Genomic DNA, 84,084 nt, shown 5'->3' with positions numbered 1-84,084 from the left:
ATGCGCACGGTTCCGGTCACTGGTTTAGCGATGGCGCGCGTCCAGGATTGCACCCCGGAGGTGTAGCGCTTGATTAGTTGGAAGGCGGTCGTCGCGCCGTCGCCGGTGCCAATCGCCTGATTGTTCGGTGCCGGCGTTCCCGAGGGAACGCAGGACTTGTGGTCGCCCCAGTCCTTGAACCTAAAGCCATGCAGCCGACCGTTGCGGGCCTCGAAGAAGGCCACGACCGCCGCCAGATCGTCCGCGCGGCGGATGCCATAGGCGACATCGTAGCGGCGGCGGCTGTTCGCCCAGCTGGCGTTGCGCTCCTCGTCGCCGGAAGCGAGTTCGACGATCTGGGTCCGCCGCTCGGGCCCGCCGCGCGCACCCCGGCTGATATTGTCGGGAAACCGGACTTCGTGAAACGCCATCACATACCCCTTCGCCCGAGCGAGACGGCGCGGGCGATGTCCGCCGCAACCTGCGTCCGGGACTGCCGGAAGCTCTCGGCGTCGCGCGCCATGATGGTGACATTCACGCCACCGGCTGCGCCGTAGCTCTGAGCTTCGCGGCGAGACAGCACGCGCTCGCCGCGTTGCAAGATGGCCGGAACTTCATCGTGGCGGAGCCCTGCAACGCCGCCGGCATGCATGCGAGGCGCTGCCGCGAAAGCCATCGCCGGGACCATCCGGCTTGGCGAAGAGTCTCCGACCATGCCGCCCGCGTGCAGGATGTTGGCGAAGATCCCGCCCGCGCCCCCCAGCGCGCCAGAGAGCGCGTTGGCAATAGGCCCGAGGATGAACCGCCTCGCCGCCAGCTTGGAGAGATCGGCCAGCAGCGAGGTAACCAGATCGCGGAAATCCAGCTTGCCGATTTTCACGAATTCGCCGACCGCATTCTCGGCCGACTGGAACGCGCTGACGAGGCTCTGGCCGATGTCCCCGCCAATCTCGCGCGCCTTGCTGGCATAGTCGCTGAGCGCTGCGGTGACCGCCTGCCAGCCGGAAACTGCGGCGTCGATGTCAGGTTCGGCTGCAGCGGCAGCAGTCTCGGCCGCTGCACCCGCACCCGTGGCCGCCTGTCCGGCATCGCCAAGGGCAGTTTCCAATCGCTCCGCCGCGTTGGTCGCCTCGGTCAGCGCGTTCGCGCCAGCTTCATCGCTGCCCCGCACCGCATCACGCAATGCCTGCCAACTGGCGAGTGGCGCGCGCGCGCCTTCGGCCAGATCGTGGGCCGCGCCACGATATGTGTTGGCCGTGGCAAGCGCAGTATTGGCCGCCGCAGTGAGCCCGAGATCGGGTGCGGAAAGCGGGTTATCCTCAAAAGCGCGGTCGAAGGCGGTCTGTGCGGCTGTGGTCGCGGCAGTTGCTGCGCCCTCAAACCGGTTCTCGATCTGACCAAGTTCGAGATCGGGAATGATCGAGATGCGACGCTCTGACCCGAGCGCTTCCAGCCCCTGGTTGATCCCCCCGATGAATGTGTTGATCCGCGAGACGACGCCGTTCAGCATCGCCTCAACGCCGTCGATCAGGCTGTTGGCCGCCTGAAACGCCAGATCGCCGATGGCGGCTGGCAGCAGTCCCCAGATCGCCTTGATCGCCTCGTAGGCCCCCTCGAAGGTGTTCGCGGCCGTGTTGCCGAAAGTCACGACGCTTTCGATGGCGCTCTGCATACCCGACGCCGCATCAGACTTCAGATCGAAAAACATTGCAGTGGCCGCAGCGCCCGCCGCAGCTGCCCCCATCTTGATGCGGTCCCACACCTCGACGGCGAGGTCCTTCAGAAGCGACATCGCCTCTCCAAATCCGCCCGCGCCAGTAACAAGGCGGGTGAACTGGTAGACGAGCTCGCCCGCGCCAACGATCAACGCGCCGATGCCGGTGCGGATCAGTGCCCCACGAAGGAGCACCAGCGCGGTGGCGAGGCCACGGACCGAGAGAGCTGCGACGGCAATCCCGGCGACCCAACGCCCTGCAAGAAAAGCCACAAACGTAGCGGCATAGGTGGTCAGACGGCCGATGTTGTCGAAGACACTGCGGATCGCGATGCCGAGCGGGCCTGTGCGGCTCGCAACCGCCGCCATGGCATTCGCGACCGCTTCCAGCGCGGGTGCCGCAGCGACCGTCAGCTGGTTCGACAGCCCGCGCCAGATCAGCCCCAACCTTGAGATGGCGTCGTTCGTCTGCTCGATCTGGTCGGCATCCTGCTCCGACACGACGACGCCGAAGGCCAGAACATCCTCTTTCGCCTGGCGCAGCGTCGCGGTGTCGATCCGCGACATGGCGATGGAGCCTTCCTCGCCAAAGAGCTGACCGGCGACGGCCGCGCGTTCGGCTGCGGGCACAAATTCCTCGATGGCCGCGTTGATCGCGCCCACACGCTGATCCAGCGGCAGGGAAATTAGGTCGGCAGCCGAAAGCCCCAGCCGATCCAGCGCGTCGGCGGCAGGTCCGGTCCCGGCGGCCGCCTGGCTGAGACGGCGCGTCAGATCCTTGGTGGCCTGCTCGATGCCGGACATCGACACGCCCGCCAGCTCGCCCGCGCGCTCCAGCGTCTGGATCGAGGCGACGGTGGTCCCCAGCGACTGCGCGAGCTTGGCCTGCGCATCGACGGTTTGCAGCCCGGATCGGACCATCGCCACGCCAGCAGCAGCGGCGGCGGCCACGGCGGCAGCGGCAGCCACTGCAACACGACGGGAGAACGCCGCAAGTCGGGCGTTGGCCGCCTCCATCTCGCGGCTGAGCCGCCCGAACCCTCGCACCCCGGCCTCACCGACACCTTCCAGTTCGGCGCGCACCTGTCGGCCACCGACCGCGGCAAGGCGGACAGAAACGCGCTTTTCAGCCATTGGAATGATCCATCTGTTCGTTGAGCTTCGCAACCATCACGGATTCAATGACGGGCAGCAGTTCGGCCATGGCCAGGGGTGGGATGCCGAGCGCGTCACCGAGAGCGAGCGCAGCGGTCAGGTCCCAGCCGATCACCGCACCCGGCAGAACGCGGAGCTGGCCGCCGAGACGGTCGACCAAGTCCCAGACCTGCCAACCCTCGTAAGTCAGCGGCCGGTTCAGCCACGCCGGGCAGTCTTCGCACGCCGTTTGGCAGGCGTCGCAGTAGCGTTCGCCCCCGCCGAAGGACCACTCGGCAAGGACGCGGAGACGTTTTTTTCCTGTTCCAGCAGCAGGCCTTTGGAGACGTAGGTCAGCTGGAAGGCCTCGAAGATAGGCCAGACATCGAGCAGCGCGTCGATGGCCTCGGGGCTGGGATCGATCGGCTCGCCGTCCGCGTCGCCGATGCCGTCCCAGGCGAGCACCGCCCTCCGTGCGAGAGCTTTGGCGAAGGCCACGGCGCGCTCCTCGTCGGAGGCCTCTTTGGGGACCGCTTCGACGGCGGGATCGCTGCGGGTGGCCACCATCAGCGCGGTAGTCAGCGGTCGCAGTTGCGCCCGCACGCCGGGGGCAAGACTATGCCAGCGCGGCGCGTTCGTTAGGTCGAGCGTGAGCATCAATATGTCTCCACATCGTTCAGGAGGGTTGCGGTGCACATCCGGCCGACGACGCTGTCGCGGGCGGCTTGCCAGTCGAAAGTGGCCTGCACGCCCTGCGGCCCGGAAATCTCGATGCGCGGGCGTGGCAGGTAGACGGCGTGCACGGTGAAGGTGAAGCTTTCGCCCGAGGGCAGCAGATAGGCGAACTCAAGCTCGCAAGGATCGCCATTGATCGCCTGCGTCACCAGTGTCTGGTCAGCGAAGCGCACCTCGATGGAGCCGGTCAGCGCAGCGATGGACGGGTCCGCGCCGTCGATGCGGCCGTCCGAGCGGATGGTCTCGATGCGGTCGAGGTTGTTGGCGTAGGTAATGTCGGCCGAGACCACATTGCCGAGGGCAGATCCGTTGCGGGTGATCGCCCCATTGAAATGGCCGAAGCGCTGCAATTCCAGCGCGGCGGGCGTGCCTGCGCTGGTCGTTGTGCCCACCGTCTCGCCCTGCGCCACCAGCCGGGATGTCGCGGTCAGCAGCCCCGAGCGCTGCATCTGCCAGTTGATCTGGTCGAGTACACAGCCGGAATACATCGCGTAGCGCGGCACTTCGGGCATGCCGGTCTCGATGGACATGCTGGGCAGCATCCAAGACCCCGACTGAAACTCGTGCGTCCAGGGACCGGTGCCAGATGTGGTCGGGTCGCCAAAGGTCGCCTTCAGCCAGAAGCCGAAGGCCTCGGCGTCGAGCGGCACGACGACATCGCCGTCTGCCGTCACCGCATCCTTGATCGGTGCCAGCGGATCGCGGCCGTAGCCCAGCAGTTCCGAGTTCAGCAGCGGCTGCTCCGCGCCGAGCGAGGTGCTGGCGAAGGGCATCTTGGTGAAGCCGCCGACTGGCGGCGTGCCATAGGTCGTTTCGAACGCAAGCGCCATCTGCGCCCGCGCCCCTTGGGCTCGTGCCATCGTATTCTCCTTGAATTGTCAGGGTCAGCCGAGCGGATCGGCCGTTGAATAATGCAGCACCACCGGGATCACGGCCGCCTTCAGGCTCGCCGCGCCTTCGACCGGCAGATCGACCGGGCGTGGCGCTTCTGCTTCGACCCAGTCGCATAGGCCGCCGAGCGTGCGGTCGGCGGCAATTGCCGTGCCGATGCTGGCGGTCAGCGTGTCGAAGACGGCGTCACGGTCGGTGCCCTGCACGACCGCCTCAATCTCGGCACGGTGCTGGTAGTGGTAGCGCAGGGGCGACAGTGTTACCTCGGGATCGCCTGGCTCCCCATCCCGAAGGATCAACAGGCCATCGGCGGGTATGCGCTCGGGCAAGACCTCACCCCGCAGGGCGGTTGCGGCCAGCGTCAAAAGCCGCGCCTGCAGCGCGGTGAGAATGGTTTCACGAACAGTCATGGTGTCTTTCCGGGCTCGACAGTAGAAATTGCTGGCTCAATGCACCCATGAGCTCCGGAAAAAAGGCTGCGAACTGCGATGGAAGGAGCTCGGGAAAACTACTAAGTCTTGTGTGGGTTTTCACTAGGAAGTCAGATGATTACAGACAGATTCGAAGATTTTGCACAGTCGCTGCGAGTTTTCATTGAACAGAAATACAGATTCCAAGAACTATTCCTCATCGATTCAAGCGAGGCGATCGGCAATGTTGAGCTCGCCTGTAAGAGCATGCTCGACACATTCGCCAGCTTGTACGACGCAGTTCGAGAAACTCAGGAAGTCGATTTTGATTTTTATGCACACCCGCTTTGTTGCGCTGTTCTTGCATACAGAAATGCCAAGCATCACAATAAAGCGCACGGCATCCGCAGTGTGCACCGCCATGCGCAGCAGAACGAACGCCAAGACTACCTCCTTGTAGATTTTCCTGCTGGGGACGGCGAAGACGGCGGAGGGTTCATTGACCACTACGCTTCTTGGGGAGACTTTTGTGTGCTCCTCGACATGCCAAGGGATCAAAGCCGCTTGCGCGCAAATGCTCGGAACCTCGTCAGACACCGCATCGAGGCAGATGGATTTGAACGTTTCGCTGATCAGGACGGAGTTCCAATCCATCGGGTCTTTATAAACATGATTCCAATAATAATTGGCGCTGGATCAGAGTTTATTACCTATTTGAAGCCACATATTCGCGCTCAAAGTGTGGAGGCCGAGCATTTCGTTTCGCATTTCGAACATGTGGAGCAAGCCAACTTTTCTCGACCTAAATACTTGGAGTTAACGAGTTCGGTTTTTGGTTAGGGTTGCTTGGCACGAGGAAACGATAGCCAATTTCCGATCCTATCGCTGAACAACCCATTTCGCCACGATCAGCCCCGGGACGCTGTCAAGCGCCCGGTCTGCATCCCGCGCGAGGTCCAGCCGCTTCGGCAGTTTCACCTGCGGCACGAGCAGGAAGATCGGCGCGGTGACCTTTCCGCGCCCGGTCTTGGAGCGGGACACGACCGCCTGACCCTTCGTGTTCAGCCGTCCCTCTGCCACCAGCAAGCTCGGCCCCGTGCGACGATAGACGAAACGCAGGCGCAGCCCGCGTCGCCGTTCCCATTCGCCGGGGGTTATCCTGCCGCCGCGCAGCGACTTGCCTGCGGCGGGCAGCGGGATCGCCAGCCAGAACCCGTCTTTCGAGCGGATCAGCGGGCCGGTGTCATGCGCTCCCACGATGACCGGGGCCTTGGACCAGACCAGCGCGGCTGCATCCAAGCTCTCGCCCGACCTCGGGAAGTTCTGGTTGCGGATCGAGTTGGCAAGCCGTCGCCCCAATCCCGCGCCAGTGATCTGCGTGCGCCAGGCAGTCTTGAGCCCGGTCCCGGCCTCGCGCATGGCAGCTGTCACAGCACGTTCGCCCGCCGCGACCTCCGCTGCCATCATGGCGACGATGTCCGGATCGATGTCGAGCTTCAGCTTCACGCGGGCCTCAGATCAACAGTCCAGACCAGCCGCTCCCGGTCCCGGACGGGTTCGCCCTGAATGAGGAAGGCGTCGCCATCCATTTCCAATCGGTCGCCGGGACGCGGTGCCGGAACTTCCGCGACGCGAAGATCGATCCGGGTCGTTTCCGACCAGAGCCGCGCATCGCCGAATTCGGTGATGGCATCAGCCTGCCGGGAGACGACGCGCACCAGCACGGGCGCGCCGCCATCGGAGGTGTAGACCGCCTCACGCCCGATGTTGGGATCCGCGAACAGAGCATCCAGAATGGCGGCAAACGCCGTCATCAGAAACTGCCGTTCAGGCGCACCCGGCCGATCAGGTCACCCGCGCCGCCCGCAACAGACTCAACGGCCACACCGATCAGCGTGTTCGCGGTGGCGGTCTTGGTGGCTTCCTTGTTGGTGTTGTCCCAATAGACCTTGTCACCGGTGGACCAGGCTTGGCTCGCGACTTTCTTCAGGTCGAAGACTCCGATGAGGGCGGTCTCGACCGTCTCGGCATTGGCAGCATCCCCGGCGGCCACGCCGAAAATAGAGCCGACGAGCAGGCCATCGCCGGAGGTCACGGCGTAGGGCGCGGTCAGGGTGATGGTGTTGCCGGGCTGGACGTAGTTTTTCATTGCGGGATCCTTTGCAAAATGGAACGGGCGGCCCGATTGGACCGCCCGTTAGAGGTGAGATGTCAGGGACGGCCCGTTTTATGCGCCGGGGTTCTTGTAGAGGCCGCGCCAGTCGATGGCCTTTGCGCCGAAATCGAGGCGGCACTTGATCTCGACGCCGTCGACGTCGAAGCCGTTCCGGGTCTCAATGTACGCGCCCTGCTGACCCTCGAGATAGGCGTACTCGATGGTGTCGATCTGGTTCGGGCTGGCCGCGAGGTACCAGGCGGTTACGCTGGCGGCATCGAGGCGTGGCTCGCTGATCGGCGCGAGGGTGCGGATCGACTGCGGCACGACATTGGACGTCGCTGCGGGCACCAGGTTCTGGGCGACCATCTGCTCCGCCTTCAGTTCCAGCGAGGCGGGCACGATCAGGAAGGCGGGGCGGACGTTCAGCACCGTCTTCTTGTCGAGCCCGGTCTGCTTGGCCATCGCCGCGCGGGCCGCACCGACAGCATCGACCGCCAGCGCTGCGCCTGTTCCTGCGAGGTTCTTGTGGCTGGTGTGGAACAGGGCGTTGCCGTCCGCCATCGCCGGGTTGGCGGTGATGATGCCCCAGACGACGTCCGATTCCAGCTGGGCGATGGAGTTGCCGTACATCGCGGGGATCCGAGTGAAGGCGTCGAGATCGTCGTTGATCAGCGTCTGGCGGGTGATGGCGACCACCCGGCCATAGGTCTTGACCTTGTAGCTCTCCTTGCTCTCGCCGAGTGTCCCGCGTTTGAACTCGCCGCTTTCGCCCACCTCCAGCAGCTGCGGCGCTTCGCCGAGCTGGACCCGGTGCATCGCCTTGAAGTCGGTGGCCAGAACCTGGCGGCAGAACAGCATGAATGTGCGGGGATAGGCGTCATAGGCCTGCCGCAGGGTCTTGTTGGTGACCGCCGAGAGGATCTCCGGGAAGTCGGACGTCGAATGCAAGGCCCGCGTTGCCACCTCGTCGCGAGACAGGCCCCGCGTATTGACCCCAGCATTGCCAAGGCTCTCGCGGGCCAGTTCCATGAGCGTCATGCCACGATACTGGCGAGCGGCATCTTCCAGAGTGAACAGCGTTGGGCTGTAACGGTGCAGAAGCGCGTTCGCGACGGCATCGCGGCGGGTGATCTGCTCGTCGCGGCCGCCGAGTGGGATCGACACCTGGCTGAAGGTGCGGGTTTCTTCGGATTTGGAGGCGACCTGATCGAGGATCAAACGCCGGGCTTCGCCGATATCCGTGCCGCGCTTGACCAGATCCTCGGCAAAGCTGCGCTCGAGGTTCAGCCGCCCGGCCAGATCATAGATTGTGGACACCCGGTCACGCTCCGTCTCGCGGGCCCGGGTCGCAACAGCTTCAGTGTCAGGCACAACGGGGGCATCGGGCTTCTGCGGCTTTGGCTGCGCGCGGGTCTCAACGGCAGCAACCTTCGGCTCGGCCACAGGCGTCTTCGGTTCAGTCATGGTGGTGTCCTCGGCAGCATTGATGTCGCTGGGCTGATCTTTGGCCTCTGCGGCCAGGGCGTTGGGTTTTTCCGTCATCGGGATGGCTCCTGTTTGAGTGGGTGGGACGTCCCGGCGATGGAGGACGCAATCGTGAAGTTGGGATTGGGCGCGAAACCCTGCGGCGGGATCTGCCCCGACCGGCACGGCGGACACCTCGAAGGGCGTCCAGTCCACCGCGCGCCAAAGCTCGCGAGCCGCTTCGGGCTTGGACACTTCGAACCGGTGGACCTGGTAGCCGATGGACACCGCCCGGATATGGCCCGCCTGGATATCGCGCCAGATCGGTTCGACATCGGCGCGCTCAGAAATCCGGACCTGCGCAATGCCGCGACCGTTTTCGATCCGGGCAGACCCCGGGACGACCGAGCCGATCACGGCATCCAGCGTTTCGATCTCATGCACCTTCAGAAACGGCGCGCCGGCGTTCAGACGATCGAGCCGCACATGGTCTGGATCGAGGCTCAATTCCTCGTCGTAGGGTTCGCCGAACAGGGTCGATCGACGAACCCGAGCGCCCGCTGACCAGATCACCTCGACGGTGCGGGTGTCGGTGTCCGCTGAGTTCAGCGCAAGCTCCGCCATCCGGCGCAAGGCCGGGATTTCGATCATTGTGTCCATGTTGGTCAGTCCTGTTGGTCGGCCTGCGCCGGATCGGTTTCCGCGTCAGCGGTGGGCTCGTCGTCGGCCGGTTCGTCGGCATCCGGATCGGTGGCCGGGTCGCTGGTCTGCGCGCTCCCGGTCTTGGTGACTCGTCGCGGGTCGCTGTCGAGAACCAGCCCGAGGGCATCGAGCTTGGCGTTGGTCGCAGCGATCTCGGCCAGCACCGCGTCCGGATTGCGGCCCTGCCGGGCGATCACCTCGGCCAGCGTCATGGTGCCAGATCGGATCGACAGCAGGTTCGCCATCGCGTCCTTCTGCGGATCGACCGCCTCGAACTTCGGCGGCGACCATTCGACCGGTACGTCCGGCGATGGGATCTGGCCCGCCGCCCATGCGGCTTCCGTGAACCAGCGCCAGACCGGGGCGCAGAACATCGGGATGAACAGCTGCCACTGGACGGCATCGATCTGGCGGCGGAATTCAACCAGCCCCGCGCGGATCGAGGAATAGTTCACCTGGGAGAGATCGCCGGTCAGCAACTCATACGGCACGCGGAACCCGGCCGAGATCGTATGCAGGCTCGCCCGCTTGTATTCTGCATAGCCGCCCGTAGCCGAAGGCTGGTTAAATCGAATGTCCTTGCCGCCGCGCGCATAGGCAATGAGGCCAGGCTCGAACTGCTCGACGCGGTTTCCATCAGCATCGACCACGGAGGGAGCGATGCCCTGCTGCGCCTCGTCGTCGCCGAAGACGATGGCGGTGACGCAGGCCTCGGTCTTCTTGCGGACCAGTTCGGCCACCTCGTAGTCGTCGAGGTCGCGCAAACTGCGGATCACCGGCGCGCCCCAGGGAACGCCGCGCGCCTGCGTGCGCTGCTTCTCGTAAACATGGGCGATCTCGGTCGCCGGGACCGGGCGGCTCTGCAACCCGTTCTGCAACGTGCCATAGGCATCACCCGGATGTTCGGCATGCAGCCAATAGGCCCGGCGTTTGCCGACTGGATCGAACTCGATCCCCTGGACGAGGCGTCCCGCGCCGATGGTGCCGGATTTCGTGGTGTCGAGGAAGTCGGCCTCCAGCACCTGCACTTGCAGCGGGACAGGCAAGCCATCCGCTGCGCGGCGCAGACGTCGGCGCACCAGGACCTCACCTGCCTCGACCATCTCGCGGCAGATCAACGTCTGCAGCCCATAGAAGTCGAGCTGGCCGTCGGCGTCAGCGGCGTCCGACCACCTTGCGAAGAGCGCATCGACCTTCCGGTCCAGCTTGTCATTGCCGCTCGCCGCCCGAGGCATGATGCCCGCACCGACAATGTTGTTTACCAGCACCGCCACGGCCTTGGCCGCATGCGGGTTGTTGCGGACCAGATCGCGCATCCGGTCGCGCAGCAGCGCCCCGGCCACGCCAACCTCGGTATCGGCCGAGGTGCCCGGCGCACGCCAGCCGTCGGTCCGTCGCCCCTTCGAGGCACCATCATAGCCCCGCGTCAGGGTTTCGAATGCCTGCCGCGCCAGCACACGACGGGCCGCCGTGCGTGGTGCCACCGAGGCAATCGCATGGTCAAACCAGTTGGCCCACATCAGCGATCCCCGCGCGAGAAGCCCGCGAGCCCAGCGATTGGCACCGGTTGTGTGGTGCCCGCTATGGCCCGCTCGATGGTGCGGATGCGCACCAGCAGATCCTCGGCCGAGCCATAGTCGACCGACTTGCCGTCATAGCTGACCCGGGTCGTGCCGCTGGAATAGGCCCGGCGCAACGCGGACAGCTCGGTTTCGGTCCAGTCTGCCATCAAAACCATCCTCCGCGCCGTCCGAGCCAGTCGGATTGACGTTTGCCTTGCGACGTCTGCGCTTGCCTGTTGATCTGCCCCGCGGGATCCGCAGAGGCGTCGGCGACACCGAGTTGATCCTCGAGGTCACGCCATTTCTCGTCGGTCCAGCGATCCGCACCCGCGATCCAGGCGGCGGCGCGGGCATAGACCCGGCAATCCAGCGCCTCGTTGCGCTCGCGCAGCTTCTGCCATTCCAGTCGGGCAAAGCCACGCTTCGTGCGCACCGTGACCAGTTGCTCGGCCACGAACTGCTTCAGCCATTCGTTCTCGACCCAGTGCGGCAGATGCACCGTGCCGGGTGAGAATTCTGCGCCGTTAGCGCGTTCCTCCTCGGTTGGCCGTTCCAGCCGCAGGAAGCGATAGGTCTCGGCCTTGAAGGTCGATACTGCCACGGTCCAGAGCCGTGCGCCGCGGCGCAAACGCTTGCCGCCCTCGGTCGCGTCCACGTAAGTGGGCCCCGACACAGGGCTGGCCCGGTTGAAGCCTTCGACACCCTTGACTGGTGCGACCTGTGCAAACCCTTGGGCCCGCGACCAGCCATAGACCGCCGGGGCCTCATAGCCAGTGTCGATGGCAAGCCGCGCGATCTTCAGATGCGCGCCACGCTCGTGCGGCCACGTCCGGCCGAGCAGTTCGGTCAGGTCGCCCCAGGCCTCATGCCGGTCGGGGCCGCCCTCGATCACGATGTGATCGAGCAGCCAGCTTTCCAGCCCACGGCCCCAGGCCCAGACATCGACTTCGATCCGGTCTTTCTGGACGTCGGCCCCAGCGGTCAGGAACAGCCCGCCCGCAGGCACAATGCCCGGTTTCCAGTGCTCGCGCCGGTCGTAGAGCCGCTGCCAATCCGGCGCTTCGCCGGTTTCGACCCAGGTCTCGCCGAGGATCGTGTTGCGGAAGGCCTTGATCGCTTCGTCCGATCCTTGCGCCGCATCCCACGCCCGCACGATCCGCTCCCAGCTGAGCCAGCCGATGGGTGAATAGAGCGCGGAGAGGTGGTAGCCGACCGTGTTGGGATCGGCCGCCGTGGCGGTCGGTCGCCATTCGCCAGCCTCCAGCATGGCCGTCTTGTTGTGGTCCGCGATGGGCGTCTCACAGTCCTCACAATGATATTCCGCCGTTTCCGGCTGTCCCTTCTGCCAGCGCAGTCGTTCGAATTTAAGCCACTGCATCGCGCCACAATGCGGGCATGGGACGAAAAACCGGCGCTGATCACTGGCCTCATAGTCCCGTTCAATCCGGCTCATCCCGCGAATGGTCGGGGTTGAGACCAAGAACACCTTGCGCCGGTGGGCGAAGGTCAGCGAACGCGCTTCCGCTAGCGTAACCGGATCACCCTCATCGTCGGCGGACGCCGGATAGGCATCGACCTCGTCGAGGAAAATGTAGCGCGCCGGGGTCGAGCGCAGCCCCACGGCCGAGTTTGCCCCGGTCATGATCAGGATACCGCCCGCGAATTCCTTGGACAGCATCGTATTGCCCGCGTCGCGCGACCGGGCCGGTTTTACCCGTTCCCGCAGTTCCGGACTTTCATCAATCAGTGGATCAATCCGTTGCCTCGAGTTCCGTTTCGCCAGTTCCACCGTCGGCTGGACGGCCAGCATCGGCCCCGGCGCTTGGTGGATAGCGAACCCAATCCAGTTGTTGCCGGCCTCGGTCGCGCCGACCTGCGCCGCCTTCATGAACACGATCCGCTGTGTCGGGTCGCCGGGCGACAGCCGGTCCATGATTTCGCCCATGTAAGGCGTGCGCGCCGTGCGATACCGGCCCGGTTCGGCCGAGGCACGCCCTGACAACATCCTGTGCCGATCTGCCCATTCCGAAACCGTCAGGTCCGGATCCGGCGTGAGGCCTGCGCCCCAGGCGCGCAGGATTTCCACCGCGCCGTCGAAGTCGTCCTCACCGGAGATCGGGTTTGACCTCGGCAAGATCGTCGAGCTGGGCACGGACATGTTTCTCCAGAATCTTCTGCATCGCGGCGGGCTCCACACCCAGATCGGCCGCCATCAACGCCGCCGCACGCGCGGGCCAGTTGACCCAAACGTCACGCTCCTGCCGCGCCAGCCGAAACACCAGCGACAGAGCACGCGCCCGGTCGATCAACTCGCCCTTCAGCTTATGCAGCCGGAGACGGCGCTCCTGCGCCTTCAGCACTTCATTGGCCGTCTTGGCCTGCAGAAACGTGGTGCCACTGCCGACGGGAGGTGCGGCCATTCCCTGTTCGCGCAACGTTTCGCCCACGGCGGAAACCGCCGCCTCCGGGACCGGTTTGAGTTTCGGCTTCGGTGCCTTGCGAGTTTTGGACGGGTCGGTCGCCTCCGCGCGCAGAGCATCGCTGGCTGCCGCGTCAATGCTGCCATCGGCGTGTAGAACCAGCCGCCCCGTCGCCTTGGCCTTCTGGATTGCCCCGCGCGAGAGGCCGACGCGGGCGGCGTATTGGCGCTCGCTCAGACCCTCCATGGCGCGCTCCGATTATCATTTAAAATCATGTGCTTATGTAGTTGATAAGCCTCCGCACCAGAGCGAACGTGATCTCAAGAGAACGATGCAACTCACAACGGAGCCACCAAGATGACCCGCCTGAACCCGATCACCACACCCCGCCACCAACTGCGCGCCGAGAAGGCTGCGCGGAACCGCGAAGCTGCGATCAACGCCTTCCTTGGCAAGAAAGCCGAGATCGACAACATGCTCGCCCGGCTTCAGAGCCTCAGCGACGAGCACTTCAACTGCCACCCCGACGAAATCAACTGGGGCCATGTTGGCACCCTTGAGCATTACGCCAGCTTGCTGAAGCGCATCACCGACAGCGCCTTCAGTGAAGGCGAGCACGCGGAGTAAGCGCCATGGAAACCAGCACCATCCGCATCGCCATTCGTGGCCTTAACGAGCCTTGGGATACGAGCCGCATCCCGGCGGTTCTCGACGAAATCAAAGCATCGCTTCGAGAGGAAGCCAACGTTCCGGCGCGCCTTACCGCCGACAGCATGACAATCGCAATCGACGTCGCCACCGACCGACTGCCCGAAGCCGCAGGGCTACTGCGAGACCTTGGCCTGATCTGACCTCGGGCAGACGCCCGAACTCCGGCCGCGCGCCCTGCGCGGCTTGGGGTCGTAGAAGACCGCGACGGTCGCGGTCCGAAAACGGAGACGACCCCATGAGCAAGCTTTCCGACACCCAGACGATCATCCTGTCCCGCGCGGCCCAAAACGGGGACCACATTGCCTTGCCGCTGCCTGACAACCTGCGCGGCGGGGCCGCCGCCAAAGTGGTCAGCGCGATGCTCGCAAAGGGCTTCCTCGAAGAGGTCGATGCCGACATGCGCAAGGGCGATCTCGTCTGGCGCGAGACCGGCGACGGCCACGGTGTCACGCTGGCCGCCACCGACACTGGCCTCGCAGCCATCGGCATCGAACCCGAGGACGCGAACACCGCGCCTGCGTGCGCGACGGACGCTCCGACAAAGGAGCCCGTGCAAAACGCCCCCACCGGACCCGAAGCCTCGCCCAAGACGCGCACGCCGCGCGAGGGCACCAAGCAGGCGACCCTGATTGCCATGCTACGATCGCCCGACGGCGCTACCATCGCTGAAATCATGGCTGCAACCGGATGGCAATCGCATACGGTTCGTGGCGCGATGTCCGGGGCGCTAAAGAAGAAGCTCGGGCTCGAGGTCACCTCGGAGAAGGTCGAGAACCGGGGACGGGTTTATCGTATCGAGCGCTGATTTCGATCCGCCGCGCCGCTGAAGTCCCGACTATAGGGAAGCCGTCGCCTTGTCAGCGGCGGCTTCGTCGCTTTTACCCGGATCGCCTCGAACAGCCGCCGCAAGGCGAAGGAACGGCCGATCGACACGATGGTGAAGATGGCTCCCATCTTCAGATTCTGCGCCAGCGTCGTGTGCAGCCCGAAAATCGGAAAGACAAGGATCTGGGTGGCGACCGCGACTCCGTAGCCGACAATCACATTGGCGACGGACTCGACCAGCGACATGGTGCGCGATTGCTTCATGCGGCTGCTTCCTCGTCGTTCGCGGGCTGGCCCAGCCGCTCGGCTTTGGACTCGGCGAAGGTCCGACCGTCCCCATCGAGGATCGCGTCGCGGCCGGTGTCGGCCTGCCAGCGTTCGACAGCGACATCGATGTATGCCGGACTGATTTCCATCGCGAAGACGCGGCGGCCATTGGCTTCACCGGCCATGATCTGCGATCCGGATCCACAGAACGGCTCGTAGCAAAGACCGCCCCGCGCGACGTGCTGGCGCATAGGGATCCCGAAGGCGTCCAGCGGTTTCGGCGTCGGGTGGTCGGGCCGGTCGTCCTTCGCAAAGCTCGGCAGCGCCCATGTGGAGGGCAGCGTTTCCTCGGCCACCTTCGGCGGGCGGTTCGGACGGCGCCAGCCCATGAAGCAGGGCTCGTGCTTCCAGAGATAATGCGAGCGGGTCAGAACCCCGCGGTCCTTCACCCAGATGATCTGCTGGTGCACGAAGGCTCCCGCCTTTTCCCAGCAGGCTTCCAGCATTGCCTGGCGACGGGACGCGTGCCAGCAATACCAGGCCGCGTTTTCAGTAATCGCCTCGGCCACTGCCGCCGCGATGAACCCGTCATAGAGCTCCGCGCCCTGCGAAGAGTCGTCCCACGTGGTGCCATAAGACGCTGACCAATCCTTGTTCCGCGTCGGATGGTTCGATCCATCATAGTCGACGAGGTACGGCGGATCGGTTGCGAACAGGATCGCGCGCTCGCCGTTCATCAAGCGGCGCACATCGTGGTGGGAGGTCGAGTCTCCGCAGAGCAGCCGGTAATCGCCGAGGATCCAGAGATCGCCCGTTTGCGATGCCGGATTGCGTGGCGGCTCGGGGATGGTCACCGGCGGCACGGAGCCTCCGGCACCACCTTCTTCGCCGTCCCCTTCCGGCACATAGGCCAGTAGCTTGTCCAATTCGCCGTCCGAAAAGCCGACCAGCGACAGGTCGTAATCCTCGGCCAGCAGGTCGTTGAGTTCCGCCGACAGCAGCGCCTCGTCCCACGTTCCCAGTTCCGTCAGCTTGTTGTCCGCGATCCGGTAGGCACGGCGCTGCGCCTCGGTCAGATGGCCCAGCACGATCACTGGCGCTTCGGTCAGACCGAGCTGCGTAGCGGCCAGGACGCGGCCATGGCCCGCGATTAGCTCGCCGTCGTCCGCGACGAGGCACGGCACCGTCCAGCCGAACTCGGCCATGCTGGCGGCGATCTTCGCAACCTGGTCCACGCCATGCGCCTTCGCGTTCTTGGCATAAGGCTGGAGCTTGGCCAGCGGCCAGGTCTCGATCGCGTCCGGGGCAAAGCTCAGGGTCATGCGGGTCGGTGCGCCTCAATCGGGTGGACTCCGGACACCGGCGGCCAGCCTGGACTCCGCGAGGGGGCCAGCGGCCATCGGGCGTATCCGATGCCAAAGGTTTGTTTTGTTGTGGTTTTCAGCAGATCGCGGGTGGATGCCCGCCGGGGTGGCTTCCCAAAAAACCGGCCCTGTCGCTGGCGATATTGCGCGCCTCGCCCGCCAGCATACGAAAGTGGCCCAGAAGGAACCAAGAATTCAATGGGTTACCCGAGTGGATCCTTCGGTGGACCCCGGGGTCCAGCGGCGCGGGCCGTCCCGCGCGCGCCTCTCCCGAGTATATCCCTTTTCTAACCCCCAGCCGGGCTTTCTGTCTCGTCGAAAACTGTCCGCCGGACACTTTCCTAGTGGCTGCGGGCGCTTACGCGCCAGCGGCCAGTTCGATCACGCGGCGCTTCGACATGTTGCGGTTGAACCGTCGCCTGTTGAGCGTGAGTGCGATGACGGAAATCCCGAATTGCCAGTGCTGGTGAGTTGCAGAGCGCTGCAGACCGACCGCCCAGCAGATCTCTTTCCAGCGTTCACCATGCGCCTTCATCCAGACGATCTTGCCGTCGATGGGCTCGAGACAGGCGGTCCAGGTCAGGGTCTGCTCCATCCGGCTGATCGCCTGCGGCGAGGGCAGCACACGCATGGGTTTTGGCTCCTGGCCCACCTTGTCGGCGAAGCTGTAGACCATCTCAGGCCATGTGCTGAAGTATCCCTGCCTCCGCGGCTCGGGCAGGCGCTTCAGGACGAAGGCGGCTTCGGCCAGCCGTTCCTCCACGAGGTCGAGTGTCCAGTCCGTCATTGCGACACCTCCCGATCTCGCGGGCAATGCCCATACAACTTCTCGCCGAGTTGCCGGACCAACTCACGCTCCGGCCAGGTCAGGCGGTGATCGTCGATGGCAACGGCCAGCAGGCCTTGCTCCTGCCAGCCATCGCGCTTCACCTCGTCAGGGCTGCGGCGATGACCGCCATAGCCCTTGGGCACGAACCGCATCCGGTCATTGCATGCCCCCCTTGGTCTCCAGCGCCCAGAACAGGATCGCGATGGCGTCGGCCTCATTGTCGTCGGCGGAACTGAAGCCGCGCGACCGGGCGGATGCGATCATGGCCTCCTTGTTGGCGTTGCCCTTGCCGGTCGCGAAGCGCTTGATCGTGCCGACCGGGACGCCCTCGTAGGGCACGCCGCGCATCTCCGCCCACGCGGTCAGCGTGGCCATAAGACCTCCATAAACGTGGGCCGCATCGGTGCCTGCGTGGCGGCGGACTTCCTCAAACCAGATGGCCGCGATCGGGCCGGACAGGCGGTCGAGTTCGGCAAGCCAATTGCTGAAGCGCAGGTAGCGCATACCGCCGCCGTCGAACCGGCCGGGCCGGAAGGACACGGTGCCGCTGGTGATCAGCCCATCGGCGCCATGCATGGCCCAGCCTGTCGTCGTGCCGAGATCGAGCGCGAGCAATGTGCGGTCGGCGCGGAAAGCAGGTGGCAGATTGGGGATTGCCTCCTGCATCCTGGTGGTCAGAGTCGTTTCAGCCATCGTGGTCTCCTTTTCGGGTTGGCTTCGGGGGTGGAAGACGACGGCAGTCATGTGCTTGGCGGTACGGGCCGCCGTCGTCGGATCGGGATGTGCAGGGAGCGTCGAAACCCGCGCGCGGATACCCCTCGACGTATGGGGGTTTCACACCTAACTCCTCGGATGTGGGTAAGAGGCTGATCTCAAATTGAAAATCAGGATCCGCGAGGAGTGAGGGAGGAGTTAGCCCCCCCCAACTCCTCGCGGCGCACAAGTCATTGTTTTCATTGATTGAGGAGTTGGTGAGGACATAGGAGTTAGGCCTCACTCTTAGGAGTTGGGCCTGATTTTCCGTCATCTTTGCCTGCCATCGGGTAGACCCAGACGGAGGGGTTTTCGACTTGCAGGCAGACCCCGGATTGCGGGCATTTGTAGTGGCTCGGGAGGACAGGACGGGCCGTTTCCGAGACTTCTCCAGTCTCAGGATCGACCGACTGCTCGGGGCCGAAATGCATACCCTCAACAGCCAGATAGCCGAACCGTGACCGCACCACCGGGTAGCCGAACCCGGATCCGTTCCTCAGAAACTTCACGAAACCTTTCGTAGCGAGGACACTGAGGCGTTCCCTGATCGTGTATTTGCTGCCCAGACCGCCCTTGTTTTCGAACTTTTCGGCGAACTGCATTGTCGTATACAGACGGCCCTCAGCTGCTTCTTCGAACAAAATGCCGACAATGACATCGCGCTTGCGATCGCGCTCGGCATCATGTTTCGCGCCGACTTCCTGGCGAACGAGGCGTTCGTTCATCGGGTTGATCTCGACCCATTGGCCGCCGACCTTGTCGATCACCTTTGGCGGCAGCGCGGGACCATTGCGCAGCTCGATCTCCAGCTTTCGCTCCGACAAGTCCTCGTCCGGGCGGTGCAGGATCAGGCCAGAGGTGTAGAAGCCGCGCAGCGCACTGGCTCCGGAGAGTGCGAGGAAGGGATCGTCCTTTACCTGCTGCTTGCTGAGCTTCTTGGTGTGGTGGATCAGGATGACCCCGCAATCGGGGTCGATATGATCGCGCAGAACCTCCACCCGTTCCTTCAAGAAGAACATCATGGCGGTGTTGTCGTTTTCGCCGCCACCATCGGGTCCGCCGTCAAAGAGGTTCCGGATCGGGTCGACGCAGAGGATGTCGGGGGGTGCATCGGGGAACACGGTCTGAATGGCACGGGCCACGCGCACGCTGCCTTCGTTGTCGAGCAGCATTTTCAGTTTCGGCGTGGCGACGAATGTGTCGCGCGCAGCGGCCAGGACCTCTGGCGGCAGGGCGATCTGTTTCAGCCGTTCGCGCAGGTAGTGATACTGAATCTCGGCCTGCAGATAGAAGATCCGCAGCGGCCGTGGAGGGGTGAAGCCCAGAAAGGGTTGGCCCGCGGCCATGTGGACCAACCAAGAGATCAGCAGGTCGCTCTTACCGACCTTGGGCGCGCCACCGAGCACCAGCAGCCCGCCCGGCGTCAGAACGCGCGGCGCGATGATGTCGTCCGGCATGGGGCTCTGGTCGTCCAGCAGCGCGCCCAGCGTGAAGGCTGGCATCTCCTGCGGCCCCGGTGCGCCGGAATCCAGCCGGATCAGGGGCGGTCCATATTTCTCGACATGGCGCTCCCAAAGCCGCTCGGACTCGCGTTTGAGTCGTTCGACCGGCCACTGGGGCCGCAGCATCGCGGCGTTGTATCCGCAGATGCCTTCCCAGCCTTCGTCCTTTGTCATTCGGCCCTCGTGGACCATACGGATGAAATGCCCGATCGCGGCGGATGCGCCCTCGAAACGGGACCAGTCGTCCTGCGCCCCCTCGCGCACCGGCGTGACCAGCACATCGTCCATGGCGGGTTTGTCGGGATGGCTGAACTCGGGCTGCAGCGACACCCCAGGCGCGGGCGGCATGTCGGTCACCGCCTCAATGAACTCGGCCAGATCACGCTCGCGGTCGGTATTCAACTCGACGATCCGCACCTGCGTCTTGAGGCTGTTCTTGTAATAGACGCTGCCCGCCACCCGGATCGGCTGGTGGGCCGAGCGGAAATGCACGTCGCCGCCGACCTTGGCCGCGATGTCGCCGCGCAGACGGCAGACACGGGCGATGTCTTCACCCTCGCCGGGCTCGGTCAGCGCCCACCAGACGTGCGCTTTGCGCTGACCCTCCGGTGTCACGCCGCCGCTTTCGACCACCATGGTCGGCGCGCCGAGGTGACGCTCCAGATGGGCGCGCTTGGCGGCGATATCGCCGGTGTCGAGGTCAACGACCACGGTCTGCATCTGCAGAATCTCGGCGGCCTTGGCCTGCCCAGGCGCGGCCACGGTGCCGGGGATCACATAGACCGCCGCCCCCTCGCGCGACGCCCATGTGGCGAAAGTCGCCATCTTTTCGGGTGCGGCCTGATCCGCCTCCAGCCAGATGTTGTGCGGGCGGCCATCGATGCCCTGACCCTTGTCGATGAAACTGCGAACCGGGATCAGCCCGTCGCAGTATCCGAAAACCACCTGCATGAACTGCGCGAGCTGCTTGGGATCCGGCTCGTCGCCGAACACGTCGACCTGCGGCGCGGCGTCATTGAAATCGCGCCACGGATTGAAATGAACGATGTTTTCTTTCGGCGTGTCGGATGTTGTGTCGTCGCGCATGGCTGGATCCTGATCGGAGTCGGATTGGTCAGTGGGCTCGTCGGTCATGCAGCAATGCTCCAACACCGCTCGGCGTGAGCGCAGAACCGGCATTCGAAGAAGTCGCGGTTGGCGGCGATACGGGGCAGCAACTCGCCTGCGTCGGTGGCCTGCAGGATCCGCACTGCGCGGTCGGACATGCGCTGCGCCAAATCGGCGTCGAACGGGACCAGCTCATGGTGCAGCTCGGCCGTGTCCTTGTTGATCGCCGTGAAGAGCGCGGGCGAAGCAGAAATCCCCGGCACCAAGGGCTCCATGTAAGCCTGGTAGATCGCGATCTGGGCTGCGTAGACGGGCTTCGAAACGGTGACCCCGTCCTTGACGCAGGCGCGCCAGTTCTTCCCGTTCATCGTCTTGCATTCCCATAGCGCGGGAAAACGCATGCCAAGCGCCGCCGGAGCTTCAGCAATGATCCCGTCGACATGGCCCCGGATGCGGCCACCCGCGACGGAAAAGCCAAACTGGCCGCCATCGCCTTTCTGGGTGACCAGATCGATCCCAGCGGCCCGCAGCCAACGGATCGCCAAATCCTCGAGCAGGTGGCCGATGGCGAAGATCCGCAGCGTCTGCCCGCCGAAGTCGGCACCGTCATCCTTTGGCGCACCGGCAAACTCGAACTGCAGCGCGCGTTCGCATGGATGCCCGAGGCGGGACGCTCCGAGATAGGTCCGGGGTGGCGTGGCCTCGCGCTCGGCGATGAGGGCCGCGTCGACCAGCGCGTTGATCCGCTCCGCCGTGGAGAGGCGGTGATTGAAATCAAGCATCAGAACGGGATCTCATCTTCGAGCGCAATCTCCGCCATCTTGGAGCGGAACGCTTCGACGGTGATCACGATCAGACGATGCATGTCGTTCTGGGTCAGCTGGGCCAGCGGCCGGTCCCAACCGATACGCTCCATCTCTGGGCCGAGCGCGCGCATCACGGCAGGCAGCGCCTGCGTTTCCTCTTTCGTAAAATCGACCATGCTCAATCCTTTCCGAGCTTTGAGTGTGAAAGCCGCTTGGCAGCCCATTGAGCAGAACCAGCGGCGGGTATGGTGTGGGCGCGGCCGGTGGGGATTGAACCAGCCGAAACCCTGTGCGCGGGATGTGCAGACGGCACAGAGCAGCGGGCGCGGATGCCAGAGGCGATCAACGCTCGGTCGATCCGAAGCCGCCTTGGGCGCGGATAGGATTTGCGCGACATGGCTCACGCGGCCCTCTGCCGCCTGGCTCGATTGGCCCGCGCCACATTTTCGGAGAGCGGAATCCAACGGCAATTGTGAGATGAATAGCCGCTCCGCGGATCAATCCGGTCTATGCTGAGATCATCCGCATAGCCGTTCGCCAGAGCCCAGCCGTAGAACTGGACCGGCTCATCCCGCCATTGCCGACAGACGTGAATTCCCCGCGCGCCGTAGCGCGGGAAATCCTTGCTGTTGGGATTGTGGCAACGTGCCAGCATACCACGGCGAATGTTCTCGAGCCGGTGTCCAGTCATCCCATGGGTTCGCCTGGAAGCCGCAATGAGGGCCCGGGTCGCGCAACCGCAACTCTTGACGGTCCCTCTGCGCAAACGGCTGCCATCCTTGATGGTCAGGTTTCCGCATGCGCAGCGGCACAGCCATTTGGGTCTTGGTGAAGCGCCGAAGCGCTCCACCACTGTCAAAAAGCCAAACGTCTGGCCTGTCATGTCGATCGCAGGCATCGCCATGATCAGTCCGCCCACGAAGGACGCCCATGCGGGGCCGGTGCTTGCGCCTCATATGCGGTTTGATGCGCAGGCGAGGCAAAGTCTGGGGCTCTCGATGGTGCCGACAGCGGCGCCGTGCCCATTATCTGCGCATAGTCGCGATGATCGGGCGTGATCGCGCTGCGGATCTCGTTTTTGTCGTCGCCGCTGGCATCGGTGCCGATGTCGATCCGGGCGACGAACTCGATGCCGTCGAGATCGGCAAAGCCGCTGATGCGCCGCGCCGCCTGCGCCTCGGCCGACATATCCTTGTCGGAAATCCCCCGCGCCGAGTTGAGCATGCCGCGCACAAGGCTGCGGCCCATGTTGGTCCAGTCCGGACCCTTGGGGCTGTAGAGCCCGATCAGGGTGAAGATCTTGCGGCGGGCATATTGCCCTTCGGTCACGGTGAACTCGCCGTTCAAATACACCGCGCCAGTGGAGCCGCGCGTGGCATAGCCACCGGTCCAGCCCTGCGAGGCATCGTCGAACCCGCCGGGCCGGATGGTCAGGCGCACCTTGGCCAGAGTGCCCTTCGGGATGAGGTTGGTATTGCTTTGCGCGTCGTTGAAATCGTTCCAGGAACCCATGGGGAACCTCCTTTTCTATGATCAGGATTGCGGTTGGGATTGCTCGTCATTGGCCGGATCAGCGGGTGGAGGAGCGTAGGTCAGCCGGTCTGTCGCCGGGGTCACAGGCGTCCGGATCTTTGCCATCAGGCGGCCGAGATGGGGTTCTTCGACTTGGGCCAACCGACCGGAGCGATCCTTGGCCGGAAAGCCCCAGGGGTTGATCGTCTGGCAGACGAAGGCCCGGTACGGATCGCCACCGTCGGCCTTCAGCTCCGCCATGGTGATCACCTCATCGACGATCCCCGGCAGCTCCAGCCCGGTCTTGGATCCGTCGATTTGCGGCTGGAACACCTTGCGATTGAAGTCATCGAGCTTCTCGTCGAGGATCCCGACGAACCAGACGTTCTTGGCCCGCGTGTGCTGCAGATGGGTGAGCCACCCGATCATCTCACGGCCGTGCAGACCGTAAGCGCCACGCACATCCGGCTTGCCGGTCTTCTCCGACAGCGCCTCGGGCTGGCCCTTGCACCACCCGAAGCAGAGCCGCCCGGCGACGGTGATCGAGTCCACGAAGATTGTGTCGTAGCGGTCGAGGGCTGCCGGATCGCCGAAGCGGTCGCAGACCGCCTTGTAATGCGCGGGGCTGTAGGGCTGCTCGTCGCGCAGCGCCGGATTGGGCCCGCCAATGAACACCGCGAAATCCCGGCATTCCGTCCAGGTCCGCGGCCGGATGCTGTCACCAGACCAGCCCTCGATGGCGAGATCGCCCGCTTCGAGATCCATGAACAGCGTTCGGTCAGGATCGAGCGTCCAGAGCAGCGAGGTTTTGCCAATCCCACTGCCACCGAAGATGCAGCCCTTGATGCCGCGCGGCTCCGCCAACCGCTCGTCGGCGCTGATGATCGGGAGGCTCACTGGTCTGCCCCCTGCGCGAGGATCTCGACCTTCAACGTGCCGGGCCGGACGGTGCGTGCGGGCTCGAAACCCTGCCGGATGGCCTCGGGCCAGGCCGCGTATTTGCGCTCCGGCACCTTGTAAGCGAGATCGACATATTCGGCAGGATCGTCCCCGGCATCGCGGATCCGCGTGACCATGGAGGCCAGCCGGTCCTGATCCCAATCCACCCGCTTCGGCAGATCAGCGACCACGGTGAAATCGCCATCGTCGAACCGGACCGTGCCGGTGTCTTTGCCTGCGGCTTGGCGTTCCTCGGTGGCGCGAGTGGCGTAGCGGACAGCCAGTCCAGCATCGAAGCGGGTCTTGGCCGCCTTGTCGCGCTTCAGGCGCTCGTCGATCTCGCGCTGCAGGATTGCCAGCATTTCGACCGGCAGCGCCGCAATCTCGGCGGCGCTAAGGAAAGGCAGATCGTCCAGCCTGGGCGTGTTTTCGGGGAAAGGCATAAACGGGTCTCCGTGATTGGTGAAAAAGGATTGGAATGCGGGCATCACGCGGCCTCGAGCAGGCGGACCGACAGGGCGGCACCGCTGGATCGTGGTTTGGGCCGGGCGACGGCGATGTAGGCGAACTGGTCGGGGCCGATCCGCGCCTGGACGAGATGGACGAGATTCTGCTCAGCCGCGCGAAGAGCGGCGGCCGCGACCTGGCGTAAGGCGCGCTGACGGTCGGCAGGCAGCTTCGAGAGAACTGCGGTGGCATCCACCGCCAGAAACCCGCGGTGATAGATCAGCGTCTCGCCGGGCTCGGCCTGCGCGATCCATGCGCAAAGGCCGACCTCGTCCAGACCGGCAGCGGCGCAGAACGGCACCACCCGGTCGGCTGTGAAATCATCAAGGCGGACCATCACGCCGCACCTGCCTGCGCATCACCACTGGTGCTGTGGCGCAGCTGGTCCTGCTCGAACGCGGTGATATCCTCCATGCGGTAAACCACACGGCCGCCCAGCTTCATGAACTGCGGGCCTTCACCGGCCCACCGCCACCGCTCCAGCGTGCGATGCGAGATGTTCCAGCGCCGGGCCAGTTCTTTCTGATTGAGGTGTTTGAGCTGCATCTTCGTCTCCTTTCGCTCGCTGCGTTGGGAGGAAGATGCAAAATCCTGCTGTGGGATGTCGTCAGGATCGAGGTGGGATGCGGAGGGGGATCAGTTTGAGCCTTGCAACTCAGCGGCGACTGCCGTGGCGGGGGATGGTGATCCCACTCTCATCCCCCGGCGCATCCCACTGTGGAGCCGGAGGGACACGCGTGCCGGAACGGGATGGGTCGGAATCAGCCGCAGTTCAGACGATAGTTGCCGCGGCCATTCGATTCGATCAGCGACCGCCACTGCTTCTGGGATTTGAACACGTCGGACATCTTCAGGCTCTTTGAGCCCGCAGCCGACAGGATCGCCTTGCCACTCTGCCATGCTTCACCCCGGCGCGCAGCCTCATGCAGCGCACGGACAACCTGCGCCTGGATCGGGCCAAGGCGGAACTGGTGCCCGCCGCAACGCACCTCGTGATAGTCAGGTGACGCGCTAAAGATTGGCAGTTGCGGCCCGGTCTCCACGCCGGAAAACCCTGTCTCGGTTTCGAAACGGTCACGTTCCTCGCGCCTTAGCAGCAGATCTCCGATCATGACGAAGATCGGCTCAGCTTCGCCGTAGAGCGCTGCATAGGACGCGCACGGCGTCCGGAAATCGCTGATATGGATCTCGCTGCACCGGAAAAGCTGGAAGACGTCCTGCGCATAAAGATCCAGCAGGCCGCTGAAGCGACTCTGCTCCCAAGGCACGCGGAACCGCTCCCCGTTGCCGGTCTCCTCATAGTCACCCAGTTCCAGTGGCACACCGAAGACGCGCACCGACAGTCGCAGCTTGTCGTTCTCCGCCAGATAGATCAGGTCGGCCTCGGAGATGGACCAGCGATCGAGGATCTCCGGCAGAGTAAAATACGCCTTCTCGATCTCCATCTGACCCCCGATTCCTGCTATTGAGTGTTTAGGGTTTGTTCTAAATCCTTGACGCTCTCCGATCAATCCTGTTTTATCCTATTTGATCCACAGCCCTCTGGGGAAAACATGACCGAGTATCACACGCTCTCCGACCGCCTTCGCGCCCGCGCACAGCAACTCGGGCTCAGCCCCGCCCATGTCGCGGAGATGGCCGGGGTCAATCGATCCTTCGTCTATGACATTCTGCGCGGCCGTTCTGCGCGGCCCGGGATCGACAAGCTGGCCGAGGTCGCCCGCGTGCTGAAGGTTGAGCGGGAATGGTTGATCCACGGCATCGGCGAGGTCGAAGGCGAGCCGCCCTTCATCGAGAACCCCGACGAGACCTGCGTTGCGATCGCGCATGCCAGCCCGCGCCCCTCAATGGGCGGCGGCGCGGTGGTGACCGAGAATCACGACACGCCCGGCCGCGCCTATCATTTCCGCCGCTCCTGGATAAAGGGCAGCCTGAAGGCCAGTCCCTCGCAACTGCGCATCATGCATGTGGAGGGCGACAGCATGGCACCGACCCTGCTGGACGGCGACACCGTCCTGGTCGACATGACCCGCCGCGCGCCGAACCCACCAGGGATCTTCGTGCTGGATGACGGGATGGGTTTGGTGGCCAAGCGGCTCGAGCATGTGCCGAACAGCGATCCGCCCGCCGTCCGGGTGATCTCGGACAACGGCTTCTACAGTCCCTATGAGCGCAGCGCCGAGGAAGTCCACATCGTCGGCCGCATCCGCTGGTTCGCGCGGGAGATCTGAGATGATCGAATTCCGCGAGATCGAGGATGCAAACCCGGCGCTGGCGCACTCACCAATGGTGCGGGCGCTGGAAAGGACTTTTGCCTACATCGCCGAACATGGCGGGATCGGGCTGACGCCGTCGAAGGCCTTCAAGCGGATGTTCGTTCATTGGGCGGCGCGGGAGTTCGACTGGCCCGGCTATACCGAAGAAGACCTCTTCGCAATCAACAAGGTGCTGAACGAGATCGACTTCGGCCCGCTGGTGGATCTGCACGACATGATGATCGCGCTGAAGATCGGGCGGCATTACAAGGGGCAGTTCAAACTGACCAAGGCTAGCCAGGAGCTGGTCGGAAATCCCGGCCGCATCTTCGGCATCGTTACGCCGTTTTACTTGTTCGAGGTCAATCACGCCCGCTTCTCGCGCTTCGATAACGAGCCAATCTTGGGCAATTGGGACGTGTTCCTGAACGTGCTGAACGTCGAGACCGAGGACGGCGCGACCGGCGCTGACCTACGACGGGTGCTGTTCGGCGAACCTGATCCTGCCGGTGGTTTCGACGATGTGTTGAGCCGTCTCTACATCCAGGTGCTTCGGCCTCTCTGCTGGACGGGGTTGCTGGAAGAGAACCGTGCCAAGGGGTTACTTCTTCGGACGCGGGAGAGCACTTTCACCAAGACGCCGTTGTGGCGAGCGGCGCTGAGGCTGGAGACCGACAGGATGGTGCGACCCCAGACACGACATTGATATTCAGGATCAACGTTGCTGCATGACGAGAGCGCAACCACCGTTACTGACTACGTCAGAACTAATGGACATAATAGCCATAATGTACCCTATGGACATATGAGCCGAAACGAGACAAGAAGAAGGAATGAAAAACTTCTCTGCGCGTGATGCGAAGAACCAGTTCGGCCTGCTCATTGATACCGCGAGGGTGGATCCCGTGGTAATCGAGAAACATGGTAGACCAGTGGTCGTCGTCTGCTCTGTCGAAGAGTTTGATCGCCTGAGACGAATTGCATCGAAGCATTCCGATCCAACCAAAAAGGGGTCTGAATGACAAAAACGCCTGAAAAAGTCTGGATCTACCACATCGTTCACAAGGACCGTTTGCAATCAATTATGGATGATGGGTTTCTTTGGTCGGACGCCGAAACCCGCGCGCGCGCAAGTGCTGGAACGACTGTCGGAATGATGGAGATCAAGGACAGGCGCCTCGCGACAAGTTTGAGTTCGCATCCGGACCTTACCGTGGGCGCGTGTGTCCCTTTCTACTTCTGCCCTCGCTCAATAATGTTATTCCTCCTACACAGAGAAAATCACCCCGAAGTAACCTATCGCGGAGGTCAGGAACCAATAGTCCACCTAGTCTCGGAATTGCCTACTACTGTTGCATGGGCAGAAGAAAATGAACTGCGGTGGGCTTTCACCCTATCTAACGCCGGCTCAAGTTACTTCGAAGACCGCTCGGATCTTGGCGCTCTGGATGAAATCGACTGGAACTCAGTAGCTGCCACCAAGTGGAGTGGGAATGGCGTCAGTCGGCAGGTGAAGGAGGGTAAGCAGGCAGAGTTCTTAGTTGAGCGCTGCTTTCCTTGGACGCTCGTGCAGGGCATCGGTGTCCGCTCAGAAGCCGTTGGCAGAGATGTCACCAGAATGATGTCTGGCAGGGCCCACAGGCCAACGGTGAAAGCCTTGCCAACGTGGTATTACTAGAAAAGGGAGGGCAATAATGATTCGATATATGACTGGAGATATCCTCCGCAGCGAAGCCGATGCTTTGGTTAACACAGTCAACTGTGTAGGCGTTATGGGGCGTGGTATTGCCCTTCAATTCAAGAAAGCATTTCCCAGAAATTTTGAATACTACAAGAATGCCTGTGATCGCGGTGAAGTTGTGCCTGGGAAAATGTTTATCACGGAACGGAACGCACTGACAGCGCCAAGGTTCATTATCAATTTTCCGACGAAACGACACTGGAGAGGGAAGAGTCGAATAGAAGATATTGAGTCTGGGCTAGTCGATCTTCGCCAACAGATTGAAGCGCGTGGGATCCGGTCCATTGCAATTCCCCCACTGGGTAGTGGGTTGGGTGGATTAAACTGGCCTGATGTCCGGAAGCGTATCGAGGCATCCCTGACGGGCACGGATGCCGAGATTATTGTGTTCGAACCCGGTGAAGCTCCTGACGCTCAAGTTATGGCGCGAAGCACAGAACCTCCAAAGATGACGACTGGCCGAGCTACTCTAGTCACTTTGATGCACCGGTATCTTTCCGGACTGCTGGACCCGTTCGTGACGTTGATCGAGCTTCATAAGCTAATGTATTTCATGCAAGAAGCCGGGGAGCCACTTCGTTTGAAATACAAGAAACACCATTACGGCCCCTATGCTGAGAACCTACGGCATGTCTTGAACCAGATTGAGGGGCACCTCGTGTCCGGATACGCAGACGGCGGGGACATTCCTGGCAAACAGATAGAATTGGTACCCGGAGCGGTTGCTGAAGCTGAAGCACTTCTGCAGGTGCATGAAGACACACATGAGCGGTTCGAGCGAGTAAGTCGCTTAGTGGAAGGATTTGAATCTCCGGTTGGACTAGAACTTTTGGCAACGGTTCATTGGATAGTACGCCAGGAAGCTGTCACGAATGTTGAAGAAGCTATCGAGCGGACATACGCATGGAATGACAGAAAGCGGCGCTTCACACCCCGACAAATCAAACTTGCATTCAATCGCCTCGTTGAATGCGGGTGGGGTCCGGAGCGAACACAAACTCAGTAAGAGCCCAACAAACTTGAAGTGGCGACAATACTGGAGCAAAAAAGTAAAACTGCCTGAGACCGCTACATTTGTGGTTTTGTTCCGCCAGCGAGAGATTTGACGTGGTCAATACGTTTGTGTTCACATATTCAATGTTGGTGGCTTTCCGTTAAGATCACCACGGGCATTCTTGTATCGACAAATTGAAGTTGCTGTTGAGTGTTGGAATTCTCCGGCACCTCCTCATATTGACGATTGAAGCGGCGCGTCCGATCCTCTCCTCATGATTTCGCCCCTCTACGACAACCCGTTGTTTTAACTTGAAATCCGATCCGCATCGCGGCCACCACAGGACAAAATAGCTCCTGAGGTTCGCCCGCCATGCCCGACACCGACGTCAATTTCGCTCCTCCGCCTGAAACGCTCACCACCGATGAGCGGCTGGCGGAACTCGCCCAGATCCTCGCCGCAGCCGTGGATCGCACCAACCCACAGACAATAAACGAGAATTCTGCGGGCGACGCAGACAGTTCGCTGGACATCCTCGCCCTTGTTCGCCGTCGTCGTCACTAGTTGCGAACCCGAGTTGGAGAGGACGAATGACGAAAATCAAAACGAAATCAGTGGGAAAGAGAACGGGCCTTGGCCCTGCGCAGGGCCACGCTGTCCTCGCGGACCTGGTGGCACTGAAAGCAATGACCGTGCCCGAGTTGCGTGAGAAATGGGCCGCGATCTTTGACGCGCCTGCACCGAACACCAGTCGCCAGAACCTCGAACTGCGGCTTGGCTACCGCATCCAAGAATTGGCCCTTGGCGGCATCGGCCGGGATGCGCGGCGGACACTGGATGCACTGGCGGCGGAGGTGGCTTCTGGCGAGCCCGGTCAGGTTATGACCGACCCACGACGTCCTTTGCCGGGCACCAAGCTGTTCCGGGAATGGAACGGCGTCGAGCACACTGTCACGGTGCTGACGAAGGGCTTTGAGTGGCAGGGCCGTCGGTACAAATCGCTTTCCGGCGCGGCGCGCGCCATCACCGGCGCGAACTGGAACGGCTGGAAGTTCTTCGGCTTCACACCACGCCCGAGGATCAGCAAATGACGCGCCAGACACAGCCGCAACCACCCCGCCGCCTGCGCTGCGCCATTTACACCCGCAAGTCGAGCGAGGAAGGGCTCGACATGGAATTCAACAGCCTCGACGCCCAACGAGAGGCGTGTGAGGCCTATATCGCCAGCCAGAAGGCCGAGGGTTGGGTCTGCCTGCGCGACCAATACGATGATGGTGGCTTCTCCGGCGGCACGCTGGAACGCCCCGCGCTGAAGGATCTGATTGCCGACATCGAGGACGGGCTGATCGACATCGTCGTGGTCTACAAGATCGACCGCCTCAGCCGCGCGCTGATGGATTTCTCCAAGCTGGTCGAGATCTTCGACAAGCACGGCGTCACCTTCGTGTCCGTCACGCAGAGCTTCAACACCACGACGTCCATGGGGCGGCTGACGCTGAACATCCTGCTCAGCTTTGCCCAATTCGAGCGCGAAGTCATCGGCGAGCGGATCCGCGACAAGGTCGCCGCGTCGCGCAAGAAGGGCATCTGGATGGGTGGGCCGGTGCCGCTCGGCTACACCGTGAAGGACCGCAAGCTGATCGTGGATCCGGTCGAGGCCGAGGCGGTGCGGACGATCTTCACACTCTATGCCCGATCCAGTTCCACGGCGCAGGTGGTCCGCGAGTTAGATGCGCGCGCGATTCTCACCAAGACCGGCAGGCCCTATGACAAGACCTCGCTGCTCAAGACCCTGCACAACAAGGTCTATCGCGGCCTCGCCGTCCACAAGGGCAACGCCTATCCCGGCGAGCATAACGCGATCATCGACGAGACGCTTTGGGACGAGGTGCACGAGGTAATCACGAACAACCGGTATCTTAGGAAGGCCGCGGCTCAGGAACCCTCACCGGCGCTGTTGCGTGGGCTGATCTTCACCGAAACCGGCGTGGCCATGACCCCGCATCACACCCAAAAAGGCACGCGCCGCTATCGTTATTACGTTTCGATGGACGTGATCAAGAAACGGCCCAAGGCCGAGCTGCGCGGACCGCAGCGGTTGCCGGGTGGCATGGTCGAGGATGCCGTGGTCGGCGAAATCCGCCGTCTGCTGCGCACGCCTGAGGTCGCCGCGCGGGTGTCACGGACCCTGCGCAAGGACCGGCCAGACCTCGGCGAGGCGGACATCAGCGCCTCGCTCCCCCAGTTCGACGACATGTGGAACGCGCTGATCCCGGCCGAGCAGGCGCGCGTGGTCAGGCTGCTGGTGGCGCGGGTCACCGCCAGCGAGTCCGGGTTGGCGGTCGATCTCCGCCATGAGGGCTTGGGCGCGATTGCCGCGCTGATGGCCCCGGCAAAGCCGGAGGTGGCGTGATGGCAGAGCCCGAAACCCTCCGTGTCCACATACCGCTCACAATGCGCAATCGCGGCGGCCGCCCTCGCATCTTGCCGCCCAAGGAGATCGAGGTCGCCATGGATCGTGGCCAGGACGCCCGCCTGCTGCGCTCGATCGGCCGCGCATGGGACTGGCGGCGCAGGCTCGAGCGCGGCGACGTCAACACCATCGCCGATCTGGCCGGAGAGGAAGGCATCTCCGACCGCTATGTCAGCCGCGTGATCCGGCTGGCATGGCTATCGCCATCGGTGCTGGAGCGTCTCGTCCTGCGGCGCGAGCCCACGGTGCTGTCGATCTTCGATCTCTGCGGCGTGGCGAAACTGCCGTGGGACGAGCAGCCGGGGCGGGTGTTTGACTGAGAGTCAGTGAAAGCTGGCCTGAAAGCTCGTGGCGGTCAGCGACACGTGGGCGTCGAGCGGCGGGCGCAGTTCGAACGCCTTCGGCTCGCGTGCAAAGTGATAGAGCCGCATGAGGCACCAGTCCGCCCGCCGTTCGTCGGCAACAGCCAGCTCGTTCCGCGATATATGGAATGGTGTGCGTTCCCAGCCGTTGGTCGTCTTCACTTCGATCAGACGAGGCCGACCATCGGGCGCATAACTGGCGATATCATACCCCGCGCCATCGCCATCCTCCTCCGAGACCCATCGTACCTTTGACGCAAGGTCGGAGCGCCCGGAGCCAGCCAGCACAGCCTTCTCATGCGCCAGCGCGCGTTCTTCTCCGGCCCGACCAAGCGCACGGTTGCGCTCATCGCGTTCGGCGACGTCAAACTTGCGGGCGGTGGCGATCGTTTGCTCAAGCTCAGGAGGGGGCGGCTGGTTGCTGAGCGTCGGGGGCGGTCCAATCCAAAGCTGAGCTGCCTCGCGGAGGCCCATCGCGGGCCGGTCCGGAATGCGGGACAGCCAGCCGGGGTTGAGTTCCAGCCAACGCACCACCGAATCTTCTAGTGTGCCCTGATAGTTTTGGGCAGGCTTGTAGCCAGGGATCCAGTCCTCTCCGAGGGCCCTGAGAACCGCGCTGATGTTCTGGTGCTTGAACTCAATAGAACTGCGGTTGCGGTCGATCTGGGTCTGAAGATCACGATTGTGAGCAGCCTTGTTATAGGATTGGCCAGCAAAATCCGCAGACAGCATCGCGAAGTAATCCGCGACGATCAGGTCATTCTCTGCGTCTGTCCAAGGCCCGTTCGACATGCGGCCAGGCTAGACGCAGGAAAATCATTTGTCATCAGCGGTTTCGTCGGGGGAATGGGATGCGAACCCACCCAAGAAATCCGCCTGTTTACGCTGGCATCCCGAGCAACGCGCCTACTGCTCGTTCTGTAAATGTCGCCATCGATATCGTTCGGAACGCGCGTTCGGGTTTTGGCGGGGTTCGGCGACAGGGCATTGAAAGGTAAAGAGAAAACGAGACCGAACCGGAACGGTCGAGGTTCGCCCAAACTGAGACTGAGGGCCATTCTTAGACCAGCTTCGGCGAGGCAGCGTGTCTATGAGGTTCGGTCGGTTCCCGCAAACCCCTTTGATAACACGGAAAAATACGTGCCCGTCAGGGCGGTGTCACTGGTTCGCAATGGGGATAATGGCGGAGGAGGTGGGATTCGAACCCACGGTAGACTTTCACCTACGTCGGTTTTCAAGACCGGTGCATTCGACCACTCTGCCACTCCTCCGACCGCGCCTGTCCTACGCAAAGACTTTCGATTCTGAAAGACCCCACTTCAAATTCCTTCAAATCACTTCCGCACAGGCGTAACAGCGCCGATTTTCGAACGTCTTAGCTTTTCACTTGAATCATCTTTCGTTAGACTTTCCCGCAAACCGGTCGCTATGAAACCGGGACGAGGTGAAATGTGGCCAGTGATGGCCAAAAGGCCCTGAAAGGGCGTAGGAGCAGGCACATGGGTTTCGTGACCACTCGGATCATCGCTGTATCCGCCGCATCGTTGGTGCTCTTGGCAGCGTGCGAAGAAGGACAATTCGCTTCTCCACCCAACGGAGACGATGTTCAAACCGTGACTCCTCCACAAGAAGCCCGGGTTGAAATTCGCGATGTTGAACGTGGCGACATATTCAACACAAGCGAACTTGCACTTTGGGATGGTCGCCCTTCTCTTGGTGGAATTTGGGTTGCTCATCCCGACGTTGGCGACCCCGAGCGCGTGCGCATTGAAAACACAACGAATGGTCAGATCATCGAGGGTGCACTTTTCCGACGCGAGCGGGCAAACCCAGGACCGCGCATACAATTGTCATCTGATGCAGCCGCAGCGCTAAGCATTCTTGCCGGACAGCCCACCGAAGTCGCATTGATGGTACTTCGCACCGAAGAGGTCGTGATTGAACCGGCACCGCTTCCGGTCGAGATCGATGATGACAGCACTGAAGTCTCCGAACCAGAAGCTCCAGCAGAAACTGACGAAGCCCCACTTGTCGCTGTGACCAGTGTCGACATGGGCGCAGACACGGCACCTCCCAAACGCCCCGGTTTCTGGGCAAGTCTTCGCGAAGCCCTGGGTGGCGCGCCAGCAGACGAAACCGCGCCACTTGTGGACAACACTTCGTCAGACGCCTCGGCTCCGAACGTCGAAACCGAAGCACTTGACCCCATCGCTGCTGCATCCGCCGCAATCGACGAAGCTGAAGCCACCGCACTCAGCGCTGAAGCGACGCCCGCGGCGCGACCCGCGCGCACAACAACCAGCGAATTGCAAAACCCATATGTTCAGGTTGGTCTCTTCTCGGTCGAAGCCAATGCAGATGCCGCTGCCGCAAGTCTGCGCCAGGGCGGAATCGTTCCAACTGTCGTACCCGGCAACAACGGCGATCGCCAGTTCTGGCGCGTTATCGTCGGGCCAATGACCACTCCCAATGACCAGGCACAGATGCTTGGACAAGTTCGCGCACTCGGCTATGCCGATGCGTTTTTGACCCCAAATTAATCTTTCAGAGATCGGAGTTCCCATGCTTCGCAGGATCACCAAAATTTGCATCGCGGCCATCACTGCCGTCTGCATAACCTTGTCTGGCTTACCTGCCCGGGCAGCCTTTGAAACCAGCTCAAAGGCCGCCTTTCTCTTTGACATAACCACGGACACAATCCTGTTCGAAAAGAACGCCGATGCCCCCCTGCCCCCGGCATCCATGTCAAAGCTGATGACACTTTACATGTTGTTCGAAGCGTTGCGCGATGGGCGCGTAACTCTGGACACAACCTTTAGCGTGTCGACCAAAGCCCGGCTCATGGGTGGCTCGACAATGTTCCTGGACGAAACTGACCGCCCAACTGTCGAAAGCCTGATCAAAGGCATCATCGTCCAATCCGGCAATGACGCCTGTATCGTCGTGGCTGAAGGTCTAGCGGGCAGCGAAGACGCCTTCGCGCGCCAGATGAATGCCCGCGGACCCGAGATTGGGTTGACCAACTCGACCTTTGCCAATGCATCAGGCTGGCCCAACCCGAACCACCGGATGAGCGTGCGTGACCTCGGCACACTGGCAACCCGCATTATTACCGAATTTCCCGAATATTACGGCTACTTTGCGTTGGAAGAATACGATTTTGATGGGCGCTCTCCTTCGAACCGGTTCAACCGGAACCCGGTTCTGGGCCTCGGTATGGGCGCCGACGGCCTGAAAACCGGTCACACCGAGGAAGCCGGTTACGGTCTTGTTGGTTCTGCCCTGCAGGGGGACCGCCGCATCGTTTTCGTCTTTACCGGGTTGGATACCCAGCCCGAACGCCGCAAGGAAGCCGAAAGTTTCATCAACTGGGGCTTCCGCCAGTTCCTGTCAAAAGAAGTGGCTAAAGCCGGTCAGATCATCACCCAGGCCCCTGTCTGGCTGGGCGACCAACAACAGATCGACCTGATTACACCGACCAACATTCGCCTTCTGGTGCCCGCCATCGCGCAGGACTCGCTAGAGACCAAAGTCGAGTTTCGCAGCCCGCTTGAAGCCCCGATTGCCGCGGGCGATCAAGTCGGCGAACTGGTTGTCACTGCCCGAGACATGCCCGAGAAACGCCTACCGTTGGTTTCGGACCGTGATGTGATTTACGGCGGCTTCGTGCCACGCATGCGCGCCTCGGCCCTCGTCCTGTTTGACAAGGCGATGGGTCAGGTGCAAAGCCTGATGGAATGAACCAGGGGCAGTTTATTACATTCGAAGGTATCGACGGGTCAGGTAAGTCTACGCAGGCCCGGCTGCTGCACGATCATCTGACCTCCTTGGGGCGCGATGTCGTCTTGACCCGCGAACCCGGCGGCTCAACCGGCGCCGAAGAAATCCGACGGCTTTTGGTAGAAGGTGACCCTGATCGCTGGTCAGCGGAAACCGAAATCCTTCTTTTCACGGCTGCTCGACGCGACCACTTGGAAAAAACTATCCTGCCCGCTCTGAACCGAGGCGCCATAGTCATTTCCGATCGCTTTGCCGACAGCACCCGTGTCTACCAAGGCGCCGCGCGCGGGACGCTCAGAACCCTTGTCGATCGGCTCCACGATGCCGTCATCGCCAAAGAGCCTGATCTTACTTTCATCATTGATATGGACCCCGATGCAGCACTTGCCCGCGGACTGGCGCGCAACTCAGGCGAAGATCGCTTCGAAGACATGGGGGCAGCTTTCCAACACAAACTTCACGACGGCTTCCTTGAACTGGCAAAGGCCAACCCAACTCGCTGCCATTTGATTGACGGCAACCGCACACCCGAGGCCGTCGCAGTCAACGTTCAATCCATCGTGGCCGCACAATCATGATCCCTGCCAAAACCTCATTATTGGCCCATAAATATCCCGGGGGAGCGGGCCAAAGGCACGCGGGGGCAGAGCCCCAGGAAACTCAGAACCAATGAGTGACGAAGACCTCCCCGAGTCTGATCGCGCAGACGATGCACCTCATCCGCGCGCGACACTGCAGCTCTTTGGGCATGTCCAGGCCGAAACGGAAGTGCTGGACGCGATTTCCCGGGATAAGTTGCACCATGCATGGATGATCACAGGTCCATCAGGCATCGGCAAGGCAACGCTGGCATGGCATATGGCACGCCACCTAATTGCCACTCCTCCTAACTCCGACGGCGGTCTTTTCGGCGAAACGCCGCCCGCACCAACGTCCCTCGATATATCACCCGACCATCCAGTCACACGCCGCATCTTGGCAATGTCGGAACCTGGCCTCCTTTTGCTCCGCCGTGCCTGGGACCGCGACCGAAAGCGCCTGAAAGCGCAGATAACTGTTGATGAAGTCCGCAAACTTGGCACCTTCTTCGGTCTAAGCTCTACTGATGGTGGCCGCCGTGTGGTCCTTGTTGACAGCGTCGATGAAATGAACCCTTCCGCTGCCAACGCCCTGTTGAAGGTGTTGGAGGAACCGCCGAAGAACGCTATCCTTCTTCTGATTTCCCACGCCCCCGCCCGTCTTTTGCCGACGATCAGGTCTCGGTGCCGCGAATTGCGCCTGAATTCTCTAAACGACCGGGATATGACCGCTGCTCTCACCCAGGCTGGCTTCGATACCGAACACCCCGAGGCTCTAACTGCCCTGGCAAATGGGTCGGTCGGCCAAGCGATCCGCCTACTGTCCAACGAGGGCCCTGCGCTCTATCAGCGGATCGTCAATCTATTGGCGCAAAGCCCCGCTATGGATCGCACCGAAGCTTTAAAACTGGCCGAATACGCGTCTCAACGCGGTGCCGATGACCGCCTGAACCTGACTGTTCAGCTAATGGACCAGGCGCTTTCCCGAGCAGCAAGAATTGGCACCGGACTACCACTTGCCCCCGAAGCCATCCCGAACGAGCATCAAATGCTGACCCGGCTGGCGCCAAATCTGCACGCAGCCCAAAACCTGGCGCAGCTGCAACAAGACCTTTCAGGCCGCATTGCCCATGGGCGCGCGGTCAACGTAGACGCCCAAAGCCTGCTGCTGGACGCCTTGTTGAAAATTAACGACACCGCCCCCCGTTCTTGACGCCCCCTGGCAAACGGATGATACGGGAAACCATGTCCAACAATGCCGACACGCCCTTGCTGACCGACAGCCATTGCCACCTCGATTTCCCCCAGTTTGAGGGAGAAATCGAGGACCTGTTGGCCCGCGCGGCAGAGCGCGGCGTGCACCGTATGGTGACCATCTGCACCAAATTGCGCACCCTGCCAGGCGTCCAGAACCTTGCCGAAGCCCACGCTCCCATCTTTTTCGCAGCCGGAACTCACCCGATGTCTGCTGCAGACGAACCATTGGTCTCAGTTGAAGACCTCGAATCCGTTGCATCGCATCCCAAATGCGTCGGCATCGGTGAAACTGGACTGGATTACCATTACACCGCTGACAGCAAAGATATTCAGCAACAAAGTTTGCGCATCCATATCGAGGCCGCACGGCGCACAGAACTTCCCCTAATCATTCATGCTCGCGACGCAGACGACGACATGGCTCGCATCCTCAACGAAGAGCACCAAACAGGGGCATATGCTTGCGTCATGCATTGCTTTTCCAGTAGCGCCGAACTGGCGAAGGCCGCGCTCGACCTGGGATTCTATCTGTCCATGTCGGGTATCGCCGCCTTCCCCAAAAGCCAGGAACTGCGCGATATTTTCGCAGCCGCACCTTTGGACCGCATTCTCGTCGAAACCGACGCCCCATACCTCGCTCCACCGCCCAATCGCGGCAGGCGCAACGAGCCATCCTATGTCGCTGACACAGCCCGGATCGGTTCCGAAGTCTTCGATTTGAAGTATGCAGACTTCGCGGCTGCGACTGAAGCCAACTTCAACCGTCTCTTCACCAAGGCGGCCAGATGGCAAAGCTAAAGTTCACCATATTGGGCTGCGGCTCTTCCGGCGGTGTTCCGCGTTTGGGCGGTCTTTGGGGCGCTTGCGACCCTGAAAACCCGAAGAACAGGCGGCGGCGGTGTTCGATGCTGGTTGAACGCGTTTCTGACGCTGGCACGACGCGCGTATTGATCGACACTTCGCCGGATATGCGCGAACAACTGTTATCCGCAGATATCGGCAATCTTGATGCGGTAATCTACACCCACGGACACGCCGACCATGTCCATGGCATCGACGACCTGCGTATGATCGTTTTCAACCAGAAAACCCGGGTCGCGGTCTGGGCTGACGGACCTACACAGGAACGGCTTTTTGCCAGCTTCGGGTATGCATTCGTCCAACCCCAAGGCTCGCCCTATCCGCCCATCCTGGACATGTATACAATCGACGGCGATGTGACGATATCCGGAAGTGGCGGTGACATCACATTTATCCCGTTCGAAGTGGATCACGGTGCCATTGATGCCCTTGGATTTCGCATCAAGGACGTAGCATATCTGCCTGATGTCGCAGAGATTCCAGAGCATTCTTGGCCAGCCGTCAGCAACCTCAATATTTGGGTATTGGATGCCCTTCGCCGAACGCCCCATCCAACACACGCGCACTTAGAACGCTCTCTGGAATGGATCGCCAAAGCTAGGCCAAAACGTGCGATCCTGACGAATATGCATATCGATATGGACTTCGAAGAAGTTGACCGCGACACACCTGACAACGTCGAGCCCGCCTTCGACGGGTTACAGTTTGAAGTGAACGACTGATACCATGCAGGCTCTTTTAGACGTCATCCTGCCCGTGTTCCTGATCATCGGGTTCGGATATTTTGCGGTTTGGAAAGGCTGGTTCACCGATACTGGCGTCGATGGGTTAATGAAATTTACCCAATCCTTTGCCATTCCCTGCCTATTGTTCAACGCCATCGCAACACTGGATCTGGGCGCAAACTTCAATTTGCCCATGCTTTTGTCCTTTTACCTTGGAGCCGCCGGGGGATTTTTGGCAGCATTCATCGCCGCGCGGTTCCTGTTCAAACGCAACCCAGTAGATAGCGTTGCAATTGGATTTGTTGGATTATTCTCGAATTCGGTGCTTTTGGGCTTGCCGATAACCGAGCGTGCATATGGAGTCGAAGCGCTTGGCGGCAACTTTGCAATTGTCGCAATGCACGCACCATTTTGTTACATGCTTGGCGTTACCGCCATGGAAATTGCAAAAAGCCGCGGTGCCGGAGCTATGCAGACCACCAAACTGGTGCTGCGTTCGATGTTTCGTAATGCGCTTGTCATCGGCATTGGCCTTGGCTTCATCGTCAACATCACGAATTTGCCCCTTCCTGGGGTCTTGAGCGACAGCATTAACCTGATGATCCGCGCTGCGATACCGGCGGCTCTTTTTGGGTTGGGCGGAGTCCTATATCGATATCGCCCACAAGGCGATATTCGTGTTATCATAATGGTTTGCGGAATTTCTTTAATCTTGCATCCGGCAATCACTTTTGCGCTGGCCTCCAATATGAATCTAGACAAAGACGCTTTCCGATCAGCAGTTTTGACCGCCAGCATGGCACCCGGCATCAACACCTACCTCTTTGCCAATATGTATGGTGCAGCCCGCCGTGTTGCCGCCTCAGCGGTGTTGTTTGGAACGCTAGCCTCTATCCTGTCAGTCTGGCTCTGGCTTTTAATTCTGCCCTAACGACACATTCACGCGACCGACATCTCATCCGTCTAATTACCTAAATTGTGCCCTTATCAGGACACATTAGCACGTTCTTAACGAAGTTGGACGAACAGGAGTCTTAACCAATGAGCAACGTTATTGCTTTTCCAACTGAAACCCGGTCCCAGACCGAGGCATTGGCCGAGCCTGAGGGGGCAACGCTTTTCATTCACTACCGCAACAGCACGATGATTGCGCACCTGGCCAAGCCACGCGCCAACCGTGTAGTTCCACTTGGGAAGACCAACAAAGCCTAATTGAACCCGCGCGAAATTATGCTTCTACGATTGATCGCTGATCAGCTCGCGCCATCGACACCAGCAATTCAGATTTGTCCTGAATAGCCTCGAAGTCAGACTTCGACTTCATTTCCATCCATCCGCATCCGATCAAAGACTGTGCAACGGCACCACCCATTGTCGTGCCAGGCCCCAATATGATGAACATATCGGGCGCAAATTCCTGTGCCGCCACCCTGATCGCAGTGCCAAATTCATAAGGTTCTACGATCTGTTGTCCAAATGTGTAGCTCCGCAGCAAACTGGGATCGCTACAACTCGGCCACCAGATGTGTCCGCGCCCATCAACCATTGGAACGCGGGGTTGGCCAAACTTCATGTTTGCAAACGCGTTCTGCGCAATTTCCGATACTGGATTTTGTAACTGGGTGTGAAACGCCGCGTGGTTTGACAGTCGCATCGGAAATCTGTTGGCGATTTGGGGCACCGCGGCTTCAAAGGCACTCAATCCCTGATCATTACCAGCGACGACTAGCGCCCCGGCCAAATCAATCGACAAACCAAGCGCGTGATTAGATCGAGAATCGATTTCTCGTATCAACTCTAACAGCTCCGCACGGCGCAGACTGTCAGGCACCCAGTCGCTACCCCACACGGGGTAGACTATCTGTCCGCCGATCATGTGCTCTTGCATCAATGCGCCCATCGTGTCGACAATCCGAAACCCATCCTCGGCTGATACCGCTCCGGCTACACCCAGCGTCGTATACCATCCCATCGAATTTCCGGTGACCGCGACAACTTCAATGTCTTCCGCCAAACTGTACGCATCCGCAAAAGAGCATGCGTAAATCAGCGGCGACGCCACATCACCTTTCGAGAATTTTGCCAGTTTGAAATCCCCGGAACCGTCCAATACGCTGACGGTTTCATTGCCATCTGCAGAGCGGATCGCATCTAATCCAAGGACGAAGTTAGAACTGCTGTGATGACGCCCCAAATACCCGAGGTCCTCTTTGTTGTAAGAACCGCGCCCCGGACAGATCAAAACGGCTGTCCTTGTCATGATTTCCGCCTCACCAATTCCAGTGCTGCGTCAACGATCGTATCAGTTCTAGGCAAAGTTGCCGCAAAAGCGGGGCCCGTAGCAATGAAGCTGTCTTCAGCAGTATGCCGCCCAAACCGCCCGATCCCACGCTCTGTCATAAGCGCCATCAACGCTTCAGCCTGACCGCCCGTGCGACGGCATTCATCAACGATTAAGACACTATCAACGCCGTCCAGCGCCTCAATCAGACGATCCTCGGCCAACGGAGCCAACCAACGCAAATCGATCACGCGAGTCGCCACACCGTGCTTTTCATCCAGAACTTTCGCAGCCTTGCGCGAAAGCATATGGCCATTACCGTATGTAACGATGGCCAGGTCACGCCCCCGTCCGTGTACGCCTATTTCATCCAAGCCAATACGCTCATTGTCATGCGGATATGCAGTCATCCAACCGGCATCGCCGTCCTCAAACAGGTCGCGGTGATTATAAAGTGCGATGGGCTCAACAAAGACCACCACTCGCTGCTCTTCCCTCGTCAACCGAACCGCCTCGCGCAACATCAAAGCCGCATCGCATCCGTTGGACGGACACGCAATGATCAGGCCAGGAATGTCGCGCAAGACAGCCAGTGAGTTGTCATTGTGGAAATGCCCACCGAAGCCCTTTTGATATCCCAATCCTGCGACCCGGATCACCATTGGATTGGTGAACTTGCCCTGCGAAAAAAACGGCAATGTCGCCGCCTCGCCCCGCAACTGATCTTCGGCATTGTGCAAATAGGCCAGGAACTGAATTTCCGGGATTGGCACGAAGCCGTTCTGCCCCATTCCGATGCCAAGCCCCAAAATTGACGTCTCATCCAAAAGCGTATCGATCACCCGGTCCGGTCCAAAACGCGCCTGTAACTTCTGCGTCACTCCATAAACGCCGCCTTTTTTGCCGACATCCTCGCCCATCAGCACAACTTCTGTGTGCTCCAGCATCAAATCCGTCATAGCCATGTTCAAACACTTGCTCATCGTTTGTGGCGCATCACTCGCTGCATCGGCTCCAAGCAAAGCGCGGCGACGCTCGGGATCTGGACCATTGCTTGGGCGACACGTACGAACAGGGGGCACAATTGTAGCCATGACTTCATCAGCAGTTTGCAACCGTGGCCGCTTGACTACCTCCGCGGCCTGACGCGCGACCCTTAGTTCTGTTTCGACATAGAACCGCATCGCTTCGTCCACTGACGCGATGCCCCCGCTTTGCAGACGCGATGCAGATTTCAACAGCGGATCGTTGTCTTCATCGCGCTCAACCTCGGCCCGGCTAAGATACGACGTTGCGACGTCAGCACCAGCATGCCCGTAGAGTCGAACCATGGACAAATGCAGAAATGCAGGCTTGCGCTGTTGACGCACATAGTCCGATGCTTCTTTCGCGACCCGGTAGGTGTCAACCATGTCCAAGCCGTCCGCTGCAAAATATTTCACCCCAGGGCGGTGTTTCATCGTCGCTTCAATCCACCCATTCGGTGTCTTAACGGAAATACCTATCCCATTGTCTTCGCATATGAATAACAGCGGCAGCGGCGTCCCTTGAACCGACGCCCAGCCAGCTGCGTTCAGAGCGCCCTGCGCCGTTGAATGATTGGCCGAGGCGTCCCCGAACGAACAGATCACAATGGCATCTGGATCAAACACCCGATGTTCGGGCACATGCCTTCGTGCAACCCCCTGAGAATAAGCTGCGCCTAGCGCCTTGGGCAAATGACTTGCAATCGTCGATGTTTGAGGCGGGATCATCAAATCATACGATCCCAACACTTTGTGGCGCCCACCTGAAATGGGATCCTCTACCGCACACGCGAAACTCAACAGCAAATCCCAACCAGGAGTCTGTCCCGGCACTTGTCCCGCCCGTGCAATTTGAAAGGCCGCATCACGGTAGTGCAAAAAAGCGGGATCACTTGGACGCGTTGCCAGCGCGACAGCCGCCATCCCCTCGTGACCCGAGGCCCCAATAGTATAGTAACCCTGGCCTGCCTTCTGCATTACCCGGCTTTGCCGATCCAATGCACGGCTCAAAACCTGCGCTCGATAAATCTCCATGGCTGCAAACGGGCTTAAGTCGCTCGCGATGTCGGCCATCTGCGGAAGATCACCCACCTTTGTGCGGCGCAGAAAATTCTGATGAACGATCTCGGCGCGATCCATCGCAGCCCCTTATCTCCGGATGTGCCCACGCGGGCATGCCACAGCGCTAACCAATCTGAAACCGACAGGCAAGTCGGCGATCTATGCCAAAGGTTTAGCGCTTTGACGTTTACAAGCGGGTCCAACTGGCCAACATATGCACCGGAATATCGGGAAAGACTGGACGACCATGCATCTTAAGAAATCAGGGCTCGCGCTGATTGCCGTAGCCCTTGCAACCCCAATCGCTTTTTTACCGCCACTTGCCGCAAAATTCGACCCGATAGCCTTGTTTAGCCAATATCTCGGCATGGCAGCCCTGATCGCAATGGCAATAACTCAGATCATTGCGACACGCTTCAAATTCGTCGAGTTTCTCTTCGGCGGGTTGGACCGCAGCTATATTCTGCATAAATGGCTGGGGATCGGCGCCATGGTTGCCATCCTGCTGCACGACACCATCGACGCTGAAATGCGCGACATTGGAGCAGAAACACTGTTGGTGGAAGTGGCCGAAACCGCTGGCGAAATCAGCCTTTATGGAATCTTGATCCTGATAATCATCTCTATCGCGACTTTCATCCCCTATCACCTTTGGATGTGGACGCATCGCCTTATGGGAACGTTTTTTGCTCTATCGGCATTCCACTACTTCTTCATTCTTAAACCCTTTTCGAACTTGGACGCGCTCGGCGCGTATGTTGGTGTATTCTGCATTCTCGGCATGTTGTCCTATGTCTATAAACTTCTGCCCCAGGCCGCGCGAAATGTCTGAAGTCAGCGCCTATGGGTCCAAATAGGTTAATTTGATAAGAGAGAGTTGTTGGCTCATCGTAACCACTGAGGAGTGGGACATGAGACAGACAACTGGAACTCGCAGGAGCCCCGGCGAGAAGATCGTCAAAGAGATCAAACGGGCGACGCGCAAACAGTATTCGTCAGAAGAGAAGATCCGGATCGTGCTGGATGGCTTGCGTGGCGAAGACAGCATTGCTGAGTTGTGCCGTCGTGAGGGAATATCTCAAGGTATCTACTACAAATGGTCCAAGGACTTCATGGAAGCTGGCAAACGGCGGCTTGCTGGAGATACGGCGCGTGCGGCTACGACCGACGAAGTCAAGGACCTGCGCCGCGAAGCCCGAGACCTGAAGGAGGTCGTTGCCGAGCAAACACTGGAACTGCGTCTTCTCAAAAAAAGCATGACCGGCGGTGGGGGCGACCAAGAATGAGGTATGCTGCATCTGAGAAGTTGGAGATCATCCGGCTTGTTGAGGGGTCGCATTTGTCTGCTCGTCGAACATTGGCAAAGCTGGGCATCCCCCGCACCACATTTTACCGTTGGTATGATCGGTATCGGCAGCGCGGCGACGCTGGCCTTGTGGATCAAGCGCCTAAGCCCAGACATGTCTGGAACCGCATCCCCGACGAAGTCCGGCGCAAGGTCGTCAAGCTGGCGCTGCAGGAGACGGAGCTGTCGCCGCGCGAACTGGCAGTGACGTTCACGGATCGGGAGCGCTACTTCGTCTCGGAATCTTCAGTCTATCGGGCCCTGAAGGCCCACGATCTGATCACCAGCCCGGCCTTTATCGTGCTCAAGGCGGCAAACGAGTTCAAAGACAAGACCACTGCGATCAACCAGCTTTGGCAAACCGACTTCACCTATCTCAAAGTGCTTGGCTGGGGCTGGTTCTATCTCAGCACAATCCTGGACGACTACAGCCGCTACATCATCTCGTGGAAACTCTGCACGAACATGCGGGCAGAGGACGTGACGGACACCCTGGATTTGGCGCTACAAGCATCAGGGTGCGATCAGGTTCACGTCATCCACAAACCCCGCCTCCTCAGCGACAACGGGTCCAGTTACGTCTCTGGCGATCTGGCTGAATGGCTGCAGGACAAAGGCATGAAGCATTCTCGGGGCGCACCATATCATCCCCAGACACAGGGCAAGATCGAGAGGTGGCATCAAACCCTGAAGAACCGCATCCTATTGGAGAACTACTTCCTTCCGGGAGACCTCGAAACCCAGATCGAAGCCTTCGTCGATCACTACAATCACAAGCGCTACCACGAGAGCCTGAACAACGTCACACCCGCCGACGTCTACTTCGGGCGTGACAAAGCCATTCTAAGACAACGGGAAAGGATCAAACGAAAGACGCTCGAAGCGCGGCGCTTGCATCACAGACAGCGCGCCGCATAATAACATCAACCAGACGAGCCAAACTCTTTACTTGTTTAAGCAACTCTTGGTTCCCAAAACCCTGACGACGGACAATCAACGGCGAAGATGTAGACAGCAAAGTCTACATTCCGTTCGTTCTGGTGACACCAGAGAACATGGATGAGTTCCTGAGCGCTAACTAATCTAAGAAAACTTTCCGTGGCGGCTTCGTTGCCGCCACGGATTTTGAATTGGACAGCCCGGCCAATATTCGGGCCAATTTGGGAACATCACGCAAATGGCAAACACCAGCGACGGCATTGGCGGGCTCACTTTTGACAAGAGCAAAAGGTCTTGGCCCAACGAGATGAACATTTTACTTGCGTTGATAATCATCATCGTGATCTTCGAAATTATGGGGCAGTTGTTGCCTCACATGAGGGGACAAAGCTTTCTCTTTGACACCAAAGACCGGTTTGACGGCATTTTCGGGATGTTTAACGTAGCCAGACTGCAGATTATCATCCTGCAGGTGGCAATTATCGGCATTATCGCCCTTGGGGTAACCCAGGTGATTATCACAGCAGGCATTGACCTAAGTTCGGGTCCGTTAGTTGCCGCGACCGCAATGATCGCGATGAGCTTTGGTCAAACTGAATTGGTCAATGGAAACCCAAATCCCAAAGCACTTTTTGGCACCTGGGCGATGGACTTACCGGTCATAATTCCGGTCGTAATAGGCATAGCATTTGGCGGAATGATCGGCGCAATCAACGGCACCTTCATCGCTTATCTTCGTATTCCACCTTTTATCGCGACCTTGGGCATGTTCCTTATCTGCCGCGGTATCGCACTGTGGTGGTCCAGCGGTAACCCAATCTCCTTCCCGACCGATTCTTATGCCTTTATCGGATCGGGCATGATGCCGGTTGTCTGGTTTATCCTGTTGGCGTTCGTCTTCCACATCATCATGACTCGCACCCTTTATGGCAAGCACACCTACGCAATCGGCTCCAATGAAGACGCAGCGCGGATGTCGGGCATCAATGTCAAACGCCACAAGATAACGGTCTACATGATCGCCTCAATGCTGGCAGCGTTCGCAGGGATTGTTCTCAGTTCCAAGGCTTCAACCGCACAGGCCGGCATGGGTGAATTCTACGAACTATTCGCCATTGCCATGGCGGTTATCGGCGGCATCAGCCTAACCGGCGGGCGCGGTTCAATCATCGGAACAGTACTTGGCGCTATGGTTCTCGGCGTCATCCGCTCGGGCTTTACGTTCGTCAAACTCGACGGATCATATCAGCTCATGGCTATGGGTAGTATCATCATCGCGGCGGTGGTCCTCGACCAGTACCGACAAAAGAACCAAGCTTGATCAGGAGTAATAGAAATGAGCGATATCATTCTCGAAACCAAAGGCCTGACCAAGCACTATGGCGGTGTTCATGCCTTGAATGACGCGAACGTGGTTCTTCGCAACGGCGAGCACATCGCAGTGATGGGGGACAACGGCGCAGGCAAATCTACTTTTGTCCGCCAGATTACCGGTGTGGAGCAAAAAACGAGCGGGCAAATTTTATTCAACGGACAGGAAGTGAATTTTGGCGGCCCGCTCGATGCGCGTGAAGCCGGCATTGAAACCGTTTTCCAAACGTTGGCCTTGGCGGACGAATTGAACGTTCCTGACAATCTGTTTCTGGGACGTGAGATTACCAAGTTCGACTGGTTGGGACCGTTTCGTTTCCTGGACTACAAAGCGATGCGCGAGGCGACTATGGCGGGTCTGGAAAAGACTGCGGTGAAAATTCCGAACGTCAGAAATTCGATCCGCAATATGTCTGGCGGTCAGCGCCAATGTGTGGCGATCGCACGAACTGCAACCTTTGCGTCAAAGTTGACCATCATGGACGAACCGACGGCAGCTCTGGGTGTTCAAGAAACCGCCCAGGTCGAGAACATCATTCGTACGTTGAAATCGCAAGGTCAGCCTCTGATCCTGGTCAGCCACAACATGCGTCAGGTCTTTGACTTGGTGGACCGGGTCATCGTGTTTCGCCGGGGGCGCATTTGCGCCAACCTCGACATCAAGAACGAGGACGTTTCTGGCGAAGATGTGGTCTCCTATATCACCGGTGCCAAGACCCAGCCGGAGTTTGAAGAAGCGTTCGCGTAAACGCCTATTCCAACCAACCACTGCGCCCCGACATTGTTCGGGGCGCAGGTATTAGACTCCACTGATAGATCATCCCGGCAGGAAGGAAGCCGTTGATATGAGTGTCAATTTCGCCGTTCTTGGCGCAGGTCGCATCGGCCAGGTCCACGCCCGAGCCATCGCTGAAGTTCCCGCTGCCAAACTTGTCGCCGTCGCAGATCCAATGGAAGATGCAGCAATGGTTGTCAGCAAGGCTTACGGCTGTGACGTTCGCAGCATTGACCAGATTGCGGCATCAGGTGATGTCGATGCCGTGGTGATCTGCACACCGACAGACATGCACGCCGACCTGATCGAACAATTTGCTCACGCTGGCAAAGCTATCTTCTGCGAAAAGCCCATCGATCTGGACGTTGCACGCGTCAAAGCCTGCCTCAACACAGTCAACGAACTAGGAGCAACTTTGATGCTCGGCTTCCAACGCCGCTTTGATCCTGATTTTCAGGCCCTGCGCGCGGCCATTGACGCAGGCGAGATAGGCGACGTTGAACTTGTCACCCTGACAAGTCGCGATCCAAGCCCCCCACCCTACGCCTACATCGAAAGGTCGGGCGGCATATTTCGCGATATGACCATCCACGACTTCGACGTTGCCCGCTGGATGCTGGGCGAAGAGGTGGAATCCGTCATTGCCGCAGCTTCGGTTCTCGTTGATCCCAAGATCGGCGAACTCGGCGACTTTGACAGCGCAAACGTAATCATGACCACCGCTTCGGGCAAACAATGCACCATCAATAATAGCCGTCGTGCCACTTATGGATATGACCAAAGGATCGAAGTACACGGCTCCCTTGGTTCGCTCAGTGCTGGCAACCACCATCAATCACGAGTCACTCAGGCCAATGCCCAAGGCTATTCCCAACCGCCGCTTCAAGACTTCTTCATGACGCGATACCAGGCCGCCTATGCGGCCGAAATCACCGCCTTCGTCGAGGCCCTGGCCGGCGGCCAAGCACCAGCCCCGTCCGGCAACGACGGCCTGCTGGCTCTCGCTCTGGCCGAAGCCGCGTTGCAGTCCGTAAAAACTGGAACCGCCGTGAAGGTCGCCGATGTTGTAGAAGGCACATAGCGGATGCCAGCCAAGCAGAAATCGATTCTGGAGCGAATGATCAACGTCGACAGCCCGTTTTTCAATGATCCTCTGCGCAGGATCGTAGCTGTCTGTTTGATTGGCATCTGGACGTTATTTGAAATGCTGAATGGCTCGACCGTTATTGCCTTCCTCCTGCTAGCCACTACAATCTGGTGTATCTACAAATTCTTCGTCGCTTATGAAGGTCCGTTCGTGGATGAGGACGACGACTAAGACGAAAACTAGCGTCGACTTGAATACCGAAAGACTGGCCAACCCTGAAAACCTGTGCCAGTCACGCAACCACCATGAAATTGCCGATCCTATTCTCCTTCCGCCGCTGCCCCTACGCCATACGCGCCAGGGTCGCGCTTCGCGTCGCTGAGCAACCGGTCGAACTGCGCGAAGTCGTTCTGCGTGATAAGCCGCCTGAGTTTCTTACAGCGTCCCCAACTGCCACCGTGCCTTGTATGGTTACCGACGGAAAGTCTATCGACGAAAGCCTCGATATCATGATCTGGGCCCTGAAACGGTCCGATCCACGAGGCTGGCTCGACATGCCACAAGTCGGTTGGGAATTGATTGAACGCGCCGACGGCCCCTTCAAAGACGCTTTAGATCGCACGAAATACGCCACGCGGTATCCTGAAATCGATGCCAGCGACCAACGCGCGATCGCCGCCGAATTTCTTACCGATCTGGATCAGCAAATTACCGAGTGGATCTTTGGCAAACCGACAGTCGTGGACTATGCAATTCTGCCGTTTGTCCGACAGTTCGCGTTCATCGACAAAGACTGGTTCGACTCCCAGCCCTGGCCGAATTTGCAGCCCTGGCTGGAACGTTTTCTCGCATCAACGGACTTCACTGCAGTGATGGACAATTACCCCCAGTGGCAAGCTGGTCAGCCACCAATCCAGTTTCCCTAGGCATCCCGACCCAGATGCATTTGCCTGTTCTGGACACACCGTTACAGTGTTGACAACAAGAGCACGCCACCAATATCATTTGTATGCAAACGACATGGCGTCAGGAGTTGCCGTGACATACCATTGTCCGACAGAACTGAACTCGGCGTTGCAACTGATCTCGCAACACCAAAGCACTGTTATTGCCGGTGGCACCGATGTATTTCCCGCAGAAAAACAAGGACATACGCCCGAAACACTTTTCGATGTCACCCGCATCGATGGATTTCGCGATATCACGCAGTCCGCACGGCAAATACGCATCGGAGCGGCCACCACCTGGACTCAAATCATACAGGCCGATCTACCCCCAGCCTTCGATGCACTGAAGTCAGCCGCGCGAGAAGTCGGCAGCATCCAAATCCAAAACTCGGGAACCATTGCCGGCAATCTTTGCAACGCCTCGCCTGCGGCCGATGGTGTGCCGCCCCTATTATGCCTTAACGCCTCTGTCGAACTCGAGAGTGCAACGCGCGGAGCCCGGAACTTACCTCTCTCGGAATTCATCAAAGGCGTCCGCCAGACTGATCGTCAAAGTGACGAACTGGTGACTGCCATCACCCTCCCCAAACCCTCAATTAACGCCTCGTCTGCCTTCGAAAAACTCGGCAGCCGCCGCTATCTTGTGATCTCCATCGCAATGACGGCCGTCCAACTCGAATTGGACGAACACGGCCACATGATGGACGCTCGCGTCGCAATCGGAGCGTGCTCCCCGGTCGCCCAACGGCTTCCAGACCTCGAATCCCACATGAACGACCAGCACCCCACAGACATCCAAGTCACCACCGAACATCTGAAACCACTCAATCCCATCGACGACGTACGCGGAAGCGCGGACTACCGGCTCGAAGTTGTAGCCGAGCAATGCCAAAGGGCGATCCGAAAGGCGGCCAAGGATGACACCTGAGGCCGGGATCAAAGGAACCACGTTCAACTTGAATGGTCAGCCGGTTGAAGGCTTTCCGGCCACGGGCGAACGCCTGTCACAAATGCTGCGCGAAGGGTTCAATGCACGGGATGTGAAAATTGGCTGCAACGCCGGTGATTGCGGCGCCTGCACAGTCTTGGTGGACGGGGCTGCTACCTGCGCGTGCCTCATGCCAGCGCAACAGGCCAAAGGACGCAACGTCGAAACTCTGTCCGGCCTCACATTGTCAGACCCTGTCGCCACTGCATTAGCCGAAAGGTTTCAGGACCATGGGGCCGCGCAATGCGGCATCTGCACCCCCGGGATGATGGTATCTGCCGTGGCGCTACTACGCGAATGCCCGTCACCGACTGTTGATCAGGTCCAAAATGCTCTGGGCGGGGTTCTGTGCCGTTGCACCGGTTATCGCAAGATAATCGACGCAGTCACCGACACCAAGCCAGCGCTTCACGGCAATCATTGTCAGGCTGGCGATGCTATCCGACGTTTGGATGGACATGCCAAGGTTACTGGCCAGGACCTATTTGGCGACGACGTTGCGCCCGTTGGAACTCTTGAGATTTTCATCATCCGCTCGCCCTACCCCCGCGCTGGGTTCAAATTTGGCGAAATAGACGGTTATGTGGCAGCTCACGACGGCTTGGAATGCGCCCTGACGGCCGCCGACATCCCAGGTCAAAATGCATTCGGCGTCATCCCAAATTTCATCGACCAGCCTGTCTTTGCAGAATCCGAAACCAGATTTCGGGGCGAAGCGATCGCCGCAGTCGTTGGGACGGCACAGGCTATCAGAAAATTCAACCCAGAGCAGTTTCCGGTCATCTGGTCGGAAGCAGACCCCGTCCAAGATCCAACATCGGCTCAAAACGCATCGACCAACCAACTGCATCCAAACCACCCTAACAACATCATGTGCGGTGGTCTGGTCGCTTGCGGCAACGCCGAAACTAAACTCGCCGAGGCAGCAGTAACCGTCGAGGGACGTTTCCAAAGTGGGTTTGTCGAACACGCCTACATCGAGCCCGAAGCTGGTTTCGCCGAGATCAAAAACGGTCGCGTCGAGGTTCACGCCTGCACTCAGGCACCGGTCATGGATCTGGAATCGTTGGAATTGATCCTGGGCATGGACCGTAAGAAAATCCGTATCCTTCCTACGTCAGTTGGCGGCGGCTTCGGCTCCAAGCTGGATATCTCTGTCCAACCCTATCTGGCACTGGCTGCCCTCAAAACAGGCAAACCAGTGCGCCTGACATATTCGCGCACCGAAAGCATGCAAAGCACAACCAAGCGCCATCCCTCTGACATCCACCTCAAGATCGGTGCCGACGCAAGCGGGCGCATCTCGGGCTTCAAGTTCTTCGGCGAATTCGACACCGGCGCATATGCAAGCTGGGGGCCCACTGTCGCCAACCGTGTTCCAGTCCACGCTTCTGGCCCATATGCCATCACTGATTATCGAGCCGAGTCCACCGCGATTTACACAAATAATCCGACTTCCGGCGCATTCCGCGGTTTTGGCGTTCCCCAGTCCGCCATTGCCCAGGAATGCCTGTTTGACGAGCTGGCCGCCAAACTGAGCAAAGATCCACTCGACTTTCGGATTCTGAATGCATTGGACAATGACGTTCCCACAGTTTGCGGTCAGACATTTTCTCAAGGCGTCGGCATTAAGGCATGCTTTAATGAACTCAAAACTGCATGGGATGCCGAAAAAACCGCCGCCGCCAACTTCAACGCCCGAAACAACACGCTGAAACGCGGTGTCGGTGTCGCCGCAGGCTGGTATGGCTGCGGGAACACATCCTTGCCGAACCCATCCACGATTAAATGCGGGATCAGGTCTGATGGCACGATAGTCTTGCACCAAGGGGCCATGGATATTGGACAAGGTGCCAATACGGTCATAGCCCAGATATTTGCCACCGCCCTTGGAGTGCCCACGGACAAACTTTCCATTGTCGGCCCCGACACAGACGTCACACCTGACGCCGGAAAAACCTCAGCTTCACGTCAAACCTTCGTCTCTGGTAATGCCGCAAAACGCGCTGGCGAATCTCTCCGGGCGCAGATTTTGAACGCGCTGAATGTAGGAAAAGACGCGGCACTCGAAGCCGCCCAAGGAAAAATTACGGCAACAGATGCCTCCGGCGCGCACCAACTAACCCTGTCAGACATGACACCCGACGCCGATTGTTACGTCTTACGCGCCGAGGAAACCTACGATCCGCCCACAAAGCCGCTGGATGAAAACGGCCAGGGCGCACCCTATGCGCAATTTGGCTATGCCGCCCATCTCGCTGTTGTTGAGGTGGACAAGGCGATGGGCACTGTCAAACCGATCAAATTTGTGGCCGCCCACGATGTCGGTAAGGCCATAAATCCAATTCTGGTCGAAGGCCAAGTCCATGGTGGCATTGCGCAAGGCCTCGGGATGGCGCTGATGGAAGAGTATATTCCCGGTCGCACGGAAAATCTGCATGATTACCTGATCCCCACCATCGGCGACGTTCCTCCTATCGAAACAATCATCGTCGAAGAACCTGATGAACACGGACCATACGGGGCCAAAGGTCTGGGCGAACACGTTCTCATTCCCACAGCACCGGCCATCCTCAATGCCATCCACAATGCCACAGGCGTGCGCATCACCAGGGTTCCGGCAACACCGTCCCGCCTACGCGCGGCCATTAAGGCTCAGTCGTCATGAACAAGCCTGCCAAACCCGCGAAAATCCGCTGCGACGCTTGTCCGGTCATGTGCTACATCGCCGACGGTAAATCCGGGGCATGTGACCGCTACGCCAACCACGGCGGCGATCTGGTGCGTCTCGATGTGCTGACCGTCATCGAAAGCACCGACCAGAAACTGGTACCTTTCCTACGCGACGGAACTAGCGAAGACTGGGACGGCGATATCGTCAAAGGCGACCGCCCCTTCGTCACCGCCGTTGGCGCCGGCACCACCTACCCTGACTACAAGCCCGCCCCTTTCATCGTCAGTCAGGAAATTGACGGCGTCGATATGGTCACGGTCGTGACCGAAGGCATCTTTTCCTACTGCGGCGTCAAAGTGAAAATCGACACGGACCGCCATATCGGCCATGAACGCGACGTCGTCTACGTGGAAGGTGAACCCATAGGCCACGTGATGACGTCGGAATACGGCTCAAAAATGCTGTCGCTCGGCGGCGTCGAACACCTGACGGGCGGAACCAAGAAAGAGGGCCGCGTGACCTGCGACGCCCTTCTGCAACTTTGCAATCGTGAAGCAGTAGATCTGACTATCGGCGAAGGCGATCACGCCATCTCGGTCGTCGTTCAGGCCGGAAAAGCGCCCATTATCAATGGCCTGGAAGAAAAGCTGATGCGGGTCGGCTGCGGCTCTGCCGCAATTGGTATGTTCGCCAAACAATGGCTTGGGCACGCGGACGATGTCGTTGTGGTGGATGACCACATCACCGGTGTTCTGTCTGAACACGAGGCTGGAAAACAGCTCGATGTGCCCGCAACCGGCATCAAAATACTGGGTCGTCGCTCCACTCCCGGTCGCTATTTTCAAGTCGCCGAGCCAGGTACCGGTTGGGGTGGAACAGACATAGAAGATCCCCTGAAAATTCTCGGCCCTTACAATCCAAAAACCGCAAAACCCGGCTCAAGCCTGTTCATGGTTTCAACCACCGGCGAACAATCTGCCTACTACGAACTCGACGACGATCTCCAACCACAAAAAACTGAAATGCCCGCAAGCCTGAAAGCCTCGGCGGATCTCATCGCTGAAAACTGCGAACCGTCGATCTGTTCGGTCCTCTTCATGGGAGGAGCCGGCGGAAGTCTGCGTGCAGGCGTCACCGAAAATCCAGTGCGCCTCACTCGTTCGGTTAAAGACGCCCTCACCCACGTCTCTTGCGGCGGCGCTCAGGCATATGTCTGGCCTGGCGGCGGGATCACCGTCATGGTTGACGTCATGGAGATGCCGACGGCCTCGTTCGGCTACGTGCCAACACCCGCCCTTGTAGCACCCATCGAATTCTCACTCCGTGTCAGCGACTATGGAACACTCGGCGGCCACATCGACCAGATCAAGCCTGTCGAAGAGGTGTCCAATGCCAGCCTGCGCAAAGTCAAACCGAATGCTCAAAGGCATAACCCCATGTCCGCCGCAAACTTCAGCTGGCACAAAGGCGATAAGAAGTAATGGGACCTCAAGCCGCCATACTTGCTGACGGACACCGGTTGCACCTCCAACACGGGCCAATTGATCTCATCATTGGAGCCGACGGTGATCGCGAAACAGCATTCCAAGCCGCCACCTTCAGATTTCAAACCATCTTGAACGACCTTGTCGATGAACTGGCAGAACTGCGACAACCTCTGTTTCCAAATACCGCATGCCCCATCGGCTCGGTCGCCCGACGAATGCACACCGCCACTCTTCCCCATGCCGAAGACACTTTCGTTACCCGCATGGCCGCCGTCGCCGGAAGCGTTGCGGACGAAATCCTGACAACGATGACCAAAAGCGCCGAAATTGACCGCGCCTATGTGAACAACGGCGGTGATATCGCACTCCACCTCGGCATGAACCAAAGCTTCACCACCGCCATAGCCAGCCTCAGCGGGCGTGAAAGCGGTCGCATCACCATCCGACAATCCGATCCCGTGCGCGGCATCGCTACCAGCGGTCGCCATGGCCGAAGCCTCAGCCTGGGTATCGCCGACAGCGTGACCGTCCTTGCGCAAACCGCGGCAGAAGCCGACGTTGCGGCCACCTTGATTGCCAACACCGTGGACCTACCTGATCACGACGCTATTCATCGCCAACCGGCATGCATCATTGATGAAAATAGCGACCTAGGCGCTCGCCCAGTTGTCACAGGTTGTGGCCCGCTAGACCAAACTGACATCGACAAAGCACTTGAAAACGGCCTGAATTGCGCCCGATCCCTGCAAGTCGGCGATCTCATCACGGCCGCCGCCCTAACGCTTCTAGGCACGACCTGCACGACACAAACCACCCTGATAACACCCGTTCAAAGGACTCCCGAATATGCCTGACATTGTCCTTCGCAAATCGCTCTATAGCTTAGAAGAAATCTTCCACGAAGGCGGCCCGAACTCTGCCATCCCGCTTCGGCGCGCCGCGGCCTTGGCCGTCATCGAGAATCCCTATGCCGGGGGCTATGCCACCGACATTCAGGGTTTCATGGATGACCTGAAACCGCTTGGCGTCCAAATGGCAAGCAAGCTCGTCGACATGCTCGGCGGGACGGCCAATGTTCAAAGCTACGGAAAAGGCGCAATTGTCGGCGCCGCCGGAGAAATCGAACACGGCGCTCTCTGGCATGTGCCTGGCGGATACGCCATGCGCGAACTTTTAGATAATTCCAACGCTATCGTACCATCCACCAAAAAAGTCGGCGGTGTCGGTGCACGGCTGGATGTCCCGATAACCCACATCAACGCCTCTTATGTTCGCAGCCACTTTGACGCCATGGAAGTCGGCACAAATGATGCGCCCAAAGCTAACGAATTGCTGCTGGCCCTGGTCATGACAACCGGTGCACGCATTCACAACCGCGTCGGCGGATTAAAAGCAGAAGATATCAAAGGAGAGGACGGGTTAAGATGACCGCCAAAATCAGAAAAATCGCCGTCAATGTCGAAGAAACCCACCGGGAAATCGGGCGCAGCATCTCGCCACCGACCCGCAAGGCCGTCGCGGTCGCCGTCATCGACAACCCCTTTGCCGGAATCTATCAGGAAGACCTGACCGACCTTATGGATATCGGCGCCGAACTCGGCGCGCTTCTTGGCGAAAGATGCGTCTCAGCCCTCGGCATCACGCCTGCTCAGGCCGAAAGCTACGGCAAGTCAGCCATGGTCGGCGAAAATGGCGAGCTGGAACACGCCGCCGCCATATTGCATCCAAAACTGGGCGCTCCTTTACGGGTTGCAGTAGAAAAAGGCGCCGCCCTTGTCGCCTCGTCCAAGAAAATGGGAAGCCCCGGCCAGGTTCTGGATGTGCCACTTGGCCACAAAGACGCGGCCTATGTGCGCAGTCACTTCGACGGCATCGAGGTCTGTTTGAACGACGCCCCGCGTGCCAATGAAATCATGGTCGCCGTGGCCGTTACAGACAGCGGAAGACCCCTGCCCCGTGTCGGCGGCCTGACCCACAAAGATGCCAAGGGCGAAGACGGCTTGCGATAGGGTGACAGCCCCCGCAAATCAATGCGGAATGGTTGTGCCAGACAGTTTGGATGAGGTATCGATGCCTATGGCCGAACAGACATCACCGACACGCGACATTCCTTATGTCCTTGAAGAACAGGTCGGATATCTTTTGCGTTTGGCCAGCCAGCGCCACGCCGTCATCTTCCAAAAACACGCGGTCGAAAATTTGACGGCGACACAGTTCAGCACTCTCATCCGTGTATTCGAGGTTGGCTCGGTTTCGCAAAACCACTTGGGCCGTCTTGCCGCAATGGACGTCGCCACGGTCAAAGGTGTCGTCGACCGCCTGAAATCCAAAGGACTTGTGCAATCAGTCCCCGATCAGGTCGACAAACGGCGCTCGATTATCTCGCTGACAGCCAAAGGACAGTCCTTGATCAGTGATCTGAAAACGTCCGGAGTTCAGATCACCGACGAAACGCTTGCTCCGCTCACCGGTGCTGAACGCAGATCTCTGGTTGCTCTCTTGCGAAAAATCACCTGATTTAAAGGACTATCTCGGGTAACCGCATTGCAGGCGGCGTGTTCCGACTGCGCTCGCTGCGCACAACGCCATCGATGATAGTCATTCCCACGCCTGGCAGATTGCCCTGCTGAACAGACTCCAGCATCGTCTTTCCGGGTGAATGCTGCGCCTGATCCAACAACACGAAATCCGCCGACATTCCAACCTCGATCAATCCCACATCCAGCTCTCGTTGCCGCGCGGTATTGCCGGACCCAAAACAAAAAGCTTGCTCCGCCGGGACATTCCCAAAGGCCGACAGCATTGCGATCATCCGCAGAATACCCAACGGCTGAACGCCAGATCCCGCCGGACCATCGGTGCCCAATATCACCTGATCCAGTTTGCCCAACTCGCGCGCCGTATTCACCGTCAGCACCGCCGCACGCTCGTTGCCGTTGTGCACAATCTCAAAAGCCGCCTTACAGCTTTCGCATAGACAAACAATCTGATCGTCCGGCAGTGCCGAATGCCCACCATTGATATGCCCAATCACATCCGTACCGGTCTCCATGACCATATCGGCATCAATCAATCCGGACCCCGGAATGGAAGGACCGCCCGTATGGATCGTGCTCTGCATCCCATACTTGCGGGCCCACCCCACCATTTCTTGCGCCGTCTTGCCGTCCTTGACGGTGCCCAAACCAACTTCGCCCAACAGCTTCACACCAGCTTCCGACATCTCGCGGAAATCATCTTCGACCATACCGTGTTCGATGACCGGGGCACCACCATGTACCTTTACACCGGATGGACGAAAATTCTCGTACCAACGCTGCGATGCAATCGCCATCGCCTTCAAACCCACAACATCTTTCGGACGACCGGGCATATGAACTTCACCCGCCGAGATCATCGTCGTAACACCGCCATGCAGGGTGCTGTCGATCCAGTGAAGCTGCTGCTGGCGTGGTGTGTAGTCACCAACGACCGGATGCACATGGCTGTCAATTAACCCGGGTGCCAACGTCACCCCATTGGCATCGACAACACTGGTGGCCCCGTCGCAATCCAGATCAGCCTCACGTCCCCAGGCCGAAATCTTGCCGTCTGCCGCAACCATGCAATCACCATCAAAAATCGGCTCTTCCAGCTTCCCCGAAAGTATCTGACCTATGTTTTTAACGACAAGTTTGCTCATAGCATCTGCTCCCAAGCTCATTGCTATTCAATCTAACGACAATTCCGAACCCGCCAAAACGGGTTTTAAACACCCAAATACTGTTTCAGCTTTTCGGGGTCTTTCTTCAATGCGTCCCCGGTCATCGCATCAATGTCCCGGCCGTTCTCGATAAACGTTACCCGATCCGCCAGTGCCAGGATGGCATCCATTCTCTGCTCAACCAGTATGATCGCAAACCCCTCGTCGCGCATTTTCACAATGACCTGACGGATTTGTTCGATCATCGACGGCTGCAAACCCTCGGTTGGCTCGTCCAGCAACAAAACTTTGGGGCGCAAGCACAAGGCGCGGGCCGTGGCCAGCATCTGTTGCTCTCCCCCCGACAATGTGCCCGCCTGTTGGCCAAGGCGCTCGCGAAGCCTTGGGAACAACTCCAGCACCCATTCACGCGTATCCGGCCCCTGCTTTCGCGCCATCAACCCAATTTCAATGTTCTCAGCCACCGTCAGTTCGGGAAATAACCGGCGTCCCTGCGGAATATACCCGATTCCATGGCGCGGAATGTGATGCGGCTGCAAGTCCAACAAGGACTGCCCTTCCAGCGTCACGCTACCTGCAGAAACAGGTAACAAACCCATGATCGACTTTAATGTCGTCGTCTTGCCAGCGCCATTGCGACCCAACAGACACAGGATTTCCGACGCCTTCACTTTCAAGGACACGCCATGCAGTGTCTTCACCTGCCCATAAGCAACGTGGATATCCTTGACCTCAAGCATCCGCCGACGTTCCCAGATAGGCGGCTTCCACCGCCGCATTTGCCCGAATTTCGGCAGGTGTGCCTTCAGATAGGGTCCGACCATTGTCCAGAACAGTAATGAAATCAGCCGTTTCCATGACGACCTTCATATTGTGTTCGATCAGCAAAATCGTCGTATGCCCCGCCAGCGATCGCACCAGTTGAATAAAGTCGTCAACCTCAGTCTCGGCCAACCCTTGCGTCGGCTCATCCAGAATGAACACCTTCGGACGCTGGACCAACCCCATGGCAATCTCCAGCAGCCGCTGGTGCCCATAACTTAAATCACCAGCAATCTGATCTGCGCGGTCAGCAATACCAACGCGATCCAATGCCTGATGAACCACTTCTTCCAGCGACCCGTCTTGACCCGCCAAGGTTCGACGCGCCGCCAGAGCAACATTTTCATTCACTGACAATCCAGCAAATACCGAAGTAATCTGAAACGTATAGGCCAGTCCCAATTGAATGCGCTGATGCGCCGGCAAATGGCTGATATCTTTGCCTTCGAAAAAAACGGCCCCGCTGGTGGCCTCAGTGCGCCCGCTGACCATCCCGACAAAAGTGGATTTTCCAGCTCCGTTAGGCCCGATCAACGCCGTCACCATTCCCTGCGCCAACTGAAAATCAACGTCGCGGTTCGCCTCAACGCCCCCGTAGGTCTTCGTCAGCTTTCTTGTCTCAAGGATTGTCATGGCAGCCACCGATAAACTCGGTCGCGCAATGTGCCGATAAGGCCCTGCGGCGCAAACACCGTTAACAACACCAACGCCACACCAGCTACCAGCATGTAGGCATTCGTATAAGAGCTTGAAATATCAATCAGATAGAACATAAAGATCACACCAATCAACGGCCCGATCGTGGTTCCAGCACCGCCTAACAATACCCATAGCAAAGGGAATATCGAATATTGAACCGTGGAAAACGTTGCCCCGACATATCCAAACAACAACGCATATGCCGCCCCTGCCACGCCCGATACCGCACCTGAAATAACCAACGCCTTCAGTTTGTGTCTATGCGCGTCATATCCAAGCATCCGCGCGCGTTCTTCATTCTCGCGAATGGCGACCAGCGTCTTGCCGAATGGCGTTTGCACCAGTCGCGCGAACCCCAGAAAACAAACCGCAAACAGCGTAAACGCAGTGAAATATCGCGCCGTCTCGGTCGTCAGGTCGATGCCGGCAAGCGTCCGCTGCGCCTGTTGAATGACAAAGCCTTCATCGCCCCGCGTGTAAGTACCAAAGTAAAGCACCACCAGATAAGCAGTCTGCGCAAACATCAGTGTCACGATCATAAACGCAACACCCGCCGTCCGAAGTGCCAGAAACCCAACCGCCATCGCCAAAGCGCCCGCGCACAATATCCCAAACGCAAAGGCCACCGGCACTGGCCATCCGACCAGGTTTGTCGTCAACCCAAAGCCATACATACCGGCGGCGAAAAACATTGCATGTCCAAGGCTCAAAAGCCCTGTGTAGCCAAACAGCAGATTGAACCCCATCGCATAGATGGCCAACACCATGACCCGCGAAAAGACTCCAACATGATAGGCGGGCAATACAAAAAACAGCACGATCAGCAACGCCAAAACACTAAAATGTAGCACCCGTGATTTCGCCTCTTGGGTCATGACGTAGACCTGCCCAATAGCCCCTGCGGACGAAAGACCAAGACCATGGCCACAAGAAATGTCGCGATTATTTTCGCCAGCGTCGGCGAAAAGAATACCGATATGATCCCGTCGGCCATGCCAATGACAAGTGCTGCGATAATAGTGCCCGGCAGACTCCCCAACCCACCAATTATGACCACGATAAACGCCAGCAAAAGCGGATCATGCCCCATCAGGTAATGTGCCTGCTGAATCGGCACCACCAGCACGGCACCTAACGCTGCCAGCCCTGCGCCAAAACCAAAAACCCAGCTATAAACCCGCCCAACCGGCACTCCAAAGGCTTGTGCCGTCTCGCTGTCTTGTTGCGTGGCACGCATGATCAACCCGATCTTTGTGCGCGTCAGCAGCATCCAGATGGCCAGCAAAACCACAACCGCAGCCACGATGACGAACAGCTTGTAACTCGTCGTGCTCAGCCCCCAGGGCCAGATCATCTGAAATCCGTTCTTGCCAAACTCGAACCACGGCAGCGACAACCGGGTGTTAAACGGTGCCTCAACTGGCCTCGCCTCTGGACCAAAGGTCATTAGCGTTGATTGCTGGATGATGTACAGCATCCCGATGGTGCCGACGATGGTTCGGTCGGGGTCGTATTTGATCCGCTTCAGGATCAGTTGGTCCGCCCCCGCCGCCAAACACGCCACCAATACCGGCGCAATCACCAACGCGGCAACGAACCCCAGAGCAGGATGTCCGCCAATCAACGTCGTCACATACCAGGCCAAAACAGCGCCCAGCATGTAAAATTCACCGTGGGCTACGTTCACAACCCGCATCACACCAAAAACGATGCTCAATCCCATGGCTGTTAACGCCAGAATGGCAGCGATGACCGCCCCCTCAAGGGAGGCGAGCATCAAGTGTGGGCCAAAATCCATTGCAACTTTTTGCCTGTTTTATCAGAGCTTTGGATCAGATCAGAGCGCCTGGGTGGTATAGTCGACCTCGTCTTCGTAAAGACCGTCTTCAATCGACGCCGTATGCGCCACAACCAACTTGCCGTCCGTCACTCTCGAAATGTATTGACTGCCGAACGTCTGGTGCGTTTTGCCGTTAAAGCGCTTCGCCCCCTGCGGATGATCATCCGAATGCGGCATATCGGTCATCGCCTCAACCGCTTCAATCAGCTTGGCTCGATCTCCCGGCCCCTGATAATCGGCACTTTCCATTCCCGCTTTGATGATATTCAGCGTTTCCCAGCACCCAAACATATGGGCATAGGTGGACACATCCTTGCTATCAGCTACCGATGCTCCGCGATCATCAACACCAACCGCTGCACGGAAGTTCGCATCGAACGATGACTGATTTGCCTGCGCGTGACGCGGATTGCCTTCCCAGAAATAAGACCCTTCCAGAAATTCCAAACCCGGGCTCGTGATATCAACCGCTTCCAAACTGTCGATAAAGCCAAAAATCTCAGGGCTGTTCGGCCCAAAGAATTCGCCCAGTTCCTTCACAAACGTCAAAACCGCTGGACCCACCATCACATGATATACCACCTCGGTCTCGCGCGGGATCGATGGGAAGTAACGCGTGAATGATGTCTCAGACGGCGGAATGGCGATCTTGGCAACAACTTCGCCTCCCTGCGCCTCAATCGCCGCAGAAAAGAAATCGCGGTGATCATGGCCAAAGGCAAAGTCAGGATAAATCATCGTGACTTTCTTACCCAGATTATCCGCCACAAAGGGTGCCATTGACTGAACCTGGCTCTTCACATCCGTAATACCTGGCTGAAGCGTGTACCGGTTCAGCATACCGCTGGCCACGTGATGGCCTTCGGATACAACGAAATAAGGCAGTTTCAGTTCGCCCGCCCGCGGCGCCGACCCGATTACGACGTGGCTGAACAAGGTGCCAAAGGCCACATCACATTCGTGCTGGGTTGCAAACTTTTCCAGAACTTCGGCCCCACGTTTCGGGTCTGCGCCGTCGTCCTCGGTGATGATCTCAACGGGGCGTCCGTTGATCCCACCCATGTCGTTGATACGCTTAGCCGCTGCCGTCGTGGTCGCATCATACCAGCGTCCGTAAGCAGCGCCGATACCGGTCGCATGTTTCTGAAAACCGATTTTGATCGGCGCAGAGCTTTGCGCCTGCGCAAACCCAAGGCTTCCCGGCAAAATGCCCGCCGCAGAAACTGCCCCAACACCGGCACCAATTCCAAGCACCGCAGATCGACGACTGACGTTCATTGTTTTGGATTTCTTGTTGGACACGTTTCGGCCCTCCCTGAGATTTTCACGTATTCTTGTCTGTTGTTCTGCGTCGATTTTGTGTGTGTGCAAATGAAATGTCTACAACTTTCTCGCCTTCACGCCCCTCGCGGACTGGCCAAAAGCCATAGCCCGAACACAGTATAAGCGATCATCAGAACACTCAAACCGACTTGAACAAGGATCAGGTTCCGACGTCCACTGCAAAAGCGAGCGGCGATATTGTGGCTCATCAAAACCGCCAAAATATGCGAGATTACAACCGCACCTGCCTGCGTCAGCCAGATCATTTTCACCGTTCCCGGAGTGTTCAGAAATCCCGTCATCACGCGCAGCGTACCCAGGCCGAATAGGTTCCAACCTTTGGCCAACGGATCTGAAAGTGTCGACATAACATACTGTATTTGAACAAGAAAACTTACCAGATAATGTGCAACGTGATACCCAAGCGCAATTGGCAGTATCGTAATTGCCAACGAGGTAAACGCCTCTTGAAATCCAACTGGCCTGCCGCCGCCCGCCGCATTCAACGCAAACAGCCCGACCCAAACCGCCCCGGCAAAAACCGCAATCAAACTCGCGTTCGCAGCCAACAGCCCCAAAGCAGACGCACCAACAACCGCAGAACGCCCTGGAAACTCCAAGGGGTTAATGCCCAGAACGCCAAGCCACCAGAAGGTCTCCTGCAATCCGTCAAAACTGCCCGACGCCAGAATCATCAAACAAAAAGTAGCCCGGCTCAGATCCAAGGGCGCAAGCTCTGAACTTGCCCATCCTGGGAAGCCGATCCGCCAGCGCTGCCACATCTGACCCGCTCTTAGGCTTCCGATTAGCGAGAATAAGACCGTGAAACACTCAACCTGACGCAGCCACTCATCCCGACCAAAGACTGCCATTCCAGCAAAGTTGAACAGCCAATACGCAAGGATTACGCCTGCCAATCGGTCCGGGTCACTTGGCGCAATATCGGCCAGGACATAGATTTGAAACGCCAGGAACATTGCGACTGCTGGCCAGGCCAACAGCCATTTAGGCAACTGCAACAGCGGCTGGCCTTCGCCAAACATTAGCCAGTGCGCACCCCACCACGGGTTTAGCCACCTCCAGATGTCAAATATCAGGCCCTGAATTACGAACACTCCAACCCACCAGACGGTCCAGATTGTCAGGGGCAACAGATTGCTTTGCGGATCATTCGGCCCGTAAAACCCAATCCAAAGCAGCACCCAAACAGTGATCGTCGCCAACGCTGAACTGACCACCACCAGCCACGTCAGATCAGGCACACTGCCTTTCCCACTGCTCTGAAACAGCTTCGCCAATTGATGCGGTTGCACAAGGGTGACCAACACTATGGAAAGCATAACCGCCAGAGTTCCCCCCGCGGCGTAAAACCCGAGGGGCAACAGCAGAACAAACGCCTGCTCCGATGCATGCGCATAAAGTGGGCTCGCCGGTAAAACCCAAAGCGCCATTGCGAAAATTAAGGACTTTGCCGAACATGTCATTTCGTTAGACTACACACGACTTTTTGTGGCAGGGCAATTCATGATGAAGACCATCATAAAACTCATTGGGGTAGTTGCCGTTGCCGGGATCGTCTTCTGGTTGGTTCCGCGCGACCAAGGAACGGTCTTGGCATTAAATGGCAAAGCTACGCCGGTTCATGGCCAGCCAGGCTTGTTCATGGTCGCAATGACACTTGAAAACGAAGGCACTGCAACAACACTCACATCAGTAACTTCCCCCTCTGCCGAGGCCGTATCCATTATGAACCCCGGTCATATGGGCGACCCTCTTGTAATCCCAGCCGATGGCTCGGGCGTGTTGGCCATGGACGGCGCACACATCATGCTCCGCACGCCCAGCGAAGACTTCAGCGAAGGTGGTTTTCTTCCTCTCACGCTCAGCTTTGATGGCAAGGGCGACATCTCGACCCGGATCATCCACGCCGGAATGCAAGGGATGCAACATAGTTCCGGCAAAGGCATCAGCGAAACTCCGGCTCCAAGCGTTGGGCTCACATTGCCGAACAATATCGGCGGCGAAGGCTTCGATCTGACGGTAGACATCCAAGGACTGTCCTTGATCGAAACCCCTGATGGCACGCCGCACTTTACCGGTCAGGGTCACGCCCACGTCTATTTGAACGGTCTAAAACTTGGTCGCTTGTACGACGAAACCTACGCCATCGGAGCATTGCCCAAAGGCACATACACATTGCGCGTAAGCCTTAACGCAAACAACCACATGCCTTACATGGACGGCGACACGCCAATCAGCGACGCCGTTACCTTCACCATCCCTTAAACCACACGTATCGACACGAAAAAGGCGCGCTCGGGATTTGCCCATGCGCGCCTTTATAACAAGGTCACTCTTAAATTAATGCCGTCAGTTCTGCGCTTCCACCGGTGCAGCGCTCACCTTGCGCACTGCCAACAGACCGCCAAGTCCTATCCGCGTTGGGCTACTGGCCAAAGGCTCGCTTCCATAATCCGGATCAGTGCATAGCTCCGCATGTGCTTTATCCAAATGCCGCGCAGGTATCTGGGGGAAAAGGTGATGCACCAGATGATAACAATCGTTCAGTGGGAAAAAGAGATACCGCACTGCTGCCGGGGCCAAAATATTGCGGGACGCCCTCAACTCGTCCGTTTCCCCAACCAGTCCCGCGTGATCCAGACAATCCGTCCAAAAGTTCAGCGTCGGGAAGATGTAAAAGACCGGAACAAGCAGAAAGAAAACCGACGTCCACGGATTAACGATTGTGAAAGCAACGAATGCCACCAGAATTGCAATCTTAAAGCCAAAGAAGAAAGCACCATCATCTCGGGACAAGTTCACTCCAGAATACATGGGCAGATGTCGGCCCAGCAATGGTGTGATGAAATGGCGAAGAACCGTTCGCGGCGACAAAGGCTCGTGCAGACCGAACTTCTCGATCACTGCCATCTCATTGTCATGTTCATAATCGCCAAGATGCGAATGATGCGACAGGTGATCTTCCTTATATGTCTTGAAACACCCCGTCAGCAGGGCGGAACATAACCGGCCCAACGTCACATTATCCGGCCTGTAGTCTGAGAAAGATGAATGAGTGCACTCATGCACGATGTTGTTCAACCCACGCAATCTCGTGCCAATGAAGAACGACGTGGCTACCATCAAAAGAACCGTCGCCCACGACAACCCTAGCGACAGCAGATAGTCCCCTACAGCGATGCCGGCCACCGCTTGCGCGACATATCCACCAACCACCAGCCATGCCATGGCACGGGAATACTTTTGCAGCCCCATGAACCGTCGCATGAAATTTTCACGTACTTTTTGCCCCGACATCTGGCCCCCCATTGATCAGCGTGTCGCTTGTCCCAGCGCTAACCACAGGACATTTACTGTATTATTTCAAGCGCTTTTGTTGTTTCCAATTTTGAAACAGTATGGCTAATGCGGATCCGACCGGTTCCTTTACAAAAGTTAACAAAACATGCATAAGCCGACCTGCAATCAATAAGTTTTCCTAATGGAAATTGAGCAAACATGTTGCGTTTTGACTACGATTCCCTAACAGCTCTGGCAGCGGTTGTGCGCGAAGGAGGATTCGAATCGGCTGCAAAGTCTCTTGCGATCACCCAGTCCGCCGTAAGTCAGCGCATCAAAGCGCTCGAAGAAAAGGTAGGATCACTCCTAATTATTCGCGGCCGTCCATGCGTCCCGACCAAAATTGGGCTCCAGCTTTGCCGCCACCTGGAACAGGTCACCCTACTTCAACACGAATTGAATCAGCGGGTCGGAAATCTTGTCGACGGACCAGATCAATCCGCAGCAACCGTCCGCGTTTCTGTGAACAACGACAGCCTGGCAACCTGGTTTCCAGCCGTCATCAAGCGCGCCGCTGAAGACCTTAATATGCTGTTCGATGTCGTTCCTGACGATCAAGAGCATACCGAAGGCAGCCTGAAATCTGGTGACTCGCTGGCGATTATTACATCCAATGATCAACCCACTCAGGGATGCCGTCGCATTTCGCTTGGGGCGATGCCCTACATTGCCGTCGCCAATCGCCAATTTTTCGAGGAACACTTCGCCGACGGCGTTTCCCCACGCACTCTGCAAGGCACATCTTGCTTGGCTTTCGACCGCAAGGACACCATCCAGGAACAGTGGATGAACATTTGCTTTGGCGAAACGGTATCAGTAAAGGAACACTTCGTTCCGTCTTACGAAGGTTACTTCGCGTGCTGCTTGAACGGATCCGGCTGGGGGCTGGTGCCCGCGACTGCCGCACAAAAATTCATAGACGATGGTGAACTGATCGAACTGATGCCTGGCAAGGCCGTCGACGTCTCACTGCATTGGCAAGCAAGCACTCAGTCCAGCGAAATATTACGGCGTCTTGGCGAGGTCGTATTGGAAGAAGCGATGGAAGTCCTTCTTCCGGATTCTTACCGCCCCGAGTAAATCGACCCTAGGACACTAATTGACGTCTCACCCAGACTTTCAAAACCAATGCCCTCCCCGCGAAGGGGTGTTGGACTCGTTCCTGTTGACACCGCTCATTCCCGAATTGGTCTACGAAGATTTTGCGATCGTTACAGCCTCTGCACAGCTTCTACAGGGACTTTTCGGAAACACTTGGCCCGACGATCTGACGTTAGAGAAAAATCTCGTCGACCTCACACGTCATGACCGTGAATTCAAAGAAAGACATGCGTTTTCCTGGGTTATCCGAGCAAAATCCGGTGCCTATCTCGGCTGCGCCTATGTCAATCCCCGTCCGGATATGCGCGGCAAAGCAAAAGTCTTCACTTGGATTGCCGATCGCCCGGACCGTCTCACTTTGCTATCAAGTTTCAATGAACAGTTTCGGGCATGGATCACGCCGCAGCTGCCAAACGGCTATGAAACCGAATGGGCGTCAAACGATTTTTGACAGACCAGTGCAAATCGATGTTCAATCCAGGGCGGCTATCAATCCAGACGAATGAACCGCATCGAATATCGCGACCTTGGACACCTGACCTCCATGCGCCGCAATAATCTCTGACAGGTGTTCCAAAGCCTGAACGGCATCATCCCGCCCATCAGAAACAGACGTTTCAGAAAAGAATAAAACATCCCGCGACGCCTCGGTTACGGCAGATTTTGCACTGTCCCTCGTGTTGAAACCCCAGCACAATACTTCGTCGTTTTGCGCATAAACCACCAACTTCGGATTGAGCGGAAAGTCATCCGAACGGCCACCAAGCGGCGTAAACGCATCCTCTTCCGGGTTCGCCAGTCGCATGATCAAAGGCACAGGACTTAGGCGGTCAGCATCGTAAGCACCCATCGGAACCCGATGCAGAACCGAAACGGCATTGTACAGATCAACCACAGGAATGCCTATGTCCGCCATCTGGCCCTTCTTCGCTCGCTTCAACAGGGCCTCAATACTCGACAGAAACTTCGAGGGCTTCACACCCAGCTGCCCATAGGCCATCCGCCATCTCGCGATATTCGGTAAAGAAGAAAGCGGTTCAATCGCCGCCAATTCACTCACCGACGCTTCGATGCGCGGTCCTATACTTTGCAGTCCGGTAATCAGCGCACTCTGATCCTCAATCCGCGCCCGTATCGCAAGCACCTGGACTTCTGGAAACGCCTCAACCACGCGCGTGTCAATTGCAAACTCCAATGCGTCGCCCATGACGTAATCTCCAACTGCCCCTAATAGTCTCTAATTGACAGCAACAGGCAAACTAGCCAACAGACATCCCGCCCAATCGGCCGAAAAACCACCTGAAAAATTGTTGGAGGATGAGCCCTCCTGTAGGACAAGACGAAGCCGCTAAGGGCTTGGATCGAACTTCTTCCAACAGATGAGTCGCATTATTCTGCCGCAAGTTTTCAAGGCAACTCTGCCATCGACAATCAATCAAATCGTCATAATCGGTTTTTATGAAGTTTTGGCCTCTGACGCCGCAGCATTTGGGACCGCCGAACGGGGGATCGCAACCGAAGAAGTCAATATATTCATTGGTATCCTATTTTTTGTGTTCTCGCATAGCCTGTCTCGCTATGGCACAAATCTTTAAGGCCGGTCTGCCCAGTGGGATCAACGCTAGCGGCCAGTAGTGATCAATGGTGCGGCACATAGCGAACGTTCAATCGGATTAGATATTGACACGACGGACGGGCGCTTTGATGACTTCGTCGTCCACAATAAAATGTGACAATACTCTGTCAAAGGGATCATGATTGCCATCAAATAAGGGGTTCTCGCGCAGTGTGGCTAAGACTTCAGCAGGGCCTTTAGATCGCTCTTGGGATCTTTGACTAGCGCTGGATCGGGCGTTTTCCCTGCTTCGATCAGGCGCTTTGCGACCATATAGCTGCGCGGGTCGTTCAAGGCATCAATCGCAATCAACCTCTGATCGGCAAAATACCAATGCGACACGGAATTGGCATCTGTGCGGCGGATGATGACGTTATCATACCCTGTCGACAAGCCGGCGATCTGGAGTTTCACATCATACTGATCGGACCAAAACCAAGGCGCAGCAACATAGTTTAAACCCTGTCCCAGGACGTTCGCAGCAACGATTTCAGCCTGATCTATCGCGTTGCCCACGCTTTCCAGCCGGATGCGACGACCCATCCACGGAAAGGACGCACAATCACCCGCTGCATAAATGCTGTCATCTGAAGTTTGACCATAGCAGTTCGTCTTAATCCCGTTGTCGAGCACCAAGCCGGCCTCTTCGGCAACGTTTTGACGAGGCCGCACGCCGATCCCGACTAAGACTAAATCGCAAGCGATGATTGTTCCGTCTGACAACTTGGCTTGTTGAACTTGGCCCTTGTTTCCATGCAAGGCGACAAGACCAATGTTCTCGCGCAGATCGACCCTATTTGCCCGATGCAGCGAGCGAAAGAAATTTGCTGTTTCAGAGGCGGCGACACGGTTCAGAATGCGCGCTCCGGCCTCAACCAAAGTAACATGCATTCCCAATTTGCAGGCGACGGCAGCACCCTCAAGCCCGATGTAACCACCACCCACCACCAAGACTCGACGGCCGGGCGTCATCACTTCCGCAATTGCATCGGCGTCTTTGAGATCACGCATGTAGAAAACGCCACCAAGGTCAGAAACAATAGCATCCGGCAGACGAACGGGTTCTGCGCCCGTTGTTAGGATTAACTTGTCGTATGTCATCTGCCCGCCATCCGAGAGCGTGACACTTTTTGCATCCCGATCAATGCGCGTCACATGAGTGCCAAGCCGCATGTCGATGTGGTTTTCGTCGTAGAAAGCCGGTGGCCGCAGAAACAACCGTTCGCGCGTCATGTCGCCTAGTAAATAGGCCTTAGAGAGGGGTGGGCGCTGGTAAGGGTGATACGGCTCAGCCCCTATCATGGTGAGCTTGCCACGATGCCCAAGCACGCGGAGTTTCGCCGCTGCGGCTAGACCAGCCTGACCTGCGCCAATAACGATGACATTCTGATCCGCGTCAGTGTCGGTCATTATCAATCTCCTGGTTAGCCCAAAAATTTACCGAAGTTTTGCAGCTGCAATCTGCATTGCGGTGATGAGCGCATCGCGCTTTGCAGCGAGTTCTTTTTGGTTCAATTCACCAGCCTCTTCATTGACGCCTTTCACCAATTGGGCGGTGACATCGGGATCAAGATAGACCTGCCCTAGATCATCCCACCAGCCGTTTAACGTGTCAGTGAAATGGTCGCAGAAGGACTGCAGACCTCCTGGCCCGGCGCCTAGATTGAACAACATCGTCGGGCCCATCGCTGCCCAACGCAGGCCCGGCCCCGCCCACATGGCCTTATCCACATCACCCATGCTGGCAACGCCGGTTTGCACAAGGTTAATCGCCTCACGCCAGACCGCAGCTTGCAAGCGGTTAGCAACGTGGCCACTCACCTCTCGACGCACGCGGATCGTGACCTTGCCCACGGCCTCGTAGAACCGCTCGGCAGCTTCTGGTACGCCTTCGGCGGTTTTAGCGTTGCCCATGACTTCGACGAGCGGGATTAAATGGGGCGGGTTAAAAGGATGCCCTAGAACTAACCTCGACGGGTCGGTCCAGCCTTCCTGCATCTGGCCAAGTGTGAGCCCCGACGCGGAACTTGCAATTATGGCACTAGGAGCCATCGCCGGTTCGATCTCAGCATAGAGCGCGTGTTTGATCGGCAGTCGTTCCGGCACGCTTTCCTGAATGAACGTGGCACCCTCAACTGCTTCAGCGGCTGAGGCGTGGAAAGTTAGGTTGTCAGGGCTGCCCCCGTCGGTGAGCCCCAATTGCGTCATCGCGTCCCATGCGTTCTCTACGTAATCTCGCACCAGCTTTTCCGCCGACGGAGATGGGTCAAACACGGCGACCGAGCGTCCAGATGCAAGAAAAAGCGCCGTCCAGCTTGCGCCAATCACGCCCGCGCCCAGCGCGGCGGTATGTGAGAACTCAGTCATCAGAATAATCCGGGGTTTAGGGGCGATGCGGCGGTCATACCGCCGTCGGCTGTGATGCATTCACCAGTCACGTAACGCGATTCATCCGAGGCGAGCCACGACACCAAGTTCGCAACGTCGTCAGGTTCTCCAAACCGGCCGACCGGATGGCGAGCAAGGGCGTCTGCCATAGCGGCCTTGGGATCATTTGCCAGTGCAAATCCATCCTCTGCCATTGCGGTCATGATCCAACCGGGTCGCACCGCGTTGCATCGAACCTTGGGTCCGTGATCCACCGCGATAGATCGCGTCAATCCATGCACAAATGCCTTGGACGCGTTATAAAGCGCCATCGAGGGGTCAGCCACCATGCCGGAAATAGAACCGATGTTAACAATCGACCCTCCAGTTTCAGACATTTGAGGCAGCACAGCGCGGCACATGTTGAAGACGCCGCGACAATTGACATCCATCACAAGATCATAATCTTCGTCACTGCTGTCAGTGACCGATTTCTCAACCTGAACCCCTGCATTATTGACCAGGACATGAACTTGCCCTGCCGCGTGCATGATGGCGTCCACTCCAACCTTGGTGGCAACATCAGCCTGCACCCAGACCGCCCCTTCCGGAAGGTCTGCCGGCGCTTCGCCGCGACCGCAGGTCACCACATTCATACCGTCACGCAATAGCCGACTGACAATCGCCTGCCCAATTCCCCGGCCACCGCCGGTGACAATCGCTGTTTTTTCATCGTGGAACTCAATGCGCAATCATTACGTGGCGAACCGCTGTGTAGGCATCCAGCGCATAAATCGACATATCACAACCAGTGCCGGAACTTTTCATCGCTGCCCAAGGCATTTCCGGCGTTGCGACACCGTGCGTATTCACCCAGGTGAATCCATAGCGAAGTCTGGATGACATGCGCATTGCGCGGCCTGTGTCGTTTGTCCAAACCGATGATGCCAATCCAAATGGCCCGCCATTGGCAATCTTCAGGGCTTCCTCTTCGTCGGAGAACCGCGAAATAGTCACGACAGGGCCAAAGATTTCTGTGCATGCGGCCTCAGCCGTGTTGTCAACATTTGCCAGAACTGTTGGCTGGTAAAAGAAGCCCGGGCCGTCGATCATTTGACCGCCGACGACGACCTCGCAACTATCTCGTGCACGGTCCACAAATCCAGCGACTGTGTTCCGCTGAGAGGCAGAAACAATCGGACCCATTTCTGTACCCTCTGCTCTTTGCGCACCGACTTTGATCTGCCCAACCTGATCAGCAATCGCTGCAACAACCTTATCGTAGACAGCGTCGGCCACCATGATCCGACACGGCTGCGCACAATCCTGACCGGCGTTGAAAAATGATCCATACCGAACGGTTTCAGCCACCGCATCGATGTCCGCATCTTCAAAGACAATGACCGGCGCCTTGCCCCCCAGTTCGAGGTGGACGTGGCGAATTTGTTTGGATGCGGCTTTCATCGCCTCGCTGCCGGTGCGGTTAGACCCAGTGATTGTGATCGCTTCGGTGCGCGCATCATTGATCATCTGATCACCGACCGCACTGCCCGCGCCATGCAGGACGTTGACGACACCTTTGGGCGCAATGCTATTGATCAACTCAGCCGCTCGCAATGTTGAAAGAGGCGTCACCTGCGACGGCTTCAACGTAACCGAACAGCCTGCGGCCAAAGGAGCTGCCAACTTCCACGCGGCCATCATCAAGGGGTAATTCCACGGCGCAATCGCGGCCACGGGTCCAATTGGATCGCGGCGGATCATACTGGTGTGACCTTGCACGTATTCGCCCGCAGCCACGCCCGTCATCGTGCGCGCCGCACCGGCAAAAAAGCGGAACGTATCGATTGTCAGCGGTGTTTCGTCATCCAAGGCGGATGGCCAAGGCTTACCAACGTCCTGACTTTCAAGGCCTGCCAACTCTTCTGCATTATCCTGAAGAACCGTCGCAATATTGTTTAGAAGTTCTGATCGTTCAGCAGGCGTGGTTTGCGAATAAGATTGAAACGCCTCATGCGACGCTGCCATAGCAGCATCAACCTGATCCTGCGACGCCGCAGGAATGGCACAAATTTCCGCGCCGTTGGCGGGATCAAGTACAGAAATATCTGCGCCCTCGCCCGCAACAAGCTCTCCGTTTATCAGTTGTTTTGTCTGGACAGTCATAGTTTTCCCCGATCAGAATGCAGTTTGATCGCCACCCTTCAGACCCAGACGCTCGCGCGCTTGGGTAGGTGTTGCAATCTCAAGGCCCAAGTTTTCGATAATTGAGCGGATTTTCCGGACCTGCTCCGCGCTCGATGTCGCTTTTTGGCCGGGGCCGATGTAAAGGCTGTCTTCCATGCCGACGCGCACATTGCCCCCCAACAAGGCTGATTGCGTGGTGAACGGCATCTGATGCCGACCGGCAGCCAGAACCGACCATTCGTAGTCGTCCCCGAAGAGCTTGTTCGCAATGGTGTGCATGTGCATCAGGTTATCGAGATCAGCCCCGACGCCACCCAAGATGCCAAACACCATCTGCACGAATATTGGTCCTTTGACCCAGCCCTGATCAATGATCCAGGCAAGGTTATAAAGGTGGCCCAGATCATAGCACTCAAACTCAAACCGCGTGCCGTGACCTTCACCCAACTCTATTAGCGAATACTCAATATCTGCAAAGGTGTTGCGGAAGATAAAATCCCGCGTCATGTCAAGGAACTCAGGTTCCCATTCATGTTTCCAGTTGCTGTATTTGTCCTTCATCGGGAAGATGCCGAAGTTCAAGGACCCCATGTTCATGGATGCCATTTCGGGGCTGGCTATCTTCGCGGCCTTCAACCGCTCTTCACGAGTCATGCCCAGTCCACCACCGGTGGTAACATTCAAAACCGCATCGGTGGATTGCTTAATACGCGGAAGAAAATCCATATAGAGTTCAGGATTGGGATCAGGCCGTCCATCTTCAGGATTTCGCGCATGCAGGTGAATAATCGAGGCCCCGGCTTCGGCCGCATCGATGCTTGCTTTTGCGATTTCAGTGGGGGTGATCGGCAAATGCTCTGACATTGTTGGCGTGTGAATGCCGCCCGTCGGAGCACATGTAATGATGACTGGTTTTGCCAAGTTCTTCGCCCTTGTCAGAGTTTCATTTGCTGGACTTGCGCTGACAGACCGCCATCCAAGACCCAAAGCTGTCCTGACGCATATCGCGCTTCATCCGAAGCCAACCAATTTACCAGGTTTGCGATGTCATCAGGCGTTCCATAGGTCCGCATCGGGTGCACATCGCGCACTGCCTTTTGCAGGCTTTCGATGTTGCCTCCTCCACCGCCAGAGCCGTCACCCTCAAAGAAACTTTGCAGCATCGGCGTGTCGATATAGCCGGGGCAGATTGCATTGACACGGATGCCTTCCGGGCCATGGTCACAGGCCATCGCCCGCGTCAGAGCATGAACCGCCCCTTTAGTGGCGCAATACGCTGCAAGGCCGGGGTCGGCGATAAATCCGTCATATGACCCGAAGTTGATGATGCTGGCGCTGCTGCCGGACTTGGCTGCAGAACGCATCAAAGGCAGCGCGTGTTTCGATGTCAGAAAGGTGCCGGTGCAGTTGACCGCGAAGCTTTTGTTCCACTCATCCAGTGTCGTATCTTCGATGGTCTTTTCGATTTCGATTCCAGCCGCGTTCACCAGAATATCCAGCTTGCCCTGCTCAGCGTTCACACGCGCCATCGCGGCAATCGCGTCGGCTTCTGATGTCACATCCAGTCTAACAAAATGGCTGCCATCTTCGTCGTGCGCGGCAAGCGAGCCTTGTTCAGTGAGATCCGCTGCGTAAACCGTGGCACCTTCTTTAAGAAAGCGGGCAACAATTGCGCGCCCTATACCGCCACGGCCGCCTGTGACCAAAGCTGACTTTCCAGATAGTTTCATGTTGGTTTATTCCTTTGCCTCAAGGCGATAACGCACAGCGGCTTCAGTCCAGTCCATGTGATTGCGCACATACTGATTTGAGGCGTCCGAAGGTGGGTTGTAATCCCAATGCTCGCCAGCTCCGGCTTCCATTGTGGCGTGCAAAGCGCGCCGGGATTTTTGAGTGCTGATGATGTCCTGCCGCAGTTTTTCACTGTCCCAGCGTTCAGCGACCTCTGCCGCAAAATCGCCTGCAACATTGGCATATCTTGGATCATGCGCCACATTCACTTTTTCCAGCGGATCCTCTGCCAGATCGAAAAGTTGAGGCGGATCAGGATCGCAGTGAATATATTTCAAGGTGCCGCGGCGGATCATAAAGACCGGGTATGCCGTCATTTCGGCACAGTATTCGCCGATAGCTTCGTCTGCGTCACTACCATCTCCACGGGTCAGGGATGCAAGGCTGCGCCCGTCAACCGGCTCGCCCAATGTCGTATGATCGCCACCAGCGAATTCGACCAGAGTTGGCAAGATATCAACCAGAGAACATGCATTGGGAATTTCGCCCTGTGCAATTCCCGGACCAGCCATGACCAATGGCACGCGCGCGGAATGTTCGAAGAAAGTCATCTTATACCACAGGCCGCGTTCGCCCAGCATATCGCCGTGGTCCGCAGTCACAATGACGATGGTGTTTTCAAGCTCGCCGATATCATCCAGCGTTTTGACAAGTTCGCCGATTTTACTGTCAAAATAGCTTACATTGGCCAGATAGGCACGACGAGCGCGGCGCACTTCCTCGTCGGTCAAAGGCACGTAACTGGCCTCAATCCCATCCATCACACGACGCGAACCAGGGTCTTGTTCCTCGGGCGACAGCACATATTCCGGCATGTCGATTTCATCGTCTGAGTACATGTTCCAGAATTCTGGCTTAGCAACATAAGGGTCATGCGGGTGGATAAAGCTGGCCACCATCGCAAATGGCGTATCGTTTCCAGCGGCACGATCTCTGCCCCGGTTGATTAGCCAACGGTTTGCGGCAAAACCAACTTCATCATCATAATCGGTCTGATATGTGGCAACAGCCATGCCACTTTCCTTGACCGTCTGCATGTTGTGATACCACTTATCGATCCGTTCGTCCGCGGCTTCCCAATCAGGTGTCCATGCGAAATCAGACGGGTAGATATCGGTCGTTATCCGATCTTCAAAACCATGTTTTTGGTCTGGGCCGACAAAATGCATTTTGCCGGATAGACAGGTCTTGTATCCCAACCCCTTGAGGTAATGCGCAAAAGTCGGAACCGTCGAACGAAATTCCGACGCGTTATCGTAGGCGGCAATCCGGCTGATCAACTGGCCGGACATGAACGCAAAACGCGATGGCGCGCAAAGTGGCGAATTGCAATAGGCAGCGTCAAACCGCACCCCGCGCGCAGCGAGCGCGTCAAGATGCGGTGTTTTGGCGACTTTGTGGCCGTAAGCTCCGGTGAAGTGCGGCGTGAGCTGATCGGCCATGATCACCAATATGTTTGGTTTCGTCACGGTGCCGCCTTTTCGTATGCGTCCAGTATGAGACCATGGAAATGATGAACAGCATGCTCTGATTTACCGGATCCTTCAGGATCATTCACGATGCGCCCTTGTCGGAATGCAGGCGTTTCCATGCCACGCTGAACACTTTCAACGAGACCGATGTCTTCGACTTGCAAGACCTCATCAATGTATCGGATCGTGTCCAACTCTGCTTCAACCGGTTCCGGGGTCTCAAGATAGAAATCATAGGTTTCCAGCGTGCGGTTCGGACCTGCCGGGATAATGTTCATCACGATCATCGACGACCGGCCCGGGTAGCGCATCAGGCAGGTATTTGGCCACAACCACCATACCGCGTGGGTGCGCACCGTCGCGTTCGATACGTCATAGGCGCTGTTATCCGACTGGCCGGCGTCCGCCATGTGGCTGGAATAGATGCCATGTGTTGTGACTTTATAGGTGTCCATGTCGACAAGATCACAGAAGTCTTTATGCGCGGTCGGGCAGTGATAGCACTCCAGGAAATTGTCGACGACGTTCTTCCAATTGGACTTGATATCGTAGACCAAGCGGTGGCCAAATGTCAGATTTTCAATGTCCGGAGCCCAATGGCGGATCTCGGTTTCGAGATCGCCTGTCGTGGATGCAAGTGATGCCGCGTCAGGATCCAAATTGACATAAATGAAGCCGCAGAATTCTTCGACCTGCACTTGGTCCAGGCAGATCTCTTTTGGCTGAAAATCTTCAAGATTGTCGGTTTCTGGCGCGCGAACAAGTTCCCCGCTTAGGCGATAAACCCATGCATGATAGGGACACATAATTCGGGTCGTATTCCCGTCACCCGACAACAATGCGTGGGCGCGGTGTTTACAGACATTGTAAAACGCGCGCAGTTTGCCTTCCTTGTCTCGCACGACAGCGATTGGATGGCCTGCAACTTCAACGGTTGTGTAAGACCCAGGCTCACGCAGTTTTTCGACGTGACAGACCCACTGCCAAGTTTTGGCAATTATGTCGGCCACGTCCGTATTAAACCATGTGTTTTCTGTGTAAGCGTCGGCGCTTAGCGACAACGATCGAGAAGGGTTGTTATCATATCCGCGACTAATCTGGCGAAACTCGTCCTTCGAAGGAAAATTTGTCACCTGGACCCTCCATGAATGATTGAGAAAGCCCCGCAATAGGACTCGGAGCATTTTGCAGAAATCACAAAAGGCCTATGTTCTCATTTGGCCTTCTGGTTATCTTTTTTGGCCTTTGGGGTAATTTCCCTTTTTTTTCTGTACATCGGCCAGGCCCGAAATTCGAACGGGATCCGACCTTCGCTTCGATCCTTGATAGGAGGTAGTCCGAAACGTTCCTTATAGGCTCTGCTGAAGTGAACCTGACTTGAAAATCCTGACGCCACCGAAATTTCTAACATCGACATTTCGGTTTGTGTAACCAGTCCGCGCGCACGATCCAGACGGATATCCAGATAGTAATTTGCGGGCGGTTTTTTAATGTGTTTTGCGAACAGGCGACTAACTTGACGATGAGAGAAACCAACAGAGTCGCAGATCTCTGGAATAGACAGCGGAGTTTCTAGGTTATCTTCCATTGTCTGGATAACACGCTTCACCAATGCTGGCACAGTTGCCCCAGTAGGTTCGGCCACAACTGGCTGCTGCCAATCGCCTCGTTCCCGCAACTTGGGCTGGAATATATATCGCGCAGCTCTGTTCGCCAATGCTGGCCCGGATATCCCCTGCAAAATGTGCAATCCAAAATCCACCGAAGCAGTGCCACCGCAACAGGAAAGAAATCTATCGTCTAAGACAAAAAGCTCTTCAACCACTTCAACATTCGGGTAAAGCTCTTCGAACGCATCCACATGTTCATAGTGCACAGTCGCTCTCCGGCCTTTTAGCAAACCCGATTGAGCCATGATAAATGCGCCCGTGTCCAATCCCGCAATCTTTGCCTTTTTCTTTGACCACTCGCGCAAGCAAAACAGAATCTTCTTTGAACCATGGCGCTCGGGCGTCCAGCTGGAGGAAATCACGGCGATGTCGGGGGTAGTTTTTTGCATTACAGTAATGGGGGCGGATTCAACTCCTATGCCATTGCTTGCATAGCAAATACCGCCTGCCTCAGAAACAAAACTCCACCGGAAAAGCTGGCTGCCTTCGAGGTAATTCGCCGCGCGGAATGGATCGATGAAGCCCATTGTGGCAAAGCAGTTGAAGCTTGGAGTGACGACAACTGCCAAGTGAATAGGAGAGTCCGATTTTTTCAACATTGGCGGAAAACCTCAATTTCTTGACTAATTTAGATAAATTGAATTGCGGGTTTTTGCAATGATGCCGGATCTGAATTCGCACCGGTGATCTAGATGGGAGGAGTACCAAAGTGCCAGAGAAACCTGACGCTGGCGGCCTGATTCCTAAGGGCGTTGCGCATGTTGAACTTGCCGGAGCGGCCACCACGCAACATGTCGTCTTTTTGCTAGTACCTCAGTTTTCGATGTCTGCATTCAGTGCCGCAATTGAACCGCTGCGAATAGCCAATCAACTGACAGGCAGGCCACTTTACCAGTGGGAAGTGATTTCTGAGGATGGCGACGCGATTGTTGCATCTAACGGAGTAAAAGTTGGGGTCGATGGTGGCTTAAGAGAGACGGACCGCGACACAATAATTTTCGTTTGCTCTGGCGTAGAGCCGCTTGAAATGACTTCAAACGCGGTCGCGAACTGGATACGTCTTCAATGGCGATTGGGTCGATATGTTGGCGGCCTTTGCACGGGCGCATATGCATTGGCAAAAGCTGGCATTCTAAAGAACAAAAGCTTCACTTTGCATTGGGAAAACCAGGCCGCTTTTAAAGAGATTTATCAAGAGCTTGAACCAGTCGAGCAACTATTTGTCATCGATGGTCGAATTGTAACTTGTGCTGGTGGGTCTGCCGCAACTGACCTTTGGGCAAAACTGATCAAGCAAGATCACGGGCAATTGCTGTCGCAAAGCGTATTGAACATGTGCCTAATCCCGTTTCAAAGATCCGGGTCTGATCTTCAAAAAACATTTGTAACAGCGCGCATTGTATCGCGAAATCCGACACTAGCTCAGATCGTTAGATATTTTGAAGACAACATTGAAGCTGAAATTGACCTTGATGCAGTCGGCGAAGCTATCGGAAAGTCCCGCCGTCAGATCGAACGCCTTTTTAAGCGACACGCTGACATTACACCGATGAAGTTTTTGTCTGACATGCGACTTCAGCGTGGCCGTGCACTTCTGTCTGAAACTAATTTGTCTGTTGCGGAAGCCGCGACCGCAAGTGGCTTTACATCAACATCCCATTTTTCAAAACTCTACCGAGCACGTTACGGACACTCTCCACATCATTTGCTGACGTAAGACATACTACGTCTGGGAACTGGCGCTCGTGCTCGAAATCCGGGGAACCAGGGCTCTGACGAGATCCTTCATATCTAGGACACCGACTTGCTTGCCGTTTTCCATCACACGATAAACATGAGACGTGTCTCCGCCAGACACAGCTATCAGCTTTTCAAGAGTATCTTCTACGTTGGCGTCACCGGCAAAATCGCCATCTGTTTTAGGCCGCATCACCGAGCCTACCCGCAACACGCGCGCGCGGTTGATATCGCTGACAAAGTCCTCGATGTAAGGGTCAGCCGGATTTAGCAGAATGTTCTGTGGCTCGCCCTGCTGCACCACCGCGCCGTCTTTCAAGATCACCAGATGATCGGCCAGCTTCAGTGCCTCATCCAAATCATGGGTGATGAAGATAATTGTCTTTTTAAGCTCAACTTGAAGCTCCAAAAGCAAATCCTGCATGTCTGTCCGGATCAGCGGATCAAGCGCCGAGAAGGCTTCATCCATCAACATGATGTCCGTACCTGCGGTTAATGCACGGGCAATACCGACCCGTTGCTGCATTCCACCGGACAATTGCGAAGGGTATTGGTTTTCGTTACCGGACAGCCCTACTCGATTAAGCCACTTTCGCGCTTCCGCTTCCTGGGTTGCAGCATCCGCGCCCTGAACAGCAAGCGCCATGGCGGTGTTCTGCAAAACTGTTCGGTGGGGCAACAACGCGAATTTTTGGAACACCATCGCCATTTTCGCGCGGCGCGCCTCGCGCAGGTCGGTTTGCGACAATGCCGTTACGTCCTGGCCATCAAGTAAGATCTTTCCGGCCGTTGGTTTGATCAGGCGGTTAAGGTGCCGGATCAATGTAGACTTGCCGGATCCCGACAGCCCCATGACGACGGTTATCTCACCTTCCTGCATATCGACGTTGATGTCTTGCAAACCCAGCACATGGCCGTGGTCGGCCAGCAGTGCATCCTTGCCGACACCATTGTGCACATGCTTCATCATCTGACCGCCGCGCGGTCCGAAGATTTTGTAAACGCCGCGCAGGCGGACTTTAGGCATATCATTCATAATCCCGCCCCTAATGCGTTGAGTGGTTCTTATCGATGCGGGAAAGGGCAGCTTTTGACGTGCGATCCAGAATAACTGCCAGCAGCACGATGCCGATGCCCGCAAGGATCCCAACACCCAGTTCAAGATTGCGGATGCCGCGCAAGACCAAGACGCCCAACCCAGGCGCAGATACCAGCGATGCAATGACAACCATGGCGAGGCTCATCATGATCGTCTGGTTAATGCCAGCCATGATATTCGGCAACGCCAACGGCAGTTGAACGCCCCACAGCTTTTGTCGTTTTGTCATACCAAATGCGTCGGCCGCTTCGATCACGTCCTGATCGACCAATCGGATGCCAAGATCAGTTAACCGAATTACCGGGACAATCGCATAAAGGATGATCGCAATGCCATACAACTTCGATTCCGTAACAGAAAACAGAAATATCAACGGGATCAAATAGACAAATGTCGGCAATGTCTGCAGCAGGTCAAGTATCGGCACGATCATCTTTTGCAGCCTGTTAGACCGCGATATGGCAATCCCGATCGGAACCCCGAAAACCACCGATATACTTGTACAAACGAAGATAATCGAAAGCGTCTGCATCGCGACATCAAGATGGTCAACAAACCCCAGCAGCAGCAGTGACAAAGCAACAAAGACTGTAACGCCGATGGACCTGGCCACGTACCACGAGAAGAGTACTAACAAAGGCACCATGACCCACCACGGCGTCGCGGTGAAAAGCCAAAGCGCTCCGTCCAGCATCCAGGACAAAGGCTGCGTCAGTGGATCAAGCACGAATTTAAGCGTCGACTTCGCAGCCAGAAACCCTTCCTCAATACTTGCGGTCAGGTCGCGTGTTTGACCAATTTTGTCACAACTTTCGTTTAAGGTATCTAGCGACGGAAAAGGAAAGATTTCACTGGATTGACCCTGTCCCTCGCCATTTGCCTGGGCCAGCAAATCCGCCATCGACATTGGCGAAGCTGTTGCGTCCGCATCGCACCAATCCCGCAACCCGAAACCATCGAATAGTCCGTCATAAAATGCCATGATCCAGTCGCCATCCCCAAGTGGTTGTACGCAATTGACCCGATAGCATAGCTACCGGGTCAACCAGATTTTCTACTCGAACAGCTTTACTTCAAGAGCGCGCTGAGCTTGCCGCGGGCATCGTCATTCAGCCACCCGCTCCAAGTGTCTTTGTAGTTTGATAGAAAATAAACTGCAGCCTCATCATAGGACGCATTTTCATTTTCCTGCCAAGCAAGAACTTCACCCATTTGGGTATTAGTGAATGTCATTTTGCTAAGCATGTCCGATACATCCGGCTCACGTTCGGAGAAGGAGGTTGTCACAGCAGTTACAACATCTGCAGTTGGGTATGCGGACAGACCTGGTGTCGCGCAATCCTCAAGGGCGTTACAGTCGTGGACGTCCTGAGCGTAGTCACCCATTTCGACCTGAACCATTGGAAACTTCCCCAGAACCGAAGTCGGCGCCCAATAGTATCCAAACCAAGGCGCTTCATCTTCGTATGCAGCCGCGATAGCAGCAGCAAGCGTTTCGCCCGAGCCATGCTGGAAACGTTCAACACCCGCGTCACCAAGGCCAGCGGCAACGAAGTTATTGTTATTGGTGATGTCGCAACCCCAACCGGTTGGACAATCATGGAAACGACCACCGATAAGTTCCGGGTTCGCCCGAATACCTTCAAGCGTTGTTAGCTCGGGATGCTTATCGGCCAGATATTTCGGGATCCACCAGGCTTCAACACCGCCGTCAGAAAGAACTTTAGACAACTCGACAACCTTACCGGCCTCAAGCAGTTCGAAATACACAGGAGTGTAGCTCGTCCAAAGCTCGGTAACGATGTCAGGCTGCCCCGTTTCTGCGAGAGACGTGATCGCTGGCACAGTAGTTGAAGGCACAGCAGTCACTTCACAACCGTAGCCCTGTGTCATCAGGAAACTAGCGACTTTCGTCACGACGGCCGACGACGCCCAGTCCATTTCGGTAATAGACACTTCACCGCAATCAGCCAAAGCTGCTGTTGTGCTGAGCCCTGTTG

92 protein-coding genes, 1 tRNA gene and 2 pseudogenes (1 of these 95 cut by a window edge) are annotated in these 84,084 nt (G+C 58.0%); 41 read left to right on the top strand and 54 right to left on the bottom strand.

All coding sequences use genetic code 11. From position 1 onward, the window contains the following. The 6 genes from GKR98_18055 to GKR98_18030 all read right to left on the bottom strand — a co-directional run. Positions 1 to 410, bottom strand: a 410-nt coding sequence (locus tag GKR98_18055) for a TIGR02217 family protein (GenBank protein QMU60165.1), incomplete at its 3' end; no start/stop codon positions are given. Beyond that, on the bottom strand, positions 410 to 2,827 hold the full coding sequence (locus GKR98_18050; protein ID QMU59912.1) for a phage tail tape measure protein: 2,418 nt from the start codon (positions 2,825 to 2,827) through the stop codon (positions 410 to 412). The genes GKR98_18050 and GKR98_18055, both read right to left, overlap by 1 nt. Beyond that, positions 2,820 to 3,008, bottom strand: coding sequence for a hypothetical protein (locus tag GKR98_18045; protein QMU59911.1), 189 nt, complete (start codon positions 3,006 to 3,008; stop codon positions 2,820 to 2,822). Before GKR98_18045 ends, GKR98_18050 begins: the two co-directional genes overlap by 8 nt. Positions 3,009 to 3,046: 38 nt before the next feature. Further along, entirely contained in the window at positions 3,047 to 3,484 is a 438-nt protein-coding gene (locus tag GKR98_18040) for a hypothetical protein (protein ID QMU59910.1), read from the bottom strand. Further along, on the bottom strand, positions 3,484 to 4,422 hold the full coding sequence (locus GKR98_18035; GenBank protein QMU59909.1) for a hypothetical protein: 939 nt from the start codon (positions 4,420 to 4,422) through the stop codon (positions 3,484 to 3,486). The genes GKR98_18040 and GKR98_18035 overlap by 1 nt, the downstream gene beginning before the upstream one ends. Before the next feature lie 24 nt (positions 4,423 to 4,446). Then, positions 4,447 to 4,863: an acyl-CoA transferase gene (locus GKR98_18030; GenBank protein QMU59908.1), complete on the bottom strand. Its 417-nt coding sequence runs from the start codon at positions 4,861 to 4,863 to the stop codon at positions 4,447 to 4,449. A 135-nt stretch (positions 4,864 to 4,998) separates the two neighbouring features. Between GKR98_18030 and GKR98_18025 the strand changes: the two genes are divergently transcribed. Beyond that, on the top strand, positions 4,999 to 5,703 hold the full coding sequence (locus tag GKR98_18025; protein QMU59907.1) for a hypothetical protein: 705 nt from the start codon (positions 4,999 to 5,001) through the stop codon (positions 5,701 to 5,703). A gap of 39 nt (positions 5,704 to 5,742) precedes the next feature. Here GKR98_18025 and GKR98_18020 read toward each other — a convergent pair whose 3' ends face one another. From GKR98_18020 to GKR98_17985, 8 genes are all read right to left on the bottom strand, one after another. Beyond that, the gene (locus tag GKR98_18020) at positions 5,743 to 6,369 is read right to left on the bottom strand and encodes a hypothetical protein (GenBank protein ID QMU59906.1); all 627 of its coding nucleotides are present in this window, start codon (positions 6,367 to 6,369) and stop codon (positions 5,743 to 5,745) included. After that, positions 6,366 to 6,677, bottom strand: coding sequence for a hypothetical protein (locus tag GKR98_18015; GenBank protein QMU59905.1), 312 nt, complete (start codon positions 6,675 to 6,677; stop codon positions 6,366 to 6,368). Before GKR98_18015 ends, GKR98_18020 begins: the two co-directional genes overlap by 4 nt. Further along, complete coding sequence (locus GKR98_18010) at positions 6,677 to 7,012, bottom strand: DUF2190 family protein (GenBank protein ID QMU59904.1); 336 nt, start codon at positions 7,010 to 7,012, stop codon at positions 6,677 to 6,679. Before GKR98_18010 ends, GKR98_18015 begins: the two co-directional genes overlap by 1 nt. A gap of 78 nt (positions 7,013 to 7,090) precedes the next feature. After that, positions 7,091 to 9,145 (bottom strand): peptidase U37, encoded by a 2,055-nt coding sequence (locus GKR98_18005; protein QMU59903.1) that lies wholly within the window; start codon positions 9,143 to 9,145, stop codon positions 7,091 to 7,093. 5 nt (positions 9,146 to 9,150) lie between these two features. After that, on the bottom strand, positions 9,151 to 10,707 hold the full coding sequence (locus tag GKR98_18000) for a phage portal protein (protein ID QMU59902.1): 1,557 nt from the start codon (positions 10,705 to 10,707) through the stop codon (positions 9,151 to 9,153). Continuing rightward, on the bottom strand, positions 10,707 to 10,916 hold the full coding sequence (locus GKR98_17995) for a hypothetical protein (GenBank protein ID QMU59901.1): 210 nt from the start codon (positions 10,914 to 10,916) through the stop codon (positions 10,707 to 10,709). Before GKR98_17995 ends, GKR98_18000 begins: the two co-directional genes overlap by 1 nt. Continuing rightward, positions 10,916 to 12,907, bottom strand: coding sequence for a phage terminase large subunit family protein (locus GKR98_17990; GenBank protein ID QMU59900.1), 1,992 nt, complete (start codon positions 12,905 to 12,907; stop codon positions 10,916 to 10,918). Before GKR98_17990 ends, GKR98_17995 begins: the two co-directional genes overlap by 1 nt. After that, positions 12,855 to 13,415, bottom strand: a complete 561-nt coding sequence (locus tag GKR98_17985; protein QMU59899.1) for a hypothetical protein — start codon at positions 13,413 to 13,415, stop codon at positions 12,855 to 12,857. The genes GKR98_17990 and GKR98_17985 overlap by 53 nt, the downstream gene beginning before the upstream one ends. Positions 13,416 to 13,526: 111 nt before the next feature. Here GKR98_17985 and GKR98_17980 point away from each other — a divergent pair, with 111 nt between their 5' ends. The 3 genes from GKR98_17980 to GKR98_17970 all read left to right on the top strand — a co-directional run bounded on the left by GKR98_17980 (position 13,527) and on the right by GKR98_17970 (position 14,685). Further along, positions 13,527 to 13,796 (top strand): hypothetical protein, encoded by a 270-nt coding sequence (locus GKR98_17980; GenBank protein ID QMU59898.1) that lies wholly within the window; start codon positions 13,527 to 13,529, stop codon positions 13,794 to 13,796. A gap of 5 nt (positions 13,797 to 13,801) precedes the next feature. Then, the gene (locus GKR98_17975; GenBank protein ID QMU59897.1) at positions 13,802 to 14,020 is read left to right on the top strand and encodes a hypothetical protein; all 219 of its coding nucleotides are present in this window, start codon (positions 13,802 to 13,804) and stop codon (positions 14,018 to 14,020) included. A 95-nt stretch (positions 14,021 to 14,115) separates the two neighbouring features. Next, the gene (locus GKR98_17970; protein QMU59896.1) at positions 14,116 to 14,685 is read left to right on the top strand and encodes a DUF3489 domain-containing protein; all 570 of its coding nucleotides are present in this window, start codon (positions 14,116 to 14,118) and stop codon (positions 14,683 to 14,685) included. 74 nt (positions 14,686 to 14,759) lie between these two features. Here GKR98_17970 and GKR98_17965 read toward each other — a convergent pair. From GKR98_17965 to GKR98_17895, 15 genes and pseudogenes are all read right to left on the bottom strand, one after another. Then, positions 14,760 to 14,969: pseudogene (locus tag GKR98_17965) on the bottom strand (hypothetical protein). Then, entirely contained in the window at positions 14,966 to 16,294 is a 1,329-nt protein-coding gene (locus GKR98_17960; protein QMU59895.1) for a DNA methylase, read from the bottom strand. The pseudogene GKR98_17965 and the gene GKR98_17960 overlap by 4 nt, the downstream one beginning before the upstream one ends. A gap of 400 nt (positions 16,295 to 16,694) precedes the next feature. Beyond that, positions 16,695 to 17,123, bottom strand: a complete 429-nt coding sequence (locus GKR98_17955) for a hypothetical protein (protein QMU59894.1) — start codon at positions 17,121 to 17,123, stop codon at positions 16,695 to 16,697. Beyond that, positions 17,120 to 17,317, bottom strand: a complete 198-nt coding sequence (locus GKR98_17950) for a hypothetical protein (protein QMU59893.1) — start codon at positions 17,315 to 17,317, stop codon at positions 17,120 to 17,122. Before GKR98_17950 ends, GKR98_17955 begins: the two co-directional genes overlap by 4 nt. 4 nt (positions 17,318 to 17,321) lie before the next feature. Next, a complete protein-coding gene (locus tag GKR98_17945; GenBank protein QMU60164.1) occupies positions 17,322 to 17,831 on the bottom strand; it encodes a hypothetical protein in 510 nt (169 codons plus the stop codon). A 320-nt stretch (positions 17,832 to 18,151) separates the two neighbouring features. Beyond that, entirely contained in the window at positions 18,152 to 20,554 is a 2,403-nt protein-coding gene (locus tag GKR98_17940; GenBank protein QMU59892.1) for an AAA family ATPase, read from the bottom strand. Further along, on the bottom strand, positions 20,551 to 21,309 hold the full coding sequence (locus tag GKR98_17935; GenBank protein ID QMU59891.1) for a hypothetical protein: 759 nt from the start codon (positions 21,307 to 21,309) through the stop codon (positions 20,551 to 20,553). Before GKR98_17935 ends, GKR98_17940 begins: the two co-directional genes overlap by 4 nt. After that, positions 21,309 to 21,509 carry a hypothetical protein gene (locus GKR98_17930; protein QMU59890.1) on the bottom strand — a complete coding sequence of 67 codons (201 nt, stop codon included), beginning with the start codon at positions 21,507 to 21,509 and terminating at the stop codon, positions 21,309 to 21,311. The genes GKR98_17935 and GKR98_17930 overlap by 1 nt, the downstream gene beginning before the upstream one ends. A 224-nt stretch (positions 21,510 to 21,733) precedes the next feature. After that, complete coding sequence (locus tag GKR98_17925; protein ID QMU59889.1) at positions 21,734 to 22,252, bottom strand: hypothetical protein; 519 nt, start codon at positions 22,250 to 22,252, stop codon at positions 21,734 to 21,736. Then, positions 22,240 to 22,845, bottom strand: coding sequence for a hypothetical protein (locus tag GKR98_17920; GenBank protein QMU59888.1), 606 nt, complete (start codon positions 22,843 to 22,845; stop codon positions 22,240 to 22,242). The genes GKR98_17925 and GKR98_17920 overlap by 13 nt, the downstream gene beginning before the upstream one ends. A gap of 21 nt (positions 22,846 to 22,866) precedes the next feature. Continuing rightward, positions 22,867 to 23,742, bottom strand: coding sequence for an AAA family ATPase (locus tag GKR98_17915; GenBank protein QMU59887.1), 876 nt, complete (start codon positions 23,740 to 23,742; stop codon positions 22,867 to 22,869). Continuing rightward, on the bottom strand, positions 23,739 to 24,227 hold the full coding sequence (locus GKR98_17910; GenBank protein QMU59886.1) for a hypothetical protein: 489 nt from the start codon (positions 24,225 to 24,227) through the stop codon (positions 23,739 to 23,741). The genes GKR98_17915 and GKR98_17910 overlap by 4 nt, the downstream gene beginning before the upstream one ends. 44 nt (positions 24,228 to 24,271) lie before the next feature. Further along, the gene (locus GKR98_17905) at positions 24,272 to 24,595 is read right to left on the bottom strand and encodes a hypothetical protein (GenBank protein QMU60163.1); all 324 of its coding nucleotides are present in this window, start codon (positions 24,593 to 24,595) and stop codon (positions 24,272 to 24,274) included. A gap of 32 nt (positions 24,596 to 24,627) precedes the next feature. Further along, positions 24,628 to 24,837: a helix-turn-helix domain-containing protein gene (locus GKR98_17900; protein QMU59885.1), complete on the bottom strand. Its 210-nt coding sequence runs from the start codon at positions 24,835 to 24,837 to the stop codon at positions 24,628 to 24,630. Positions 24,838 to 25,052: 215 nt separating this feature from the next. Continuing rightward, entirely contained in the window at positions 25,053 to 25,736 is a 684-nt protein-coding gene (locus GKR98_17895) for a hypothetical protein (GenBank protein QMU59884.1), read from the bottom strand. Between the two features lie 108 nt (positions 25,737 to 25,844). Here GKR98_17895 and GKR98_17890 point away from each other — a divergent pair, with 108 nt between their 5' ends. The 9 genes from GKR98_17890 to GKR98_17850 all read left to right on the top strand — a co-directional run bounded on the left by GKR98_17890 (position 25,845) and on the right by GKR98_17850 (position 32,074). Then, positions 25,845 to 26,522, top strand: a complete 678-nt coding sequence (locus GKR98_17890) for a helix-turn-helix domain-containing protein (protein QMU59883.1) — start codon at positions 25,845 to 25,847, stop codon at positions 26,520 to 26,522. 1 nt (position 26,523) lies between these two features. Continuing rightward, positions 26,524 to 27,252 (top strand): hypothetical protein, encoded by a 729-nt coding sequence (locus GKR98_17885; protein QMU59882.1) that lies wholly within the window; start codon positions 26,524 to 26,526, stop codon positions 27,250 to 27,252. Positions 27,253 to 27,379: 127 nt separating this feature from the next. Then, positions 27,380 to 27,568: a type II toxin-antitoxin system prevent-host-death family antitoxin gene (locus tag GKR98_17880; GenBank protein QMU59881.1), complete on the top strand. Its 189-nt coding sequence runs from the start codon at positions 27,380 to 27,382 to the stop codon at positions 27,566 to 27,568. After that, positions 27,565 to 28,224, top strand: a complete 660-nt coding sequence (locus tag GKR98_17875) for a DUF4433 domain-containing protein (protein ID QMU59880.1) — start codon at positions 27,565 to 27,567, stop codon at positions 28,222 to 28,224. The genes GKR98_17880 and GKR98_17875 overlap by 4 nt, the downstream gene beginning before the upstream one ends. 16 nt (positions 28,225 to 28,240) lie before the next feature. Beyond that, on the top strand, positions 28,241 to 29,293 hold the full coding sequence (locus tag GKR98_17870) for an Appr-1-p processing protein (protein ID QMU59879.1): 1,053 nt from the start codon (positions 28,241 to 28,243) through the stop codon (positions 29,291 to 29,293). A gap of 360 nt (positions 29,294 to 29,653) precedes the next feature. Continuing rightward, positions 29,654 to 29,845 (top strand): hypothetical protein, encoded by a 192-nt coding sequence (locus GKR98_17865; GenBank protein ID QMU59878.1) that lies wholly within the window; start codon positions 29,654 to 29,656, stop codon positions 29,843 to 29,845. A gap of 26 nt (positions 29,846 to 29,871) precedes the next feature. Continuing rightward, positions 29,872 to 30,372 carry a DUF2924 domain-containing protein gene (locus GKR98_17860; protein QMU59877.1) on the top strand — a complete coding sequence of 167 codons (501 nt, stop codon included), beginning with the start codon at positions 29,872 to 29,874 and terminating at the stop codon, positions 30,370 to 30,372. Then, the gene (locus GKR98_17855; GenBank protein QMU59876.1) at positions 30,369 to 31,694 is read left to right on the top strand and encodes a recombinase family protein; all 1,326 of its coding nucleotides are present in this window, start codon (positions 30,369 to 30,371) and stop codon (positions 31,692 to 31,694) included. Before GKR98_17860 ends, GKR98_17855 begins: the two co-directional genes overlap by 4 nt. Beyond that, on the top strand, positions 31,694 to 32,074 hold the full coding sequence (locus tag GKR98_17850; protein ID QMU59875.1) for a hypothetical protein: 381 nt from the start codon (positions 31,694 to 31,696) through the stop codon (positions 32,072 to 32,074). Before GKR98_17855 ends, GKR98_17850 begins: the two co-directional genes overlap by 1 nt. A 3-nt stretch (positions 32,075 to 32,077) precedes the next feature. Here the strand turns inward: GKR98_17850 and GKR98_17845 are convergent, their stop codons facing one another. Continuing rightward, positions 32,078 to 32,908 carry a DUF3883 domain-containing protein gene (locus tag GKR98_17845; protein QMU59874.1) on the bottom strand — a complete coding sequence of 277 codons (831 nt, stop codon included), beginning with the start codon at positions 32,906 to 32,908 and terminating at the stop codon, positions 32,078 to 32,080. Positions 32,909 to 33,297: 389 nt separating this feature from the next. Then, a tRNA-Ser gene (locus tag GKR98_17840) sits at positions 33,298 to 33,387 on the bottom strand. 228 nt (positions 33,388 to 33,615) lie between these two features. Between GKR98_17840 and GKR98_17835 the strand changes: the two genes are divergently transcribed. The 8 genes from GKR98_17835 to GKR98_17800 all read left to right on the top strand — a co-directional run bounded on the left by GKR98_17835 (position 33,616) and on the right by GKR98_17800 (position 40,529). Next, positions 33,616 to 34,656 carry an SPOR domain-containing protein gene (locus tag GKR98_17835; protein ID QMU59873.1) on the top strand — a complete coding sequence of 347 codons (1,041 nt, stop codon included), beginning with the start codon at positions 33,616 to 33,618 and terminating at the stop codon, positions 34,654 to 34,656. Positions 34,657 to 34,678: 22 nt separating this feature from the next. After that, positions 34,679 to 35,857 carry a D-alanyl-D-alanine carboxypeptidase gene (locus tag GKR98_17830; protein ID QMU59872.1) on the top strand — a complete coding sequence of 393 codons (1,179 nt, stop codon included), beginning with the start codon at positions 34,679 to 34,681 and terminating at the stop codon, positions 35,855 to 35,857. Then, the gene (gene tmk, locus GKR98_17825) at positions 35,854 to 36,474 is read left to right on the top strand and encodes a dTMP kinase (GenBank protein QMU59871.1); all 621 of its coding nucleotides are present in this window, start codon (positions 35,854 to 35,856) and stop codon (positions 36,472 to 36,474) included. Before GKR98_17830 ends, tmk begins: the two co-directional genes overlap by 4 nt. A gap of 91 nt (positions 36,475 to 36,565) precedes the next feature. Next, positions 36,566 to 37,687, top strand: a complete 1,122-nt coding sequence (locus GKR98_17820; protein ID QMU59870.1) for a DNA polymerase III subunit delta' — start codon at positions 36,566 to 36,568, stop codon at positions 37,685 to 37,687. Between the two features lie 32 nt (positions 37,688 to 37,719). Further along, complete coding sequence (locus tag GKR98_17815) at positions 37,720 to 38,529, top strand: YchF/TatD family DNA exonuclease (protein ID QMU59869.1); 810 nt, start codon at positions 37,720 to 37,722, stop codon at positions 38,527 to 38,529. Beyond that, the gene (locus GKR98_17810) at positions 38,517 to 39,314 is read left to right on the top strand and encodes an MBL fold metallo-hydrolase (protein ID QMU59868.1); all 798 of its coding nucleotides are present in this window, start codon (positions 38,517 to 38,519) and stop codon (positions 39,312 to 39,314) included. The genes GKR98_17815 and GKR98_17810 overlap by 13 nt, the downstream gene beginning before the upstream one ends. A 4-nt stretch (positions 39,315 to 39,318) precedes the next feature. After that, complete coding sequence (locus GKR98_17805) at positions 39,319 to 40,248, top strand: AEC family transporter (GenBank protein ID QMU59867.1); 930 nt, start codon at positions 39,319 to 39,321, stop codon at positions 40,246 to 40,248. A gap of 110 nt (positions 40,249 to 40,358) precedes the next feature. Further along, complete coding sequence (locus GKR98_17800; protein QMU59866.1) at positions 40,359 to 40,529, top strand: hypothetical protein; 171 nt, start codon at positions 40,359 to 40,361, stop codon at positions 40,527 to 40,529. Between the two features lie 16 nt (positions 40,530 to 40,545). Here the strand turns inward: GKR98_17800 and GKR98_17795 are convergent, their stop codons facing one another. Both GKR98_17795 and GKR98_17790 read right to left on the bottom strand, forming a co-directional pair. Next, positions 40,546 to 41,577 (bottom strand): ACP S-malonyltransferase, encoded by a 1,032-nt coding sequence (locus tag GKR98_17795; protein QMU59865.1) that lies wholly within the window; start codon positions 41,575 to 41,577, stop codon positions 40,546 to 40,548. Next, positions 41,574 to 43,763 carry an MFS transporter gene (locus tag GKR98_17790; GenBank protein QMU59864.1) on the bottom strand — a complete coding sequence of 730 codons (2,190 nt, stop codon included), beginning with the start codon at positions 43,761 to 43,763 and terminating at the stop codon, positions 41,574 to 41,576. Before GKR98_17790 ends, GKR98_17795 begins: the two co-directional genes overlap by 4 nt. Positions 43,764 to 43,899: 136 nt before the next feature. On the opposite strand from GKR98_17790, the gene GKR98_17785 reads away from it, so the two are divergent. The 15 genes and pseudogenes from GKR98_17785 (at position 43,900) to GKR98_17715 (ending at position 57,815) form a co-directional block, all read left to right on the top strand. Continuing rightward, on the top strand, positions 43,900 to 44,517 hold the full coding sequence (locus GKR98_17785; GenBank protein ID QMU59863.1) for a hypothetical protein: 618 nt from the start codon (positions 43,900 to 43,902) through the stop codon (positions 44,515 to 44,517). A 79-nt stretch (positions 44,518 to 44,596) separates the two neighbouring features. After that, a protein-coding gene (locus GKR98_17780; GenBank protein QMU59862.1) for an IS3 family transposase occupies positions 44,597 to 45,948 on the top strand; the annotation gives its coding sequence in 2 pieces (ribosomal slippage) (positions 44,597 to 44,932 and positions 44,935 to 45,948; 1,350 coding nt in all). A 68-nt stretch (positions 45,949 to 46,016) separates the two neighbouring features. After that, positions 46,017 to 46,112, top strand: a pseudogene (locus GKR98_17775) (rhizopine-binding protein). Positions 46,113 to 46,207: 95 nt separating this feature from the next. Further along, positions 46,208 to 47,290, top strand: coding sequence for an ABC transporter permease (locus GKR98_17770; GenBank protein QMU59861.1), 1,083 nt, complete (start codon positions 46,208 to 46,210; stop codon positions 47,288 to 47,290). Between the two features lie 15 nt (positions 47,291 to 47,305). Then, positions 47,306 to 48,088, top strand: a complete 783-nt coding sequence (locus tag GKR98_17765; GenBank protein QMU59860.1) for an ATP-binding cassette domain-containing protein — start codon at positions 47,306 to 47,308, stop codon at positions 48,086 to 48,088. 97 nt (positions 48,089 to 48,185) lie between these two features. After that, positions 48,186 to 49,196, top strand: a complete 1,011-nt coding sequence (iolG, locus tag GKR98_17760; GenBank protein QMU59859.1) for an inositol 2-dehydrogenase — start codon at positions 48,186 to 48,188, stop codon at positions 49,194 to 49,196. A gap of 3 nt (positions 49,197 to 49,199) precedes the next feature. Continuing rightward, on the top strand, positions 49,200 to 49,433 hold the full coding sequence (locus GKR98_17755; protein QMU59858.1) for a hypothetical protein: 234 nt from the start codon (positions 49,200 to 49,202) through the stop codon (positions 49,431 to 49,433). 74 nt (positions 49,434 to 49,507) lie between these two features. After that, entirely contained in the window at positions 49,508 to 50,128 is a 621-nt protein-coding gene (locus GKR98_17750; GenBank protein QMU59857.1) for a glutathione S-transferase, read from the top strand. A gap of 94 nt (positions 50,129 to 50,222) precedes the next feature. Continuing rightward, positions 50,223 to 51,077 (top strand): xanthine dehydrogenase family protein subunit M, encoded by an 855-nt coding sequence (locus GKR98_17745; GenBank protein ID QMU59856.1) that lies wholly within the window; start codon positions 50,223 to 50,225, stop codon positions 51,075 to 51,077. Then, on the top strand, positions 51,067 to 53,805 hold the full coding sequence (locus tag GKR98_17740; GenBank protein QMU59855.1) for a molybdopterin-dependent oxidoreductase: 2,739 nt from the start codon (positions 51,067 to 51,069) through the stop codon (positions 53,803 to 53,805). Before GKR98_17745 ends, GKR98_17740 begins: the two co-directional genes overlap by 11 nt. Next, entirely contained in the window at positions 53,802 to 55,292 is a 1,491-nt protein-coding gene (locus GKR98_17735) for a 6-hydroxynicotinate reductase (protein QMU59854.1), read from the top strand. The genes GKR98_17740 and GKR98_17735 overlap by 4 nt, the downstream gene beginning before the upstream one ends. Further along, complete coding sequence (locus tag GKR98_17730) at positions 55,292 to 56,152, top strand: UPF0280 family protein (protein QMU59853.1); 861 nt, start codon at positions 55,292 to 55,294, stop codon at positions 56,150 to 56,152. The genes GKR98_17735 and GKR98_17730 overlap by 1 nt, the downstream gene beginning before the upstream one ends. Next, on the top strand, positions 56,145 to 56,726 hold the full coding sequence (locus GKR98_17725) for an amino acid synthesis family protein (GenBank protein QMU59852.1): 582 nt from the start codon (positions 56,145 to 56,147) through the stop codon (positions 56,724 to 56,726). The genes GKR98_17730 and GKR98_17725 overlap by 8 nt, the downstream gene beginning before the upstream one ends. Further along, positions 56,723 to 57,307 carry an amino acid synthesis family protein gene (locus GKR98_17720; protein ID QMU59851.1) on the top strand — a complete coding sequence of 195 codons (585 nt, stop codon included), beginning with the start codon at positions 56,723 to 56,725 and terminating at the stop codon, positions 57,305 to 57,307. Before GKR98_17725 ends, GKR98_17720 begins: the two co-directional genes overlap by 4 nt. Positions 57,308 to 57,368: 61 nt before the next feature. Continuing rightward, the gene (locus tag GKR98_17715) at positions 57,369 to 57,815 is read left to right on the top strand and encodes a MarR family transcriptional regulator (GenBank protein ID QMU60162.1); all 447 of its coding nucleotides are present in this window, start codon (positions 57,369 to 57,371) and stop codon (positions 57,813 to 57,815) included. 1 nt (position 57,816) lies between these two features. Here the strand turns inward: GKR98_17715 and GKR98_17710 are convergent, their stop codons facing one another. From GKR98_17710 to GKR98_17680, 7 genes are all read right to left on the bottom strand, one after another. Beyond that, positions 57,817 to 59,001 carry an amidohydrolase family protein gene (locus tag GKR98_17710; GenBank protein ID QMU59850.1) on the bottom strand — a complete coding sequence of 395 codons (1,185 nt, stop codon included), beginning with the start codon at positions 58,999 to 59,001 and terminating at the stop codon, positions 57,817 to 57,819. 44 nt (positions 59,002 to 59,045) lie between these two features. Further along, on the bottom strand, positions 59,046 to 59,741 hold the full coding sequence (locus GKR98_17705) for an ATP-binding cassette domain-containing protein (GenBank protein ID QMU59849.1): 696 nt from the start codon (positions 59,739 to 59,741) through the stop codon (positions 59,046 to 59,048). Beyond that, positions 59,734 to 60,456: an ATP-binding cassette domain-containing protein gene (locus tag GKR98_17700; protein ID QMU59848.1), complete on the bottom strand. Its 723-nt coding sequence runs from the start codon at positions 60,454 to 60,456 to the stop codon at positions 59,734 to 59,736. The genes GKR98_17705 and GKR98_17700 overlap by 8 nt, the downstream gene beginning before the upstream one ends. Beyond that, complete coding sequence (locus GKR98_17695; protein QMU59847.1) at positions 60,453 to 61,397, bottom strand: branched-chain amino acid ABC transporter permease; 945 nt, start codon at positions 61,395 to 61,397, stop codon at positions 60,453 to 60,455. Before GKR98_17695 ends, GKR98_17700 begins: the two co-directional genes overlap by 4 nt. Then, positions 61,394 to 62,320: a branched-chain amino acid ABC transporter permease gene (locus GKR98_17690; protein QMU59846.1), complete on the bottom strand. Its 927-nt coding sequence runs from the start codon at positions 62,318 to 62,320 to the stop codon at positions 61,394 to 61,396. Before GKR98_17690 ends, GKR98_17695 begins: the two co-directional genes overlap by 4 nt. A 39-nt stretch (positions 62,321 to 62,359) precedes the next feature. Continuing rightward, positions 62,360 to 63,640, bottom strand: a complete 1,281-nt coding sequence (locus tag GKR98_17685; protein QMU59845.1) for an ABC transporter substrate-binding protein — start codon at positions 63,638 to 63,640, stop codon at positions 62,360 to 62,362. 119 nt (positions 63,641 to 63,759) lie between these two features. Continuing rightward, a complete protein-coding gene (locus GKR98_17680; GenBank protein QMU59844.1) occupies positions 63,760 to 65,136 on the bottom strand; it encodes a hypothetical protein in 1,377 nt (458 codons plus the stop codon). Between the two features lie 73 nt (positions 65,137 to 65,209). Between GKR98_17680 and GKR98_17675 the strand changes: the two genes are divergently transcribed. After that, entirely contained in the window at positions 65,210 to 65,971 is a 762-nt protein-coding gene (locus GKR98_17675) for a copper chaperone PCu(A)C (protein QMU59843.1), read from the top strand. A gap of 84 nt (positions 65,972 to 66,055) precedes the next feature. Here GKR98_17675 and GKR98_17670 read toward each other — a convergent pair whose 3' ends face one another. Beyond that, positions 66,056 to 67,015 (bottom strand): hypothetical protein, encoded by a 960-nt coding sequence (locus tag GKR98_17670; protein QMU59842.1) that lies wholly within the window; start codon positions 67,013 to 67,015, stop codon positions 66,056 to 66,058. Positions 67,016 to 67,204: 189 nt separating this feature from the next. On the opposite strand from GKR98_17670, the gene GKR98_17665 reads away from it, so the two are divergent. Together GKR98_17665 and GKR98_17660 are read left to right on the top strand one after the other, a co-directional pair. Beyond that, on the top strand, positions 67,205 to 68,125 hold the full coding sequence (locus GKR98_17665; protein ID QMU59841.1) for an ArgP/LysG family DNA-binding transcriptional regulator: 921 nt from the start codon (positions 67,205 to 67,207) through the stop codon (positions 68,123 to 68,125). Positions 68,126 to 68,192: 67 nt separating this feature from the next. Beyond that, a complete protein-coding gene (locus GKR98_17660; protein ID QMU59840.1) occupies positions 68,193 to 68,597 on the top strand; it encodes a hypothetical protein in 405 nt (134 codons plus the stop codon). Between the two features lie 21 nt (positions 68,598 to 68,618). Here the strand turns inward: GKR98_17660 and GKR98_17655 are convergent, their stop codons facing one another. Further along, positions 68,619 to 69,353: a hypothetical protein gene (locus tag GKR98_17655; protein ID QMU59839.1), complete on the bottom strand. Its 735-nt coding sequence runs from the start codon at positions 69,351 to 69,353 to the stop codon at positions 68,619 to 68,621. Positions 69,354 to 69,525: 172 nt separating this feature from the next. On the opposite strand from GKR98_17655, the gene GKR98_17650 reads away from it, so the two are divergent. Then, complete coding sequence (locus GKR98_17650; protein QMU59838.1) at positions 69,526 to 69,741, top strand: hypothetical protein; 216 nt, start codon at positions 69,526 to 69,528, stop codon at positions 69,739 to 69,741. 197 nt (positions 69,742 to 69,938) lie between these two features. Here the strand turns inward: GKR98_17650 and GKR98_17645 are convergent, their stop codons facing one another. Genes GKR98_17645 through GKR98_17605 form a run of 9 tightly spaced genes read right to left on the bottom strand, consistent with a single transcriptional unit; the run spans position 69,939 to position 79,847 of the window. Then, on the bottom strand, positions 69,939 to 71,171 hold the full coding sequence (locus GKR98_17645) for a pyridine nucleotide-disulfide oxidoreductase (protein QMU59837.1): 1,233 nt from the start codon (positions 71,169 to 71,171) through the stop codon (positions 69,939 to 69,941). Positions 71,172 to 71,198: 27 nt separating this feature from the next. Continuing rightward, complete coding sequence (locus GKR98_17640; protein ID QMU59836.1) at positions 71,199 to 72,128, bottom strand: 3-hydroxyacyl-CoA dehydrogenase; 930 nt, start codon at positions 72,126 to 72,128, stop codon at positions 71,199 to 71,201. Beyond that, the gene (locus GKR98_17635; GenBank protein ID QMU60161.1) at positions 72,128 to 72,874 is read right to left on the bottom strand and encodes an SDR family oxidoreductase; all 747 of its coding nucleotides are present in this window, start codon (positions 72,872 to 72,874) and stop codon (positions 72,128 to 72,130) included. The genes GKR98_17640 and GKR98_17635 overlap by 1 nt, the downstream gene beginning before the upstream one ends. Beyond that, entirely contained in the window at positions 72,870 to 74,294 is a 1,425-nt protein-coding gene (locus GKR98_17630; protein ID QMU59835.1) for an aldehyde dehydrogenase family protein, read from the bottom strand. The genes GKR98_17635 and GKR98_17630 overlap by 5 nt, the downstream gene beginning before the upstream one ends. 12 nt (positions 74,295 to 74,306) lie before the next feature. Continuing rightward, entirely contained in the window at positions 74,307 to 75,236 is a 930-nt protein-coding gene (locus GKR98_17625; GenBank protein ID QMU59834.1) for a 3-keto-5-aminohexanoate cleavage protein, read from the bottom strand. A 14-nt stretch (positions 75,237 to 75,250) separates the two neighbouring features. After that, positions 75,251 to 76,045 (bottom strand): SDR family oxidoreductase, encoded by a 795-nt coding sequence (locus tag GKR98_17620; GenBank protein ID QMU59833.1) that lies wholly within the window; start codon positions 76,043 to 76,045, stop codon positions 75,251 to 75,253. Between the two features lie 6 nt (positions 76,046 to 76,051). Next, positions 76,052 to 77,575, bottom strand: a complete 1,524-nt coding sequence (betC, locus tag GKR98_17615; protein ID QMU59832.1) for a choline-sulfatase — start codon at positions 77,573 to 77,575, stop codon at positions 76,052 to 76,054. Beyond that, positions 77,572 to 78,762, bottom strand: a complete 1,191-nt coding sequence (locus GKR98_17610; protein QMU59831.1) for a Rieske 2Fe-2S domain-containing protein — start codon at positions 78,760 to 78,762, stop codon at positions 77,572 to 77,574. Before GKR98_17610 ends, betC begins: the two co-directional genes overlap by 4 nt. A 29-nt stretch (positions 78,763 to 78,791) precedes the next feature. Beyond that, positions 78,792 to 79,847 (bottom strand): helix-turn-helix domain-containing protein, encoded by a 1,056-nt coding sequence (locus GKR98_17605; protein QMU59830.1) that lies wholly within the window; start codon positions 79,845 to 79,847, stop codon positions 78,792 to 78,794. A 110-nt stretch (positions 79,848 to 79,957) separates the two neighbouring features. Here GKR98_17605 and GKR98_17600 point away from each other — a divergent pair, with 110 nt between their 5' ends. Further along, entirely contained in the window at positions 79,958 to 80,965 is a 1,008-nt protein-coding gene (locus tag GKR98_17600) for a helix-turn-helix domain-containing protein (GenBank protein ID QMU59829.1), read from the top strand. Between the two features lie 6 nt (positions 80,966 to 80,971). Here the strand turns inward: GKR98_17600 and GKR98_17595 are convergent, their stop codons facing one another. The 3 genes from GKR98_17595 to GKR98_17585 all read right to left on the bottom strand — a co-directional run. Beyond that, the gene (locus GKR98_17595; protein QMU59828.1) at positions 80,972 to 82,021 is read right to left on the bottom strand and encodes a betaine/proline/choline family ABC transporter ATP-binding protein; all 1,050 of its coding nucleotides are present in this window, start codon (positions 82,019 to 82,021) and stop codon (positions 80,972 to 80,974) included. A gap of 10 nt (positions 82,022 to 82,031) precedes the next feature. Continuing rightward, a complete protein-coding gene (locus GKR98_17590) occupies positions 82,032 to 83,066 on the bottom strand; it encodes an ABC transporter permease subunit (protein ID QMU59827.1) in 1,035 nt (344 codons plus the stop codon). A gap of 86 nt (positions 83,067 to 83,152) precedes the next feature. Next, positions 83,153 to 84,084, bottom strand: partial view of a glycine/betaine ABC transporter substrate-binding protein gene (locus GKR98_17585; protein ID QMU59826.1) — the 3' portion only. 37 nt of this gene lie beyond the right edge of the window; 932 of the gene's 969 nt are visible here — the last part of the coding sequence; the start codon falls outside the window, past its right edge — the gene reads right to left on this strand; it ends in the stop codon at positions 83,153 to 83,155.

Source organism: Boseongicola sp., from assembly GCA_014075275.1.
In the GTDB taxonomy this organism is placed as follows: domain Bacteria; phylum Pseudomonadota; class Alphaproteobacteria; order Rhodobacterales; family Rhodobacteraceae.
This window is presented reverse-complemented; position numbering and strand designations above follow the sequence as displayed.

Excerpts from the sequence above, each read along its gene's own strand:
- GKR98_17810 (QMU59868.1), top strand. The coding sequence starts at position 38,517 with ATGGCAAAGCTAAAGTTCACCATATTGGGCTGCGGCTCTTCCGGCGGT.
- GKR98_17630 (QMU59835.1), bottom strand. The coding sequence starts at position 74,294 with ATGACTGTCCAGACAAAACAACTGATAAACGGAGAGCTTGTTGCGGGC.
- GKR98_17765 (QMU59860.1), top strand. The coding sequence starts at position 47,306 with ATGAGCGATATCATTCTCGAAACCAAAGGCCTGACCAAGCACTATGGC.
- GKR98_17665 (QMU59841.1), top strand. The coding sequence starts at position 67,205 with ATGTTGCGTTTTGACTACGATTCCCTAACAGCTCTGGCAGCGGTTGTG.
- GKR98_17730 (QMU59853.1), top strand. The coding sequence starts at position 55,292 with ATGGGACCTCAAGCCGCCATACTTGCTGACGGACACCGGTTGCACCTC.
- GKR98_17890 (QMU59883.1), top strand. The coding sequence starts at position 25,845 with ATGACCGAGTATCACACGCTCTCCGACCGCCTTCGCGCCCGCGCACAG.
- GKR98_17670 (QMU59842.1), bottom strand. The coding sequence starts at position 67,015 with ATGGGGGGCCAGATGTCGGGGCAAAAAGTACGTGAAAATTTCATGCGA.
- GKR98_18040 (QMU59910.1), bottom strand. The coding sequence starts at position 3,484 with ATGCTCACGCTCGACCTAACGAACGCGCCGCGCTGGCATAGTCTTGCC.
- GKR98_18035 (QMU59909.1), bottom strand. The coding sequence starts at position 4,422 with ATGGCACGAGCCCAAGGGGCGCGGGCGCAGATGGCGCTTGCGTTCGAA.
- GKR98_17895 (QMU59884.1), bottom strand. The coding sequence starts at position 25,736 with ATGGAGATCGAGAAGGCGTATTTTACTCTGCCGGAGATCCTCGATCGC.
- GKR98_17910 (QMU59886.1), bottom strand. The coding sequence starts at position 24,227 with ATGCCTTTCCCCGAAAACACGCCCAGGCTGGACGATCTGCCTTTCCTT.
- GKR98_17645 (QMU59837.1), bottom strand. The coding sequence starts at position 71,171 with ATGACCGACACTGACGCGGATCAGAATGTCATCGTTATTGGCGCAGGT.
- GKR98_17865 (QMU59878.1), top strand. The coding sequence starts at position 29,654 with ATGCCCGACACCGACGTCAATTTCGCTCCTCCGCCTGAAACGCTCACC.
- GKR98_17755 (QMU59858.1), top strand. The coding sequence starts at position 49,200 with ATGCCAGCCAAGCAGAAATCGATTCTGGAGCGAATGATCAACGTCGAC.
- GKR98_17740 (QMU59855.1), top strand. The coding sequence starts at position 51,067 with ATGACACCTGAGGCCGGGATCAAAGGAACCACGTTCAACTTGAATGGT.
- GKR98_17650 (QMU59838.1), top strand. The coding sequence starts at position 69,526 with ATGAGTCGCATTATTCTGCCGCAAGTTTTCAAGGCAACTCTGCCATCG.
- GKR98_17750 (QMU59857.1), top strand. The coding sequence starts at position 49,508 with ATGAAATTGCCGATCCTATTCTCCTTCCGCCGCTGCCCCTACGCCATA.
- GKR98_17610 (QMU59831.1), bottom strand. The coding sequence starts at position 78,762 with ATGCTCCGAGTCCTATTGCGGGGCTTTCTCAATCATTCATGGAGGGTC.
- GKR98_17985 (QMU59899.1), bottom strand. The coding sequence starts at position 13,415 with ATGGAGGGTCTGAGCGAGCGCCAATACGCCGCCCGCGTCGGCCTCTCG.
- GKR98_17860 (QMU59877.1), top strand. The coding sequence starts at position 29,872 with ATGACGAAAATCAAAACGAAATCAGTGGGAAAGAGAACGGGCCTTGGC.
- GKR98_17700 (QMU59848.1), bottom strand. The coding sequence starts at position 60,456 with ATGACAATCCTTGAGACAAGAAAGCTGACGAAGACCTACGGGGGCGTT.
- GKR98_17935 (QMU59891.1), bottom strand. The coding sequence starts at position 21,309 with ATGCTTGATTTCAATCACCGCCTCTCCACGGCGGAGCGGATCAACGCG.
- GKR98_17900 (QMU59885.1), bottom strand. The coding sequence starts at position 24,837 with ATGCAGCTCAAACACCTCAATCAGAAAGAACTGGCCCGGCGCTGGAAC.
- GKR98_17880 (QMU59881.1), top strand. The coding sequence starts at position 27,380 with ATGAAAAACTTCTCTGCGCGTGATGCGAAGAACCAGTTCGGCCTGCTC.
- GKR98_17835 (QMU59873.1), top strand. The coding sequence starts at position 33,616 with ATGGGTTTCGTGACCACTCGGATCATCGCTGTATCCGCCGCATCGTTG.
- GKR98_17735 (QMU59854.1), top strand. The coding sequence starts at position 53,802 with ATGAACAAGCCTGCCAAACCCGCGAAAATCCGCTGCGACGCTTGTCCG.
- GKR98_17980 (QMU59898.1), top strand. The coding sequence starts at position 13,527 with ATGACCCGCCTGAACCCGATCACCACACCCCGCCACCAACTGCGCGCC.
- GKR98_17885 (QMU59882.1), top strand. The coding sequence starts at position 26,524 with ATGATCGAATTCCGCGAGATCGAGGATGCAAACCCGGCGCTGGCGCAC.
- GKR98_17790 (QMU59864.1), bottom strand. The coding sequence starts at position 43,763 with ATGGATCGCGCCGAGATCGTTCATCAGAATTTTCTGCGCCGCACAAAG.
- GKR98_17640 (QMU59836.1), bottom strand. The coding sequence starts at position 72,128 with ATGACTGAGTTCTCACATACCGCCGCGCTGGGCGCGGGCGTGATTGGC.
- GKR98_17955 (QMU59894.1), bottom strand. The coding sequence starts at position 17,123 with ATGACGGACTGGACACTCGACCTCGTGGAGGAACGGCTGGCCGAAGCC.
- GKR98_17995 (QMU59901.1), bottom strand. The coding sequence starts at position 10,916 with ATGGCAGACTGGACCGAAACCGAGCTGTCCGCGTTGCGCCGGGCCTAT.
- GKR98_17695 (QMU59847.1), bottom strand. The coding sequence starts at position 61,397 with ATGACCCAAGAGGCGAAATCACGGGTGCTACATTTTAGTGTTTTGGCG.
- GKR98_17685 (QMU59845.1), bottom strand. The coding sequence starts at position 63,640 with ATGAACGTCAGTCGTCGATCTGCGGTGCTTGGAATTGGTGCCGGTGTT.
- GKR98_17875 (QMU59880.1), top strand. The coding sequence starts at position 27,565 with ATGACAAAAACGCCTGAAAAAGTCTGGATCTACCACATCGTTCACAAG.
- GKR98_17800 (QMU59866.1), top strand. The coding sequence starts at position 40,359 with ATGAGCAACGTTATTGCTTTTCCAACTGAAACCCGGTCCCAGACCGAG.
- GKR98_17795 (QMU59865.1), bottom strand. The coding sequence starts at position 41,577 with ATGACAAGGACAGCCGTTTTGATCTGTCCGGGGCGCGGTTCTTACAAC.
- GKR98_18000 (QMU59902.1), bottom strand. The coding sequence starts at position 10,707 with ATGTGGGCCAACTGGTTTGACCATGCGATTGCCTCGGTGGCACCACGC.
- GKR98_17710 (QMU59850.1), bottom strand. The coding sequence starts at position 59,001 with ATGAGCTTGGGAGCAGATGCTATGAGCAAACTTGTCGTTAAAAACATA.
- GKR98_17725 (QMU59852.1), top strand. The coding sequence starts at position 56,145 with ATGCCTGACATTGTCCTTCGCAAATCGCTCTATAGCTTAGAAGAAATC.
- GKR98_17655 (QMU59839.1), bottom strand. The coding sequence starts at position 69,353 with ATGGGCGACGCATTGGAGTTTGCAATTGACACGCGCGTGGTTGAGGCG.
- GKR98_17830 (QMU59872.1), top strand. The coding sequence starts at position 34,679 with ATGCTTCGCAGGATCACCAAAATTTGCATCGCGGCCATCACTGCCGTC.
- GKR98_17815 (QMU59869.1), top strand. The coding sequence starts at position 37,720 with ATGTCCAACAATGCCGACACGCCCTTGCTGACCGACAGCCATTGCCAC.
- GKR98_17940 (QMU59892.1), bottom strand. The coding sequence starts at position 20,554 with ATGACCGACGAGCCCACTGACCAATCCGACTCCGATCAGGATCCAGCC.
- GKR98_17855 (QMU59876.1), top strand. The coding sequence starts at position 30,369 with ATGACGCGCCAGACACAGCCGCAACCACCCCGCCGCCTGCGCTGCGCC.
- GKR98_17675 (QMU59843.1), top strand. The coding sequence starts at position 65,210 with ATGATGAAGACCATCATAAAACTCATTGGGGTAGTTGCCGTTGCCGGG.
- GKR98_17720 (QMU59851.1), top strand. The coding sequence starts at position 56,723 with ATGACCGCCAAAATCAGAAAAATCGCCGTCAATGTCGAAGAAACCCAC.
- GKR98_18030 (QMU59908.1), bottom strand. The coding sequence starts at position 4,863 with ATGACTGTTCGTGAAACCATTCTCACCGCGCTGCAGGCGCGGCTTTTG.
- tmk (QMU59871.1), top strand. The coding sequence starts at position 35,854 with ATGAACCAGGGGCAGTTTATTACATTCGAAGGTATCGACGGGTCAGGT.
- GKR98_17960 (QMU59895.1), bottom strand. The coding sequence starts at position 16,294 with ATGACCCTGAGCTTTGCCCCGGACGCGATCGAGACCTGGCCGCTGGCC.
- GKR98_17850 (QMU59875.1), top strand. The coding sequence starts at position 31,694 with ATGGCAGAGCCCGAAACCCTCCGTGTCCACATACCGCTCACAATGCGC.
- GKR98_17785 (QMU59863.1), top strand. The coding sequence starts at position 43,900 with ATGCACCGGAATATCGGGAAAGACTGGACGACCATGCATCTTAAGAAA.
- GKR98_17975 (QMU59897.1), top strand. The coding sequence starts at position 13,802 with ATGGAAACCAGCACCATCCGCATCGCCATTCGTGGCCTTAACGAGCCT.
- GKR98_17970 (QMU59896.1), top strand. The coding sequence starts at position 14,116 with ATGAGCAAGCTTTCCGACACCCAGACGATCATCCTGTCCCGCGCGGCC.
- GKR98_17705 (QMU59849.1), bottom strand. The coding sequence starts at position 59,741 with ATGCTTGAGGTCAAGGATATCCACGTTGCTTATGGGCAGGTGAAGACA.
- GKR98_18005 (QMU59903.1), bottom strand. The coding sequence starts at position 9,145 with ATGGACACAATGATCGAAATCCCGGCCTTGCGCCGGATGGCGGAGCTT.
- GKR98_17690 (QMU59846.1), bottom strand. The coding sequence starts at position 62,320 with ATGGATTTTGGCCCACACTTGATGCTCGCCTCCCTTGAGGGGGCGGTC.
- GKR98_17595 (QMU59828.1), bottom strand. The coding sequence starts at position 82,021 with ATGAATGATATGCCTAAAGTCCGCCTGCGCGGCGTTTACAAAATCTTC.
- GKR98_18010 (QMU59904.1), bottom strand. The coding sequence starts at position 7,012 with ATGAAAAACTACGTCCAGCCCGGCAACACCATCACCCTGACCGCGCCC.
- GKR98_18025 (QMU59907.1), top strand. The coding sequence starts at position 4,999 with ATGATTACAGACAGATTCGAAGATTTTGCACAGTCGCTGCGAGTTTTC.
- GKR98_17945 (QMU60164.1), bottom strand. The coding sequence starts at position 17,831 with ATGCAGGAGGCAATCCCCAATCTGCCACCTGCTTTCCGCGCCGACCGC.
- GKR98_17820 (QMU59870.1), top strand. The coding sequence starts at position 36,566 with ATGAGTGACGAAGACCTCCCCGAGTCTGATCGCGCAGACGATGCACCT.
- GKR98_17605 (QMU59830.1), bottom strand. The coding sequence starts at position 79,847 with ATGTTGAAAAAATCGGACTCTCCTATTCACTTGGCAGTTGTCGTCACT.
- GKR98_17715 (QMU60162.1), top strand. The coding sequence starts at position 57,369 with ATGCCTATGGCCGAACAGACATCACCGACACGCGACATTCCTTATGTC.
- GKR98_17870 (QMU59879.1), top strand. The coding sequence starts at position 28,241 with ATGATTCGATATATGACTGGAGATATCCTCCGCAGCGAAGCCGATGCT.
- GKR98_18050 (QMU59912.1), bottom strand. The coding sequence starts at position 2,827 with ATGGCTGAAAAGCGCGTTTCTGTCCGCCTTGCCGCGGTCGGTGGCCGA.
- GKR98_17680 (QMU59844.1), bottom strand. The coding sequence starts at position 65,136 with ATGGCGCTTTGGGTTTTACCGGCGAGCCCACTTTATGCGCATGCATCG.
- GKR98_17620 (QMU59833.1), bottom strand. The coding sequence starts at position 76,045 with ATGAAACTATCTGGAAAGTCAGCTTTGGTCACAGGCGGCCGTGGCGGT.
- GKR98_17590 (QMU59827.1), bottom strand. The coding sequence starts at position 83,066 with ATGGCATTTTATGACGGACTATTCGATGGTTTCGGGTTGCGGGATTGG.
- GKR98_17745 (QMU59856.1), top strand. The coding sequence starts at position 50,223 with ATGGCGTCAGGAGTTGCCGTGACATACCATTGTCCGACAGAACTGAAC.
- GKR98_17930 (QMU59890.1), bottom strand. The coding sequence starts at position 21,509 with ATGGTCGATTTTACGAAAGAGGAAACGCAGGCGCTGCCTGCCGTGATG.
- GKR98_17990 (QMU59900.1), bottom strand. The coding sequence starts at position 12,907 with ATGTCCGTGCCCAGCTCGACGATCTTGCCGAGGTCAAACCCGATCTCC.
- GKR98_18015 (QMU59905.1), bottom strand. The coding sequence starts at position 6,677 with ATGACGGCGTTTGCCGCCATTCTGGATGCTCTGTTCGCGGATCCCAAC.
- GKR98_17920 (QMU59888.1), bottom strand. The coding sequence starts at position 22,845 with ATGGGTTCCTGGAACGATTTCAACGACGCGCAAAGCAATACCAACCTC.
- GKR98_17845 (QMU59874.1), bottom strand. The coding sequence starts at position 32,908 with ATGTCGAACGGGCCTTGGACAGACGCAGAGAATGACCTGATCGTCGCG.
- GKR98_17770 (QMU59861.1), top strand. The coding sequence starts at position 46,208 with ATGGCAAACACCAGCGACGGCATTGGCGGGCTCACTTTTGACAAGAGC.
- GKR98_17805 (QMU59867.1), top strand. The coding sequence starts at position 39,319 with ATGCAGGCTCTTTTAGACGTCATCCTGCCCGTGTTCCTGATCATCGGG.
- GKR98_17950 (QMU59893.1), bottom strand. The coding sequence starts at position 17,317 with ATGCGGTTCGTGCCCAAGGGCTATGGCGGTCATCGCCGCAGCCCTGAC.
- iolG (QMU59859.1), top strand. The coding sequence starts at position 48,186 with ATGAGTGTCAATTTCGCCGTTCTTGGCGCAGGTCGCATCGGCCAGGTC.